The 111,161-nt window shown below is 65.2% G+C and carries 109 protein-coding genes and 1 tRNA gene (2 of these 110 only partly in view); 49 read left to right on the top strand and 61 right to left on the bottom strand.

What is annotated here, in order from left to right:
- The 3 genes from D2N39_RS09750 to D2N39_RS09740 form a co-directional block, all read right to left on the bottom strand.
- Nucleotides 1–181, bottom strand: the beginning of a protein-coding gene (locus D2N39_RS09750; protein ID WP_119134585.1) for a sialidase family protein. The gene continues 1,055 nt to the left of window position 1, outside the view; the window shows 181 of its 1,236 coding nt (coding positions 1–181); it begins with the start codon at nucleotides 179–181; its stop codon lies beyond the left edge, outside the window.
- A gap of 68 nt (nucleotides 182–249) precedes the next feature.
- A complete protein-coding gene (irrA, locus tag D2N39_RS09745) occupies nucleotides 250–678 on the bottom strand; it encodes an iron response transcriptional regulator IrrA (RefSeq protein ID WP_119134584.1) in 429 nt (142 codons plus the stop codon).
- Nucleotides 679–753: 75 nt separating this feature from the next.
- Nucleotides 754–2,013 carry an MFS transporter gene (locus tag D2N39_RS09740; RefSeq protein ID WP_119134583.1) on the bottom strand — a complete coding sequence of 420 codons (1,260 nt, stop codon included), beginning with the start codon at nucleotides 2,011–2,013 and terminating at the stop codon, nucleotides 754–756.
- A 155-nt stretch (nucleotides 2,014–2,168) separates the two neighbouring features.
- On the opposite strand from D2N39_RS09740, the gene fabA reads away from it, so the two are divergent.
- From fabA to D2N39_RS09725, 3 genes are read left to right on the top strand one after another with little or no spacing between them, the layout of a single operon-like run.
- Nucleotides 2,169–2,678 (top strand): bifunctional 3-hydroxydecanoyl-ACP dehydratase/trans-2-decenoyl-ACP isomerase, encoded by a 510-nt coding sequence (gene fabA, locus D2N39_RS09735; RefSeq protein ID WP_119134582.1) that lies wholly within the window; start codon nucleotides 2,169–2,171, stop codon nucleotides 2,676–2,678.
- Nucleotides 2,679–2,698: 20 nt separating this feature from the next.
- Nucleotides 2,699–3,928 carry a beta-ketoacyl-ACP synthase I gene (fabB, locus tag D2N39_RS09730; protein ID WP_119134692.1) on the top strand — a complete coding sequence of 410 codons (1,230 nt, stop codon included), beginning with the start codon at nucleotides 2,699–2,701 and terminating at the stop codon, nucleotides 3,926–3,928.
- 26 nt (nucleotides 3,929–3,954) lie between these two features.
- Nucleotides 3,955–4,743, top strand: a complete 789-nt coding sequence (locus D2N39_RS09725) for an enoyl-ACP reductase FabI (protein WP_119134581.1) — start codon at nucleotides 3,955–3,957, stop codon at nucleotides 4,741–4,743.
- 111 nt (nucleotides 4,744–4,854) lie between these two features.
- Here the strand turns inward: D2N39_RS09725 and D2N39_RS09720 are convergent.
- Both D2N39_RS09720 and D2N39_RS09715 read right to left on the bottom strand, forming a co-directional pair.
- Nucleotides 4,855–4,928, bottom strand: a tRNA-Gly gene (locus D2N39_RS09720).
- 58 nt (nucleotides 4,929–4,986) lie between these two features.
- Complete coding sequence (locus D2N39_RS09715; protein WP_054301750.1) at nucleotides 4,987–5,232, bottom strand: accessory factor UbiK family protein; 246 nt, start codon at nucleotides 5,230–5,232, stop codon at nucleotides 4,987–4,989.
- A 138-nt stretch (nucleotides 5,233–5,370) separates the two neighbouring features.
- Here D2N39_RS09715 and lgt point away from each other — a divergent pair, with 138 nt between their 5' ends.
- The 4 genes from lgt to D2N39_RS22850 all read left to right on the top strand — a co-directional run bounded on the left by lgt (nucleotide 5,371) and on the right by D2N39_RS22850 (nucleotide 8,456).
- Nucleotides 5,371–6,264 carry a prolipoprotein diacylglyceryl transferase gene (gene lgt, locus D2N39_RS09710; protein WP_119134580.1) on the top strand — a complete coding sequence of 298 codons (894 nt, stop codon included), beginning with the start codon at nucleotides 5,371–5,373 and terminating at the stop codon, nucleotides 6,262–6,264.
- Complete coding sequence (locus D2N39_RS09705; RefSeq protein WP_119134579.1) at nucleotides 6,251–7,330, top strand: class I SAM-dependent methyltransferase; 1,080 nt, start codon at nucleotides 6,251–6,253, stop codon at nucleotides 7,328–7,330. Before lgt ends, D2N39_RS09705 begins: the two co-directional genes overlap by 14 nt.
- On the top strand, nucleotides 7,327–8,082 hold the full coding sequence (gene pgeF, locus D2N39_RS09700; RefSeq protein WP_119134578.1) for a peptidoglycan editing factor PgeF: 756 nt from the start codon (nucleotides 7,327–7,329) through the stop codon (nucleotides 8,080–8,082). The genes D2N39_RS09705 and pgeF overlap by 4 nt, the downstream gene beginning before the upstream one ends.
- A gap of 227 nt (nucleotides 8,083–8,309) precedes the next feature.
- Nucleotides 8,310–8,456: a hypothetical protein gene (locus tag D2N39_RS22850; RefSeq protein WP_158589800.1), complete on the top strand. Its 147-nt coding sequence runs from the start codon at nucleotides 8,310–8,312 to the stop codon at nucleotides 8,454–8,456.
- 486 nt (nucleotides 8,457–8,942) lie between these two features.
- Here D2N39_RS22850 and D2N39_RS09695 read toward each other — a convergent pair whose 3' ends face one another.
- Nucleotides 8,943–9,443, bottom strand: coding sequence for an Lrp/AsnC family transcriptional regulator (locus tag D2N39_RS09695; protein ID WP_119134577.1), 501 nt, complete (start codon nucleotides 9,441–9,443; stop codon nucleotides 8,943–8,945).
- A 194-nt stretch (nucleotides 9,444–9,637) separates the two neighbouring features.
- Between D2N39_RS09695 and trxB the strand changes: the two genes are divergently transcribed.
- Both trxB and D2N39_RS09685 read left to right on the top strand, forming a co-directional pair.
- A complete protein-coding gene (trxB, locus tag D2N39_RS09690; protein ID WP_119134576.1) occupies nucleotides 9,638–10,576 on the top strand; it encodes a thioredoxin-disulfide reductase in 939 nt (312 codons plus the stop codon).
- 137 nt (nucleotides 10,577–10,713) lie between these two features.
- Nucleotides 10,714–11,517, top strand: coding sequence for a hypothetical protein (locus D2N39_RS09685; RefSeq protein ID WP_119134575.1), 804 nt, complete (start codon nucleotides 10,714–10,716; stop codon nucleotides 11,515–11,517).
- A 39-nt stretch (nucleotides 11,518–11,556) separates the two neighbouring features.
- Here the strand turns inward: D2N39_RS09685 and D2N39_RS09680 are convergent, their stop codons facing one another.
- Together D2N39_RS09680 and D2N39_RS09675 are read right to left on the bottom strand one after the other, a co-directional pair.
- Nucleotides 11,557–11,784: a DUF1150 family protein gene (locus D2N39_RS09680; protein WP_119134574.1), complete on the bottom strand. Its 228-nt coding sequence runs from the start codon at nucleotides 11,782–11,784 to the stop codon at nucleotides 11,557–11,559.
- 13 nt (nucleotides 11,785–11,797) lie between these two features.
- A complete protein-coding gene (locus D2N39_RS09675) occupies nucleotides 11,798–12,253 on the bottom strand; it encodes an Hsp20 family protein (protein ID WP_119134573.1) in 456 nt (151 codons plus the stop codon).
- A 207-nt stretch (nucleotides 12,254–12,460) separates the two neighbouring features.
- Here D2N39_RS09675 and D2N39_RS09670 point away from each other — a divergent pair, with 207 nt between their 5' ends.
- From D2N39_RS09670 to D2N39_RS09660, 3 genes are all read left to right on the top strand, one after another.
- Nucleotides 12,461–12,679: a YdcH family protein gene (locus D2N39_RS09670; protein WP_119134572.1), complete on the top strand. Its 219-nt coding sequence runs from the start codon at nucleotides 12,461–12,463 to the stop codon at nucleotides 12,677–12,679.
- 66 nt (nucleotides 12,680–12,745) lie between these two features.
- Nucleotides 12,746–13,231, top strand: a complete 486-nt coding sequence (gene purE / locus D2N39_RS09665; RefSeq protein ID WP_119134691.1) for a 5-(carboxyamino)imidazole ribonucleotide mutase — start codon at nucleotides 12,746–12,748, stop codon at nucleotides 13,229–13,231.
- A 45-nt stretch (nucleotides 13,232–13,276) separates the two neighbouring features.
- Nucleotides 13,277–14,344: a 5-(carboxyamino)imidazole ribonucleotide synthase gene (locus tag D2N39_RS09660; RefSeq protein WP_119134571.1), complete on the top strand. Its 1,068-nt coding sequence runs from the start codon at nucleotides 13,277–13,279 to the stop codon at nucleotides 14,342–14,344.
- A gap of 136 nt (nucleotides 14,345–14,480) precedes the next feature.
- On the opposite strand, the gene D2N39_RS09655 is transcribed toward D2N39_RS09660, so the two are convergent.
- Together D2N39_RS09655 and D2N39_RS09650 are read right to left on the bottom strand one after the other, a co-directional pair.
- On the bottom strand, nucleotides 14,481–15,305 hold the full coding sequence (locus D2N39_RS09655) for a DMT family transporter (RefSeq protein ID WP_119134570.1): 825 nt from the start codon (nucleotides 15,303–15,305) through the stop codon (nucleotides 14,481–14,483).
- A gap of 60 nt (nucleotides 15,306–15,365) precedes the next feature.
- Nucleotides 15,366–15,719, bottom strand: a complete 354-nt coding sequence (locus D2N39_RS09650; protein ID WP_233557103.1) for a hypothetical protein — start codon at nucleotides 15,717–15,719, stop codon at nucleotides 15,366–15,368.
- 71 nt (nucleotides 15,720–15,790) lie between these two features.
- Here D2N39_RS09650 and D2N39_RS09645 point away from each other — a divergent pair, with 71 nt between their 5' ends.
- Nucleotides 15,791–16,531, top strand: a complete 741-nt coding sequence (locus D2N39_RS09645; protein WP_119134569.1) for a DeoR/GlpR family DNA-binding transcription regulator — start codon at nucleotides 15,791–15,793, stop codon at nucleotides 16,529–16,531.
- 77 nt (nucleotides 16,532–16,608) lie between these two features.
- On the opposite strand, the gene groL is transcribed toward D2N39_RS09645, so the two are convergent.
- Together groL and D2N39_RS09635 are read right to left on the bottom strand one after the other, a co-directional pair.
- Nucleotides 16,609–18,246, bottom strand: a complete 1,638-nt coding sequence (gene groL / locus D2N39_RS09640) for a chaperonin GroEL (protein ID WP_119134568.1) — start codon at nucleotides 18,244–18,246, stop codon at nucleotides 16,609–16,611.
- 72 nt (nucleotides 18,247–18,318) lie between these two features.
- Complete coding sequence (locus D2N39_RS09635) at nucleotides 18,319–18,606, bottom strand: co-chaperone GroES (protein ID WP_054301737.1); 288 nt, start codon at nucleotides 18,604–18,606, stop codon at nucleotides 18,319–18,321.
- Nucleotides 18,607–18,786: 180 nt separating this feature from the next.
- Between D2N39_RS09635 and D2N39_RS09630 the strand changes: the two genes are divergently transcribed.
- The 9 genes from D2N39_RS09630 (at nucleotide 18,787) to D2N39_RS09590 (ending at nucleotide 26,108) form a co-directional block, all read left to right on the top strand.
- On the top strand, nucleotides 18,787–19,803 hold the full coding sequence (locus tag D2N39_RS09630; RefSeq protein WP_119134689.1) for a TraB/GumN family protein: 1,017 nt from the start codon (nucleotides 18,787–18,789) through the stop codon (nucleotides 19,801–19,803).
- Between the two features lie 149 nt (nucleotides 19,804–19,952).
- Nucleotides 19,953–20,588, top strand: coding sequence for a hypothetical protein (locus D2N39_RS09625; RefSeq protein ID WP_119134567.1), 636 nt, complete (start codon nucleotides 19,953–19,955; stop codon nucleotides 20,586–20,588).
- A gap of 122 nt (nucleotides 20,589–20,710) precedes the next feature.
- Nucleotides 20,711–21,085 (top strand): GFA family protein, encoded by a 375-nt coding sequence (locus tag D2N39_RS09620; protein ID WP_119134566.1) that lies wholly within the window; start codon nucleotides 20,711–20,713, stop codon nucleotides 21,083–21,085.
- Between the two features lie 101 nt (nucleotides 21,086–21,186).
- Nucleotides 21,187–22,104 (top strand): manganese-dependent inorganic pyrophosphatase, encoded by a 918-nt coding sequence (locus tag D2N39_RS09615; protein WP_119134565.1) that lies wholly within the window; start codon nucleotides 21,187–21,189, stop codon nucleotides 22,102–22,104.
- Nucleotides 22,105–22,229: 125 nt separating this feature from the next.
- On the top strand, nucleotides 22,230–23,111 hold the full coding sequence (locus tag D2N39_RS09610) for a TIGR01459 family HAD-type hydrolase (RefSeq protein WP_119134564.1): 882 nt from the start codon (nucleotides 22,230–22,232) through the stop codon (nucleotides 23,109–23,111).
- Between the two features lie 116 nt (nucleotides 23,112–23,227).
- Nucleotides 23,228–23,671, top strand: a complete 444-nt coding sequence (locus D2N39_RS09605; RefSeq protein WP_054301732.1) for a MaoC family dehydratase — start codon at nucleotides 23,228–23,230, stop codon at nucleotides 23,669–23,671.
- Between the two features lie 29 nt (nucleotides 23,672–23,700).
- Nucleotides 23,701–24,624, top strand: coding sequence for a bifunctional riboflavin kinase/FAD synthetase (locus D2N39_RS09600; protein ID WP_119134563.1), 924 nt, complete (start codon nucleotides 23,701–23,703; stop codon nucleotides 24,622–24,624).
- Nucleotides 24,621–25,067 carry a YcgN family cysteine cluster protein gene (locus D2N39_RS09595; protein ID WP_119134562.1) on the top strand — a complete coding sequence of 149 codons (447 nt, stop codon included), beginning with the start codon at nucleotides 24,621–24,623 and terminating at the stop codon, nucleotides 25,065–25,067. Before D2N39_RS09600 ends, D2N39_RS09595 begins: the two co-directional genes overlap by 4 nt.
- A gap of 21 nt (nucleotides 25,068–25,088) precedes the next feature.
- Complete coding sequence (locus tag D2N39_RS09590; protein WP_119134561.1) at nucleotides 25,089–26,108, top strand: threonine aldolase family protein; 1,020 nt, start codon at nucleotides 25,089–25,091, stop codon at nucleotides 26,106–26,108.
- On the opposite strand, the gene D2N39_RS09585 is transcribed toward D2N39_RS09590, so the two are convergent.
- Nucleotides 26,105–26,887 (bottom strand): alpha/beta fold hydrolase, encoded by a 783-nt coding sequence (locus tag D2N39_RS09585; RefSeq protein ID WP_119134560.1) that lies wholly within the window; start codon nucleotides 26,885–26,887, stop codon nucleotides 26,105–26,107. The genes D2N39_RS09590 and D2N39_RS09585 overlap by 4 nt on opposite strands.
- Nucleotides 26,887–27,483 (bottom strand): 2-hydroxychromene-2-carboxylate isomerase, encoded by a 597-nt coding sequence (locus D2N39_RS09580; protein WP_119134559.1) that lies wholly within the window; start codon nucleotides 27,481–27,483, stop codon nucleotides 26,887–26,889. The genes D2N39_RS09585 and D2N39_RS09580 overlap by 1 nt, the downstream gene beginning before the upstream one ends.
- Nucleotides 27,484–27,593: 110 nt before the next feature.
- Here D2N39_RS09580 and D2N39_RS09575 point away from each other — a divergent pair, with 110 nt between their 5' ends.
- Nucleotides 27,594–28,613 (top strand): ribose-phosphate pyrophosphokinase, encoded by a 1,020-nt coding sequence (locus D2N39_RS09575; protein ID WP_054301726.1) that lies wholly within the window; start codon nucleotides 27,594–27,596, stop codon nucleotides 28,611–28,613.
- A 34-nt stretch (nucleotides 28,614–28,647) separates the two neighbouring features.
- On the opposite strand, the gene D2N39_RS09570 is transcribed toward D2N39_RS09575, so the two are convergent.
- The 7 genes from D2N39_RS09570 to D2N39_RS09540 all read right to left on the bottom strand — a co-directional run bounded on the left by D2N39_RS09570 (nucleotide 28,648) and on the right by D2N39_RS09540 (nucleotide 35,016).
- The gene (locus D2N39_RS09570) at nucleotides 28,648–28,998 is read right to left on the bottom strand and encodes an H-type lectin domain-containing protein (protein WP_119134558.1); all 351 of its coding nucleotides are present in this window, start codon (nucleotides 28,996–28,998) and stop codon (nucleotides 28,648–28,650) included.
- Between the two features lie 113 nt (nucleotides 28,999–29,111).
- Complete coding sequence (locus D2N39_RS09565) at nucleotides 29,112–29,504, bottom strand: F0F1 ATP synthase subunit epsilon (RefSeq protein WP_119134557.1); 393 nt, start codon at nucleotides 29,502–29,504, stop codon at nucleotides 29,112–29,114.
- A 10-nt stretch (nucleotides 29,505–29,514) separates the two neighbouring features.
- Nucleotides 29,515–30,939: a F0F1 ATP synthase subunit beta gene (gene atpD / locus D2N39_RS09560; protein ID WP_119134556.1), complete on the bottom strand. Its 1,425-nt coding sequence runs from the start codon at nucleotides 30,937–30,939 to the stop codon at nucleotides 29,515–29,517.
- 21 nt (nucleotides 30,940–30,960) lie between these two features.
- Nucleotides 30,961–31,830 carry a F0F1 ATP synthase subunit gamma gene (locus D2N39_RS09555; RefSeq protein ID WP_119134555.1) on the bottom strand — a complete coding sequence of 290 codons (870 nt, stop codon included), beginning with the start codon at nucleotides 31,828–31,830 and terminating at the stop codon, nucleotides 30,961–30,963.
- 23 nt (nucleotides 31,831–31,853) lie between these two features.
- Entirely contained in the window at nucleotides 31,854–33,392 is a 1,539-nt protein-coding gene (gene atpA / locus D2N39_RS09550; RefSeq protein WP_119134554.1) for a F0F1 ATP synthase subunit alpha, read from the bottom strand.
- Nucleotides 33,392–33,952, bottom strand: a complete 561-nt coding sequence (locus D2N39_RS09545; protein ID WP_119134553.1) for a F0F1 ATP synthase subunit delta — start codon at nucleotides 33,950–33,952, stop codon at nucleotides 33,392–33,394. The genes atpA and D2N39_RS09545 overlap by 1 nt, the downstream gene beginning before the upstream one ends.
- 266 nt (nucleotides 33,953–34,218) lie before the next feature.
- Complete coding sequence (locus D2N39_RS09540) at nucleotides 34,219–35,016, bottom strand: class I SAM-dependent methyltransferase (protein ID WP_119134552.1); 798 nt, start codon at nucleotides 35,014–35,016, stop codon at nucleotides 34,219–34,221.
- A 63-nt stretch (nucleotides 35,017–35,079) separates the two neighbouring features.
- Here D2N39_RS09540 and gloB point away from each other — a divergent pair, with 63 nt between their 5' ends.
- The 3 genes from gloB to D2N39_RS09525 all read left to right on the top strand — a co-directional run bounded on the left by gloB (nucleotide 35,080) and on the right by D2N39_RS09525 (nucleotide 39,288).
- On the top strand, nucleotides 35,080–35,844 hold the full coding sequence (gene gloB / locus D2N39_RS09535; protein WP_119134551.1) for a hydroxyacylglutathione hydrolase: 765 nt from the start codon (nucleotides 35,080–35,082) through the stop codon (nucleotides 35,842–35,844).
- 178 nt (nucleotides 35,845–36,022) lie between these two features.
- Nucleotides 36,023–38,344, top strand: coding sequence for an ATP-dependent Clp protease ATP-binding subunit ClpA (gene clpA, locus D2N39_RS09530; protein WP_119134550.1), 2,322 nt, complete (start codon nucleotides 36,023–36,025; stop codon nucleotides 38,342–38,344).
- Complete coding sequence (locus D2N39_RS09525) at nucleotides 38,341–39,288, top strand: M23 family metallopeptidase (protein ID WP_119134549.1); 948 nt, start codon at nucleotides 38,341–38,343, stop codon at nucleotides 39,286–39,288. Before clpA ends, D2N39_RS09525 begins: the two co-directional genes overlap by 4 nt.
- Here the strand turns inward: D2N39_RS09525 and D2N39_RS09520 are convergent.
- Complete coding sequence (locus D2N39_RS09520) at nucleotides 39,265–40,260, bottom strand: DUF2125 domain-containing protein (RefSeq protein ID WP_119134548.1); 996 nt, start codon at nucleotides 40,258–40,260, stop codon at nucleotides 39,265–39,267. The genes D2N39_RS09525 and D2N39_RS09520 overlap by 24 nt on opposite strands.
- Nucleotides 40,261–40,321: 61 nt before the next feature.
- Between D2N39_RS09520 and D2N39_RS09515 the strand changes: the two genes are divergently transcribed.
- From D2N39_RS09515 to D2N39_RS09505, 3 genes are all read left to right on the top strand, one after another.
- Nucleotides 40,322–40,843, top strand: a complete 522-nt coding sequence (locus D2N39_RS09515; protein ID WP_119134547.1) for a gamma-glutamylcyclotransferase — start codon at nucleotides 40,322–40,324, stop codon at nucleotides 40,841–40,843.
- Between the two features lie 81 nt (nucleotides 40,844–40,924).
- Nucleotides 40,925–42,088: a biopolymer transporter ExbB gene (locus tag D2N39_RS09510; RefSeq protein ID WP_119134546.1), complete on the top strand. Its 1,164-nt coding sequence runs from the start codon at nucleotides 40,925–40,927 to the stop codon at nucleotides 42,086–42,088.
- A gap of 3 nt (nucleotides 42,089–42,091) precedes the next feature.
- Nucleotides 42,092–43,675, top strand: coding sequence for a peptidoglycan -binding protein (locus D2N39_RS09505; protein ID WP_119134545.1), 1,584 nt, complete (start codon nucleotides 42,092–42,094; stop codon nucleotides 43,673–43,675).
- A gap of 3 nt (nucleotides 43,676–43,678) precedes the next feature.
- Here D2N39_RS09505 and D2N39_RS09500 read toward each other — a convergent pair whose 3' ends face one another.
- From D2N39_RS09500 to D2N39_RS22845, 8 genes are all read right to left on the bottom strand, one after another.
- Nucleotides 43,679–44,557, bottom strand: coding sequence for an extensin-like domain-containing protein (locus tag D2N39_RS09500; protein ID WP_119134544.1), 879 nt, complete (start codon nucleotides 44,555–44,557; stop codon nucleotides 43,679–43,681).
- On the bottom strand, nucleotides 44,554–45,492 hold the full coding sequence (locus D2N39_RS09495; protein ID WP_119134543.1) for a prephenate/arogenate dehydrogenase family protein: 939 nt from the start codon (nucleotides 45,490–45,492) through the stop codon (nucleotides 44,554–44,556). Before D2N39_RS09495 ends, D2N39_RS09500 begins: the two co-directional genes overlap by 4 nt.
- Nucleotides 45,489–46,574 carry a histidinol-phosphate transaminase gene (hisC, locus tag D2N39_RS09490; protein ID WP_119134542.1) on the bottom strand — a complete coding sequence of 362 codons (1,086 nt, stop codon included), beginning with the start codon at nucleotides 46,572–46,574 and terminating at the stop codon, nucleotides 45,489–45,491. The genes D2N39_RS09495 and hisC overlap by 4 nt, the downstream gene beginning before the upstream one ends.
- Nucleotides 46,575–46,685: 111 nt before the next feature.
- Nucleotides 46,686–47,222 (bottom strand): TIGR00645 family protein, encoded by a 537-nt coding sequence (locus D2N39_RS09485; protein ID WP_119134541.1) that lies wholly within the window; start codon nucleotides 47,220–47,222, stop codon nucleotides 46,686–46,688.
- A 115-nt stretch (nucleotides 47,223–47,337) separates the two neighbouring features.
- Complete coding sequence (gene rpsD, locus D2N39_RS09480) at nucleotides 47,338–47,958, bottom strand: 30S ribosomal protein S4 (protein ID WP_119134540.1); 621 nt, start codon at nucleotides 47,956–47,958, stop codon at nucleotides 47,338–47,340.
- Between the two features lie 279 nt (nucleotides 47,959–48,237).
- The gene (locus D2N39_RS09475) at nucleotides 48,238–49,320 is read right to left on the bottom strand and encodes a Hint domain-containing protein (protein WP_119134539.1); all 1,083 of its coding nucleotides are present in this window, start codon (nucleotides 49,318–49,320) and stop codon (nucleotides 48,238–48,240) included.
- Nucleotides 49,321–49,441: 121 nt separating this feature from the next.
- A complete protein-coding gene (locus tag D2N39_RS09470; protein ID WP_158589799.1) occupies nucleotides 49,442–50,353 on the bottom strand; it encodes a lipid A-modifier LpxR family protein in 912 nt (303 codons plus the stop codon).
- Nucleotides 50,354–50,554: 201 nt separating this feature from the next.
- Complete coding sequence (locus tag D2N39_RS22845; RefSeq protein WP_158589798.1) at nucleotides 50,555–50,710, bottom strand: hypothetical protein; 156 nt, start codon at nucleotides 50,708–50,710, stop codon at nucleotides 50,555–50,557.
- Nucleotides 50,711–50,740: 30 nt separating this feature from the next.
- Between D2N39_RS22845 and hemP the strand changes: the two genes are divergently transcribed.
- The 8 genes from hemP to D2N39_RS09430 all read left to right on the top strand — a co-directional run bounded on the left by hemP (nucleotide 50,741) and on the right by D2N39_RS09430 (nucleotide 57,867).
- Nucleotides 50,741–50,911 carry a hemin uptake protein HemP gene (gene hemP / locus D2N39_RS09465; RefSeq protein ID WP_407645548.1) on the top strand — a complete coding sequence of 57 codons (171 nt, stop codon included), beginning with the start codon at nucleotides 50,741–50,743 and terminating at the stop codon, nucleotides 50,909–50,911.
- An 11-nt stretch (nucleotides 50,912–50,922) separates the two neighbouring features.
- On the top strand, nucleotides 50,923–52,176 hold the full coding sequence (locus tag D2N39_RS09460) for an imelysin family protein (protein WP_119134537.1): 1,254 nt from the start codon (nucleotides 50,923–50,925) through the stop codon (nucleotides 52,174–52,176).
- Between the two features lie 54 nt (nucleotides 52,177–52,230).
- Nucleotides 52,231–52,482 carry a (2Fe-2S)-binding protein gene (locus D2N39_RS09455; protein WP_119134536.1) on the top strand — a complete coding sequence of 84 codons (252 nt, stop codon included), beginning with the start codon at nucleotides 52,231–52,233 and terminating at the stop codon, nucleotides 52,480–52,482.
- A gap of 133 nt (nucleotides 52,483–52,615) precedes the next feature.
- Nucleotides 52,616–53,101, top strand: coding sequence for a bacterioferritin (bfr, locus tag D2N39_RS09450; RefSeq protein WP_119134535.1), 486 nt, complete (start codon nucleotides 52,616–52,618; stop codon nucleotides 53,099–53,101).
- A gap of 150 nt (nucleotides 53,102–53,251) precedes the next feature.
- Nucleotides 53,252–54,766, top strand: coding sequence for a di-heme oxidoreductase family protein (locus D2N39_RS09445; protein ID WP_119134534.1), 1,515 nt, complete (start codon nucleotides 53,252–53,254; stop codon nucleotides 54,764–54,766).
- Entirely contained in the window at nucleotides 54,766–55,725 is a 960-nt protein-coding gene (locus tag D2N39_RS09440; protein ID WP_119134533.1) for an imelysin family protein, read from the top strand. The genes D2N39_RS09445 and D2N39_RS09440 overlap by 1 nt, the downstream gene beginning before the upstream one ends.
- A 4-nt stretch (nucleotides 55,726–55,729) precedes the next feature.
- Complete coding sequence (locus tag D2N39_RS09435; RefSeq protein WP_119134532.1) at nucleotides 55,730–56,800, top strand: DUF1513 domain-containing protein; 1,071 nt, start codon at nucleotides 55,730–55,732, stop codon at nucleotides 56,798–56,800.
- A gap of 98 nt (nucleotides 56,801–56,898) precedes the next feature.
- Nucleotides 56,899–57,867, top strand: a complete 969-nt coding sequence (locus tag D2N39_RS09430) for a type I glyceraldehyde-3-phosphate dehydrogenase (protein ID WP_119134531.1) — start codon at nucleotides 56,899–56,901, stop codon at nucleotides 57,865–57,867.
- Between the two features lie 76 nt (nucleotides 57,868–57,943).
- Here D2N39_RS09430 and D2N39_RS09425 read toward each other — a convergent pair whose 3' ends face one another.
- From D2N39_RS09425 to puuE, 6 genes are all read right to left on the bottom strand, one after another.
- On the bottom strand, nucleotides 57,944–59,257 hold the full coding sequence (locus tag D2N39_RS09425) for an aspartate aminotransferase family protein (RefSeq protein WP_119134530.1): 1,314 nt from the start codon (nucleotides 59,255–59,257) through the stop codon (nucleotides 57,944–57,946).
- A 10-nt stretch (nucleotides 59,258–59,267) separates the two neighbouring features.
- Entirely contained in the window at nucleotides 59,268–60,284 is a 1,017-nt protein-coding gene (locus tag D2N39_RS09420; RefSeq protein ID WP_233557102.1) for a phosphotransferase, read from the bottom strand.
- A 49-nt stretch (nucleotides 60,285–60,333) separates the two neighbouring features.
- Complete coding sequence (locus tag D2N39_RS09415) at nucleotides 60,334–61,815, bottom strand: nucleobase:cation symporter-2 family protein (protein WP_119134529.1); 1,482 nt, start codon at nucleotides 61,813–61,815, stop codon at nucleotides 60,334–60,336.
- Nucleotides 61,816–61,896: 81 nt separating this feature from the next.
- A complete protein-coding gene (locus D2N39_RS09410; RefSeq protein WP_119134528.1) occupies nucleotides 61,897–62,388 on the bottom strand; it encodes an ureidoglycolate lyase in 492 nt (163 codons plus the stop codon).
- A 13-nt stretch (nucleotides 62,389–62,401) separates the two neighbouring features.
- Entirely contained in the window at nucleotides 62,402–63,238 is an 837-nt protein-coding gene (locus D2N39_RS09405) for a bifunctional allantoicase/(S)-ureidoglycine aminohydrolase (protein ID WP_119134527.1), read from the bottom strand.
- Nucleotides 63,235–64,650 (bottom strand): allantoinase PuuE, encoded by a 1,416-nt coding sequence (puuE, locus tag D2N39_RS09400; RefSeq protein WP_119134526.1) that lies wholly within the window; start codon nucleotides 64,648–64,650, stop codon nucleotides 63,235–63,237. Before puuE ends, D2N39_RS09405 begins: the two co-directional genes overlap by 4 nt.
- A 158-nt stretch (nucleotides 64,651–64,808) precedes the next feature.
- On the opposite strand from puuE, the gene uraH reads away from it, so the two are divergent.
- On the top strand, nucleotides 64,809–65,168 hold the full coding sequence (gene uraH / locus D2N39_RS09395) for a hydroxyisourate hydrolase (protein WP_119134525.1): 360 nt from the start codon (nucleotides 64,809–64,811) through the stop codon (nucleotides 65,166–65,168).
- On the opposite strand, the gene D2N39_RS09390 is transcribed toward uraH, so the two are convergent.
- The 4 genes from D2N39_RS09390 to D2N39_RS09375 are packed head-to-tail and all read right to left on the bottom strand — an operon-like array spanning nucleotide 65,153 to nucleotide 68,525.
- Nucleotides 65,153–65,848 carry a hypothetical protein gene (locus tag D2N39_RS09390; RefSeq protein WP_147373463.1) on the bottom strand — a complete coding sequence of 232 codons (696 nt, stop codon included), beginning with the start codon at nucleotides 65,846–65,848 and terminating at the stop codon, nucleotides 65,153–65,155. The two genes, uraH and D2N39_RS09390, sit on opposite strands and share 16 nt — an antisense overlap.
- A complete protein-coding gene (locus D2N39_RS09385) occupies nucleotides 65,845–66,615 on the bottom strand; it encodes a metallophosphoesterase family protein (RefSeq protein ID WP_119134523.1) in 771 nt (256 codons plus the stop codon). Before D2N39_RS09385 ends, D2N39_RS09390 begins: the two co-directional genes overlap by 4 nt.
- A complete protein-coding gene (locus D2N39_RS09380) occupies nucleotides 66,612–67,529 on the bottom strand; it encodes a diacylglycerol/lipid kinase family protein (RefSeq protein WP_119134522.1) in 918 nt (305 codons plus the stop codon). The genes D2N39_RS09385 and D2N39_RS09380 overlap by 4 nt, the downstream gene beginning before the upstream one ends.
- A 57-nt stretch (nucleotides 67,530–67,586) precedes the next feature.
- Nucleotides 67,587–68,525 (bottom strand): LysR family transcriptional regulator, encoded by a 939-nt coding sequence (locus D2N39_RS09375; protein WP_119134521.1) that lies wholly within the window; start codon nucleotides 68,523–68,525, stop codon nucleotides 67,587–67,589.
- A gap of 111 nt (nucleotides 68,526–68,636) precedes the next feature.
- Between D2N39_RS09375 and D2N39_RS09370 the strand changes: the two genes are divergently transcribed.
- The gene (locus D2N39_RS09370) at nucleotides 68,637–69,872 is read left to right on the top strand and encodes a urate hydroxylase PuuD (RefSeq protein WP_119134520.1); all 1,236 of its coding nucleotides are present in this window, start codon (nucleotides 68,637–68,639) and stop codon (nucleotides 69,870–69,872) included.
- Here the strand turns inward: D2N39_RS09370 and D2N39_RS09365 are convergent.
- Nucleotides 69,818–70,690: a LysR family transcriptional regulator gene (locus D2N39_RS09365; protein WP_119134519.1), complete on the bottom strand. Its 873-nt coding sequence runs from the start codon at nucleotides 70,688–70,690 to the stop codon at nucleotides 69,818–69,820. The genes D2N39_RS09370 and D2N39_RS09365 overlap by 55 nt on opposite strands.
- A gap of 99 nt (nucleotides 70,691–70,789) precedes the next feature.
- Between D2N39_RS09365 and D2N39_RS09360 the strand changes: the two genes are divergently transcribed.
- Entirely contained in the window at nucleotides 70,790–71,575 is a 786-nt protein-coding gene (locus tag D2N39_RS09360; protein WP_119134518.1) for a HalD/BesD family halogenase, read from the top strand.
- A 3-nt stretch (nucleotides 71,576–71,578) separates the two neighbouring features.
- On the opposite strand, the gene D2N39_RS09355 is transcribed toward D2N39_RS09360, so the two are convergent.
- Together D2N39_RS09355 and D2N39_RS09350 are read right to left on the bottom strand one after the other, a co-directional pair.
- Nucleotides 71,579–72,544 (bottom strand): aldose epimerase family protein, encoded by a 966-nt coding sequence (locus D2N39_RS09355; protein ID WP_233557101.1) that lies wholly within the window; start codon nucleotides 72,542–72,544, stop codon nucleotides 71,579–71,581.
- Between the two features lie 64 nt (nucleotides 72,545–72,608).
- The gene (locus D2N39_RS09350) at nucleotides 72,609–73,622 is read right to left on the bottom strand and encodes a zinc ABC transporter substrate-binding protein (protein WP_119134517.1); all 1,014 of its coding nucleotides are present in this window, start codon (nucleotides 73,620–73,622) and stop codon (nucleotides 72,609–72,611) included.
- A 70-nt stretch (nucleotides 73,623–73,692) separates the two neighbouring features.
- Here D2N39_RS09350 and D2N39_RS09345 point away from each other — a divergent pair, with 70 nt between their 5' ends.
- From D2N39_RS09345 to D2N39_RS09335, 3 genes are read left to right on the top strand one after another with little or no spacing between them, the layout of a single operon-like run.
- Nucleotides 73,693–74,169: a Fur family transcriptional regulator gene (locus D2N39_RS09345; RefSeq protein WP_119134516.1), complete on the top strand. Its 477-nt coding sequence runs from the start codon at nucleotides 73,693–73,695 to the stop codon at nucleotides 74,167–74,169.
- Nucleotides 74,166–74,936: a metal ABC transporter ATP-binding protein gene (locus D2N39_RS09340; RefSeq protein WP_119134515.1), complete on the top strand. Its 771-nt coding sequence runs from the start codon at nucleotides 74,166–74,168 to the stop codon at nucleotides 74,934–74,936. Before D2N39_RS09345 ends, D2N39_RS09340 begins: the two co-directional genes overlap by 4 nt.
- A complete protein-coding gene (locus D2N39_RS09335; protein ID WP_119134514.1) occupies nucleotides 74,929–75,720 on the top strand; it encodes a metal ABC transporter permease in 792 nt (263 codons plus the stop codon). The genes D2N39_RS09340 and D2N39_RS09335 overlap by 8 nt, the downstream gene beginning before the upstream one ends.
- Nucleotides 75,721–75,760: 40 nt before the next feature.
- Here D2N39_RS09335 and D2N39_RS09330 read toward each other — a convergent pair whose 3' ends face one another.
- The 3 genes from D2N39_RS09330 to D2N39_RS09320 all read right to left on the bottom strand — a co-directional run bounded on the left by D2N39_RS09330 (nucleotide 75,761) and on the right by D2N39_RS09320 (nucleotide 78,726).
- Entirely contained in the window at nucleotides 75,761–76,723 is a 963-nt protein-coding gene (locus tag D2N39_RS09330; protein WP_119134513.1) for a PRC-barrel domain-containing protein, read from the bottom strand.
- 173 nt (nucleotides 76,724–76,896) lie between these two features.
- Entirely contained in the window at nucleotides 76,897–78,297 is a 1,401-nt protein-coding gene (locus tag D2N39_RS09325) for a PepSY-associated TM helix domain-containing protein (protein WP_119134512.1), read from the bottom strand.
- Nucleotides 78,298–78,333: 36 nt separating this feature from the next.
- Nucleotides 78,334–78,726 carry a hypothetical protein gene (locus tag D2N39_RS09320; protein ID WP_119134511.1) on the bottom strand — a complete coding sequence of 131 codons (393 nt, stop codon included), beginning with the start codon at nucleotides 78,724–78,726 and terminating at the stop codon, nucleotides 78,334–78,336.
- Between the two features lie 142 nt (nucleotides 78,727–78,868).
- On the opposite strand from D2N39_RS09320, the gene D2N39_RS09315 reads away from it, so the two are divergent.
- Nucleotides 78,869–81,370, top strand: coding sequence for a GcvT family protein (locus tag D2N39_RS09315; RefSeq protein ID WP_119134510.1), 2,502 nt, complete (start codon nucleotides 78,869–78,871; stop codon nucleotides 81,368–81,370).
- A gap of 171 nt (nucleotides 81,371–81,541) precedes the next feature.
- Here D2N39_RS09315 and D2N39_RS09310 read toward each other — a convergent pair whose 3' ends face one another.
- The 13 genes from D2N39_RS09310 to xdhA form a co-directional block, all read right to left on the bottom strand.
- Nucleotides 81,542–82,345: a GH25 family lysozyme gene (locus tag D2N39_RS09310; protein WP_119134509.1), complete on the bottom strand. Its 804-nt coding sequence runs from the start codon at nucleotides 82,343–82,345 to the stop codon at nucleotides 81,542–81,544.
- Between the two features lie 71 nt (nucleotides 82,346–82,416).
- Entirely contained in the window at nucleotides 82,417–82,938 is a 522-nt protein-coding gene (locus D2N39_RS09305; protein WP_158589797.1) for an EF-hand domain-containing protein, read from the bottom strand.
- Nucleotides 82,939–82,996: 58 nt separating this feature from the next.
- Nucleotides 82,997–83,332 (bottom strand): carboxymuconolactone decarboxylase family protein, encoded by a 336-nt coding sequence (locus tag D2N39_RS09300; protein WP_119134507.1) that lies wholly within the window; start codon nucleotides 83,330–83,332, stop codon nucleotides 82,997–82,999.
- 63 nt (nucleotides 83,333–83,395) lie between these two features.
- Nucleotides 83,396–84,022, bottom strand: coding sequence for a DUF938 domain-containing protein (locus D2N39_RS09295; protein ID WP_119134506.1), 627 nt, complete (start codon nucleotides 84,020–84,022; stop codon nucleotides 83,396–83,398).
- Nucleotides 84,019–85,095, bottom strand: coding sequence for an NAD(P)/FAD-dependent oxidoreductase (locus D2N39_RS09290; protein WP_119134505.1), 1,077 nt, complete (start codon nucleotides 85,093–85,095; stop codon nucleotides 84,019–84,021). Before D2N39_RS09290 ends, D2N39_RS09295 begins: the two co-directional genes overlap by 4 nt.
- 59 nt (nucleotides 85,096–85,154) lie before the next feature.
- A complete protein-coding gene (locus tag D2N39_RS09285) occupies nucleotides 85,155–86,438 on the bottom strand; it encodes an NAD(P)/FAD-dependent oxidoreductase (protein ID WP_119134504.1) in 1,284 nt (427 codons plus the stop codon).
- A gap of 144 nt (nucleotides 86,439–86,582) precedes the next feature.
- Nucleotides 86,583–87,668 carry a BMP family ABC transporter substrate-binding protein gene (locus D2N39_RS09280; RefSeq protein ID WP_119134685.1) on the bottom strand — a complete coding sequence of 362 codons (1,086 nt, stop codon included), beginning with the start codon at nucleotides 87,666–87,668 and terminating at the stop codon, nucleotides 86,583–86,585.
- Between the two features lie 52 nt (nucleotides 87,669–87,720).
- The gene (locus D2N39_RS09275; RefSeq protein WP_119134503.1) at nucleotides 87,721–88,650 is read right to left on the bottom strand and encodes an ABC transporter permease; all 930 of its coding nucleotides are present in this window, start codon (nucleotides 88,648–88,650) and stop codon (nucleotides 87,721–87,723) included.
- Nucleotides 88,650–89,732, bottom strand: coding sequence for an ABC transporter permease (locus D2N39_RS09270; RefSeq protein ID WP_119134502.1), 1,083 nt, complete (start codon nucleotides 89,730–89,732; stop codon nucleotides 88,650–88,652). Before D2N39_RS09270 ends, D2N39_RS09275 begins: the two co-directional genes overlap by 1 nt.
- 72 nt (nucleotides 89,733–89,804) lie before the next feature.
- Nucleotides 89,805–91,346, bottom strand: coding sequence for an ABC transporter ATP-binding protein (locus tag D2N39_RS09265; protein ID WP_119134501.1), 1,542 nt, complete (start codon nucleotides 91,344–91,346; stop codon nucleotides 89,805–89,807).
- Nucleotides 91,343–92,281 carry a xanthine dehydrogenase accessory protein XdhC gene (gene xdhC, locus D2N39_RS09260; protein WP_119134500.1) on the bottom strand — a complete coding sequence of 313 codons (939 nt, stop codon included), beginning with the start codon at nucleotides 92,279–92,281 and terminating at the stop codon, nucleotides 91,343–91,345. Before xdhC ends, D2N39_RS09265 begins: the two co-directional genes overlap by 4 nt.
- Entirely contained in the window at nucleotides 92,274–94,694 is a 2,421-nt protein-coding gene (xdhB, locus tag D2N39_RS09255; protein ID WP_119134499.1) for a xanthine dehydrogenase molybdopterin binding subunit, read from the bottom strand. Before xdhB ends, xdhC begins: the two co-directional genes overlap by 8 nt.
- Complete coding sequence (gene xdhA, locus D2N39_RS09250; RefSeq protein WP_119134498.1) at nucleotides 94,691–96,085, bottom strand: xanthine dehydrogenase small subunit; 1,395 nt, start codon at nucleotides 96,083–96,085, stop codon at nucleotides 94,691–94,693. Before xdhA ends, xdhB begins: the two co-directional genes overlap by 4 nt.
- A gap of 211 nt (nucleotides 96,086–96,296) precedes the next feature.
- On the opposite strand from xdhA, the gene dnaE reads away from it, so the two are divergent.
- Both dnaE and D2N39_RS09240 read left to right on the top strand, forming a co-directional pair.
- Nucleotides 96,297–99,803: a DNA polymerase III subunit alpha gene (dnaE, locus tag D2N39_RS09245; RefSeq protein ID WP_119134497.1), complete on the top strand. Its 3,507-nt coding sequence runs from the start codon at nucleotides 96,297–96,299 to the stop codon at nucleotides 99,801–99,803.
- A 19-nt stretch (nucleotides 99,804–99,822) separates the two neighbouring features.
- Entirely contained in the window at nucleotides 99,823–101,361 is a 1,539-nt protein-coding gene (locus D2N39_RS09240) for a phospholipase D family protein (protein WP_119134496.1), read from the top strand.
- Between the two features lie 72 nt (nucleotides 101,362–101,433).
- Here D2N39_RS09240 and D2N39_RS09235 read toward each other — a convergent pair whose 3' ends face one another.
- Entirely contained in the window at nucleotides 101,434–104,535 is a 3,102-nt protein-coding gene (locus D2N39_RS09235; RefSeq protein ID WP_119134495.1) for a calcium-binding protein, read from the bottom strand.
- Nucleotides 104,536–104,773: 238 nt separating this feature from the next.
- Between D2N39_RS09235 and D2N39_RS09230 the strand changes: the two genes are divergently transcribed.
- Both D2N39_RS09230 and D2N39_RS09225 read left to right on the top strand, forming a co-directional pair.
- Nucleotides 104,774–106,942 carry a sensor histidine kinase gene (locus D2N39_RS09230; protein WP_119134494.1) on the top strand — a complete coding sequence of 723 codons (2,169 nt, stop codon included), beginning with the start codon at nucleotides 104,774–104,776 and terminating at the stop codon, nucleotides 106,940–106,942.
- Between the two features lie 39 nt (nucleotides 106,943–106,981).
- A complete protein-coding gene (locus tag D2N39_RS09225; RefSeq protein ID WP_119134493.1) occupies nucleotides 106,982–107,689 on the top strand; it encodes a LuxR C-terminal-related transcriptional regulator in 708 nt (235 codons plus the stop codon).
- Here D2N39_RS09225 and D2N39_RS09220 read toward each other — a convergent pair.
- Nucleotides 107,682–110,201: a cation:proton antiporter gene (locus D2N39_RS09220; RefSeq protein WP_119134492.1), complete on the bottom strand. Its 2,520-nt coding sequence runs from the start codon at nucleotides 110,199–110,201 to the stop codon at nucleotides 107,682–107,684. The genes D2N39_RS09225 and D2N39_RS09220 overlap by 8 nt on opposite strands.
- Nucleotides 110,202–110,312: 111 nt before the next feature.
- Here D2N39_RS09220 and D2N39_RS09215 point away from each other — a divergent pair, with 111 nt between their 5' ends.
- A protein-coding gene (locus D2N39_RS09215; RefSeq protein WP_119134491.1) for a sugar-binding transcriptional regulator crosses the window boundary here: on the top strand, nucleotides 110,313–111,161 show its 5' portion. It continues 141 nt past the right edge of the window; 849 of the gene's 990 nt are visible here — the first part of the coding sequence; its start codon is at nucleotides 110,313–110,315; its stop codon lies off the right edge, out of view.

Raw genomic sequence — 111,161 nt, 5'->3', positions numbered from 1 at the left:
CGCCCTGACGCAGCTTCACCAGTCGCGGATAACGGCCGATGCCTTCCGGCGGACGCAGGTCGATGCGGTCGGTCCAGACGATGCCCCTGCCCGCGCTGTCGGCCTGCGCAGACCCAAACAGCCCTGTCAGGACAAGCGACGCCCCCAGCAGGGTAGCCAGAACAACAGACCGTATACGCATTCGGAAACTCCGCAATCACAAGGACATGGCCGCGCGCGCAGCCGATTGCGGACAGTGTAGCGGCGCGCTCAGCTCCGGCGCAAGCGGATCACCACATCGACCCGCGCGATCTCGGCGCCTTCCGGCGCATCGGGCAGCCGCGTGATTTCCAGCTGGTCGGCGGGCGCATCGGTCAGCCTGCCGTCATCTTCCCAGTAGAAATGCGGATGATCGTCCATCCTTGTGTCGAAATAGCTTTTCGACCCGTCCACCACCACTTCCTGCATGATCCCCGCCTCGCAGAAGGCGCGCAGCGTGTTGTAGACAGTGGCAAGACTGACCTTTTCCTCACCCGAGATCGAGGCGGCATAGAGGCTTTCGGCGGTCACATGGCGATCCGCGCCATCCCCCACCAGAAGCGAGGCGAGCGCCAGCCGCTGCCGGGTCGGCCGCAAGCCGCCCTGCGCCAGCCAGCCGGTTGCGCGTGCCATCACCATGTCGTCAGCGGTCTCGGTCATCTTGCTTTCCGGTGCCAAGGATCATTGCAGTCTAAGCGCGCGGGCCGGGGATTTCAAACCCATTCCCCGTTTTTGTTACCTCTGCAACAACACCTGCGGCAGATAGGTGCCCAGCGGGCGCCAGACAAGCGCCGTCAGCAGCAGCGTTCCAAGCGCCGCAATCCAGAGCGGCGCCTCCAGCGCGGCGATGCGGCCCATTGGCCCCTCGGACAGCCCGATCACCTGCCCGGCAAGGACCGAGCCCACCGGCATCATCCCCCAGGCCATCAGCCGGTAAAGGCTGTTCACCCGGCCCCGGATCGCATCGGGCACCAGCCGCTGCCGGGTCGAGACCGAGACGATGTTCCAGTTCAGCCCCCAGAACCAGGCCATGCCCAGCGCCAGCCCCACCGTCACCGGGCCGGGCGCCAGCGCCATGGCGGCGAAACAGGGCGCGCCAGAGAACATCGCCACCCGCATCAGCCGCACCGCCCCCATGGCACGGACCACCCGGTCCCCCACCAGCCCCGAGGCAATGCCCCCCAGCGCCGCCGCCGCCAGCACCATGCCATATTGCCCGGCAGGCAGGCCGAGCTTTTCCTGCGCCAGCAGCACCAGCGCGAACATCACCATGCTGTCGAACATGTTCCAGAACCCGGTCGCCACCGCCAGCATCCGCAGCAGCGGCGAGGCGCGCAGGAAGGCCCAGCCCTCGACCAGTTCGCGCCGCCAGTTGCGCGAGGCCGTGGCGCGCGGGGGCGCCTGCACCCCGGCGATGCCCGCGATCATCAATCCGGCCAGCCCGTAGGCCAGCGCATTGCCGGCAAAAGGCAGCGCCAGCGCCAGACCCAGCGCCGCCGCCCCCAGCGCGGGGCCGACCAGCGCATTCCCCACGCTTTCCACCAGCCAGAGCCGGGCATTGGCGCGTTCCAGCCCTTCCGAGGCAACAAGGGCGGGCAGGAAGGATTGCGCCGCATTGTCACGAAAGACCTCGGCCACACCCACGGTCAGCGCCGAAAGACACAGCGCCACGAACAGAGGCACCGAACTGACCCCGCTGGCGGGGGCCGCAGGCAAAGGCGAGGCCACCCAAAGCGCCAGCGCCGCCGCACCGAACCCCGCCGCGCGTAAGCCGTCCATCGTCACGATCAGCCGCCGCCGGTCCATCCGGTCGGCTACGATCCCGGCGGGCAGCGCAAACAGCAGCCAGGGCAGCCGCAGCGCCACCGGCACCAAAGCGATCAGCGCCGCATCCCGCGTCAGCAGCGTCGCCACCCAGAGCCAGGCAACCGTTGCCACGCCATCCGCAAGATTGGCCAGCCCGGAAGCGGCCAGAAACATCCGATAGCCGCGCATTTGCCTTCACCCTGCCCCGTTGCCCGTAATTGCCGCCCAGCCATGCCCGCCCGGCGACAATGCCCCGCCACGCGCGGCCACACCGCCCGCCACCCTTGCCACGGCCAAGACCGGGGTGATAGAGGGGACCAAGGATAAAGGGAGAAAAGGGCCAGATGGCGGCATTTCCGACAAGCTTCACCAAGGACGATCTGCTGAAATGCGCACGGGGCGAGTTGTTCGGTCCGGGCAATGCGCAGCTTCCGGCGCCGCCCATGCTGATGATGGACCGCATCACCGACATTTCCGAAGATCGCGGCGAACATGGCAAGGGCCATGTGGTCGCCGAATTCGACATCACCCCCGACCTGTGGTTCTTCGACTGCCATTTCCCCGGCAACCCGATCATGCCCGGCTGCCTTGGCCTTGACGGGCTGTGGCAGCTGACCGGCTTCAACCTTGGCTGGCGCGGTTGGCAGGGGCGCGGCTATGCGCTGGGCGTGGGCGAGGTGAAGCTTACCGGCATGGTGCGGCCCGACCGCAAGCTGCTGACCTACAAGGTCGATTTCACCAAGGCCCTCCAGACCCGCCGCCTGACCATGGGCGTGGCCAACGGCATCGTCGAAGCCGATGGCGAGGTCATCTATCAAGTCACCGACATGAAGGTCGCCCTCTCGGCCTCCTGATCCCGGAAGGAATGAACACCATGCGTCGCGTCGTCATCACCGGCATCGGTATCGTCTCGCCCATCGGCAACACTGCCGCCGAGGTGGAAGCCAGCCTGCGCGCCGGGAAATCCGGCATCGTCTTCTCGCCCGAATATGCCGAACACGGCTTCCGCAGCCAGGTCCACGGCATGCCGCAGATCGTGCTGGAAGACCATATCGACAAGCGCGACCTGCGCTTCATGGGGCCGGGTGCCGCCTATAACTTCATCGCCATGAACCAGGCGGTGGCCGACAGCGGGCTGGAGCCGGGCGACGTGTCGAACGAACGCACCGGCATCATCGTCGGATCGGGCGGGCCCTCGACCTCGAACTTCTTTCAGGCGCATCAGATTGTCATCGAAAAGGGCGCGCCCAAGCGCATGGGCCCCTTCATGGTGACCCGCTGCATGAGCAGCACGAATTCCGCCTGCCTTGCGACGCCCTTCAAGATCAAGGGCGTGAACTATTCGATCACCTCGGCCTGTTCGACTTCGGCCCATTGCATCGGCAACGGCGTCGAACTGATCCAGATGGGCAAGCAGGACATCGTGTTCGCCGGCGGCGGCGAGGAACTGGACTGGACGCTGTCCTGCCTGTTCGACGCCATGGGCGCGATGTCGTCGAAATATAATGACAGCCCCGCCACCGCGAGCCGCGCCTTCGATGCCACCCGCGACGGTTTTGTCATCGCCGGCGGCGGTGGCGTGGTGGTGCTGGAAGAGCTGAACCACGCTCTTGCGCGCGGTGCGAAGATCTATGCCGAGGTCACCGGCTACGGCGCCACCTCTGACGGTCACGACATGGTGGCCCCCTCGGGCGAGGGCGGCGAACGGTCGATGCGGCTTGCGGTCGCCACCCTGCCGGAAGGCCGCAAGATCGACTATATCAACGCCCACGGCACCTCGACCCCTGCGGGCGACGTGACAGAGGTGAAGGCCGTCCGCCGCGTCTTTGGCGATGGCAATGTGCCGCCGATCTCCTCCACCAAATCGCTGACCGGGCACAGCCTGGGCGCGACCGGGGTGCATGAGGCGATCTATTCGCTGCTGATGCTGAACGGGGATTTCATCACCGCTTCGGCCAATGTCACCCAGCTTGATCCCGAACTGAAGCCCGAGGAAATCGTCACCACCTACCGCGAGGGGGTGGAGCTGGATTCCGTGCTGTCCAACAGCTTTGGCTTCGGCGGCACCAATGCCACGCTGGTCATGAGCAAATACCGGGGCTGAACGCCCCCGTTTCAGGGAGAGCCGGCATGGCGGATCTGATGAAAGGCAAGCGCGGGCTTGTCATGGGCGTCGCCAACGAACGCTCGATCGCATGGGGCATCGCCAAGGCGCTGGCCGACGAGGGCGCGGAACTGGCGTTTTCCTATCAGGGTGAAGCCTTCGGCAAGCGGGTGGAGCCGCTGGCGGCCTCGGTCGGCAGCGATTTCCTTGTGGATGTCGATGTGACCAACGATGAAAGCCTCGATGCCTGCTTCGGCGCGCTGAAGGATCGCTGGGGCACGATGGATTTCCTCGTCCACGCCATCGCCTTCTCCGACAAGAACGAGCTGACGGGCCGGTTCATCAATACCAGCCGTGGAAACTTCAAGCACTCGCTTGATATTTCGTGCTTTTCCTTCATCGACGTCAGCCGCCGCGCGGCCGAGATGATGCCGGAAGGTGGCAGCCTGATCACCCTGACCTTCCAGGGATCGAACCGCGTCACGCCGAATTACAACGTGATGGGCGTGGCCAAGGCCGCGCTGGAAAGCGCCACGCGCTATCTGGCGAACGATCTTGGCCCGCAGAAGATCCGCGTCAACGCGATTTCGCCCGGCCCGATGAAGACGCTGGCGGGTGCGGCCATCGGGGGCGCCCGCGCGACCTACCGGCACACCGAACAGAACGCACCGCTGCGGTCGAATGCGACGCTGGAGGCTGTTGGCGGCACGGCGGTCTGGCTGTGCTCCGACTACGGCGCCTTCACCACCGGCGAGGTGGTGCGCGTGGACGGTGGCTTCCACGTCCTCGGCATGCCGCAGGCCGACAATCTCTGATCCGGGTCGAAGCGGGTTCAGGAACAGACAAGGCCGGGGCATCCCCGGCCTTTTTGATTACGCTGAAAGCGCGCAGAGCTACTGTCAGACACACTGAAGTTTCAGGAAAACTGGAGCGGGTAGCGGGAATCGAACCCGCCCCATCAGCTTGGAAGGCTGAGGCGCTACCACTACACCATACCCGCCGCTCTGCTGCCCGATTAGCACCGGGCCGGGGCGTTTCGCAACCCCGAAAACAGCCGCTTACTTCAGCTTCGCTTCCAGCGCCGCGATCCGGGCCGAAAGCGCCTCGTTTTCCTCGCGCGCCTTCTGCGCCATGGCGCGCACGGCGTCGAATTCCTCGCGGCTGACGAAATCGCGGTCGGCCATCCAGCGATCCATCAGGCTTTTCATCGCCGTCTCGGCCTCGGTCTTCGCGCCCTGGGCCACACCCATGGCATTGGTCATCAGCTGCGACATGTCGTCCAGAAACTTGCTGCGCGTCTGCATCGGGCTACTCCTGTTCTTCGGCCCTATATGCGGCCTGTCGCCCGGCGCATCAAGGGCCGGGACGGCTGCGGTTGACAATGCCGCAGCCCCGCAACACAAGCGAAAGGCCCCACCCGAACCGGGGTCACGGAGGCCGGAATGAGCTACATCCCCTTCCCCGACCTGTCGCCCGACGTGTTCTCGGTCGATCTGTTCGGGGTCACCTTCGCGCTGCGCTGGTATGCATTGGCCTATATCGCCGGTCTGCTGATTGGCTGGCGTCTGGTGCTTCGAGTGCTGACCACACCGCGCTTCTGGTCCGGCAATCCGCCGATGACAGGGGAACAGCTTGATCGGCTGCTGACCTGGATCATCCTCGGCGTCGTTCTGGGCGGGCGGCTGGGCTATGTGCTGTTCTATCAACCCGGCTTCTACCTTGAACATCCCGCGCAGATTCTGCGGGTCTGGGAAGGCGGCATGTCCTTCCACGGCGGTTTTCTGGGCGTCATCGTTGCGGCGGCGCTGTTCTGTCGGCGCGAAGGTATCCCGATGCTGACCACTGCCGATCTGCTGGCACTGGCCACCCCGCCGGGCCTGTTGCTCGGACGGTTGGCGAATTTCGTCAATGCCGAGCTTTGGGGGCGCCCGACCACCCTGCCCTGGGGCGTGGCCTTCCCCGGTGAAGCCGCACAATCCTGCGCCACGCTGGACATGCCCTGCATCCGCCACCCCAGCCAGCTTTACGAAGCGGGGATGGAGGGGCTGATCCTTGGCGCGCTGCTGCTGTGGATGGCGTTCCGCGCCGCCAGCGCCTTCCGTCGCCCCGGTCTGATCGCGGGCACCTTCATCGCAGGCTATGGTCTTGCACGGTTTCTGGTGGAATTCGTGCGCCAGCCCGATGCCCAATTCGTGACACCTGACAATCCTCTGGGTCTTTACCTCCATCTTGGCGGTTACGGTTTGACGGCCGGTCAGTTGCTGTCCCTGCCCATGATCCTCGCAGGAGCTTACTTTATCGTTAATGCCCGTCGGAGCGCCGATGACTCCGCTTAAGCCGATCCTGCGCGCCCGTATCGCCGCCGCAGGGCCGATGACGCTGGCGGAATACATGGGCGAATGTCTGCTGCACCCCGATCACGGCTATTACACGACGCATGAGCCTTTCGGGCAGACGGGTGATTTCATCACCGCGCCGGAAATCAGCCAGATGTTCGGCGAGCTTCTGGGGCTGTGCCTCGCCCAAAGCTGGCTTGACCTTGGCGCGCCTGCGCCTTTCACGCTGGCCGAGCTTGGCCCCGGACGTGGCACGCTGATGGCCGATGTATTGCGCGCCACCGCGCGGGTGCCGGGCTTTCATGGGGCCGCACAGATCACGCTGGTCGAGGCCTCGCCCGCCCTGCGTGCCCGCCAGCACGCCACGTTGGGCGCACATCCGGTCACATGGCTGGACAGCGCGAACGATCTGCCCGAGGCACCGCTGTTCCTGCTGGCGAATGAATTCTTCGACGCCCTGCCGATCCGGCAATTCACACGGGCCGCGACCGGCTGGGAGGAAACCGTCGTCACCTTGCGCGACGGCGCCTTGTCTCTGGCGCGCGGCCCGGCCCTGCCGATTGCCGCGCTGGATCACCGGCTGGCCGACACGGCGCCGGGCGAGGTAGTGGAAATCTGTCCCGCCGCCCTGCCGGTGATGGCACCCCTCGGCGCACGCATCACGCAGCACGGCGGGGTGGCGCTGATCCTCGATTATGGCGGCTGGCAGTCGCGCGGCGATACGTTTCAGGCGCTCCGCAACCACGCCTTCACCGATCCGCTGGCCGCCCCCGGCGCCGCCGATCTGACCGCGCATGTCGATTTTGCCGCATTGGCCCAAGCGACGCCCTGCCCGGCCGCCTATACCACGCAGGGGGCGCTGCTGGGCGCGCTGGGGATCGAGGCACGCGCGGCCGCTTTGGCCCAAAGGCTGGACGGTGCGGCGCTTCAGTCGCATCTGGCGGCAACTCGGCGCTTGACCGATCCCGAAGAAATGGGAACGCTGTTCAAGGCGCTGGCCCTGCATCGCCCCGGCACCGCACCGCCGCCGGGCTTTCCGGCGGAACCGCCCCGAGACAAACCATGATCGAAATCATCACCTCCCAGACTCTCGCCCCCGTCCGGCACGGCTTTTTCACACGCAAGGGCGGGGCCTCTTCCGGCATCTTTGCCGGGCTGAACTGCGGCAGCGGCTCTTCCGATCTGGCCGAGGCGGTTGCGATCAACCGTGGCCGCGTCGCACAGGCCATGGGGGTGGAGGCTGCGGCGCTTGTCAGTGTGCATCAGGTGCACTCCGCCGATGTGATCACCGTGACCGGCCCGCAGGCGGGCCCCCCGCCACAGGCCGATGCCATGGTGACGCGGGTTCCGGGGCTGGTGCTGGGTGTGTTGACCGCCGATTGCCAGCCTGTGCTGTTTGCCGACGCGACGGCACAGGTGATCGGCGCCGCCCATGCCGGTTGGCGCGGCACCAAAGAAGGCGTGCTGGAGGCGACGCTGGAAGCGATGGAGGCCCTTGGGGCTGATCGCGCGCGCATCCGCGCCGTGATCGGGCCGACGATCAGCCAGGCCGCCTATGAGGTCGGCCCCGAATTTGTCGAAGCCTTCATTGACGAAGATCGCGAAACCGCCCGCTTCTTCGCCAATGGCAAGGGCGACCGCGCATTGTTCAACCTGCCGGGCTATGCGTTGTGGCGCCTGCGCGCGGCGGGCGTGGGCGAGGCCGAATGGACGCGCCATTGCACCTATGCCGATGCCGAGCGATTCTATTCCTATCGCCGCACCACCCATCGCGGCGAGGCCGATTACGGGCGGCTGATCTCCTGCATCCGGTTGTGATTGCGGCAGGTCTGCCCGCGATTTGCCGCAATTTGCGAAACAATCACGCCATATCGTTTCCGAAACGTGGAAAACAAGGCCCATTCAGCGGCCGATCCGGCCTCGGAAAAATCTGTCTAATTTGACGGATTGCCACAATCCCCCCGCAAGCCTGCCGCAAATCCCCGGCATTTTCTGAGCATGGAAAGCCCGCAGGACCGGGCAGATGCAGGATGCAGGAGCAGGACATGAAGAAAGAACGCCGCTGGCTGAAATCGGTGATCGCCGCTTCGGAAAACACCCAACCCGCAATGCCCTGGCAGCGTGGTGCGCGACGCAAACCCCAGGCGCTGAAAGCCGTGGCCCAGCCTGCGCGCGCCCAGGCTGCCCGCTGACCCCGTTTCCTGCCGCGCCACAGGCGCAGCCCGACACTGACCGAAAAGGCCGCGTCCCTGGGGATGCGGCCTTTCGCGTTGCGTGATTCGCGGTGAAATGATCGTTCAAGGGGAAAGATTTCGACAGCGCATCTGTCTTTATCCGCAAACCAAGAAACAATGGCCGTATGACCAGCCACATTTCCGCCGCTGTCGCCACAAAATCGCTAGGACTTTGACAAGACGCCAGATTTCAGCCACCTTTGCCACAGTCCTCGAGAACGGATGGTGGCGCGGTAAGTCCTTGCCCCAATTTGGCTCCCCGCCATCCGCAACAGGTTGTGTAGCTCAGTGCGGGCGGCCCCGCTGCGAACCTCTGCGCAGCGATAAGGGGCCGCCTGTGTGTTTTCGGCTGCCACCTGTCGGCCGGAACATTCGGCCCGCATGCTCGTCAGGCCGGATGTTCCGGTTGAGGATGATTTAACCAGACTTCGGGAAAGAAACCGATCAGGCGGTCTTGCTCAGCCGCGCTTCCAGAACGTCGAAGGGAAGCCCCGGTTCATCCTTGGCGCAGCGGATCACGAGGCTGGTCTTCACGCTGGCCACATTGTCGGCGGCGGTCAGTTCCGCTGTCAGGAAACTCTGGAAAGTCGAAAGATCGGGCGCGACACATTTCAGGATGAAGTCGATCTCGCCGTTCAGCATATGGCACTCGCGCACCAGCGGCCAGGCCCGGCAGCGCGCCTCGAAGGCGCTGAGGTCGGCCTCGGCCTGGCTTTGCAGCCGCACCATTGCGAAAACCTGCACCTCGAACCCAAGTTCGCGCGCATCGACATCGGCGTGGTAGCCTTTGATATAGCCCGATTCCTCCAGCGTCCGCACCCGGCGCAGGCAGGGCGGCGCCGATATGCCCACCCGTTTGGCAAGCTCGACATTGGTCATCCGCCCGTCAGCCTGAAGCTCAGCCAGAATGTGACGGTCGATTGGGTCCAGTTTGGAGCCGGCCATGTAAAGATATCCTTGCTGCGCGGGCCCTTGTAGCAGGTGGCCCGACGTTTTGCGCGGACATTAGGATTTTGCGGCCTCAGGCGCAATATTATTTCGCCCGATGACAGAAATTCGATCTGCCGCCCGGCGCCGCCGGGTTTGCCACCCTGCCCTGCCGCCCTTATATGAGAAGCAAAGCTTTCAACGAGGTTTCCATGAGCGACTCCCGGCACACCCGCCTCCTGATCATCGGTTCCGGCCCGGCAGGGTACACCGCAGCCGTCTATGCCGCGCGCGCCATGCTGGAGCCGGTTCTGGTTCAGGGCCTTCAGCCCGGCGGGCAACTGACAATCACCACCGAGGTGGAAAACTGGCCCGGCGATACCGAGGTTCAGGGACCGGACCTGATGGTCCGCATGGAAAGCCATGCCCGCGCCATGGGGGCAGAGATCGTCAGCGATTATATCTCAAGCCTTGATCTGTCGCAGCGACCCTTTGTGGCACAGGCCGACAGCGGCACCACCTTCACCGCCGATGCGGTGATTCTGGCAACCGGCGCGCAGGCCAAATGGCTGGGTCTGCCGAGCGAGGAGAAATTCAAGGGGTTCGGCGTCTCTGCCTGCGCCACCTGCGACGGCTTCTTCTATCGCGGGAAAGAGGTCGTGGTGATCGGCGGCGGCAATACCGCCGTGGAAGAGGCGCTGTTTCTGACCAATTTCGCCAGCAAGGTCACGCTGATCCACCGCCGCGATTCCCTGCGCGCCGAAAAGATTCTGCAAGAGCGGCTGTTCAAGAACCCGAAGCTCGAACTGCTGTGGAACCACGAGGTGACCGAAGTTCTGGGCACCGAAACACCGCTGGGCGTGACAGCCGTCCGCGCCCGAAACGTGCAGACCGGCGAGATGACCGATGTGCCCTGCGCGGGCTTCTTCGTGGCCATCGGCCATGCCCCGGCGTCGGAACTGGTGAAAGACCAGCTGGAGTTGCACAACGGCGGCTATGTGAAGGTCGAGCCGGGTTCCACCCGCACCTCGATTCCCGGTGTTTTCGCTGCGGGCGACCTGACAGACCATGTTTACCGGCAGGCTGTAACCAGCGCGGGGATGGGCTGCATGGCGGCGCTGGATGCAGAACGCTGGCTGGCCGGGCACTGATGCCTTTTATCGGGCAACAGACCCCGGCGGATTGAAACAGGGGTTGCGGCAGCGCGATCTGGCTGATTCATTGGGGATGCGGCGCAAGTGTCGCATCCCGCTCTATCCTCCTCTCAGCCTGCCGCAAGTGCCCGCCCATGATCGTGACCCTGACCAGTATCCCGCCGCGCTATGGACATCTGGGCAAGGTATTCGATGCCATCGGCGCACAGCGTCATCGCCCGCGCGCGGTCGAGTTGCATCTGCCGCGCCGCTATCGCCGCTTTCCCGGCACCCGCCCCGCCCTTCCGGCCCTGCCGGACTGGGTGACCGTCGTGGATCATGACGAGGATTGGGGCCCTGCCACCAAGGTTCTGCCCGCCATCTGCCGTCACCGGACCGCGCCTGTCGATCTGCTGTTCTGCGACGATGACGCCAGGTATGATCCCGACTGGACTGCGCGTTTCGCAGCGATGCGGCGGGAACGACCGCTGGACGCGCTGGCGGAATTCGGCACCAACCTGTTTCGCCAGACCGGACTGAAGCGCAGCACGCCCCCCGCACCGCATGTGGTTCTGGGCCCGCCGACCGAGGATGAACTGGCCGACGGACGCGCCCGACGCGGGCCGGACGGGCGGCCACTGGATGTGGTGCGTGAGCCGGGCTATGCCAGCCTGCTCTGCGGCTTCGCCGGGGCAATGATCCGGTCGGACTGGCTGGACGAACGTGTGTTCGAGATGCCCCCCGCCGCCCGCTTGGTCGATGATATCTGGCTGTCAGGCATGCTGGAGCTCACCGGACGCAAGATCTGGGTGGGGTCCGGCTGCCGCCGCGGCGACATGGTTACCGAAACCCGGCTGATCGAGCCTTTGCTGCATCACAATGAAAACGGAATGGACAGGGCCGGGGCAAACCGGGTCTGCGCAGAATATCTGCGCAAGACTTTCGGCATCTGGCCCTGAAAGCCCCTGAGCCGAAACCGCCCGCGCACGGGCGGCTCCTCAATGCGCGCTGACGGGGGCCAGATCGTTCTGCCGCGCCAGCGCGAAGGCCAGCGCCCGGTCGCGCACCAGGGCAAGCCTTTCACCATCGGGACGGTGCACGGCGTAAAGCACGGCGATCCCGTCGGCCTGATTGCGGATTTCCTCGGGCAGGTCAGCCACCGCAACGGGACGCACATAGACGATGCGATCCGCGCTTTCGGGGAAAAAATCGACTTTCACATCCATGATCCGTCTCCTTTCACTTTGCCTCGATCCGCTTTACCGGCGCCTCGGCGGCGCTGCGGGAAGTGCGGATCGGGATGGTCTGCACCACGGTATCGGGAACGATTCGGCGCAGGTCGATGTGCAGAAGACCGTGCTCCATATGAGCCCCCGAAACCTCGACCCCGTCGGCCAGCACGAAGCTGCGCTGGAAGGCGCGGCTGGCGATACCGCGATGCAGGAACACCCGTTCGCCCTCGTCGTCAGACTGGCGGCCACGAATGACCAACTGACGGTCCTCGACTGTGATTGAAAGCTCTTCCTCGCGGAAGCCCGCCACGGCCAGCGTGATGCGATAGGCATTTTCCGACACCGCCTCGATATTGAATGGCGGATAGCCCTCGCCCGAGCCCTTCGCGGTGCGTTCGACCAGCCGTTCAAGCTGTTCAAAGCCCAGCAGATAGGGGTGCGATCCGAAACTGATCTTGGTCATCGACTTGCCCTTGACTGAAGCGACATATCGCGCCGGACCCCTGCGGGCATCCGGCCCTGAGCTGAATATGGGGCGCCATCGCCCCCTGCGCAACCCCGTGCACCAAGGTTGGGCCGGCGCAGTTTTCTTCCCCAAAGACATGAAAAAGACTATACTTCTCAAACCCGAAGCCAACGACTCAGACAACAGAGCGACGCCAGGATTGCCATGAACGCCTCTATGGAACTCAACCTCGACGAGATGCTGCGCATCAAGCTTGAGGTGCTGCGGCGTGAACACCGCGATCTGGACGAGGCCATCGGCGCGCTGGAGGCGACGGGCCGCCCCGATCAGTTGACGCTGCGGCGGCTGAAAAAGCAGAAACTGGCCCTGAAGGACCAGATCGTGAAGATCGAGGACCAGCTGATCCCCGACATCATCGCCTGACCGGCATCGGCACTTGCCCCTTGGGGTGCCGCGCGCTAAAGCCCCTGCAAACAAAGGGGGATGCGGATGGCCGTCGAAGTCGGAATCATCATGGGCAGCCAGTCCGACTGGCCGACAATGCGCGAAGCGGCGGCCATTCTGGATGAGCTGGGCATCCCTTACGAGGCGAAGATCGTCTCGGCCCATCGCACCCCCGACCGGCTGTGGAGCTATGGCAAGACCGCTGCGGAGCGCGGGTTGAAAGTGATTATTGCGGGCGCCGGCGGCGCCGCGCATCTGCCGGGCATGATGGCGTCGAAAACCCGCGTGCCGGTGATCGGCGTGCCGGTGCAGACCCGCGCGCTGTCGGGCGTGGACAGCCTTTATTCCATCGTGCAGATGCCCAAGGGCTTCCCGGTGGCGACCATGGCCATCGGTGCGGCAGGTGCGGCCAATGCCGGGCTGATGGCGGCGGGCATCCTCGCACTGCATGACGCGGACCTTGCGGCACGGCTGGAAGCCTGGCGCGACGCGCTGTCTGCCTCGATCCCTGACGAACCCGTTGACGAATAACCCCGCCGGGGGCCGCGCCTCGGGCTGTCAGGGGCTGGTGACCGCATGACCACTCCTCTTCCCCAAGGCGCCACCATCGGCATTCTGGGCGGTGGCCAGCTTGGCCGGATGCTTTCCGTCGCGGCGGCCCGGCTGGGGTTCCGCAGCCATGTGTTCGAACCTGCCGCCAACCCGCCTGCTGCCCATGTGGCGGACCGGGTGACGACGGCAGGGTATGAAGATGCGGCGGCGCTGGCGGCCTTTGCGGCCTCGGTCGATGTCATCACCTATGAGTTCGAGAATATCCCCACCGCCGCACTGGATTTGCTGGAGGCGGCGAAGCCGATCCGCCCGAACCGCCGCGCGCTGGCCGTCAGCCAGGATCGGATTGCCGAGAAGGACTTCCTGACCGGACTCGGGCTGAATGTCGCGCCCTATGCCGCGGTGAACAGCCTTGACGATCTGCGCGCCGCGCTGGAGCGCATCGGGGCGCCTGCCATTCTGAAGACCACACGGCTGGGTTATGACGGCAAGGGGCAGGCGCGGCTCCGCACGGCGGACGATGCCGAAGCGGCCTTTGCCACCATGGGCGGCGCGGCGGCGGTGCTGGAGGGGTTCGTGAATTTCAGCCACGAGGTCTCGGTCATCGCTGCGCGCGGGCTTGACGGGGCGGTGGCCTGCTATGACCCCGGCGAGAATGTGCACCGCGACGGTATCCTGCACACCACCACCGTGCCCGCCCGGCTGAGCGCCGCGCAGCGCGCCGATGCGGTGCTGATCGCGGCCCGCATCCTCAACGCGCTGGACTATGTCGGGGTGATGGGGGTGGAGCTTTTCGTGACACCGCAGGGCCTTTTGGTGAACGAGATCGCGCCCCGCGTGCATAACTCGGGCCACTGGACGCAGAACGGCTGCGCGGTGGACCAGTTCGAGCAGCATATTCGCGCAGTCGCAGGCTGGCCACTGGGCGATGGCAACCGTTATGCCGATGTGGTGATGGAAAACCTGATCGGCGACGACGTGCTGCGCGTGCCGCAGATCGCGGGCGAACGCAATGCGGCGCTGCACCTTTACGGCAAGGCCGAGGCGCGGCCTGGCCGCAAGATGGGCCATGTGAACCGGATCAAGGGCTAAGGGGCGCCGGTCTTGGGGGCATCGAGCCCCCGCGCCCGGCATTGCCATGGCCTGCGGGTGTGGCGGCCTGCTTGCCCTGCCGCGTGGCTGCGGCGACGTTACATGAGTATTTTTGCAAGAAGCAAAGGGTCTTGGGTCAGCGGCGCCGCAGAGTTGCGAGGGCGACCCCGGCCAGCACCACCGCAGAGGCGCCCAGTGCGGGAAGGCCGGGGATTTCGCCAAGCAAGGCCACGCCGCCCAGCAAGGCTATGACCGGCACGGCCATCTGGGCTACGGCGGCGCGTCCCGCCCCCAGTTGCGGCACCAGCGCATACCAGAGCGCATAGCCGAGACCGGAGGTGATGGCACCGGAAGCCAAGGCGAGAATCCAGCCCTCTGTGCCGGGCATTGTGGCGCCGGGCCAGAGCAGCGGCAGTCCGACCAGAGGCAGGCTCCAGACGAAATTCGTGGCCGTGGCGGCCAGCGGATCGGCGGCACGGCGGCCCGCGAGCGAATAGATCCCCCATCCGATTGCCGCGATCAGCATCAGCGCCGCTGCCCGTAGCGACGGCACTGCCCCGGCAGCGGGCAGCATCAGCCAGACCAGCCCGGCAAAGGCCAGCGCCGCACCAAGGCTGCGTCGAACCGGAATGGCTTCTTTCGCAAGAACAGCCCCTGCAAACATGGTGATCTGGACCCCGCCGAACAGGATCAGGGCGCCGGTTCCGGCCTCAAGCTCCAGATAAGCCAGCGAGAATCCCAGCATATAGACGGTCAGGGCCAGCACCGGAACGGGTTTGGCCGGAATGAGGGATTTGCCCCGCAATCGCAACAAAACCAGAAGCATGACCGCCCCGGCCCCGACGCGGATGGCGGCAAAGGCCAGCGGATCGGCCACGCCCCCGGCCAGAGCGGCGCGGTTCAGCAGTGAATTCGCCGCGAAGGCGCAAAGCGTCAACAGAGTGAGGAGCAACAGGTGCATTGCGTGAGGCTAGGCGCTGCCACGCGCAACCTCAATCCCTGCCAAGGTCCAAGGTCCGGGTCACGCCGCGGGCACATCCTCCAGCCGGAGCCAGACCGGAATGCCGCGTGCCATGGCGCGGCGCACATCTTCATCAGCGCCGGTCGAGGCGCCGGGCAGGCGCAGCACCCCGTCGCATATATCCAGCAGGCGATGCGCGGTCGGATACATGACGCTTGTATAAAGTGGCCCGCCAACAACATCGCCCCCTGCCCCGCGCAGCACGGGCAAGGCAACCCATTCCCCGATCATCGGCACATGGCCCTTTTCAAACAGCGGCCAGGCTGCGGCTTCCATCCGGGCCAGGTTCGCTGCCATCCGCGCAGGATCATCCTGCGTTCCGCTACGATAAGGGCCAGCGATGAGGATCAACATGGGCATCTCCGTGCTTGTCTGGCAGTTTTTGCACGTTTATGCTGATTCGTGCAATATCAAGGATTCCAGACATGCTGACCAGCACCCGTAAAGCCTTGCTGCTTGACCGCCTTGCGCGGGATGGGCGTCTGATGGCTACGGATCTGGCCGTCGAGCTGCGGGTGTCGGAAGATACCATCCGCCGCGATCTGCGGGATCTGGCTGCCGAAGGGCGGCTGTTGCGGGTGCATGGCGGTGCGCTGCCGCTATCGCCGACCCATGCGCCGGTTGCCGTGCGCCGCAGCCTGCACCCACAGGCCAAAGCGGCACTTGGGCGCCGTGCGGCGGCGCTGATCCGGCCGGGGCAGATCGTGATCCTTGACGGGGGCACCACGCATCTGGCGCTGGTGGCGGCGCTGCCGCCGGGGCTGGCCTGCACCGTCGTCACCCATGCCCCCGCCATCGCGGCGGCGCTGGAGCCTTTTCCATGGATCGAGATCCTGCTGATCGGTGGGCCGATCCTGCGTCTGTCGATGGTGGCGACCGGGGTGGAGGCGGCCGAGGCCTACGGAAATCTGCGCGCGGACATTGCATTTCTGGGGGTGACAGGCCTTCACCCCGAGACCGGCCTGACCACCGGCCACCCCGAGGAGGCCCGGCTGAAGGCCCGCATTCTGCGCGCAGCGGCCGAGGTTGTGGTGCTTGCGACGCCTGACAAGCTTGACGCCACATCCCCTCATCGCATTGCCCCGCTGGAGGCGATGAACACACTGATCACGACCGGGGAGCGGCCGGATTGGCTTTCGCCGGACAGCCGGCATCTGCGGGCCTGACACCTGCCTTGCAAGGGTTCCCAAAAGGAAAAGGGCGCCCCGAGAGGCGCCCTTCCCTGAACCGATGGTCCGGCAGATTACATCATGCCGTCCATGCCGCCCATGCCGCCCGGCATCGCCGGAGCCGACTTGTCGGCGGGCTTGTCGGCGATCATGGCTTCGGTGGTGATCAGCAGCGAGGCAACCGAGGCCGCATCTTCCAGTGCGGTGCGGGTCACCTTGGCCGGGTCGATCACACCGAAGGTGAACATGTCGCCATATTCTTCGGTCTGGGCGTTGAAGCCGAAGTTCTTGTCAACCGACTCGCGCACCTTGCCGGCCACCACGGCGCCATCGACGCCCGCGTTTTCGGCGATCTGGCGCAGCGGCGCTTCCAGCGCGCGCTTGACGATCGCAATACCGGCGTTCTGGTCGCTGTTCTGGCCGGTGAGGCCGTCCAGCGATTTGCCAGCCTGAACCAGCGCCACGCCACCGCCGACAACGATGCCTTCCTGAACGGCGGCACGGGTCGCGTTCAGCGCGTCATCCACGCGGTCCTTGCGCTCTTTCACTTCGATCTCGGTCGAACCACCGACGCGGATCACCGCAACGCCGCCAGCCAGTTTGGCCACGCGCTCTTGCAGCTTCTCACGGTCGTAATCGCTGGTGGTTTCTTCGATCTGGGTGCGGATCTGGGCCACGCGGGCCTCGATCTCGGCCTTGTCACCGGCGCCATCGACGATGGTGGTGTTGTCCTTGTTGATCGAGACTTTCTTCGCCTTGCCGAGCATGTCGATGGTGACATTCTCAAGCTTCATGCCGAGGTCATCCGAGATCACTTGACCGCCGGTCAGGATGGCGATGTCCTGCAGCATGGCCTTGCGACGATCACCGAAGCCCGGAGCTTTCACGGCAGCGATCTTCAGGCCGCCACGCAGCTTGTTGACGACGAGCGTGGCCAGAGCCTCGCCTTCCACGTCTTCGGCCACGATGATCAGCGGCTTTTGCGACTGGATCACCGCTTCCAGCAGCGGGACCATCGGTTGCAGCGACGAGAGTTTCTTCTCGTGCAGCAGGATCAGCGCGTCTTCCAGCTCCGCGACCATCTTGTCGGGGTTGGTGACGAAATAGGGCGACAGGTAGCCGCGGTCGAACTGCATGCCTTCGACGACTTCGACTTCGGTGTCCATGCCCTTGTTTTCTTCGACGGTGATGACACCCTCGTTGCCGACCTTCTGCATCGCGTCAGCGATGAAGCGGCCGATCTGGGCTTCGCCGTTGGCCGAGATGGTGCCGACCTGGGCAACTTCGTCCGAGTCCTTCACCGGACGCGCGGCGCCCTTGATGGTCTCGACGACCTTGGCGGTGGCCATGTCGATGCCGCGCTTCAGGTCCATCGGGTTCATGCCCGCGGCGACGGCCTTCAGGCCTTCCTTGATGATGGCTTGCGCCAGCACGGTCGCGGTGGTGGTGCCGTCGCCGGCCTCGTCATTGGTGCGCGAGGCGACTTCTTTCACCATCTGCGCGCCCATGTTCTCGAACTTGTCCTGAAGTTCGATTTCCTTGGCGACGGAAACGCCGTCCTTGGTGATGCGCGGGGCACCGAACGACTTCTCGATGACCACGTTGCGGCCTTTCGGGCCGAGGGTCACTTTCACGGCATCGGCGAGGATGTTCACGCCGCGCAGCATGCGGTCGCGGGCATCGGTATCGAACTTGACGTCCTTGGCAGCCATGTGCTTGCTCCAGTTGTCTTGAATTTCAGAAAATGGGGTCCGTCGCCGGCCCCCGGATCAGGAAGACCGACCTCAGGCGATGACGCCGAGGATGTCGCTTTCCTTCATGATCAGAAGCTCTTCGCCTTCCAGCGTCACTTCGGTGCCCGACCATTTGCCGAACAGGATGCGGTCGCCCGCCTTCACCGTCATGGGGATCAGCTCGCCCGAATCCTTGCGGGCGCCTTCGCCGCAGGAGACGACTTCACCCTCTGCGGGCTTTTCCTTGGCGCTGTCGGGGATGATCAGACCGCCCTTGGTCTTTTCGTCGCTCTGGACGCGCTTGACCAGAACACGGTCATGAAGCGGTTTGAAAGCCATCTGGATACACTCCCTAGGTTCCAGTTAGAAATCCGGTTAGCACTCACTTCCGGCGAGTGCCAACGCCGCGAGAGTTAGGCATGGCCCGCCGGGCTGTCAACGGTTGTGGCTGAAATTTTCGCCAAAAATTTTGTCCCGCGCCGCCTTTCCGGGGCCCGCCTGCTGTGCAAGGCTGCGGATATGTTCAAGCGTTCCCTGTTCCGTATCGCGGCGCTCGCGCTGACCTTCCTCGCCCTGCCCCAGGAAGGGGCCGCCCGCTGTGCCGGGAAGAACCTGCTGGCCGACCTGCCCGCCGCCGATTCGGCGGAACTGGCCGCCGCGACCGCGGCGCAGCCCTATGCGCAGGGCAATCTGTGGCGGGCAACCAAGGGCGACCGTCAGGTCTATCTGCTGGGCACCTATCACATGCCCGATGCCCGGCACGCCGCGACCATGGCCGAGGTGACCCCGCTGCTGGCCGGTGTCGATACCCTGCTGGTCGAGGCAGGGCCAGAGGAGGAGCATGCGCTGAAGCGCGAGATTGCCAGCAATCCGGGGCTGCTGTTCCTGACCGAGGGGCCAAGCCTGCTGGAACGCTTTGGCCCCGAGGAATGGGCCGGTGTTGCCGCGGCACTGGAGGCGCGCAAGATGCCTGCCTTCATGGCCGCCAAGATGCGGCCCTGGTATCTGGCGACCATGCTGGGCATCGCGCCCTGCGACATGGCCGAGGCGCAGGCGGGCCGCGGACTGGATCATCTGCTGATGGAACAGGCGGCAGAAACCGGGGTGCCGGTGCGGGCGCTGGAACCCTTCACCACCCTGTTCGCCATCTTCGACGAATTGTCGATGGAGGAACAGATCGACATGCTGCGCGCCACGCTTCAGATGGAGCCGCAGATCGCCGATTTCGCCACCACCATGGCCGACGGCTATTTCGCCGGCGACACCCGCCGCATCTGGGAATACATGCGGCTGTCGAGCCACGATGCCCACGGCTACACGCCGGAAAAGGCCGAGGCGGAATTTGCCCGGATGGAAGACATCCTGATGACCCGCCGCAACAAGGCGTGGATTCCGGTGATCGAGGAAACCAGCGCGACCGGCCCCACCTTCGCGGCCTTCGGCGCCCTGCATCTGGCGGGCAAGACCGGCGTATTGAACCTGCTGGCCGAACAGGGCTGGACGGTGGAGCGGATCGTGCTGCCGTCGGAGAAGTGAGGAGTGCGAATAGAAAGCCCGCTCTGTGTCCAAACCCACAGATGCTGCGCATTGCGCCGATGCCCGCACCTCACCACTCAGGGCAAACGTGGTGGACAACATTGACGACAACCTGAATATGTAAGCGCCATAAAAGCAGGAAACCCTAAATGTCTTTCACTCCAACGTGGGAGCTGCTGCGATCGTTTGGTAGCTCAAGATTTGCGAAGCTGAGCGTCTTTGTCCCAGTCTTTGGGTATTTTATTGTCTTCAACGACGCGTTTGTTGCGCTGGTCGGCTCGTCTATGGAATGGGCGTGTGTGGCATTTGAGAGCGCTGCCTGTGACGATGGTGGTTTCGCTAGACTCGACGATGATTTCATGCTTCGCAAGGTAGTGAATATATACATCGCTCTTTCTGCGCTCGGCTTATCCACCGTAATCTTCCATGGCTTATGCCCCCATGAAATAAAGAAGTTTTGGCACGTTGAGGACTACGTTTCCGAGAACACCAAGGTGTTTCACAACGAGTTCAATCGTCGAATTCGTATGATTCTGGACAAGAAATTGCCCGGGGATACCTCGCGTATTCAAAATACCTTTAACCACTACAAAGAGCATGACCGTCCCAAAGCCAGCGAAATGTATGACAGAGACATCCTTGCATTATGGTTCTCTTTTCAAAACACTCGTTTTGCGCTCGCGCGCTGGACATGTTTCGTTTTGTTCGCTGTCGGCATGGCACTTCTGACTTACCCAACGGTGGCAGTGTTTTTCAAAGTTTGCGCAATCTTGTTGGGGCGATAGAAATCATACACGCTCAACGCAAAATGCGCCATTGGCGGAGCCGCAGCGAAAGTCAACTTCGTCCGCAAAGCTGCCTCCGCTACTGGTAAGTCCCTGTCCCACAATCAAACGGAGCCAACCCCATGACCTCCATCACCGGCGGATGCCTTTGCGGGGCCTTGCGGATCGAGGCGCGGGGGCGGCCGTTGCGGGTGGGCATCTGTCATTGTCTTGACTGCCGCAAGCATCACGGGGCGCTGTTTCATGCCTCGGCGATCTTTCCCGAAACGGCGGTCACCGTGACCGGCACGGCGCACAGCTTTGCCGGGCGGTTCTTCTGCCCAACCTGCGGTTCGCCGGTGTTTTCGCGCACGGGCACCGAGGTGGAGGTGCATCTGGGCACGCTGGACGCGCCCGACCAGTTCGTGCCCGGCTATGAGCTTTGGACCATCCGCCGCGAAAGCTGGCTGCCGCCCTTCCCCGGCACACGGCTTTATCCGCAGGACCGCGACGAATGACCCATCGGCGGCAAGCTGTCGCCCCGCCCCCAGCCTCCCGTGACAAGCGCGCTTTCCTTGCCTATAAGGCGCGCGAAACCATTCCAGATACGGGTTAGATCATGATCAAGGTCTTCGGCCACAAATCCCCCGACACCGATTCCACCGGCTCGCCCATCGCATGGGCCTGGTATCTGACCGAGGTGAAAGGCACCCCGGCCAAGGCCGTGCTGCTGGGTGAGCCCAATACCGAGGCAGCCTTCGTGCTGAAGCACTGGGATCTGCCGAACCCCGCGATCATCGCCGATGTGGCGGCGGGCGAGGAAGTTGTGATCGTTGACACCAACAACCCGGCCGAACTGCCGCCCTCGGTGAACGAGGCGAAGATCCTCGGTATCATCGACCATCACATGCTGGTCGGCGGCATCAAGACCAAGACGCCGATCGACATCACGATGCGGCCGCTCGCCTGCACCTCGACCATCCTCTACGATCTGATGGGCGCCGACGTGGCGCGCGCACCGCGCGGCATCAAGGGCGCCATGCTGTCCTGCATCCTGTCGGATACGCTGGAATTCCGCAGCCCCACCACCACCGACCATGACCGCAAGGTGGCCGAGGCGCTGGCCGCAGATCTGGGTGTCTCGATCCCCGAATTCGCCGCCGCCATGTTCGAGGCGAAGTCCGATGTCTCGGCCTTCTCGGATGCCGAACTGCTGCGGATGGATTCGAAAGAATACAATGTCGCCGGCAAGGAACTGCGCGTCAGCGTGCTGGAAACCACCGCGCCGAAAATCCTGCTGGACCGCAAGGACAGCCTGATGGCTTCGATGCCCGCCATCGCGCAGGAAGATGGCGCCGATCAGGTGCTGCTGTTCATCATCGACATCCTGAAGGAAGAGGCCACGCTGCTGGTGCCGAACGATCTGGTCAAGCAACTGGCCGAAGCCTCGTTCGGCTGCGCGGTGTCCGGCGATACCGTGGTGCTGCCGGGCATCATGAGCCGCAAGAAGCAGATCATCCCGTCGCTGACGCTCTGATCGCCTGACGTTTCAAAACCGGGCCGGGGAACCCTCCCCGGCCCGTCGCCGTTCTGCCCTGCTGTCACAAAGCTGTCGGGCCATTGCGCCAGACTGCGCCCGATCTGTTCCCTGAAAGGCCCGCCATGACCCAGATGATCGCCTCGCTTTCCGAAATTTCCGGCCGCTACCGCGCGGTGTTCTGCGATCTCTGGGGCTGCCTGCACAATGGCAAGACCCCCTTCCCCGCCGCCGTCGCCGCCTTGCAGCAGCTCCGCGCGAATGGTGTCTTCGTCGTCCTGATGACCAATGCGCCGCGCCCCTTCGGCTCGGTTGCGGCACAGCTTGACCGGATCGGGGCGCCGCGCGACTGCTATGACATGATCGTATCCTCGGGCGATGCCGCGCAGCAGGCGCTGGTCAGCGGCGCAGTCGGGCGTCGCGTGGCCTTCCTTGGCGCGGAAAAGGACATGCCGTTCTTCACTGACCTGCCGCCCGAATTGCAGGGCCATGACCCGATCACCTTCGTTCCGATGGCCGAGGCCGAGGGCATCGTCTGCACCGGCCTGCGCGACGATCTGACCGAGACGCCCGAGGATTACCGGACCGAGCTGGCGCTGGGCAAGGCGCGCGGGCTGACCATGCTTTGCGCCAACCCCGATATCGTGGTCGATATGGGCGACAAGCGGGTCTATTGCGCCGGGGCATTGGCGAAGGATTACGAAGAACGCGGCGGCACCGCGCTGTATTTCGGTAAGCCGCATCCGCCGATCTATGACCTCGCCCGCCGGAAAATTGCCGAAACCGCCGAACCCCTGTCCAATGACGACATCCTGTGCATTGGCGACGGTCCCTGGACCGATATTCTGGGTGGCCAGAACGAGGGGATCGACACGCTCTTCATCACCGGCGGCATCGCGGCAAGCCATTTCGGATCGGATTCTGCCCGTCCTGACAATGGCTTGCTGGAAAGCTGGCTTGAGGCCGAAGGGCTGGCCCCCACCTATGCGATGCCGCATCTCGGCTGATGACGCGGTAACATTATTACCACTTTTGTCGCACCTGCGCCAATTTATTACCCGCGCGATTGCGCTGCAACGCAGCATCTGCTATGTTGCAGCGCAGGAACCGGAGGATTCGCAGGATGCTCGACAACATGCCCCGCGGGACGATCTGCATTGAAGACATCGAAATCGGCATGAGCCGCCATCTGAGGAAAACCGTGACCGACCGGGATATTGAGCTTTTCGCCGAGGTCTCGACCGACCGGAACCCGGTGCATCTGGACGATGCCTATGCGCAGGACACCATCTTTGAAGGGCGCATCGCCCACGGAATGCTGACCGCCGGGCTGATTTCGGCGGTGATCGGCGAACAGCTTCCCGGCCATGGCACCGTCTATCTGGGCCAGTCACTGAAGTTCATGGCGCCCGTGCGCCCCGGCGATACCGTCTATGCCGAGGTCAAGGTGACGGCCATTGACCATGCGAAGCGCCGGGTGACCCTTGAAACCCATTGCGCCGTGGGTAATACCGTGGTGCTGAAGGGCGAGGCGCTGGTTCTGGCACCAAGCCGCAAGTTCGACTGAGGGCAGGACGGCCCTCGCCACGGGGTCGCATGAAGATAGTCAGGCACTGGCAGAGGCTGGCACCGCAGGATCGCGGTGCGTCGATTGCCATGGGCAATTTCGATGGCGTGCATCTGGGGCACCGCTCGGTGATCGAGGCGGCGGCTGCGCACGGACCGCTGGGCGTGCTGACTTTCGAGCCTCACCCGCGCGAGTTTTTCGCCCCCACCGCCCCGCCCTTCCGGCTGATGAATGCCGAGGCGCGGGCCAACCGGCTGGCCAAGCTGGGCGTAGCCCATCTTTATGAACTGCCGTTCAACGCCACCATGGCGGCCTTTACCCCGGCGGAATTCGCCGAAGAGGTGCTGGCGCGCGGTCTGGGTGCCGCCCATGTCACCGTTGGCGCTGATTTCTGTTTTGGCAAAGGTCGTAGCGGCACGGTCGCGGATCTGAAGGCAGAGGGCGCGCGACTGGGCTTTGGCGTCACCGTCGCACCGCTGCTGAAGATCGGTGCGCAGGAAGTCTCCTCCACCGCCATCCGCACCGCCTTGGCCGAAGGCCGCCCGCGCGATGCCGCCGACATGCTGGGCCACCTGCATCGGATCGACGGCGAAGTGCTGCATGGCGAGAAACGTGGCCGCGAACTGGGCTTTCCCACCGCGAACATGAGCGTGGCGGGCCTGCATCTGCCAAAGCTTGGCGTCTATGCGGTGAAGGTCGATGTGCTGACCGGGCCGCAGGCTGGCAGCTATGGTGGCGCGGCAAGCCTTGGTGTGCGGCCGATGTTCGGGGAAAACACCCCGAACCTTGAAACCTATATCTTTGATTTCAAGGGCGATCTTTACGGACAGCACATTTCCGTCGCGCTGGTCGATTACCTGCGACCGGAGATGAAGTTCGACGGCCTGCCCGCGCTCATCGACCAGATGAACACCGATTGCGCCCGCGCGCGCGACATTCTGGCGGGGGCATGATGCGCCCGCGCTTCTGGGAAACCGTGCCGCTGGACCGGATGCGCCCCGAGGAATGGGAAGCGCTGTGCGACGGCTGCGGCAAGTGCTGTCTGAACAAGATCGAATATGAAGACACCGGCGAGGTGGAATTCACCCGCATCGCCTGTCGCCTGCTGGACGGCGAGACCTGCCGCTGCACACAATATCCGATCCGCAAGCAATTCGTGCCCGATTGCGTGCAGCTGACACCCGCAACGCTCCCGAATATCGCCTACTGGATGCCGCGAACCTGTGCTTACCGTCTGCTGCATGAGGGCAAGCCCTTGCCCGACTGGCACCCGCTGCTGACCGGAAACCCGGAATCGGTGCACGAGGCCGGGGCAAGTGTGCGCGGCTGGACGGTGCCGGAATTCGAAGTTCCCGAAGAAGACTGGGACGATTACGTCATCGACGAAACGCCCTGACCCTGCCAGCGGAGGCCCCCGATGTATTTCACCTCTGACAATGCTGCCGGTGTGCCGCCCGAGGTTCTGGCCGCGCTGGCCGAAGCAAACGGCGGATATACCAAGGGCTACGGCGCCGAGGATCTGTCACTGACGGTCGAGGCCCGGCTGCGCGAGGTTCTGGAGGCGCCGGAGGCACGGGTATTCCTCGTCGCCACCGGCACGGCGGCCAATGCGCTGGCGCTGGCCTGCCTATGCCCCCCCTGGGGCACAGTGCTGTGTCATCCGCAGGCCCATATCGCCGAGGATGAATGCGGCGCGCCTGAGTTCTTCACCCATGGCGCGAAGCTCGTGCATTGCGCGGGCGCCCATGGCCGCATCGCGCCCGAGGCGCTGGCGCAGGCCATCGCCGCCACCGGGCAAAGCGTGCACAACACCCAGCGCGGCGCGCTGTCGCTGACGAATGTGACAGAGGCGGGCACTGTTTACTCCGCCGCGCAGACCGCGCAACTGGCCGGAATGGCGCGCAGTGCCGGGATACCTGTGCATCTCGATGGCGCGCGCTTTGCCAATGCGGTAGTGGCCACTGGCGCCAGCCCCGCCGATCTGACCTGGCGCGCCGGGGTCGATGCCCTGTCCTTCGGCGGCACCAAGAACGGACTGATGGGGGTGGAGGCGGTGGTGATCTTCGACCCCGCCCGCGCCTGGGAATTTGAGTTGCGCCGCAAACGGGGTGGGCATCTGCTGTCGAAGGGCCGTTATCTGGCGGCGCAGATGGCGGCAATGCTGGAGGGCAACCGCTGGCTCGACTGGGCCGCGCAGGCCAATGCAATGAGCGCCCGGCTGGCCGAGGGGCTGGTGGCACGCGGCATCGCGCTGCGCCATCCAGTCGAGGCCAATATCCTGTTCCCGCTCTGGCCCGTTGGCACTTCGGCCCGGCTGCGCGCGGGCGGGGCGATGTTCTATGACATGCCCGCGCCTGCGGGGCAGGAAGGCGCGCGACTGGTCACAAGCTGGGCCACGACCGAGGCGGATGTGGACCTCTTCCTCGCGCTGATCTAGCCGCGCATCGCCTCGGCCACCGCGGCGGGATGGGTGATCGGCACCATATGGGCCGCCCCCGGCACCGCCACCCGCCGCGCGCCCGGAATCCGCGCCCCCAGCGCGGTATGGATCGCCCCGATCACTGCAGGGCTTTCGGCGCCCTCGACCAGCAGCACCGGCACCCCGATCGCCTCCAGCCGCCCCGGTGCGGTCAGGCCCGGCCGATCCTCCAGCAGCACCGGGTTCTGCGCCCGCACCAGCGGCATGCGATCCGCCATATAGCGGCGCTGCATCTCGGGCAGGCTGGCGAAATCGCCGACGCCCCAGTGTTTGTGAAACAGCGCGGCGGCGGCGAACGGCTCGCCATCCATCTGCGCGTCAACCGCCATGTAGATGCGGGCGAAATCATCAAACTCCGGCGTGCCCCGCACGATGGCAAAGAGCACCGGCTCGATCAGCACCAGACGGCGCACCAGATCTGGCCGCTCCACCGCCAACCGCAGTGCGACGGTGCCGCCGAAGCTGTGTCCGATCAGGTCAATCGGGCCATCCGCACGCTCTGCCAGTTCGGCGGCAATACGGGTGGCGAGGCCGTGCAGATCGTCCCCCGGCGGCAAATCGGCGCTGCGGCCATGGCCCGGCAGATCGGGCGCCACCAGCGCCAGTTCCGGCAGCGCGGCAGCAAGGCCGGACCACGCGCCCGCATGGGCGAGCGAACAATGCAGCGCCAGCGCTGCGCGCCCACCCTGACCCCAGTGCCGATGCGCGGTCGGATGGCCTGCGATGGTTTCCAGCATCAGAGCTTGCCCGACAGATGCAGGTCGAGATCTTCAAGGTGGTCCTGGCCCCAGAACCCCTCGCCGTCCACCAGATAGAAGGGTACGCCGAATACGCCGCGCGATACTGCCTCCTCCAGATTGACGGCATAGGTTTCCGCCGCCGCCAACATGCCACGCTGCGCGATGGCCGGCTCGAACCCCGCCTGCGCCAACACTGCGGCAATCACCTCATCATCGGCGATATCCCGGTTCTCGGCCCAGCAGGCGCGCGCCAGCCCATGCGCCAGCGCGCCCACGTCGCCACCGCCCGCCGCCTGCGCCGCGATGATCGCATAGCCCGAGGGCGCCGGATTGACCGGCCAGAACAGCGGCTGTTCGTTCAGCACCAGCCCGTGCTTGCGCGACTGGCGACGCAACTCCTGCAAGCGATAGGCGCGGCGGCTTTCGTGCCGCTGCGCCAGCGGCTGCCCGCCGGTCCGCGCGAACAGCCCAGCCGGATCCAGCGGCTTGTAGCTGATCGAGGCGCCGTGACGCGCCGCAATCTCTTCGAGCCGCTGTCCCGCCAGATAGACAAAGGGCGAAACGGCGGCGAAGTAATAGTCGATATGCGGCATGACGGGCCTCCCCGAAGGCGTGAAGATTTGCGCCGACCGTAACCCGGTGGTAAGCGGTGTCAACGCTACCGGACGGTTGCGAATCCGCCGCTCTTTACAGGACCTCCCACATGGCTGCCACCACCGAACCCAAGCTGATCGCCGGAAATGCCAATCGCGCGCTGGCGAAATCCATCGCGCGGCGCATGTCGATGCACCGTGGCATGCAGGTCGGGCTGGTGGATGCGCGGGTCGAACGCTTCAATGACGGCGAGGTGTTCGTCGAGGTGTTCGAGAATGTGCGTGGCGAGGATATGTATATCATCCAGCCGACCTCGCGCCCGGCCAATGACAACCTGATGGAACTCTTGATCATCGCCGATGCGCTGCGCCGTTCGTCGGCCGACCGCATCACCGCTGTCATCCCTTATTTCGGCTATGCCCGTCAGGATCGCCGCGCCAAGGCCCGCACCCCGATCAGCGCCAAACTGGTGGCGAACCTGCTGACCGAGGCCGGGATTGACCGCATCCTGACGCTGGATCTGCATGCGGCGCAGATTCAGGGCTTCTTCGACATCCCGGTAGACAACCTTTACGCCAGCCCGATCTTCGCGCTGGACATCGAGCACCATTTCAAGGGCCAGATGGACGATCTGATGATCGTCTCGCCCGACGTGGGCGGTGTGGCGCGGGCGCGCGAACTGGCCAAGCGGATCAATGCGCCGCTGTCCATCGTGGACAAGCGGCGGGAAAAGGCGGGCGAAGTCGCCGGGATGACCGTGATCGGCGATGTGAAGGGTCGCAAGTGCATCATCGTCGATGACATCTGCGATACCGCCGGAACGCTGTGCAAGGCCGCCGAGGTGCTGCTGGAGAATGGCGCGACCGAGGTGCACAGCTACATCACCCATGGCGTGCTGTCGGGCCCGGCGGTCGAACGGGTGCAGAATTCGGTCATGAAATCGCTGGTCATCACCGATTCCATCGAACCGACCGAGGCGGTGAAGAACTGCCCCAATATCCGCATCGTGCCGACGGCGCCGATGTTCGCGCAAGCGATCCTGAACATCTGGCACGGCACCAGCGTATCGTCGCTGTTTGAAACCGAAACGCTGGTCCCGATCTACGAAGGGCTTTACCAGCGCGGCTGAGATTGACCGAAAAGCCGCCCTTGGGGCGGCTTTTTCAATAGAGTTGCCAGTTATCCTCGTCCTGCACCGGACCAATGGCTATCCAGTCGGCGCGCACCCGCGCAACGCGCGTGTCGCCCCAGGTGCGGAACACGATGTGAAATCCATTTTCGGTCACATTCTCGGCCGTCAGATCGGCGCGGGAATTGTGCTTGTGGTCCATATCCCACATCGACACGCCCAGCGAAACCACAGGCGGTTCAAGGAAAGCCTCTTTGAAGGTCACGATGAACCGGCTTTCGCGCGGCCCCTGCCCCGTCCACATCACACCGCCATCGGCGAAATCCGAGAACAGCACGCGGCTGCCCTGGTCCACGCCAAAAGATCCGGTGTTGAAACGTCGCATGCGGGGGTGCTCCTCTCCGGGGCGATGATCCGCACGAATCCCGGCAAATTTTTGGTAACATAATGAAAAAGGCCCCGAAAGATCGGGGCCTTTCGAATTCGGGCGCTTCCCGCTCAGTGCGTCGCGGCGTAGCGCAGCGCTTGCAGGTCGTTGACGATCTTGTCGCCCGCGTCCTTGTCCTCGGCCATGGCCGCAAGGTCGCGCGCTTCCTGGATCAGCTCGTCCAGCAGGGTGCCGGTCAGGTCGCTGACCGGGATCGCCCGCTCCGCCAGAACCGTCACGCCCGAGGCGGTGATCTCTGCGAAGCCGCCGGTGACCGCGAAGGCCAGCGTGGCTTGCGGCGAAACCGCCTTCAGGATGCCGGGGCGCAGGGTGGTGATGGTGGCCGCGTGGCCTTCCATCGCCGTCATGTCGCCATCGGCCCCCGGGATCTGCACCTCTGTCACCTGGGCGGAAGCAAGCTTCCGCTCGGGCGACACCAGGTCGAATTGCAGGGTGTTGGCCATTTATGCCCCCTTACGCCGCAGCCGCGGCGAGCTTCTGGGCCTTGGCCTTCACCTCTTCAATGTCGCCGACCATGTAGAAGGCGGCTTCCGGCAGGTGGTCGTATTCGCCGTTCACCACAGCCTTGAACGAGGCGATGGTTTTTTCCAGCGGCACCTGAACGCCGTCCGAGCCGGTGAAGACCTTCGCCACGTCGAAAGGCTGCGACAGGAAGCGCTGGATCTTGCGGGCACGGGCCACGGTCAGCTTGTCCTCTTCCGACAGTTCGTCCATCCCGAGGATGGCGATGATGTCCTGAAGCGACTTGTAGCGCTGAAGGATGCCCTGCACCTGACGGGCGACGTTGTAGTGCTCTTCGCCGATCACCGACGGGTCCAGCAGACGCGAGGTCGAGTCGAGCGGGTCAACCGCCGGGTAGATCCCCAGTTCCGAGATCGCGCGCGACAGCACCGTGGTGGCATCGAGGTGGGCGAACGAGGTGGCGGGCGCCGGGTCGGTAAGGTCGTCGGCCGGAACGTAGATCGCCTGCACCGAGGTGATCGAGCCGTTCTTGGTCGAGGTGATACGCTCTTGCAGGGCGCCCATGTCGGTCGCCAGCGTCGGCTGGTAGCCCACCGCCGAAGGAATACGACCCAGCAGAGCCGACACTTCCGAACCGGCCTGGGTGAAGCGGAAGATGTTGTCCACGAAGAACAGCACGTCCGTCCCCGACTGGTCGCGGAACTGCTCGGCCAGCGTCAGGCCGGTCAGCGCCACGCGGGCACGCGCGCCCGGCGGTTCGTTCATCTGGCCGTAGACAAGCGCCACTTTCGAGGCGGTCAGGTCGTCGGTCTTGATAACGCCCGATTCGATCATCTCGTGATAGAGGTCGTTGCCTTCACGGGTCCGCTCACCCACGCCGGCGAACACGGAATAGCCCGAGTGCACCTTGGCGATGTTGTTGATGAGTTCCATGATGAGAACGGTCTTGCCCACGCCGGCGCCGCCGAACAGGCCGATCTTGCCGCCTTTGGCATAGGGGGCCAGCAGGTCGATGACCTTGATGCCGGTCACCAGAACCTGGCTTTCGGTCGCTTGCGACGCGAAATCCGGGGCTTTCTGGTGGATGGCGCGCTTTTCGCTCGCCACGACCGGGCCCTTTTCGTCCACCGGCTCGCCGATGACGTTCAGGATGCGGCCGAGGGTGGCGTCGCCCACCGGCACCGAGATCGGCGCGCCGGTGTCGGTCACCTTGGCGCCGCGGACGAGACCTTCGGTCGCGTCCATGGCGATGGTGCGGACGGTGTTTTCACCGAGGTGCTGGGCGACTTCCAGAACCAGCGGCTTGCCGTTGTTGTCGGTTTCGAGGGCGTTCAGAATGGCCGGCAGGGCGCCATCGAACTGAACGTCCACAACGGCGCCGATGACCTGCGTCACTTTGCCTTGTGCTTGTGCCATGTCGTTTCTCCGTTCGGGTCGTCAGAGCGCCTCGGCGCCCGAGATGATTTCGATAAGCTCTTTGGTGATCGCGGCCTGACGGCTCCGGTTATACTGGATCGTCAGCTTGTTGATCATGTCGCCCGCGTTGCGGGTCGCATTGTCCATCGCGCTCATCCGGGCCCCCTGTTCGGAAGCCCCGTTTTCCAGAAGGGCGGTGAAGATCTGCATCGCGACGCCGCGCGGCAGCAGGTCGGCGAGGATCGCCTCTTCGCTGGGCTCGTAGTCGTAGAGCGTATTCGTGGCCACCGCCTCGCCCGGCTGGGCGGGGATGATCTGCTGCGCGGTCGGGATCTGCGAGATCACCGACTGGAAGCGGTTGAAGAAGATCGTCGCCACATCGAACTCGCCCGCGTCATAGCGGTTGAGGATGTCGCGGGCGATTTCCTGGGCATTGACATAGCCCACACGCTTCACGTCCGACAGATCGACATGGCCGACGAAATGGTCGCCCAAGTCGCGGCGCAGCTGCTCGCGGCCCTTCTTGCCTACGGTCAGGATCTTGACGACCTTGCCCTGGGCCAGAAGCTCGTTGGCCCGCGCACGGGCAAGCCGCACGATGGTCGTGTTGAAACCGCCGCAGAGACCGCGTTCCGCCGTCATCACCACCAGCAGATGCACCTTGTCGGCGCCCGTCCCGGCCAGAAGCCGGGGCGCGCCATCGGAGCCGCCGACCGAAGTTGCCAGCCCCGCGATGACCGCATTCATGCGATCGGCGTAGGGACGGGCGGCCTCGGCGGCCTCTTGCGCGCGGCGAAGTTTCGCCGCGGCAACCATCTGCATGGCCTTCGTGATCTTCCGCGTATTCTTGACGCTTCCGATCCGGTTTTTCAGGTCCTTAAGGCTGGGCATATCCCTGTCCTCTCAGCCCGCGCTTACGCGAAGGTCTTGGCGAAGTCGGCGATAGCGGCCTTCAGTTTCTCTTCATCCGCGCCCTTGATCTTCGGGTCGGCCGTGGTCAGCCAGTCGAGGATGTCCTTGCGCTGACCGCGCAGGTAGGACAGCAGACCGGCTTCAAACCGGCCCACATCCTTGACGGCAACCTTGTCGAGGAAGCCCGCAGTGCCCGCATAGATCACGCAGACGATTTCCGCGTTGGTCAGCGGCGAGTATTGCGGCTGCTTCATCAGCTCGGTCAGGCGCGCACCACGGTTCAGCAGGGCTTGCGTCGAGGCATCGAGGTCCGAACCGAACTGGGCGAAAGCGGCCATCTCGCGGTATTGGGCGAGCGACAGTTTCACCGGGCCAGCCACGGTTTTCATGGCGTTGGTCTGGGCGGACGAGCCCACACGCGACACCGAGAGACCCGTGTTCACAGCCGGGCGAATGCCCTGATAGAACAGTTCGGTTTCAAGGAAGATCTGGCCGTCGGTGATCGAGATCACGTTGGTCGGGATGAAGGCCGACACATCGCCGCCCTGGGTTTCGATGATCGGCAGCGCGGTCAGCGAGCCGGCACCGAAATCCTCGTTCAGCTTGGCCGAACGCTCCAGCAGACGCGAGTGCAGGTAGAACACGTCGCCCGGATAGGCTTCACGCCCCGGCGGACGGCGCAGCAGCAGCGACATCTGACGATATGACACAGCCTGTTTCGACAGGTCATCATAGATGATCAGCGCGTGACGGCCGTTGTCGCGGAAATATTCCGCCATGGCGGTCGCCGAATAGGGCGCGAGGAACTGCATCGGCGCCGGGTCCGAGGCGGTCGCGGCCACGACGATGGTGTAGTCGATGGCGCCGGTCTCTTCCAGCTTCTTCACCAGCTGCGCCACGGTCGAGCGCTTCTGGCCGACGGCGACGTAGATGCAGTAGAGCTTCTTCGACTCGTCCGAACCGGCAGCCTCGTTATACGACTTCTGGTTCAGGATGGCGTCCAGCGCGACAGCGGTCTTGCCGGTCTGACGGTCGCCGATGATCAGCTCGCGCTGGCCACGGCCAATCGGGATCATGGCGTCAACGGCTTTCAGGCCGGTCGCCATCGGCTCGTGCACCGATTTCCGCGGAATGATGCCCGGTGCCTTCACGTCGGCGATGCGACGCTCGGTCGCCACGATCGGACCCTTGCCGTCGATCGGGTTGCCAAGGCCGTCAACGACGCGGCCCAGCAGGCCCTCGCCTGCCGGCACGTCCACGATGGACTTGGTGCGCTTGACGGTGTCGCCTTCCTTGATGTCCTGGTCGGAGCCGAAGATCACGACGCCGACGTTATCGACTTCGAGGTTCAGCGCCATCCCGCGGATGCCGCCGGGGAATTCCACCATTTCACCGGCCTGGACATTGTCCAGCCCGTGCACACGCGCAATACCGTCGCCAACCGACAGCACGCGGCCGACTTCGGCCACAGCAGCGTCAGTGCCGAAGTTCTTGATCTGCTCCTTGAGGATCGCAGAGATCTCAGCAGCCTGGATTCCCATCACCCAACCTCTTTCATTGCATTCTGGAGAGCCGCGAGCTTGGACTTGATCGAGGTGTCGATCATGGTCGAGCCCAGGCGGACAACAAGACCACCGATGAGGCTTTCATCGACGGCGACTTTGACTTTCACTTCCTTGCCCACGCGCGCCTTCAGCGAGGCGGCCAGCTTGGCGGCCTGTTCCGGCGACAGCGCGGTGGCGGCGGTGACCTCGGCGGTCATCTCGCCTTTTTCGGCAGCGATCCGGTCGCGCAGCGTGGCAACCAGCTGCGGCAGCACGAACAGACGGCGCTTGGACGCCATCAGGGCAAGGGTATTCGCGGTCAGGGTCGAAAGACCCATCTTGGCGGCAAGGGCCGCAATGGCATTGCCCTGATCCTCGCGCGAGTAAAGCGGCGAGCCGATCAGATCACGCAGGTCGGCGCTGGACTGAAGGGCGGCGTCGAGTGCATCGACATCCCCCTCAAGTGCCTTCAGGCCATTCGCCTCTTTTGCGAGGTCGAACAGCGCGGTTGCGTAACGCGCGGCAATGCCGGAGGAGATCGAAGCTGTTTCGGACACGTCAACCCTTCCGCTGGCTGTGCCCCATGCCGGCGCGGAAGAGCGCTGGCCAGAGGCTTCCTGTGGCGCATGTTTGCACATGCGTCTCAAATTCGAGGCGTCTCTAGCAGAGGTCCCCTAATGCCGCAACCGTGAACAGCGCCGGAATCGGGCATGTTTGTCGCAAACATCCAGGGGTTTGGCAGTCGGCTGTTCGTTTGTGTCGCTACAATGACGGCCCGACCAGAATCGCCACTTCTTTCGGCACCTCCGACATGGGCTCGCAGCTATTGACCGCGCGCCCGCGCGAGGGCCGTTTCCGGCGGCGCACCGGCGCGCATCGCAGGTTCGGGGGCGGCAGCGCCCGCGCCTTCCCACACCCGCAGCGGCTTCTTGACCACGGCGCCAAGGCCGCCCCGCGTGGGGGCGTAGATCTGTTTCGACGCCTCGACCATCAGCACCCCGCCCGCGATCCAGGGCGCGAAACGGCGCCCCGTGCGTTCCCAGAAATTGGCGGTGCGCAGCCAGAAGCGTTTGATCGAGGGCGGGGCGTAAAGCGCCGCAACATGGCGTTCGGGGGTGAAGCCCGCGCGGCGCAACTGCGACTCCACCTGCCCCAGCGAATAGGGGCGGCCAAAGCCGAAAGGAGTGCCATCGCCCCTTGCCCAAAGGCCGGAACGGTTGGGCACCACGAACAGCACCTTCCCCCCCGGCCCCAGCACGCGATGCGCCTCCTCCAGCACGGCCGAGGGCTGTTCCGAGGTTTCCAGCCCGTGCATCAGCACCAGCCGGTCCACGAAGCCGGTGGACAGCGGCCATGCGGTTTCCTCGCACAGCACGCTCACATTCTCCATGCCCGCCGGCCAGGGCATCACGCCCTGCGGACCGGGCATCAGGCCGATGACACGCCGCGCCTCGGGCAGATAAGGGCGCAGCAGCGGCACGGCGAACCCGAATCCCGCCACGGTCTGCCCGGCCATCGGCGGCCACATCGCCACCACCTGATCGCGGATCGCCCGCTGCGCCACCCGGCCAAGGGCGGTGCGGTAATAGAAATTGCGCAGGTCGAGCACGTCGAGATGCATTGCGGGCGGGTCCGTTCACGGCCAATCTGAAAGATGACCTTAGCCGATCAGACAGGAAACGCCATGCTGCAACTCGTCACCGTCCCCTGCCTCGCGGACAACTATGCCTTTCTTGTGCATGATTCCGTGACCGGCCAGACCGCCTTGATCGACGCACCGGAACCGGGACCCATCCTGACCGCGCTGCGCCAGCATGGCTGGGGGCTGGATGACATCCTGCTGACGCACCACCATTGGGACCATATCGACGGCACCGCGGCCCTGGTCGAGGCGACGGGTGCGCGGGTCACCGGGGCCGCCGCCGATGCCCACCGCCTGCCCCCGCTGGACCGCGCCGTCGCTCCGGGCGACCGCATCACCATCTGCGGAGAATCCGTCGATGTGATCGACGTGCCCGGCCATACCGTCGGTCATGTCGCCTTCCACTTTCCCGACAGCAAGTTGGCCTTCACCGGCGACAGCCTGATGGCGCTGGGATGCGGCCGCCTGTTCGAAGGGACGCCCGCCCAGATGTGGGACAGCCTGACCCGGCTGGCCGCCCTGCCCCGCGACACGCTGATCTGTTCGGGCCATGAATACACCACCTCCAACGGCCGTTTCGCCCTGAGCCTTGAAGACGTGCCGCCCGCGCTTATCTTGCGGATGGAGGGGGTGGAGCGTGCCCGCGCCGCCGGTCAGCCCACGGTGCCCTCGACCCTTGCCGAAGAGCTTGCCACCAACCCGTTCCTGCGCGCCCGCGACCCGGCAATGAAAGCCGCGCTGGGAATGGCCGATGCACAAGATGCTGCGGTTTTCGCGGCTTTGCGCGCCCGGAAGGACAAATTCTGACCTGTAGGCGGATGCCGCCACCCCGGTCCGATCACAATTTGCAACCACCTCCGGGGAAACGGCTGTTTTTGTCAAATAGCACTTGAAGCCTCGCGCAGAAAACCGAACTTTAACCTTATGAGGCCACGGTCGGACCGGGTGTCGCACCCTCCGGCCCGCAGGACAGGAGCACCGAACAGTGCCATCATTCTCGACCACACTCGAACAGGCCATCCATGCCGCCCTGGCGATTGCCAATGCGCGCCGTCACGAGCTGGCTACGCTGGAACACCTGCTGCTCGCCCTGATCGACGAGCCCGAGGCCGCCCGCGTGATGAAAGCCTGTTCGGTCGATCTGGACGACCTGCGCAAGACGCTCACCGATTTCATCGACGATGATCTTTCGACGCTGGTGACCTCGGTCGAAGGGTCCGAGGCGGTGCCGACCGCCGCTTTCCAGCGCGTGATCCAGCGCGCCGCGATCCATGTGCAAAGCTCCGGCCGCAGCGAGGTGACGGGGGCCAATGTGCTGGTCGCCATCTTCGCCGAACGGGAATCGAATGCCGCCTATTTCCTGCAAGAGCAGGACATGACCCGTTACGATGCGGTGAATTTCATCGCGCATGGCGTGGCAAAAGACCCGAGCTATGGCGAAAGCCGCCCGGTCAGCGGGTCGGAAGAGCATCAGCACGAAACGCCCAAGGGCGAGGCGGGCGAGGCGAAGGAATCCGCCCTGTCCAAATACTGCGTCGATCTGAATGTGAAGGCCCGGATGGGCGATGTGGACCCGCTGATCGGCCGCGAGGGCGAGGTGGAACGCTGCATTCAGGTGCTCTGCCGTCGCCGCAAGAACAACCCGCTGCTGGTGGGCGATCCGGGCGTCGGCAAGACCGCGATTGCCGAAGGTCTGGCCAAGAAGATCGTCGATGGCGAAACGCCGGAGATCCTTGCCCACGCCACGATCTACAGCCTCGACATGGGCGCGCTGCTGGCGGGCACCCGCTATCGCGGCGATTTCGAGGAGCGGCTGAAGGCCGTGGTGAAAGAGATGGAGGATCACCCCGACGCGATCCTGTTCATCGACGAGATCCACACCGTCATCGGTGCCGGCGCCACCTCGGGCGGGGCGATGGATGCCTCGAACCTGCTGAAACCCGCGCTTCAGGGCGGCAAGCTGCGCTGCATGGGCAGCACGACTTACAAGGAGTTTCGTCAGCACTTTGAAAAGGACCGCGCACTGAGCCGCCGGTTCCAGAAGATCGACGTGAACGAGCCTTCGGTCCCTGATGCCATCAAGATCCTGCAAGGGCTGAAGCCGCATTTCGAACAGCACCACGACCTGCGTTATACCAACGAGGCGATCAAGTCGGCGGTGGAACTGGCGGCGCGCTATATCAATGACCGCAAGCTGCCCGACAGCGCCATCGACGTGATCGACGAGGCGGGCGCGGCGCAGCATCTGGTCGCTGCCAACAAGCGGCGCAAGACCATCGGCATCCGGGAAATCGAGGCGGTGGTCGCCAAGATCGCCCGCATCCCGCCGAAAACCGTCTCGAAGGACGATGCCGAGGTGCTGCGCGATCTGGAAAAGACGCTCAAGCGTGTGGTGTTCGGGCAGGACAAGGCCATCGAGGCGCTGTCTGCCTCGATCAAACTGGCCCGGGCCGGTCTGCGCGAACCCGAAAAACCCATCGGCAACTACCTGTTCGCCGGCCCCACCGGCGTCGGCAAGACCGAGGTCGCCAAACAGCTTGCCAGCACGCTGGGGGTGGAACTGCTGCGCTTCGACATGTCGGAATACATGGAGAAACACGCGGTTTCCCGTCTGATCGGCGCCCCGCCCGGCTATGTTGGCTTCGATCAGGGCGGCATGCTGACCGATGGCGTGGACCAGCACCCGCATTGCGTGCTGCTGCTGGATGAGATCGAGAAGGCGCACCCGGATGTCTACAACATTCTGTTGCAGGTGATGGATCACGGCAAACTGACCGATCACAACGGACGGCAGGTCGATTTCCGCAATGTCATCCTGATCATGACGACCAACGCGGGTGCCTCGGACATGCAGCGCGCCGCCATCGGCTTTGGTCGCGACAAGCGGCAGGGTGAGGATACGGCGGCAATCGAGCGGACCTTCACGCCGGAGTTTCGCAACCGTCTGGACGCCGTGATCGCCTTCGCCTCGCTGACGAAAGAGACCATCATGCAGGTGGTCGAGAAATTCGTGCTGCAACTGGAAGCACAGCTCATGGATCGTAACGTCCATATCGAGCTTTCGGATGAAGCCGCGCGCTGGCTGGGCGACAAGGGCTATGACGACAAGATGGGCGCGCGTCCGCTGGGCCGGGTGATTCAGGAACATCTGAAGAAACCGCTTGCAGAGGAACTGCTGTTCGGCCGGTTGCAGAAGGGCGGCGTTGTCCGGGTGAAGGTGAAGGACGACAGGATCGACCTCATCATCGAAGAACCCGGCAAGCCGCAGTTGACCGGGCAGAAGCCCCCGCTGCTGACGGCGGAATGAAGGCGGCGCTTCTGGCGCTGCTGCTGGCCCCCGCTTCGGCGGGGGCTTTCGAGCTTGCCCAACCCATTGATTGCGCCTTGGGTGAAACCTGTTTCATCCAGCAATATACCGACCGTGATCCCGGCCCCGGTGCGCGGGACTTTACTTGCGGCTCCCTCGCCTATGACGGCCACAAGGGCACCGATTTCGCGGTGCCAGATGATGCCACGATGCAAGCCGGGATAACGGTGCGTGCCGCTGCCGCCGGGATGGTAAAGGGGGTGCGCGATGGCATGCCCGACATCCGCGTGACCGATCCGGCCGCCCCGGCGATGAACGGCCGCGATTGCGGTAACGGCGTGGTGATCGACCATGGTGACGGCTGGGAAACGCAATATTGCCATATGCGGCAAGGCTCGATCAGCGTGCGCAGCGGCGACCGGGTGGCGGAAGGCGACAGGCTGGGACTGGTCGGGCTGTCCGGCAATACCGAGTTTCCACATCTTCACCTGTCTGTCCGCCATGACGGTGCGGTTGTCGATCCCTTTGCCGCCGCAGATGCCACCCGATGCGGAGGCGCCGAGCCGGATCTCTGGCGCGACGACATCGCCTATCAGCCGGGCGGCTTCGTGGCCGCGGGCTTTGCCAACACCGTGCCGGATTACGCGGCGATCAACGCAGGCACCGTGCCCTCGCCCGGTGCACAGGCCCCTGCTCTGGTCTTCTGGGCCAATCTTTATGGCACGCGGGCGGGGGACAAGCTGCATCTGGTGCTGACCGGACCGGAGGGCGAAATCGCGGCGCAGGATGTGGCGCTTGACCGCACACAGGCCCGTGCCATGCGGGCCATTGGCCGCAAATTGCGCGGGGCTGGCTGGCCCGCCGGGAACTATGACGGCATCGCCACCTTGCAGCGTGACGGTCGGCAGATCGCCCGCATCTCAGCCCGGCTGACCCTGCCCTAGCATCGGTGCGAGCCCAAGTGGCAAGGGGCCAAGCATCATCCGCCCCGACTGCATGGCCAGCGGCAGGCTCAGCCGGTTGGCATCGCCGCCCTGATCGGCGAGGCTTGACAGCATCGACCGCAGCGCCACCTGAAACCGTTCCGGCACCAGCCCCGCCGCCTCGGCGGCCGCCAGCCCGGTTTGCCAGTTGTCCACCGTTAGGGTGATCAACCCCTCTGCACGGCCCTGCGGATCGGCAACCAGTTCGCCCGCCGCTTTCGCGCTGACCGGACCCCAGACCAGATTGGCCTCTGTCAGATTGACCTTGCGAACCACAGGCGGCACCGCGTTGCGCAGCGTAACAGGTGCTGCAAGCTGCACATCGGCCAGCAGGTCGATCCGCGAGATCTGCGCCGGCAGATCGGTTCCGGCAAGTGCGGCGGTCACGGCCTGATCCGGCACGATTTCCAGCCCCCTAACCGCAAGCTGCACCTGATCGCCCTCGCCCGCGATCAGCGACAGGTTGGCCGATCCCAGCGCCAGCGCCCAGCCCGCATCCGACCGCAGGCTGACCCCTTCAGCCATCGCATCAAGCCGGTCGAGCGGCAGGTCGGTCGAGGGTTCCATGAACAGCGACGCCCGCATGCGGGTAGAGCCGATGGTGACGCTTTGCCCCGGCAGGGTAACCACCTGATCTTCGGGCAGCGCCGCAATCAGCTTCCACGGGCTGTAGCTGAGCGAATAGACCTGCGCGAAGGGCGCCTGCCAGCCGATGCCCTGTGCCGGATCGAACAGCTTCGGTTCGGTCAGCGTCAGGTCAAACCGGCTGGGAAAACCCGCGACCGACAGGCCCTTCTGCTGCACCTGCCAGCCCCGCGCCTGCATCTGCGCCAGCGCCGCTTCGGCCCCGCGTTCGGCCGCGCGCGCGCCGACGAACCAGTAGCCGCCATAAAGCACCCCAGCCGCCAGAACGATCCCGATCAATGCCCGCATGGCCGCCCCTTTCCCTTGCCTCTCCCTCCGTCTACACCAGACAACGGAAGGAGAGCCAGAGATGTGGGTATTTGGTTACGGTTCGTTGATCTGGCATCCCGGCTTTCCGGTGGCCGAACAACGCATCGCGCGGGCGGAGGGATGGCATCGCAGCTTCTGCATGCGCTCGATCCATCATCGCGGCAGCGAGGCGGAGCCGGGTCTGGTGCTGGCGCTGGACCGGGCGGAAGACGCATACTGCATGGGCGTGGCCTTTCGGGTGGCAGAAGGCGCCGAGGCGGACACGCTTGCCGCACTGCGCGAACGCGAGCTGATTTCCTCGGCCTATCTGGAAACCCATGTGCCGGTGCACTGCGGCGGCGACAGTTTCGACTGTCTGACCTATGTGATCGACCCCGACCACATTCAATATTGCGGCGGGCTGGCGCTGGAGGAACAGGCGCGCATCATCGCCCATGCCACCGGAGGTCGCGGGCCGAACCGGGATTACCTGTGGAACACCGCACAGCATCTGGCCGATCTGGGAATTGCCGACCCCGATCTGGAATGGCTGTCGCAACGGGTGCGTGATCTGACCGCCTAAGTGCTTGGCAGCGCGGCGCCCTGCCCTTATCCTGCCCCGGAAAACCGCACAGCCCGGGCCAACCGGGAAAGGAACCGAGGCATGACCCGAGTAGCCCCGAGCGCCGCGCCCGTCTTCGCCCAGCCGATCCGGCAGGTCGTGCTGATGCTGATCGTGACCGGCCTAGTCGCAGCAGGCGCCTGGGTGATGCTGCCCACCCTGCGCGGGATCTTCGCCTCCAACCCGCTGCTGAACGGATTTATTGCCGCCGTGTTCCTGCTGGGGGTGCTGACCTGTTTCTGGCAGGTCTGGCAATTGGTGCAATCGGTCAACTGGCTGGATACTTTCGTGCAGGATCGCCCCGGTGCAGAACCCGGTGCCGCACCGCGTATCCTTGCGCCACTGGCCGCATTGCTGGGGCCGCGCACGGCCCGGATGCAGATTTCGGCCAGCTCCTCCCGCTCCATCCTCGATTCCGTGGCAACGCGGATCGACGAGGCGCGCGACATCACCCGTTATCTGGCCAACCTGCTGATTTTCCTTGGCCTTCTGGGCACGTTCTATGGCCTCGCCACCACCGTTCCCGCCATTGTCGAAACCATCCGCTCGCTCGCCCCGCAGGAAGGCGAAGGCAGTATGGAGATTTTCGGCAAGCTGATGGGCGGGCTGGAATCGCAGCTTGGCGGCATGGGCACGGCGTTTTCCTCGTCGCTGCTTGGCCTTGCCGGATCGCTGGTCATCGGGCTGCTGGAATTGTTCGCAGGCCATGGCCAGAACCGCTTCTACCGTGAACTGGAGGAATGGCTATCCTCGATCACCCGCATCGGGCTGGATGGTGCCGAGGGCGACACCGGCGGCATGGGCGCGCTGGCGCAGGTGCTGGATCATCTGGGCGAACAGATCGAAAGCCTTCAGATGCTGTTCACCCAGTCCGATGTCAGCCGGACGCTCGCGGATGAACGGCTGGGCGATCTGTCTGCCGCCGTCGCGCGCCTTGCCGCGCGGCTGGAGGAGGAAAGCACCCAGACCGCCGTGCTGACCCGCATCGCCGAGGGGCAGGACCGCATCGTCGCCGCGCTGACCTCGGAAACCGGGGGCGCGCATGTCGATGCTGAAAGCCGGATGCGGCTGCGCTCGATCGACGTGCAACTGCTGCGCATCCTTGAGGAAATCTCTGCCGGCCGGCAGGAAACCATTGCCGACCTGCGCGGGGATCTGGGCGCGCTGACGCAAGCGGTGCGGCAACTTCTGCGGGCACGGGGGTAGATCATGGCACTGTCGCGGCGCGGGTCTGTGCGGTCGGGCGACGGGATGATCTGGCCCGGCTTCGTCGATGCAGTGACGACGCTTTTGATGGTGCTGATGTTCGTGCTGACCATCTTCACCGTCATGCAATCGGTGCTGCGACAGGAAATCTCGACCCAGGACAATGAGTTGAACGCGCTGTCCGCGCAGGTGGCGCAACTGGCCGATGCGCTGGGTCTGGAACGTGCACGGGCCGATGGCTTGCAGGCCGAAATCGGCGGGCTGCGCTCGAACCTCAATGCCGCGCTGGCCAAGGGGGCGGAGCAGGAAAGCCTGATCGCCTCGCTGACCAGCCAGATTTCCGACAAGGAAAGCCAGCTCGCACAGGCGCAGGGCCGCATCGCCTCGTTCGAGGCGCAGGTGGCGAGCCTTCTGGCCGAACGCGATGCCGCACGGGGCGAGGCTGCGGCACTGACCGCCTCGGTCGAGGATCTGAAGGCGGCGCAGGCGAAACTGATGACGGAACAGGAAGCGCTGAACCTCGCGCTGGCGAAAGCGCGCGAGGAGGTGGATGCCCAGACAGAGGCCGCCCGCCTTGCCGCCGCCCGTGCAGATGCAGTGGAGGCGCTGGCCGCCAAGCTGCGGACCGAGAATGCCGAAACGGCCACAAAGCTGACTGACGCCGAGGCCGCGCGGCTGGTCGATCAGGCCGCGCTGGCGGAATTGCGCGACAAGCTGAAATCCTCGGATACCGAGTTGACCGCCATGACCCTTGCACTGGAAGAACAGCGCAGGAAGGCCGAAGAAACCTTGACCCTGCTAGCTGCGGCACAGGGGGTGGAAGCGGAAAAGGCCGATGCGCTGGCCACCGCGCGTGCCTTGCTGGCCGAGCAGGAAGGCAAATCGGCCGAGGCCGAGCGCCGCGTTGCCCTGCTGAACGAACAGATCGCGGCGCTGCGCACGCAACTGGGCAGCCTTCAGGCCCTGCTGGACGCGGCGGAATCCCGCGATGCCGAGGCCAAGGTGCAGTTGGAAAACCTTGGCGGTCAGCTCAACTCCGCTTTGGCGCAGGTTGCGGCGGAACAGAAGCGGCGGGCGGAACTGGAAGAGGCAGAACGCAAGCGGCTGGAGGCTGAGAAGCTGGATCTGGAGAAATTCCGGTCAGAATTCTTCGGCCAGTTGCGGCAGGTTCTGGCCGGGCGCGAGGGTGTGCGTATCGTAGGCGACCGTTTCGTCTTTTCGTCCGAGGTGCTGTTCAACCCCGGTTCCGCCGATCTGGCCCCGGAGGGGCGACGCCAGATCGCAGGCGTGGTGCAGACGCTGAACGAGATCGCGGCCGATATTCCGCAGGGCATCGACTGGATCATCCGCGTTGACGGCCACACTGACAATGTGCCGCTGTCCGGTCAGGGCGAATTCAAGGACAACTGGGAACTGAGCCAGGCGCGCGCCCTGTCGGTGGTGCGTTTCATGCAGGATACGCTGGGCTTCCCGCCCAACCGTCTGGCCGCAACCGGCTTTGGCGAATGGCAGCCGGTGGCACCCGGCGACAGTGCGGAAGATCGGGCGCAGAACCGGCGGATCGAATTGAAGCTGACCGAACGCTGAGGATCAGCGGCAATAGGCGCCGCTGCGATAGCGCGCGACGTCGAAATGCAGGTGATCTTCGTGATGCCCGTCTGATCCGGGGCCTAGCGTGGTGCCGAAGATGCCGCAGGCTGCCTTGTGCGCCGCCTTCATGCCCTTGGATTTGTAATAGCCACCGGCGACGTTGATCCGGGTGCCGTTGGCCAGCACCAGACCGCCAATGTCCAGCGCCCGCCCCTTGCCATGTTCGCTGATCTTGTTGCCGCGGATGCTGTTGCGCGGGCGGCAGGAATAGCTGCCGGCGATCTGCAACTGCACCACCGGGGTCTTGCCGAACTGCGGCTGCAAGCCCCGCTCGATCCATTTCTTGGCGGCCTTGGCGGTATCGCAGGTAATGGTCGCGGGCTGGCTGAATTTCACGCCGGAGATGCTGGTCACCTTCACCGGGTCGGCGATGCCGCAGCCCTTGACGCGGCTGACGACGGGGGCCAGCACCTCACCGCGAATATCGGGGTCACCACAGACCGAGCCCTTCTTGCCGCGCAGGCTTTTCTTGTCCTGCGGCACCCGCACCAGTGCGGCTTTCTCGATAACGGCCTGCCCCTTCACCAATCCGGCCGGGCGGGCGCGGGGGCGCAGCATCGGCGCGACGGCGGGTGCCTGCGCCAGTTGCGGCGCGGCTTCGGGCTGCGGTTCCGGCACGGCCAGCACCACGGGGCGCGGTCTGGGCCGGAACAGCGCCAGAGGGCTGATAGCATTGGCTGTGGAAACGGTGGTCACCAGATCCGTGGGAACGGCAGCCACGGGGCGCGGTTTCGGCAGCGGCGAAGATTTCAGCCCCTCGGCCCCTGCCCCATGGGCAATAGCCGCAAAAGCCAAAGCCAGCGCCAGCGTGCGTTTCATCCGTCCCGTCCCCCCGAGGGCGGTTGACCCCGCCCGAAATCCGGCGCGGACGTATCCTGCCCCGCCTCGATAATTCCCCGACGGATCGCGCGCGTCCGGGTGAAATAGGCGTGCAGATGATCGCCATCCCCCAGACGGATCGCCCGTTGCAGCGCGAAAAGCTCTTCGGTGAACCGTCCGAGTATTTCCAACGTGGCATCCTTGTTCGTCAAGAACACATCGCGCCACATGGTCGGGTCACTGGCGGCAATCCGCGTAAAGTCGCGGAAACCCGCCGCCGAATACTGGATCACCTCGCTGTCGGTAACGCGGGCAAGGTCATCGGCCACACCCACCATCGTATAGGCGATCAGGTGCGGCGTATGGCTGACGACCGCCAGCACCACATCGTGATGCGGCGCATCCATCGTATCGACCTTGGCGCCGAATCCTTCGACCAGCGACCGAAAGCGCGCCAGCGCCACGGGGTCATGCCCCTCCAGCGGGGTCAGCAACCACCAGCGGTTGCGAAACAGCGTAGCGAAGCCCGAACGCGGACCGGAATATTCGGTCCCCGCCATAGGGTGACCGGGGATGAAATGCACATCCTCGGGGATATGCGGGCGCACGGCGTCAATCACCGCCTGTTTCACAGAGCCGACATCGGTCACCGTCGCGCCGGGGGAAAGATGCGGGCCGATCTCGGCCGCGATGGCGCCCATAGCACCCACCGGCACCGCCAGCACCACCAGATCGGCACCTTCCACCGCCTCGGCCGCCGTGGCGGCGGCGCGGTCGATAAAGCCGATCTCCAGCGCCGTGGCGCGGCTTTCGGCGGATTTGGCGTAACCCACGATCTCGGCCGCCAATCGACCGGCCTTCATCGCATGCGCCATGGACGAGGCGATCAGCCCCAGCCCGATCAGCGCCACCCGGTTGTAGATGGGGGCTGTCATTTCAGCCCCTTGAACTGCCCCACCGCATGCGCGATCCGGCGGCACGATGCCTCGTCCCCCACGGTGATGCGCAGGCAATGCGGCAGGTTGTAGGAGGCCACACGCCGCACAATCAGCCCCTGCCCTTGCAGGAATTCATCGCAGGCCTCGGCCTCTTCGGTGCTGGCAAAGCGCGCCAGCACGAAATTCGCCATCGAGGTATCCGAAGGCACGCCGACCTCGGCCAGTGCTTCGGCCAGCCAGTGCCGCAGCCGTGCATTCTCGGCCCGGCACTTGGCAACGTAATCCTGATCGCGCACCGCCGCCTCGGCGGTTTCAAGCTGGGTATTCGACAGGTTGAACGGGCCACGGATGCGGTTCAGCACGTCGATGATCGCCTGCGGACCATAGCCCCAGCCGATGCGCAACCCGCCCAGACCGTAGATCTTTGAAAAGGTCCGCGTCATCACGACGTTCTGCATCGCCTCGACAAGGCTCAGCCCGGCGTCGAAACCTTCGACATATTCGGCATAGGCGCCGTCCAGCACAAGAATGGCCTGCGGCGGCAGGCCACGCGCCAGCCGCGCCACCTCGCCCGCCGAGATCATCGTGCCGGTGGGGTTGTTCGGATTGGCGATGAACACAAGCTTCGTGCGTTTCGTGCAAGCCGCCAACAGCGCATCGACATCGGTGGTGCGCTCGCGCTCCGCCACCTCGACCGGGGTGGCCCCTGCCGCCATGGCCGAGATTTTGTACATCAGGAAGCCGTGCTCGGTATAAAGCACCTCATCCCCCGGCCCGGCATAGGCCTGGCACAGGAAATGGATGATCTCGTCCGAGCCGACGCCGCAGATGATGCGCCCGGCATCCAGACGGTGTGTATCGGCAATCGCCTGACGCAGCGCAGCGTGATCGGTGGACGGATAACGGTGAAGCTGATGCACCGACTTGGCGAAAGCCTCTTTCGTCTTGTCCGAAGGCCCGAACGGGTTTTCGTTCGAGCTGAGTTTCACCACATTGGCCACGCCAGACACATGGGCCTTGCCGCCTTGGTAAAGGGCAATATCCATGATACCGGGTTGCGGGCGGATGGCGTCGTTCATCGCTGGCTCCATTGTCTGCCGACCGGGTTTAGCGGGCGGCAGAAAGCAATGCCAGCGCGATATGCGTCCTTCGGGACGAAAGGGCCGCCTTCGCGGCCCCCGATGCCGGGTTCAGTGCTTTGAAGTGCGGGCGGCGAGCCAGTCCATCAGCGCCAGCAGCACGCCAGAGACCACAAAGGTCAGGTGAATCGTCACCAGCCAGAACAGCTTGTCGGTATCCAGCCCCGTGCCCGCGCTTTTGCCGATCTCCATGAACACCTTCAGCAGATGGATACCGGAAATCGCCACGATCGAGGCGATCAGCTTCATCTTCAGCCCCGAAAAATCGACCTTGCCCATCCAGCTTGGCCGGTCGCGGGCATCGCCCAGATCCAGCTTGGACACGAAATTCTCATAGCCCGAGAACAGCACGATCAGCAGAAGATTGGCCGCCAGCGACAGGTCAATCAGCGTCAGAATGGCCAGAATCGCCTGATCTGCCGTCAGCGTGAAGGTCTTGGCTGCGTAATAAACCAACTCTTTGGTGAAGACGATGGTCAGCATGGCGAGGCTGATGACCAGCCCCAGATACATTGGCGCCATCAGCCAGCGCGAGGCGAACAGCCCCTGTTCGAACTTGGCCTCAAGCGAATTCTTGTCGGTCGTCATGCGCGGTTTCCTGTCCCGTTTTTCTCCTGCCCCGCGCGCGAGATAGGGATGGCAGGCACAAAAGAAAAGGGCCTGCGCGCGGCAGGCCCTTCCCAAGCACAAGTCCCGCGAAGGATCAGTTCTTCGCGTAGTATTCGACGACGAGGTTCGGCTCCATCACGACCGGATAGGGCACGTCCGACAGGGCCGGGGTGCGCACGAATTTCGCGGTCATCTTCGAGTGATCCACTTCCAGATAGTCCGGCACGTCACGCTCGGTCAGCGCCACGGCTTCCAGCACAACGGCCAGTTGCTTGGACTTCTGACGCACTTCGATCACATCGCCTTCCTTGCAGCGATACGACGCGATGTTCACGCGCTGGCCGTTCACGGTCACATGGCCGTGGTTCACGAACTGGCGGGCGGCAAAGACGGTCGGCACGAACTTGGCGCGATATACGATCGCGTCCAGACGACGCTCCAGCAGGCCGACGAGGTTTTCACCCGTGTCGCCCTTCACACGCTCGGCTTCGGCATAGATGCGGCGGAACTGCTTTTCGGTCAGGTCGCCGTAGTAACCTTTCAGCTTCTGCTTGGCGCGCAGCTGGGTGCCGAAGTCGGACAGCTTGCCCTTGCGGCGCTGGCCGTGCTGGCCCGGACCGTATTCGCGCTTGTTGATCGGGGATTTGGAACGGCCCCAGATGTTCTCGCCCATGCGGCGGTCGATCTTGTACTTGGCAGCGGTGCGTTTGGTCATCGCTGATCTCCTTCTTTGTTGGCTCCCTTGGCCTGTCCGAAATCCGGTTCCCACACCTCGGATCTCGGGCAGCAGATGCCGCGCGGTTTCCGATCTGTCGTTGCCGGCCCGTCTAGGCGTCGGGCGAGAAGGGCGTTGTCCTTTCCCCCTTGCCCTTGCGGGTTTCAGGGGCGACAGGCATCCCCTTGCGGGGGCCACCAACACCAATGAAAAGCCCCGCAATCGCTTGCGGGACCGGGCGCTTATACAGCGCAAAACGGGGCTGTCAACAGGCGCGGATCACGCCGCCATGTCATGCCGCAGAATCGCGGCCTCCGAGGCGGAAAGGTTGCGCCTTGCATAGTCGCCATAGCGTTCGGGATTGGCCTCCACCTCGGGCATCAGCGCCAGCAGGCTGGCACGGCTGTCCGGGCTGAGCGTTTCCAGCGCGGTATTGGCCGGATGGAAGCTTTCCGTCTCCATCCCGTTGGCAAAGACGATGTTATGCCCCTCCAGCAGCAGATGCACATAGGTCACCTCGCGCAATGCGTGATCCACCAGGACGCTGTGATCGTTCAGCAGATCCGCGGCGGCCACCAGAACCTCGTCGCTGTTGAACAATGCCCGTGCTGCGGCTCCCTTAACCAGCATCCGGTGCTGGGGCGAGACCAGCAGGTCATCCTCGGGTCGGCCAGTGCCGAAGGCCCCCGCGCGAAAGCGCACCGGCCGCAGATGCGGCATGGCATAAAGCCGGGCGCCGGTCATCCGGCGGCTGCCGGTCCAGAGGATCTCCTGCGCGCCATTGTCGCGGGTCTGCACCCGGTCGCCGGGGCGCAGGTGCTGGATCAGGCGCGGGCCATCGGGCGTGGCAATGCGGGTATCGGGGGTAAAACAGATCACCCCGGACGCCTGCCGCGCCGCTGCCCCGGATTGCGTCCGGTCAATCGAGGTCCGCACCACCCACAGATCGCGGTCGGCCGGGGGAAGGTCGTCCACGAACATGGCCAGCGTGCTGCCGGTATCGGGCACGGAAATCAGCGTGACGCACCACGATTGCAGCCCGTCGGTCACCACGATCCCCTGTTCAGGGTCGGTATCCGCGTCATCCGGCGCCGCAAGATGCGCCGCGCGTTCCTCCAGGCTGGCGCTCAGCGATGCGCCGATCAGGCGGCGCACCATGCGCGCCGCACGTTTGCGGATGTCGGCCATGTTCTCGGCCGCATCCAGAACAAGCACCGACTGCGGGCCATCCACCCGCACCGGCGCGCCGGTCCAGCGCCAGGAGGCGCCCACCGCCAGCATTTCGGGCGTGGCAGCCCGGATGCCATCTGTTTCTGTCTGCGACCAAGAAATGACGAACGTGCCCCGAGAGCCCGTTTTCATGCCTGTCTGCCTGCTCGTTTTATTTTTATGCAAACAGGTTAACAGGCCGAATCAGCCTTGGCTATGTCAAATCGGCAACAATCCGCCCGTTAAACGCATATTTCCGAGTATATGCGAACAGTTAGAAGCGGAGGTTCACACGCATGGAACCGACGACCTGCCCTTCGGGCTGGGTATCATATTCCTTGCCCAGCCAGGTGACGCCATAGAAGGCGGCGGCGCGCTTGCCCTGCCAGTGGACGCCCGCCCGCAACCGGCTGCGGCTGTCAGCCAGAGCGGCGCTACCACCGGACGGCAGATACTGGCTGTCGAACATCCGCGCCACATCGCCGCCCAGCGTCAGGCTGAAGCCCTGCGCCACGTCACGCTCAATCCCCAGTGCGCGCTGGCCGGTCACCGCATCGCGCGCGAACAGCCCGCCGCGTCCGAAATCGCCCAGCACCATATCGCCGCCCACGCGGACGAAGCTTTCCACCCCGGCCTGCGCCTCGACAAAGGGGCGCACTGTCAGACGGTCAGACAGGGTGAAAGTGCGGCCGATCTCGGCCTCCAGAGTCGGGTGGAAACCGTCGGGGATCTGGCTGTCCAGCACGGTCGGCCGGTCGAAGCCGAACATCTTGTGAATCTCGCGCTGAAAGCGCCCGACGCCGGTCTGCGGTCCGGTGATGACCAGCTCCATGCCAACGCGGGTTTCAAAGCCACCCATGTCGAAATGCGTGGCGATACCCGGAGCGATGACGCCGACATAGCGGCGGTCCGGGGTCGGATTGGTCAGCGATTCCGGTGCAATGATCTCGGCGCGCAGCCGCACTTCCAGCAATTCGCCAAACGTTGCGGGCAGGCTGCCATCCCAGCGATCCGCGCGGAAGCGGCTGACGCTGTAAGACCCCGTGCGCCAGCGGTCTTTGGTGTCACCGATCGCGTCATTGTTGAAGATCCGCGCGAAACCAAGGGTCACACGCTCCTGCGCGGTGGCGGAATGTCCGAAAAGTGAAAAGGCCGCGAGTGCTGCGGCAAGGAGTGCCTGTTTCATGTCTTGTCCGTAACCCGGCCCCCCAGCCTGCACCATTCGTAGCAACATCATCCGCCGCGCGATAGTGCAAGCTTGCAACAGCCAGAAGCAGAGCGCGCGTCCCGGCCGTTTCGGGCGACCGAAAAACCAAGTGAAAGAATCAGACTTTACAAAGCCGAGTCATTTTGTCACCTTAACAGCATCCAAGCCAACCCCCTCGGGTCAGCCCGGATGCCCTGCGCAGACCGCTGCAACACCCGAGGTCCAGATGAAAGCGAATGTCCCCGGCCCTTTGGCCGAACCCAGACCCGAACCGCTGGTGATCGAACTGATCCGCCAGTCGTTGAACGGGCTGATCCCCACGTCGTCGGACCTCATGGCCCTTTTCGACCGGATGGAGATGCCTCGATGAACATGCAAGTCGATCCCCGCACCCTGATGTCCCTGCCCACCGACACCACACCCAGCCATGATGCCCTTGCCCTGACAGCGGGCGGCAATCTGGCGCGGATCGTGCTGCACGGTCAGGTCTATTCGCTGCGCATCACGCGGGCGGGAAAACTGATCCTCACCAAATAACGGACCCCGGAATGAAACGCATCCTTCTGCCCGCCCTCCTCTCGACCGCCGCGATGCCCGCCTTCGCGGTGACCGAAGCCGAGGTCGTCAAGACCTATGCCGATATTGCGCAGGCAGGCTATGGCGACAGCCTTGCCACCGCGAAGGCGCTGCAAACATCGGTGGATGCGCTGATTGCCGCCCCGTCGGAGGCCACGCTCCAGGCCGCGCGCGAGGCCTGGCTTGCCGCCCGCGTGCCCTATCAGCAGACCGAGGCCTTCCGCTTCGGCAACCCTGTCGTGGATGACTGGGAGGGCCGGGTGAATGCCTGGCCGCTGGACGAGGGGCTGATCGACTATGTCGATCCGGGGTATGGCCAGTCCGAGGAAAACCCGCTGTCCACGCTGAACGTCATCGCCACACCGAACTTCAGCATCGGCAGCACCGAAGTGGACGCAACCGCGATCACCCCCGCGCTGATCAAGGAAACCCTGCACGAAGCCGACGGGATCGAGGCCAATGTCGCCTCGGGCTATCACGCCATCGAATTCATGCTCTGGGGGCAGGACCTGAACGGCACCGGGCCGGGTGCGGGCAACCGCCCCTACACCGATTACCTTGTCGGCGACGGCTGCACCGGCGGCAATTGCGACCGGCGGGGTGCCTATCTGAAAGCCGCGACGGACCTTCTGGTGGCGGATCTGGAGGAAATGGCGGGCAACTGGGCCGAGGGTGGTGCCGCGCGTGCCGTCGTGACCGACGATCCGGCCAAGGGGGTGCAGGCCATTCTGATGGGCATGGGCTCTCTGTCTTATGGCGAGCTGGCGGGCGAGCGGATAAAGCTGGGCCTGATGCTGAACGACCCCGAGGAAGAGCATGATTGCTTCTCGGACAACACCCATAACAGCCACTACTATGATGGTGTCGGCATCCGGAACGTCTATCTTGCCAGCTATACCCGCCCTGACGGCAGCACCGTCTCTGGCCCCTCGCTGTCGGAACTGGTGGCGGAAAAGGATGGCGCGCTGGATACCGAACTGCGGGCGCGGCTCGACGCCTCGGTCGAGGCCTTGGGCGCGGTCAAGGTGGCGGCCGAGGGCGGTTTTGCCTATGACCAGATGCTCGCTCCGGGCGACAAGAAGGGCGAGGCGCTGATCATGGGCGCGGTCGATGCACTGGTGACCCAGACCGCCTCGATCGAGCGCGTTGTGCGGCTTCTGGGCATCGCGGGCACCGAATTCGAAGGCTCCGACAGCCTCGACAATCCCGACTCTGTCTTCCAGTGACCCCAAGGGGCGCGGCTTCCCCGCCGCGCCCTCCCCTTTCCGGGCGAGGCCGCCATGATCATCTGCCACTGCATGAACATCACCGATCACGAGATCCGCGCCGCCGTGGACTGGATGCGCGCCGCCGATCCCGAAACCATCGTGACGCCGGGCAAGATCTATCATGCCCTTGGCAAACGCGCCGATTGCGGCGGCTGCATGCCGCTGCTGCTGGAGACGATGCGCACTTGCGGCAGTTTCGGCGTGGCCGACAAACCCGCCCACCCGCCTGTGCTGACCGCGATGCGTCAGCGACGGATCGGCTGATCTTCGCAGGTTATTAGAATGATTCTAAAATCATCCCGCCGCCCCATGGACAGCCAGCGGGGTGTAACCTACCATTTCCCGCAGACGAAGCCCGTCGGGGCTGCAATTCCCCGCGCAACGAAGAGGAAACCCCATGAAAGGCGACGCAAAGGTCATCGAATATCTCAATGCCGCGCTGCGGTCGGAACTGACGGCTGTCAGCCAGTATTGGTTGCATTACCGGCTTCAGGAAGATTGGGGCTTCGGCCATCTGGCCGACAAGTCGCGGGCCGAAAGCATCGAGGAAATGCACCACGCCGACCGTCTGATCGCGCGGATCATCTTCCTTGAAGGCCATCCGAACCTGCAAAAGCTCGATCCCCTGCGCATCGGGCAGACCGTGAAGGAAACACTCGAATGCGATCTGGCGGGCGAACATGACGCCCGCACCCTGTATATCGAGGCGCGCAAGCATTGCGATGCGGTGGGTGATTTCGTCAGCCGCGCCCTGTTCGATGCGCTGATCGCCGACGAGGAAGGCCATATTGACTTCCTTGAAACCCAGCTTGGCCTTTACGAGAAACTGGGAGAAGAGAAATACGGGCTGCTGAACGCCAAACCGGCCAGTCAGGCGGAATGAGCGGCAGGCGGGGCCTACAGGCCCCGCCCCTTCACAGGAAAGTGTCAGCGTCAGAGGCTTGACGCGGTGCCGTGTGAAAACACCGCATTGCGCGCAGCAAAAACTCCCGATAAAAAAACTCGGGATACGCCCTGACGCATCGGCACTCACATGACCTACCGCCTCGCTTTCACGGCTGCACTTCTGCTTGCAGCCCCCGCCATGGCCCAGACGCTTGACGACCGGCACCTGCCCGTCCTCCCGCGCACTCCGGCCGAAGCCGCCCGCATCGCCCGCGTGCTTGCGCCCCCCACCGATTTCAGTGCGCCCGAGAAGTTCGAGGCAAAACCCGGCGGCGCCGCGACCACCCGCGCCATCGCCACCGCCGATGCCTTTTCGCAAAGCTCGGAAAACATGCCCTTCGGCCGCGAGATGGATTTCAAGCTGGGCAACGGGCTGTTCCGCAAGACATGGGTTGCGGCGCCTTCGTCCACCAAGGCCAGCGACGGGCTGGGGCCATTCTACAACGCCCGCGCCTGTCAGGACTGCCATATCAAGGACGGTCGCGGCCATACACCCGAGGGCGCGGACGAGCCGCGGGTGTCGATCTTCCTGCGGCTGTCGGTGCCCGGCGGCGATCCGGTGCCTGCCATCGCCGATTATATCGCCACAAGCCCCGAACCCACCTATGGCGGCCAGTTGCAGGATTTCGCCGCCCCCGGCCTGACGCCCGAGGGACGCATGGGCATCGACTGGCGCGAAGAGCCGGTGACGCTGGCCGATGGCGCCGTGGTTTCCCTGCGCCACCCGACCTATCGCTTCGAGGCCCCCGCCAACGGCCCGCTGGCCCCGGACATCCAGCTTTCGCCGCGCGTGGCGCCACAGATGATCGGCCTCGGCCTGCTGGAGGCGATTCCGGCGGCTGACATCCTTGCCCATGCCGACCCAGAGGATGCTGATGGCGATGGCATCTCGGGCCGCCCGAATATCGTGATGAGTGCGGAATATGGCGTACCGATGCTGGGCCGTTTCGGCCACAAGGCCGGTGCGCCGACGATCAAGGAACAAAGCGCCGGGGCCTTCGCAGGCGATATGGGCCTCTCGACGCCGCTGCATCCCGATCCATGGGGCGATTGCACCGCCGCGCAAACCGTTTGCCGCGAGGCGCCGCACGGGCAGGAGCCGGGTATCCGCGACGGGCTGGAGGTCGATGCGCAAAGCCTTGATCTGGTGACCTTCTATTCCCGCAACCTTGCCGTGCCGGAACGGCGCGGGCTGGACGATCCGCAAATCCTGCGCGGGAAAGAGATCTTCCATCAGGCGCAATGCGCCGCCTGCCATGTGCCGAAGTTCGTGACCAACCGACTGAAGAACCAGCCGGAGCAAAGCTTCCAGCTGATCTGGCCCTTCACCGACCTGTTGCTGCATGACATGGGTGAGGGTCTGGCCGACAACCGCCCGGAAGGCCGCGCCACCGGCCGCGAATGGCGCACCGCACCGCTATGGGGCATCGGGCTGACCGAACAGGTTTCCGGCCACAGCCAGTTCCTGCATGATGGCCGCGCGCGTTCGGTGCTGGAGGCGATCCTCTGGCACGGCGGCGAGGCTGGCGCCGCGCGCGACACAGTCGTCAACCTTCCCACCGGGGACCGCGAGGCCCTCATCGCCTATCTGGAGAGCCTGTGATGATCCGTCTCTGCCTGTCTGCCCTGCTGCTGACCGCCGCCCTGCCCGCCCATGCCGATGTGGCCGAGGCGGTGACGAAACACGCTCTGCCCGGCTATGCCCGTTTCGCCGAAACGACGGCTGCGCTGGCCGCGCTGGACACCTGCGAGGCGGAACCGCTGCGCGCCGCATGGAACACGGCGTTCGACGCATGGCTCGGTGTGGCGCATCTGCGGCTTGGCCCGGTCGAGGATCAGGGCCGCGCGCTGGCCATAGCCTTCTGGCCCGACCCCAAGGGGCTGGGCCAGAAACAGCAACGCGCCTTGCTGGAGGCTGCCGATCCCGCCACCCTGACCCCGGATCACATGGCCGAACTTTCTGTCGCGGCCCGCGGATTCTTCGCGCTGGAACGGCTGCTGTGGCCCGCTGATACGCCTGAAGGCGATTATGCCTGCGCCCTGACCCATGCCACCGCGCAGGATCTGGCGCGGATGGCGGCCGAGATAGATGCCGAATGGCGGGACGGATTTGCTGCCACGCTGACAGCCCCCGGACCACAGGGCCGTTATCTGGACGTGAACGAGACCCGACAGGCGCTTTTCACCGCGCTGATTACCGGGATCGAGTTCAATGCCGACAGCCGGGTGGGCCGCCCGCTGGGCACACTGGACCGCCCCCGCCCTGAACGCGCTGAAGCGCGGGCCTCGGGCCGCAGCCTGCATAACATCACCCGGTCGCTACTGGCGTTGCGCGATCTGGCCCATGCGCTGCACGATCCGTTGCCGCAGACCGACGCCGCCTTTGACCGCGCGCTGCATCAGGTGGGCAAGGTCGATCTGGCAAAGCTGGACGATCCGGGGATGTGGCTGAAGGCCGAGATTCTGGAAGAAAACATCAAGGCCATTGCCGATGCAGCCCAGATGGAACTGGCACCCGCGCTGGGATCGTCGATCGGCTTCAACGCGGCCGACGGGGATTGATCCGATGCACCGCCGTTCTTTCCTTGCGACCCTCGCCGCTGCGGCTGCCACACCCCGGCTCAGTTGGGCCGATGCGGGCAGCCCCGCCTATCTGGCCGCCGCGCGCCTGCCCGATGACAGCTATGCGCTGCATGGGTTGACCGTTGCGGGCGAAAGCCTGTTCGGCCTGCCGATGCCCGCGCGCGGTCATGCCGCCACCGCCCATCCCGAACGGCCGCTGGCCGTGGCCTTCGCCCGCCGCCCCGGCACCTTCGCACTGGTGATCGACTGCGCCCGCGGGATCGAAACTGCGCGGCTGACCCCGCCCGAAGGACGGCAGTTCAACGGTCATGGCACGTTTTCTGCCGATGGCGCCGTGCTTTACACCTCCGAGGTGATCGCCGAAGGCTCAGAAGGCCGGATCGGCCTGTGGGACAGCGATACCTGGCAGCGCATCGGCGAGATGCCGACGCATGGCATCGGCCCGCATGACATCCGCCGCCTGCCGATGTCGGATGATCTTCTGGTCGCCAATGGCGGCATCCAGACTGACCCGACCGACCGCACCAAGCTGAACCTTGACACGATGCGCCCGAACCTCGCACGCATCGCGCCCGATGGCAGCCTGATGGCGCGGGCCGAACTGCCCGAGGGGCTGCACCAGAACTCCACCCGCCATCTGGCGCTTTTGCCTGATGGCAGGGCCGCCTGCGCAATGCAGTGGGAGGGCGACGCAGCCGAGACCCCGCCGCTTCTGGCGCTGTGGGCAGAGGGCGCGCTGGCGGCCTGTCCGGTGCCCGAGACCGAGGCGCTGACCATGCAGAATTACGCCGGGTCCATCGCGCATAGCGCCAAGACGGGCGAGATTGCCATTACCTCGCCGCGCGGCGGGGCGGTGCAGGTCTTTGCCGCCGACGGCCGCTTCAAGGCCAGTTTCCGCCGCGCAGATGCCTGCGGCATCGCGGCCGGGCCGGGCGGATTCATCGTCACCGACGGCAATGGCGCGGTGCTGGCGCTGGATGCCGCAGGCTTCCGGCCACTGGCGAAACATGCGCTGAACTGGGACAACCACCTGATTGCGCTGGAACGCGCCTGAAAGGCACAAGGCCGGGATGCAAGATATGATCAAATGATCCCCTTGCATCCCGCCCCGCCGCGTGTTCATCCTCTGCCCGCAACAGGCGGGAGGCGCGGATGCGAGTCTTCATCAACGGTTTTGGCCGGATCGGGCGGTCGGTGCTGCGCGCCTGGGCAAAAGGCGCGGGAACCGGGATCGAGATTGTCGGGATCAACGACATCGCAGCCCCCGAAATGTGCGCCTATCTCTTTGAATATGACAGCGTCTTTGGCCCCTACCCCGGCCATGTGGCGCTGGAGCCCGGTGCGCTGGTGATCGACGGGCGCGCGATCCCGCTGCACCGCACGCCGGACATTTCCAGCCTTGATCTGTTCGGCGCCGATCTGGTGATGGAATGCACCGGCCGCGCCGACAATCGCGAGGTGGCGGAGCGCGGCTTGAAGGCCGGCGCGCGGCGGGTCTTGATTTCCGGCCCCTCGAAAGCCGCCGACCTGACGCTGGTTCTCGGCGCCAATGATGCGGCGCTGGCGGATCAGGCAATCGTGTCGAACGCCTCCTGCACCACCAATGCGCTGGCGCCGCTGGCGCGGCTGATCCATGCGCATTGGGGCATCGTCACCGGGTCAATGACCACCATCCACTGCTATACCGGTAGCCAGCCCACGGTGGACGCGCCCGCCGCCGATTTCGCGCGGTCGCGCGCAGCGGCGCTGAGCATGGTGCCCACCACGACATCCGCGCAACGGCTGGTTGATCTGGTGCTGCCCGATCTGGCGGGGCGGCTGGAAGGCTCGGCCGTGCGGGTGCCGACGGCCAGCGTTTCGGCGGTGGATCTGTGCGTGATGACCGAACGCCCCGCGACTGTGGAGGCGGTGAATGCGGCCTTCCGCGAAGCAGGCGGCGTGATCGGGGCGACCGACCGGCCGCTGGTGTCCACCGATCTGCGGGCGCGGGCGGAAAGCATTGTCATGGCCTGCCCGGAAACCCGCGTTACGCGCGGCGGGATGCTGCGGGTCTTTGGCTGGTATGACAATGAATGGGGCTTTTCCAACCGGATGCTGGATGTCGCGCGGCTGATGGGCTGAAGGCGCGTGGGCAGGAGGGTGCGGACCGGGGCGCTGCCCCGGACCCCGGAGTATTTTGGCAAGAAGCAAATGGAGTTCAGCTGAGGCCGCGCAGCACGCGCTCCATCCGGTCGAGGAAGAAGGCCACGTTTTCGGGGCTGAAGGTCAGCGGCGGGCGGATCTTCAGCACATGGCCCTGCGGGCCGGTGGCGGAGATCAGCACGCCCTCGTCGCGCAAGCCATTGACGATGCGGGCCGCGCGGGCCGCATCGGGGGCGCCGTCGGCCACGATGTCGAGGCCGAGGAACAGGCCGGCCGCGCGTAGCTCGCCCAGGGCCGCGTGATCTTTGGCAAGGCTTTGCAGGCCTTCGGCGAACAGCGCGCCGGTGGTGCGGGCGTTTACGATCAGGCCTTCCTCCTCGATCACGTCCAGCACGGCACTGGCGACGGCAGCCGCGACGGCATTGCCGCCGAAGGTGTTGAAATAACGCGCATGGCCGGCGAATTCGGCGACGACCTCGGGCCGGACGGCAAGGCCCGCGACGGGGTAGCCATTGCCCATCGGCTTGCCCATCGACACCATGTCAGGCACCACGCCATGCCGGGCAAAGCCCCACATCCCGGCGCCGGTGCGGCCAAAGCCGGGCTGCACCTCATCGGCGATGAACAGGCCACCGGCGGCGCGGATCGCCTCGACGGCCGGGGCAAGGCTGCCGGGCGGGTCGGCGAAAATGCCGTCGGACGAGAAGATGGTGTCGACGATCAGCGCGGCGGGACGGATGCCATGGCGGGCGAGATCGGCAATAGCTGTCTGGACGGCCTGCGCGAAGCCCGCGCCGACGTCAGGGCCAAGGCGGCGCGGATCGGGCGGCGGCACCACGCGGACATGGGCGCCCAACGGCACCCCCGCCCCCAGCGAGGGCGAGAATTCGGCCACATTCTGCGTCACGCCGTGATAGGCGTTTTCGGTGACGATGATGCCGGTGCCCCCGGTATGTGCCCGCGCAATGCGCAGCGCGAGGTCATTGGCCTCGGACCCGGTGCAGGTGAACATCATATGGCCCAGCGCCGCAGGCATGGTGGCCAGCAGGCGTTCGGCAAGGGTCAGCACGGTGTCGTGCAGGTATCGGGTGTGGCTGGCGAAAAGCGCCGCCTGATCGGCCATGGCGGCCACGATACGCGGATGGCAATGACCGCAGGAGGCGACATTGTTGTAGGTATCCAGATACTTGCGGCCCTGCGCATCGTGCAGCCAGACGCCCTCGCCCCGCACCAGATGCAGCGGGTGTTCGTAGAACAGCCGATAAGCCGGGCCAAGCGCCGCCTGCCGGCGCGCGACCAGCGCGGCTTCCTCGGGCGGCAGGTCGACCGCACCGGGGCGGAAGGCATTGGGCATGGTTTCGCGGGTCATTCTGGCCTCGTCAGTCAGGGCACGGCAGGGCCAGAAGACCCGCCCGCGCGCCGGGGAAATTGCGCAGGATATAGGGGGCATTGCCGGGCTGCCGCGCGGCGCGGTGGCTGGTGATGGCCAGCGTCGTGACCATGCGGATCGCGGTCAGGTCGCGCAGCAGCGCCGCCTCGTCGGGTGACAGCGGCAGAATGCTGGCCCAGCCTTCAGCGACCTGCGCAATCGAGCTTTCGGCATCGGCAGGGTCAAGCTGATAGGCCGCAGCCACCGCCAGATCGCAGATGCGCGGGGTAAAAACCATATCGCCGAAATCCAGCACGCCGGAGATGCGGGCGGGATCGTCGGGCACGGTCAGCACGTTATGCGGGTTAAGATCGGCATGCACCACCTGCCACGGCAGACCAGGCAGGCGCGGCGCGACATGCGTATCAAAACGGTCGAGCCAGCGGGTGCAAAGCGCGCGCAGATCCGCATCGGCGATGGCTGGCAACAGCGGGCGCAGGCGACTGGCGTGTTTGATGTCCCATTGCAGCACATGCCGGGCAGCGGGGTGGTCAAAGCCTTCCAGCGCGCGGGTCAGGCCCGCGGCCATGGTGCCCATCGCCCGCCGCAGCGCGGCTGAAGGCGCGGCACGGTGCATCGGCACACCCTCGACCCAAGAGAGCAACCGCATCCGGTTGCCGCCTTCCAGCAAGACACTTGCCGCACCCGCGCGGGTGCGGATCGCGCGCGGCACCGGCAGGCCGGGATCGCGCGCGGCGATATGGTCGAGCGCGAGGGTCTGGAATTCGGTGACACCCGCATCCTCGGCCGCGTTCACCACCTTCAGAACGAAATCGCCCTGCCCCGTGCGGAGGCGGAAATTCAGGTCACGCTCCGATGTCAGCGGCTCCAGCCTGCCGTCGATCCCCCAATGTGCGGCAACTGCCGCAAGACACTCCGCCTCGGTCAGGGCCGGGGGGGGCACGTTCAGGATCGGGCCAAGCGGATCGTCGGGGGCGGGCATCTGCGTCATGGCGCTACGGAACATGAAAACGCCCCCGGCGGCAAGGCCGGGGGCGACAGGCGCATGTCGGCGATCAGTGATCGGCGACGCTGGCGGCGGCCTTCGCCTCCTCGGCACTGCCCGAGGCGCCGTTGAAGAAGGCGTTCAGCGCCACGGCGGCAATGGAGGCCAGAAGGATGCCGCTTTCGATCAGCGGATGCAGGCCGTGCGGCATCCATTGCTTGAAGTTCGGCGCCACCAGCGGGATCATCCCGAAGCCGAGGCTGACCGCCACCACGAACAGGTTGTTGCGGTTGGTGGTGAAGTTGACGCCCGCGAGGATGCGCACGCCAGTCGCGGCCACCATCCCGAACATCACGAGGCCCGCGCCGCCCAGCACCATGGTCGGGATCGATTCGACCAGTGCCCCCATCTTCGGCAGCAAGCCCAGCACGATCAGGATGATGCCGCCCGCGACGCAGACGAAGCGGCTTTTGATGCCTGTCACGCCGACGAGACCCACGTTCTGACTGAACGAGGTATAGGGGAAGGTGTTGAAGATGCCGCCGATCAGCGTGCCCAGACCATCGGTGCGAAGGCCCGCGGCCAGCGCCTTCTGATCGACGCGCCGCCCGGTCATGTCGCCCAGCGCGAGGAACATGCCGGTGGATTCGATCATCACCACGATCATCACCAGAACCATGGTCAGGATCATCACCGGATCAAAGCTTGGCATGCCGAAATGGAAGGGCGTGATGAAAGCAAAGACATCCGCCTTCGCCACCTTGTCGAAATTCATCGCGCCAATGGCAATGGCAAGCACGCAGCCGATCACGATGCCCAGCAGGACCGAGATATTGGCGATGAAGCCCTTGGCAAACCGCGCGATCATCAGGATCGAGACCAGCACCACCGCCGACACGGCAACATTGCCCAAAGGGGCATAGGCCGGGTTCGGAACGCTGGCGGCGGCGGCCAGTTTCTCGGGCATAGGCGGCAGTCCGGCGGCAGCGGTGCCGTCCTTCATCGCGGCCAGCCATTCGGCATGGGCCGGATCAACGATGGAAGGCGCGGTCGGGCCGAACGGGTTGCCGAAGATCCAGTTGATGCCGATCCGCATCAGGCTGACCCCGATCACGAGGATGATCGTCCCCGTCACCACCGGCGGGAAGAAGCGCAGCATCTTCGACACCAGCGGCGCGATCAGCATGGAAATCACTCCGGCCGCCATGATGGCGCCAAAGATCGCCCGCGCACCTTCCGGGCCGGGATTGGCATTGGCCATGGCGACCATCGGGCCGACGGCGGCGAAGATCACCCCCATCATCACCGGCAGCCTGATGCCGAACCACTGGGTGACGCCAAGGCTCTGGATCAGGGTGGCGATGCCGCAGACGAACAGATCGGCCGAGATGAGGAAGGCCACATCGGCGGGGTCAAGCTTCAGCGCACGGCCGATGATCAGCGGCACGGCCACGGCCCCGGCATACATCACCAGCACATGCTGGAAGCCGAGGCCGAGGAGTTTCGGGGCCGGCAGGATTTCATCCACCGGATGCGGAGTTGAGGAGGCCATTCTATCCCTTTCCTGCGGGGGAGTTGTTTTTCGCGCCGTCTCCGCGCCTCCCCCGGGGGTCGCGGTCCGGTTAGGCCCCGCTTATGGCGCGGGGTGGATGGTATAGGGTTCCGGGAACCAGTGTTCCTCAAGGTTGGGCGTGGTGCCGATGCGATCCACCACGGCGAAAAGGCCGGGTTCATGCAGCGGCGTCAGCACCCCGTGCCATGTGCCGCGATGCAGGTTGATCGCCTGCGCCCCGTCGGTGACGAAAGCACGCGGGCGACCGGGATGGCCGCCTTCGTCGGGGGCGACGATGACAAGGAAGGGATCGGCGCTCATCGGGATGAAGGCCTGACTGCCGTCCGGGTGACGCTCTACCATATCGAGCGTATAGGGAAAGGCGCGCGGCACCGCCTTGAAGATCGACAGGCCCGCGCGGGCCTCCGGGCCGAAATCCAGTCGCGCGCGATCATGATACCGGCCGCAGAAGCCCTGATTGATGATCCGGTCCGGCGCACCGCTGGCCGACAACACATCGCCGAAGGGGGCGAAGGCGTCAGTGGTCAGCGGTTCGGTGAGGATCTGCAACATGGTCGGTCTTTCCCTAACGGCCGAAGGCACCTGGGCCACGCAGCCTGGCCTGGCGGTTCACATCCTTGTAAAGCAGATAGCGGAACGGCCCCGGCCCGGCGGCATAACAGGCCTGCGGACAATAGGCGCGCAGCCACATGAAATCGCCCGCCTCGACCTCCACCCAGTCCTGATTGAGCTTGTAGACCGCCTTGCCCTCCAGCACATAAAGCCCGTGTTCCATCACATGCGTTTCCTCGAAGGGGATCACGCCGCCCGGCTGGAAAGTGACGATGTTGACATGCGCGTCATGGCGCAGGTCTTCGGGTTCGACAAAGCGGGTGGTGCCCCAGCGTTCGCCCGTCTCGGGCATCCAGCGCACCGGCACGTCACGTTCATTGATCACGATTGCCTCGGGCATGGCCACGCCCGGCGCCGGTTCATAGAGCTTGCGCAGCCAGTGGAAGCGCGCCGGTGCGCCGCCTTCCGCCAGCAGCGTCCAGCGCGTGCCGGGCGGGATATAGGCGTAGGAACCAGACTCCATCTCATGCCCCTCTCCGCCGATGGTCAGGGTCGCCAGACCGCCGGTGAAGAACAGCCAGTGTTCGGCGCCGGTTTCCGGGTCGGGCGCGTCGGACCCGCCACCGGGCGCGACCTCCATCACATATTGGCTGAAGGTTTCGGCAAAGCCGGTCATCGGCCGCGCGATCAGCCAGAGCCGGGTCTTGTCCCAGCCCGGCAGATAGCTGGTCACGATGTCGGAAAAGCAGCCTTTGGGAATGAAGGCATAGGCTTCGGTAAAGACCGCGCGCTGCGTCATCAGCGCGGTTTGCGGCGGCAGGCCGCCGGGGGGGGCGTAATAGCCGGTCATGGCAGAATGTCCTTCAGCCGCAGTTCGGCGATGCGTTCCACCTGTTTGCAGGCGGTGGCGAATTCGGTCTCGGTGTCATTGGCGATGCGGGCGCGGAAGGCAGCGAGGATGCTGGCCTTGGTGTTGTCGCGCACGGCGATGATGAAGGGGAAACCGTGCTTGGCGGTATATTCCGCATTCAGCGCCTCGAAAGCCGCGCGTTCCGCATCGGTCAGCGCATCCAGCGCGGCGCTGGCCTGTTCGGCGGTGCTTTCCTCGGTCAGGCGCTTTGCCTGCGCCAGCTTGCCGGCCAGATCGGGGTGGGCGCGCAGCACGCCCATGCGTTCGGCGGCCGTGGCGCTGCGGAACATCCGCGCCAGCGCATTGTGCAGGCCCGCCGCGCTATCATGCGCGGGGCCGAGTTCCAGTTCATACGCCCGTTCAGCAATCCACGGCGAATGTTCGAAAATGGAACCGAAACGCGCCACGAAACGCGCGCGGTCCATCTGCGAAGGCCGTTCGAACCGCTTGTGGGGGTGGGCTTTACGCCAGTGATCGGCAATGTCGATACGGCGCGGGAACCAGACGCCCTCATGCGATTGCGCGTAATCGAGGAAGCGCATCAGACCGGCAATCTTGCCCGGACGCCCGATCAGCCGACAATGCAGCCCGATCGAGAACATCTTGGCCGCCCCCGCCTGTCCTTCGGCATAAAGCACGTCGAAACTGTCTTTCAGATACTGGAAGAACTGCTCGCCTGTGATGTAGCCCGGCGCGGTGGCGAAGCGCATGTCGTTCGCCTCAAGCGTATAGGGGATGACCAACTGGTCGCGGTCGCCCGCTTCCAGCCAGTAGGGCAGATCGTCGTCATAGGTGTCCGAAATCCAGTCCAGCCCCTGCTCGGCGGTCAGCCGCACCGTGTTCAGCGAACAACGCCCGGTATACCAGCCGGTCGGGCGGCTGCCCGTCACCTCGGTATGCAGACGGATCGCCTCGGCGATCTGGCGGCGCTCCTCCTCCTCGGGCATGTCGCGGTGCTCGACCCATTTCAGCCCGTGGCTGGCAATCTCCCACCCAGCCGCCTGCATCGCGGCCACCTGTTCCGGCGCACGCGCCAGAGCCGTGGCGACGCCATAGATGGTGACCGGGATGTCCCGCCCGGTGAACAGCCGGTGCAGCCGCCAGAACCCGGCACGGGCGCCGTAATCGTAGATCGATTCCATGTTCCAGTGCCGCTGCCCCGGCCAGGGCTGGGCACCTGCGATGTCGGACAGGAAAGCCTCGGATTGCGCATCACCATGCAGCAGGCAGTTCTCGCCGCCCTCTTCATAGTTCAGCACGATGGAAACGGCGATTTTCGCGCCGCCCGGCCATTGCGCATCGGGGGGCGTCGGGCCATGGCCACGGAAATCGCGCGGGTATCGGGGTGCCATACTTCTTCCCTCTGGTATTCTGGTGTCAGATTAGGCTTGGATCGCCGAAGATTTTTTCAAAAAATCTGCGAAAGACCTTTCCGGCAAGTCCGGTGTCGCATTGCATGGCGAAGCAGGGCAGGATTGGCGCAGGAATGACCAGCGAAAAGAGGCAGGGAATGAGCGGTGGACGCCTGACAACGCATGTTCTGGACACGGCGCGCGGCAAGCCCGCGGCGGGAGTGCGGATCGCGCTTTACCACATCTCGGGGCAGAGCCACCGCAAGATTGCCGAGGTGGTCACCAATGCCGACGGGCGCACCGATCAGCCGATGCTGGCGGGCGATGCGCTGAAGGAAGGCAGCTACGAGCTGGTATTCTTCGCAGGCGACTATCTGCGCGCCAGCGGTCAGGCGGGGGAAGGCGTGCTGTTTCTGGATGAGATCCCGATCCGCTTTGGCATTCCCGATGCGGGGCAGCACTATCATGTGCCGCTGCTGATCTCACCCTTCGCCTATTCCACTTATCGCGGCAACTGAGCCTTCGCGCGAAGCCGCCCGCCCGCCGAAGTAGCGATGCGCACAAGGCGGCGGCGGTCGCCCGAAACGGCAGCCTCGACCAGCCCGCGCATCACGCCGCGCGCCCGAAGATGCGGGGCGAGGCTGCTATGTCCCTGATCGGCAAACAGGAACTGGTCGGTGCCCGGCTGCTGCGGAAAGGCCAGCGCCTGTGTCGCATCGTCCTGCATGCCGTGGAACAGGCAGGCCCAGCCTTGCAGCGGGGCGCAGGCGGGCCGGAAGGCCGTAATGCGGCTGGTCCAGTCGCACCAGCGGGTTTCGCCGGGCATAACCGCAGGATCGACACTGAACTGCGTCGAGAAGGCGAGTGTCGCGTCGATCCGCAGCACGTCAGAGGCCGCCAGCGCGCAGAAGCCGCCCATCGACACCCCGAGGGCGACGATACGGCTGACCGGCTGACGTGCCCGCACTGCCGCCAGCGCCGCCACAAGGCCGGGGGCGAAATCGGCGCCGCTGGCCCAGCTTCGGCCCTCGTCCATCACGAACAGCGCGGGGAAGCCCGTGGTGCTGCGGATGAATTCGGGCGAGGGCATGCGCGTCGCATCATGGCCGATGCTGGCGAAGGCGATGACCAGCGCCTCGCCCTGCCCCGGTCTGTAGGCAATGCGGAAACCGCCACGATCCCACAGCGTTTCCATCATGGCACCGTCAAGGCGAAACGACGGCTGCCCGTCTGACAGTAGTCGCCGGTTTCCCGTGCAACAAAGGTCGTGACCTCGGCCGCGCCGGGGGAAAGCGCCAGCAGGTTGAACGCGTTGCGTTCCGTGCGGGTACGGGTGGACAGGCCGGTGCCCGCCTGCACGAACAGAAGCCCCGGCGCCTTGGTAAACGGACCGGCATGGCTCACATGCACATGCCCCGAAAGCACGATCTGCGCGCCCATCTCCGGCAGGCGGCGCAAGGCCAGATCCGCCCCCTGCATCAGCCATTCCTTTTCCCCCGGCAGATGTTCCAGCGGGTGATGCATCACCACGACGCGGGCGCGCGGGCCCGCTTCGGCAAAGCTGCGGGCCAGATGATCAAGCTGCGCGCCGGTGATGCGGCCCTGTTTCCACGCCAGCGGATTGGCGGTGTTCACCCCCGCCACCACCGCCCCCGGCCCCTGCCAGACCGGCGCGAGATCGGGCGTGATCGCCCGGCGATAGCGGCGCCAGGGATGGACCAGCCGCTCCCACAGGTTCCAGAGCGGCGTGTCGTGATTGCCGGGGACACACAGCACCGGAGATCGAAGGCTGGCGATCAGGTCGGCCGCCGCGGCAAACTGGGCCGCCGTGGCGCGCTGGGTCAGATCGCCGGAGATTACCACCAGATCGGGGTGCAGCCGCGCGACAGAGGCGCGCAAGGGGGCAATCAGGCCCGGCGCCACCGTGCCGAAATGCAGGTCCGACAGATGCAGGATGCGTGTCATGCCTCAACCCGGTCTGCCGGGTCCGGCACGATGATCGTCAGGGCATCCGGCTGGATGCGAAACGCCAGCGGCACTGGCATCCGGGTCTTTTCGCCGTCGAAGGCCACACGGGGGCGCGGCCTCTGGGTCTGCACCTCCAGCGAGGCCGCGGTCAGCAGGTCGATGTCCCGTCCCGCGCGCAGCCGCCCCATTGCCAGACGGAGTGTCAGGCGCAGAAGCTGCCAGCGCGTGCCGTCATGCAGGATGAACACCGCGAAACGGTCGTCGCTGATCGCCTGCTCGCCCTCCAGCCCGAAGCGGCGCAGTTGATAGGCGGAACGCGCGACAAAGATCAACGGGGTGACCAGATCGCGCGTCACCCCGTCGGCGGTCAACCGCATGTGCATCGGGCGCTGAAAGCGCACCAGCGTCCGCAGCACCGACCAATGCGCCATGAGACGCGAGCGGCCCCAGCGGGCATAGATGTCTTCCCGCTCTTGCAGGATGGAGGGGTAAAGCCCGACCGAGGCATTGTTGAGGAACACCTGACCGTTCACGCTGCCCACCGCGATCTTGCGGTGATGCCCGCGAAGAATGGCACGGGCTGCTTCGGCCGGTTCCTGCGGCAAGCCGAGGCCGCGCGCGAAATAATTGAACGTCCCCAACGGCAGGACACCGAGGCTGATGTCTGTGCCGACCAGCGCATGCGCGACGCCCATCACCGTGCCATCGCCCCCGGCGGCCACGATGGTGGTAAAGCCATCCGCCACCGCACGGTTCACGAAAGCCTCCAGATCGTCGCCCTTGTGCCAGCGCCGCAATTCGGCCGCTGCACCGAACACGGCCATGGCCGCCTCGATGGCGGCCCGGTCGCGGCTGTTGCGGCCGGATTTGGGATTGGCGACGACGCAGATCGTCGCGGGTGGGATCGTCATGCTTGCACCTTGGTCAACGTCTGGCCCCGATCTGCGCCGTCCGGAGACAATGCGCCATCATCCATTCGGTTCCAGCACCAGCCCCTGCATCCGCGCCGCCATGTCGGCCTTGATCCGCGCCACGATGAAATCGACAAACAGCCGGATCTTCGGGTCACGGAACCGGCGATGCTGGCTGAGGCAGGAAAGCTGTGTCGCCGTTGGCGGCGTGGCGGTGGCCACCGGCACCAGACGCCCCTCGCGCAGATATTCGGCCACCTCGAAGATCGGCTTCATCACGATGCCGCGTCCGTCCAGCGCCCAGCCGGTCAGCACATCGCCATCATCGCTTTCAAACGGGCCGGTGATTTCAAAACGGCGCGGACCTTCGGGGGTTTGCAGGGTCCATTGAAACTCGCGCGCCCCCGGAAAGCGCAGGTTCAGGCAATCGTGGTGCCCCGCGACCAGCGCCGCCCCGTCGGCGGGCATGCCGCGCCCGGCGATATAGGCAGGCGCCGCGCACAGCACACGCGGGCAATCGGCCACCAGCCGCACCTTCAGCGTGCTGTCCTCCAAAAGGCCGAGGTGAAAGGCCACATCCAGCCCCTCGGCCGTGACATCGACATTGCGGTCCGACAGGCGCAGCCGCACGTCGATCTGCGGATACATGTCCTTGAAGGCAGGCACATGCGGCGCGATGAAGCGCCGCCCGATCCCCAGCGGTGCCGCCACGAAGATCGAGCCGCGCGGGTTCTGCGTCACATCGACCACCGCCGCCTCGGCCTCGTCGATCGCCTCCAGCACCTTGCGGGCGCCTTCATAGAAGATGCGGCCATTCTCGGTCGGTTGCAGACTGCGCGTAGTGCGGTTGAATAGCCGCACACCAAGATGTTTTTCCAGCTCCGAAATCCGGGCCGAGGCCACAGCGGGCGAAGTGCGCTGGTCGCGGGCGGCCGCGCTCATGCTGCCCAATTCATAGACACGCACGAACATCTTTATGTTGTTCACATAGGACATCGCGCCCGGCCCTCATTTTCTTCGCGCATTTGAAAGTGATCTGTCATTTGATGAATTAACCGAAAAGGTGTGCCCCGGTATACCTTTTTGAAAATCGCAAGGGGGCTGCCGATGTATGACTTCGCCGTCATCTGGGAATGGGTGGAATTTGCCGTCCGCTGGACACATGTGATCACGGCCATCGCCTGGATCGGGTCGAGCTTCTATTTCATCGCGCTGGACCTTGGCCTGCACCGCGACCGCAACCTTGCTTCGGGCGCGGATGGCGAGGAATGGCAGGTCCACGGTGGCGGCTTCTACCATATCCAGAAATACCTCGTGGCGCCGGCCGCCATGCCCTCGGACCTGATCTGGTTCAAATGGGAAAGCTACATGACCTGGCTTTCCGGCTTCACCATGCTGGTGCTGGTTTATTACCTTGGGGCAGAGTTCTATCTGGTCGACCCCAATGTGATGGAACTGCAAACGTGGCAGGCCATTGCGATTTCCATGGCCTCACTCGCCTTCGGCTGGATCGCCTACAACACGCTGTGCAAGGTTTTCGTCAATGCCAACCAGACGGTGCTGATGGTGGCGCTGTTCGGGGTTCTGGTGGCGATGAGCCTCTTTTACACCCACGTCTTTTCCGGCCGCGCGGCACTGCTGCACCTTGGCGCCTTCACCGCGACGATCATGTCGGCCAATGTGTTCTTCATCATCATGCCAAACCAGCGCATCGTGGTGGCGGATCTGCAAGCCGGACGCAAGCCGGACCCGAAATACGGCAAGATCGCCAAGCAGCGCAGCACGCACAACAATTACCTGACGCTGCCCGTGCTGTTCCTGATGCTGTCGAACCACTATCCGCTGGCCTTTGCCACGCCCTACAACTGGGCTATTGCCAGCCTTGTGTTCCTGATGGGCGTGACGATCCGGCACTGGTTCAACACACAGCACGCCCGCAAGGGGGCGCCCTACTGGACCTGGGCCGCGACCGCGATCCTGATGCTGCTGATCGCCTGGCTGTCCTCGATCCGGCACGAGCCGGTGACGGAACAGGCGGCGCTGAAGGGTCAGGCGCTGGTCTATGCCAGCGCGCCGGGGTTCGAGGATGTGACCTCGATCATCATGGGGCGCTGTTCGATGTGCCATGCCGAGGAACCGGCGTGGGAGGGGCTGCACTGGGCGCCCAAGGGCGTGAAACTGGAAACACCGGAGCAGATCGCGCATGAGGCGCGGCGTATCTATGTGCAGGCCGGGCTGACCCATGCGATGCCGCCCGCGAACCTCAGCTACATCGAGCCGCAGGAACGTCAGGCCATCGTGCGCTGGTTCGAAGGCGCCGCCGCCTCGGGCACCGATAGCTGAGCGAAATGCGCCAGCAGCGCCGCCAGCGGGCGGCGCCCGGTCATCGCCACCGGATGAATGGCAACATAGGCCTGCCGCATCGGCAGCGCCGGGCCGGGGCAAAGCCGTAACCGCCCCGCCGCCAGATCCGCCGCCACCAACCGGCGCGGCGCCAGTGCCGCCCCCAACCCGGCCCGCGCCAGCGACAGCGCCATGACGATGGAGGGCACCACCAGCCCCTGCCCCCGGTCGGGCGCGGGCAACCCCGCAGCGGCGGCCCATGTCGCCCAGTCCGGTTCATTGGGATAGGCAGCGCCCCAGTCGATATGAATGGGCCGATCCGCCGCGCCATCGGCGGATACCGCGACGATTTCATCCTGAAACAGCGTGTGGATGGCATGGGCGGGATAGGCCTGCCCGCCATAAGTCAGCCGCAGATGCGGCCCTTGGGTGAAATCCACCGGATCATCCTCCACCCGGATCGCCAGATCGGCCAGCGGAGCGCCCGCCAGCGCCTCGGGCAGCCAGCATTCGGCCAGCGAGGGCAACACCGACAGCACGAAGCGCCGCCGGGGTGGGCCATCGCGCAATTCGCCGGTCACCGCCGCAATCTCGGCAAAAGCGGCACCAAGGCGCGGCTGCAAGGCCAGACCGGCGGCTGTCAGGCTCAGCCGGTTGCCCTGCCGCAGGAACAGCCGCTTGCCAAGGTGATCCTCCAGCTGGCGGACCTGAAGGCTGATCGCGGCAGAGGAGACACCCAGTTCCTCGCCTGCACGGGTGAAACTGCCGCAGCGGGCGGCAACCTCGAAGGCACGCAGGGCATTCAGGGGTGGCAACATCTTCCCTCCGGTTTTCCTTATGGTTCCTCAGATTTCCCCCGATTGCAACTTTCGCAATCCGGCGCAGTCTGGACAGAACCCGCACAGCAGGAGGTTCCCATGCGCGACATCATCGACCTTGACCGCTACCCGCTGGACCGGCCGGACAGTCCCGAATGGCAGGCGCTTGTGGATGCCGCGCGGGCCGAACTGGCGGCCACCGGCATGTTCAACCTGCCCGGCTTTCTGGGCGCCGAGGCAAGTGCCGAGACAACCGCCGCACTGACGCCGAAATTTACCACCGAGGCGCATGTGCATGCGCGCCGCCATAACATCTATTTCCGCAAGGACATTCAGGGCCTGCCTGCCGATCATCCGGCGCTGGCGGAAGTCGAATCCCGCAACCGCACGCTTTGCGCCGATCAGATCGGCGGCGCGCTGGACCGCCTCTATCACTGGCCCGAATTCGCCCACTTCCTTGCCGCCACGATGGGCAAGCCCGCGCTGTATCCGATGGCCGATCCGCTGGCCGCGTTGAATGCCATGTCCTATGCGACGGGCGACGGGCTGAACTGGCATTTTGATCGGTCCGAATTCACCACCACGCTGCTGTTGCAGGCGCCCGAGGCCGGGGGGCTGTTCGAATACCGCCGCGACCTGCGCGACGATGCGAACCCGAATTATGCGGGTGTGGCGCGGCTTTTGCGCGGCGAAGACCCGGAACTGCGCGCCATCACCCTGTCGCCCGGCACGCTGAACGTGTTTCGCGGCAAGCATACCGCGCATCGGGTGACGCCGGTCGAGGGCGCGACGCCCCGGGTGATCGCGGTATTTTCCTATTTCGAAACGCCCGGCGTGCGCTTTACCGCCGAGGAACAGCGCGGCTTCTACGGCCGCGCGGCCTGAGCGTCAGGTGCCGAAGCGCCAGCGTATCCGCTGTTCGCGGGTCTCACCCGCGCGCAGCAGGATCGAGGGGAAAGCGGGCTGGTGCAGCGCATCGGGCCAGAATTGCGGCTCGATCGCCAGCGCCTCGTAAGGCGCCGCACCCCGGCGCGGGACGGTGCGGTTGTCATAGACCTGCACCCCCGGCTCGGTCGTCGCCACCACCATCTCGACCCCGGTCTTGCCGGTCAGCCACAGCACATCGCGCAGCGGCTGCGGGCCGTTCGACAGGCAGAAGTTGGTGTCCATCGCAGGCTCGCCCGGCCAGATGCGGCGGCCCGCCCGAAAATCCAGATCGCCGCCAGCCACAGGCATCAGCCGCCCTGTGGGCAGCAGCGCGGCATCGGTCTCCGTCACCCGGTCGGCGGCGATGCGCAACTGATGGCCCAACCAGTCGGTGCTGCCATCGAGGTTCCAGTAACTGTGATTGGTCAGCGCCGCCGGGGTATCGGCATCCGTGGTCATGGCCAGCGTCAGATGCAGCGTCGCGGGCGCGCTGACCCGCCACACGGCACGGGCCTGCCGGTTGCCGGGAAAGCCGCCCTCCCCCGCCGCCAGATCGCAGACAAGCGTCAGATGATCCTCGGCTGAGGACTCGATCCGCCACAGCTTGCGGTGCAGACCGCTGCCGCCGGAATGCAGGCAGTTCGCGCCCTCATTCGCCTCGAACCGGCATGGCAGACCACCAATATCGGCCTGCGCCCCGGCGATGCGGTTGGCAACCGGGCCGATCACCGCACCGTGATAATGCAGCGCGCCTTCGTATTCCGTGAAATCATCAGAGCCGCGCGTCAGGCTGTAGCCCAGACCGGCAAGCCGCAGATCCTGAAGGATGGCACCATAGGTCAGGATGGTGGCGGTCAGCTTGCCCGCGCGCAGCGTCACTGCCTGCACCGCCTCTCCCGCTGCCGTCTGCCCGAACTCGCGGATCATGCACGCCTCCCCCGGCCCGAATTCCGCTAGAAATTCACGAGCCGGGGGGAAGGTCAAGGGCTGCTCACGGGGCGGTGAGGCATGTGGCCAGGGTTGTCGCAAGGCTCTCCAGCACGGCGGTGTAGCCGTCGGCGCTGGCGGGCAGCATCACGCCGGCCGGATCCAGCGCCCCGCCCTGCCGCGCGCCTGCGGCTTCGGCGATCTGTTCGATGGTCTTGGGCGCGTGGCCTGCCTCGGGGAACAGGCAGGCCACGCCCTCGCCCACCCGCGCCCGCAGTTCCGCCAGATGCGCCGCACCGGGGGCGGCGGCATCACCGGCAGAGACGCTGCCCGCTATGGTCAGCCCGTAGTGCCCCACGAAGTAGCCATAGGCATCGTGGAAGACGACAATCGGCTTTCCCTGCACCGGGGCCAGTTGCGCGGAGATCCGGGCGTCGGCGGCAGCATTGGCCTCTTTGCCCTTCGCGGCATTGGCGGCATAGGTCGCGGCATTTTCCGGGTCCAGCGCAGAAAGCTGGGCGGCAATCGCCTCCAGCCAGACCGCGCCATTCGCCGGGTCGAGCCAGGCATGCGGGTCGGTGCCGCTGTGGTCGTGCTCTTCCTCGGGATCGTCGTGCCCGGCTTCCCCGGCATGATCATGGTCATGATCGTCGTGCCCGGCTTCTTCGGCATGATCGTGGTCATGACCGTCATGCCCGGCTTCTGCACCGTGATCATGGTCGTGGTCCTCGTGCCCTTCCCCAAAGGGCTGAAGATGCGTGCCTGCAACCTCCAGCAGGCGCAGTTGCTGGCCCTTGGAAACGCCGCCCAGCGCCCGGTCAAGCCATGGCGAAAGCTGCGGCCCCATCCAGACCACCAGACCCGCATCTGCCAGCGCGGCGGCCTGGCTCGGGCGCAACTGGAAGTCATGGGCATTCGCCCCCTGATCCAGCAGACGTTCCGGCTGCCCCAGATCGCCCATCACCGTGGCGACAAGACCATAGGTCGGCGTCATGTCGGTCACCACGCGCGGCACTTCGGCCATGGCCGGGGCACAAAGGGCGGTGCTGGCAAGGGCGGCGGATATGATATAACGCATCGGAAACCTCTTCGCTTTGGCGGATGGGCGATCTATGTATGTAATATCATAACGCGTCAAGAGGTGCCGCATGGACCCGCAGCCCTTTCACGATCACGATCATCACCAATGCAGCGATGCGGTGATGTCGCAGGCCGAGGCGAGCCTTGCCGCCAGCGGCGCGCGCCTGACCCCGGTGCGCCGCCGCGTGCTGGAGATCCTGCTGGAGGCGCATCGCGCCATGGGCGCCTATGACGTGCTGCAACGTCTGGCGGCCGAAGGCTACGGCAACCAGCCGCCCGTGGCCTATCGGGCACTGGATTTCCTCGTGGAACACGGGCTTGCCCATCGCATCCAGCGGCTGAACGCCTTTGCGGCCTGCATGCACCCCGGCGAGGCACATGCCCCGGCTTTCCTGATCTGCCGTGTCTGCGACACGGTGGCCGAGGCGCCCGCCGCGCCGGTGCGCGCGGCACTGGATGGCGCTGCGGCCGATCTGGGCTTTACCGTCGAACGCGCCAGCATCGAGGCTCTGGGTCTTTGCCCCGCCTGCCGGGAACCATCATGACCGCGCCGCTGATCGAGGCGCGCGGCCTTTGCGTCCGTCTGGGCGGGCAAGAGGTGCTGCACGATGTTTCGGTGAAGATCGACCGGGGCGAGATCGTCACGGTCCTCGGGCCCAATGGTTCAGGCAAGTCCACATTGCTGCGGGCGCTGCTAGGCATCCTGAAGCCGGAACATGGCAGCATCATCCGCGCGCCGGGGCTGGCCATCGGCTATGTGCCGCAGAAGCTGCATATCGACCGGACGCTGCCCCTGACCGCGCGGCGCTTCCTGTCGTTGCCGCGTCGGCATGGCAAAGCGGAAACCGAGGCGATGCTGGCCCGTGTCGGGGTGCCCGAAGTGGCAGACCGGCCGATGGTTGGCCTGTCAGGCGGGCAATTCCAGCGTGTGTTGCTGGCCCGCGCCCTGTTGACGCGGCCGGAACTTCTGATCCTCGATGAACCCACGCAGGGGCTCGACCAACCCGGCGAGGCGGCCTTCTACCGGCTGATCGAAGAGGTCCGCCGCGACACTGGCGCCGCCGTTCTGATGGTCAGCCATGACCTGCATGTGGTGATGAGCGCCTCGGACCGGGTGATCTGCCTCAACGGCCATGTCTGCTGCGAGGGCACGCCGCGCGTGGTGTCGAACGCGCCGGAATACCGCGCCCTTTTTGGCTTGGGCACGCAAGGCGCGCTGGCGCTTTACCAGCATGTCCATGACCACGATCACACCCATGGTCACGACCATGAGCACGACCACAGCGACGGGGATCAACACCATCATGCTTGACGATTTCCTGATCCGCGCCGCACTGGCCGGTCTGGGGCTGGCACTGGCAACCGGACCGCTGGGGTCGTTCGTGGTCTGGCGACGCATGGCCTATTTCGGCGACGCGACGGCGCATGCCTCGATCCTCGGCGTCGCGCTGGCGCTGGCAAGCGACCTGCCGGTCGGGCTGGGAACGCTGGCGGTCGCACTGGCCATGGCGGTAACCGTGGCGGGGCTGGCCGCACGCGGCTGGGCGCTGGATACCACGCTCGGCGTGCTGGCGCATTCGGCGCTGGCTTTCGGCCTTGTCGCCGTCAGCTTCGTGCCCGAGGCGCGAACGGACCTTTCCGCCTATCTGTTCGGCGACATCCTTGCTGTGTCGCGTGCCGATCTGGGCTTCATCTGGGGTGGTGCCGCACTGGTGTTGGCCCTGCTTTACTGGCGCTGGAATGCCATGCTGACCGCAACGCTGAGCGAGGATCTGGCGGCTGCCTCGGGCCTAAACCCCGACCGCGAGCGGCTGGTTCTGGTGCTGGCGCTGGCGGTCACGGTGGCGGTGGCGCTGAAGGTGGTGGGGGCCCTGCTTATCGCGGCGATGCTGGTGATCCCGGCCGCTGCGGCGCGTGGCCTGTCCCGCAGCCCCGAGGCGATGGCGGCACTTGCGGCGCTGATCGGCGGCGCGGCGGTGGTAGGCGGGCTGCGTGTGTCGCTGAGCCTCGACACACCCGCCGGCCCCTCCATCGTGACCGTCGCGGCAGGTATCTTCATCGTGGCGGCCAGCCTCGGCCAGATGCGCAAACAGTAAAGCCCGGCCTACACGGCCGGGCTTCGAAGGTGTCGGGCGATCAACCGGCCGCTTCGGGCAGTGCCTTCAGTTGATCCTCGGTCGCGCTGACATGCAACACGGTGCCATCGCCATCGGCATCGGGGGCGATGCGCAGCATGTCGGCGGTCAGGCTCACCGATTTCTCGCCGATGCCAAGGAAGCCGCCGACATCAACGACCACCGATTGCACAGCGCCATTGCCGTCCAGCGTCACCGCGCTGACCTCGCCGACATGTTCATCGCCGGGGCCATAGACGCGCTTGCCAACCAGATCGGCCTCGGTCACGCCGGTGAAATCGACGGGCTCGCCCATCACCGCAGCATCTGCCGCGCCGGTGGCCGGGGCTTCGGCCATGGTTTCGGCAGGGGCCGCCGGAGCCGTGGTGGTATCGGTCGCCATCGGGGCCACCGGGGTTGCCACCGGATCAGCCGTCACTTCCGCGCGATCCCCTGCCGGGGCTTCGGTGCTGAAGATCATGGCGGTGTCAAAGGCGGGCGCCGCCTCCAGATCGGTTTTCGTGCCGTTGAACACAATGAAATAGTCTTGCGGGCTGTCGGCATCCGGCACCATGGTCAGACGTGCCATGTCGATGGCCACAGTCTTTTCGCCGATCCCGAGGAAGCCGCCGAAGTCAACCAGCACGGCCTCGGTGTCGCCGCTGCGGCTGAGGATCACATCGCTGATCTCGCCCGCATCCTGCCAGTCGGCCGACGCCTCGGCATAGCCATCGGGGTTCAGGGCGCTGGTATCGGCTTCGGTCAGCCAGACACGCTTGCCAATGAAATCGGAGGCGCGCACGCCTTGGTCGATCGTGCTCAGATAAGGCGAAGCCGTCGCGTCGGTCGCCATGGTCTCTGCGGGCGCTGCGGCTTGCGGCGCGGCCGGATCGGGGGTGGTGGTCGCAGTGTCGGCCAGAACCCCGCCCGCCATGCCGGCGGTCAGCCCAAGGGCAAGAATCGTCGAGTTGAGAAGGGTTTTCATGTCTGCCTCCGTTCAGGTTGAGCGGCGGGGAAACCGGGCTTTCTGTATCGCCCTGCACCTTCCCGACGCGGTATGACCAGACAACAGGCATCCCCTGCCCGCCGTTCCCCCCGAGGCTGTCACGATAAGTTCAGCCGGGCAGCGGGAACCCGCCGCCCGGCCATCGTGCAAGGTCAGGACAGCGCGCGCCGCAGCGGCGGCAGGCCGGTCAGCACCAGCAGATCGAAGGCCAGCACGGCCAGCAGCGTCAGCCCCAGCATGGGGAAGGCCATCGACAGCAGAAGCCCGATCAGCAGCACACCGCGCGCCTGCGGCACCACCTCGGGGCGCGGCGGCGCGGCCAGACGCGAGGCCCCCGCCGGGCGGCGCTTCCACCACAGCACCAGACCGGAGACCGCAAGGAACACCACCGACAGGCAGAAGGCGGTGTTGAGCACCAGATTCCACAGCCCCAGATCGCCCTCGTGGAAGGCGATGCCCCAGGCCATTGCCTTGGCATAGGCCGAATAATCGGCATAGCGCACATCGGCCAGCACATTGCCGGTGTAACGGTCGATATGCAGCGTGCGATCCGCCGCCGGGTCCGGCCCGTCGTTCGACATGCTGTCATGGCTGATGGTCCAGACGCCGCTGTCACTGCCCGGCAGGTTGATCTGGAACCGGCGGTCAAAGCCCAGGGCTTGCGCAAAGGCCGCCACGCTGTCGAGCGTCACCGGCCCGGCAATCGCCGCCTGCCCGGCCAGCGAGCCAGAGGCGGGCATCGGGGTCTGTTCCAGCCCCCAGGGCACTTCTTTCGCGGCGCCGTGGTTCATGCTGGCATGGGTCGCGTCCGACAGCGGAACATTGTCCCATTTTTCGGCCGGGAACGTGCTCCAGGCCTGAACGAATTTCTCGCCCCAGATCCCGGCCCAGCTAAGGCCGGAAATCAGGAACAGCACCAGCAGCACCGAAACCCAAAGGCCGACCACGCCATGCAGCGATTTCCACAGCGCCCGGCCCCGACGCGCGACGGACGGCACCAGCGCCGCCCGCCAGCCGGTGCCGCGCGGCCAGTGCAGGTAAAGCCCGGTCGCCACCAGCAGAAGGCCCAGCGAGGCAGCCGCCTCGATCAGCCGGTCGCCCAAGGTGCCCAGGAGAAGCGAACCATGAATGTCATTGGCAAGGTCATACCAGCCCGCCCGCCACGGGAAGCTGTGAACCACGGCGCCGGTATAGGGGTCCAGCGCCACGCCCGTCTTGCCGGCATCGGTTGCCACGGCGAAGGCCGCCACCTTGTCGGACGCCAGCGGCGCCACATATTGCACTGCCCTGCCACCGGGCACCGCCGCCTCGGCCGCCTCTTGCAAGACCGAAGGCGCCAGCGGTGTCGCTCCGACCGGAACCGTCATGCGTTCGGCGCCGATACCCGCGCCATAGCTGATCCAAAGCATGACAAGGCCGGTCACCGCCAGCATGCAAAGGAAAGGAATGACATATAGCCCGGCATAGAAATGCCAGCGCCATACGGCAAAATACAGGGGATTGATGCGGCCATTGCCGCCTCCGGCCTGCGGGCCGGGCGTTTGGATAGACATGGAATACTCCGTCCGATTGCGTTTGAGGAATGCAGATCAGACGGCGCGGGGCGGCCCCCTTGCCCAGATGCCCAGCGGATCATAGGCCGGGCGCCACAGATCGTCGGGCGCGACGGGATGAAACGCCTGGGCAAGCCGAAGCGGCACCCGCATCACCGGCGCTTCAGGCACTGTGAGCGCCAAGGCAGCCTGCGCCCAGGAACAGCGGCCATCCACCACCTCCGGCGCCGGTTTCAGCCCGCCCGTTTCCGGGTCAAGCACCATGGCCACCGGCCCCTGCCCCGTGCAGATGACAATGCGCAGCGCGCCATCATCGCCCCGCGCGGGCATATAGCCCTGCGCCACCAGCGACAGCAGCACGAAAGGCATCGCCAGCACGAGACCGGCGAGTCGCATCCAGACCGAACGGGGCGCGGGGGCGAATGTCATGCCCTCTCCTGCCCCGGCGGCACGATTCCGTCAAGCGAGGCTTTGGATGTCGTTTTTCGCCGCAACAGGTCGGGCCGACTTATCCGTTTCGCCCGCGCTCTGGCATTCATGGAGAAATTCTTCAGCGCGCACGGAGTCGCCCATGAAAACCCATGTCAAAGCCCTGGTTGTCGGCGGCGGCGCCGTTGGCAACGGGATCGCCTATCATCTGGCCAAAGCGGGCTGGGACACCATGCTGGTGGAACGGGACGAGCTGACCTCCGGCTCCACCTGGCACGCGGCGGGCCTGCTTCCGCTGTTCAACATGTCCTTCGCGACCACCCATATCCACAAATATTCGGTGGATTTCTACAAATCGCTTGAGGCCGAAACCGGGCTGAACGCCGGCTTCTCGATCTGCGGCAACCTGCGCATGGCGCAGACCGACGCGCGGATGGATGAATATATGCTCTATTCCTCGGTCGCGGAAACCGCCGGGGTCTACCATGAATTCCTGACCCCCGCCCAGATGAAGGACCGCTGGCCGCTGCTGCGCACCGACGATCTGAAAGGTGCGCTGTTCCACCCGCAGGACGGCTATATCAACCCCGCCGACGTGACGCAGGCCATGGCCAAGGGCGCCCGCCAGCACGGCGCCACGATCGAGCGCAAGGTGCAGGTTGATGGCTATCGCTGGACCGGCTCGGAATGGGTCGTCTCCTGCACGCGCATGGTGGAAAAGGGCGGCATGCTGGTCGCCGGTGAAGAGAAGTTCGAGATCGTCGCCGAACATGTGGTCACCGCCACCGGCAACCACGCGCAGCGCACCGCGCGCCTGCTGGGCGTGAAGATCCCGGCGATCCCGGTCGAGCACCAGTATATCGTGACCGAGCCCGACCCGGCACTGGTTGCATGGCGCAAGGCGGGCAACCCCGAACACCCGGTGCTGCGCGACGCCGACGCGAAATGGTATGTCCGCGAGGAACGCGGCGGCTGGATCCTCGGCCCCTATGAACGCAACGCCCCGGCCCGTTTCCTTTATGACGTGCCGGAATCCTTCCGCGCCGACCTGTTCCCGCTCGATCTGGAACGGATCGAGGAAGAATACATGTCGATGATCCATCGCCTGCCGACTTCGGAAACCGTGGGTCTGAAGGACGATTTCAACGGCCCGATCTGCTATACCCCCGATGGCAACCCGCTGGTCGGCCCGGTGCCGGGCCTGCGCAACATGTGGATCGCGGAAGGCTTCTCGTTCGGCATCACCGCAGCCGGCGGCACGGGCTATTACCTTGCGCAGATGATGGTCAATGGCGAGGCCGAGATCGACATGGCGAGCCTCGACCCCAAGCGCTACGGCAACTGGATGACCACCGAATATGCCGCGCGCAAGAACGAGGAATGCTACGAACACGTCTTCATCCTGCACCACCCGGATGAAGAGCGCGAAGCCTGCCGCCCGCTGCGCACCGCCCCCGCCTATGACCGGCAAAAGGAAATGGGCGCGCAATTCGGTCAGGTGAACGGCTGGGATCGCCCGAACTACTACGGTCCGAAAGATGCCCCGGCCTCTTTCGACCACGACAGCCGGTCGTTCCGCCGTGGCGCCTGGTGGCCCTATGCCAAGGCCGAGGCCGAGGCCGTGCGTTCGACCGTCGGCATCATCGACGCCTCGGCCTTTACCAAACATCTGGTGCGTGGCCCCGGCGCGACGGCGTTCCTTGACCACTTCACCTGCAACAAACTGCCGACCGTCGGCCGCATCAACCTGACCTATGCGCTGACCGATGCGGGCACCACACGCACCGAATACACCATCGTCCGGCTGAAAGAGAATGAATACTACATCATCTCTGCCGGGGCATGGACGGCCTATGACGCTGATTTCCTGATGAAATCGGCCGAGGACTTCATGGCGCAGGGCGGCGGTTACATCGACATCCATGATGTGACGACGCAATGGGGCGTCTATGCGCTGGCCGGCCCGAATGCCCGCGCCCTGATGCGTGAAATCGTCAAGGACGCCGACCCCGACACCGTTCTGTCGAACAAGCGCTTCCCGTGGCTTTCCTACCGCGACATCGAGCTGGGCATGTGCCCGGTCCGCGCGATCCGCGTGGCCTATACGGGCGAACTGGGCTGGGAACTGCATTACCCGATCGAATTCGGCCGCTACCTGTGGGATCTGCTGTGGTCGGTGGGCGAAAAGCACGGGCTGAAAGGCGTGGGTGCGCGGGCGCAGAACTGGCTGCGTCAGGAAAAATCCTACCGCGCCTTCGGCAATGAACTCGGCCGCGACGCCACTCCGCTGGAGGCCGCGCTGGACCGTTTCGTGGACCTCACGAAAGACTTCCGCGGCAAGCAGGCGATGCTCGATACCGGCATCCGGTCGAAATGCGTGACCCTGCTGATCGACGGGCCGGATGACACCGACCCGTGGGGCAAGGAAGCCATCCTGAAAGACGGCGTGAAAGTCGGTCGTCTGACCTCGGGCGGCTATTCGGTGGCCTTCGGCAAGCAAATCGGCATGGGCTATGTCAGCCCCGAACTGGCCGAGGTCGGCACCAAGCTGAAAGTGAAGATGCTGCTGAAGGAATGGGACGCCGTGGTGGTCGAAGACAGCCCCTTCGACCCGAAGAACGAGCGTATCCGCGTCAACGGCTGATCCGCCCGCGCAAAGAACGAAAGGCCGCCCTCGCCGGGCGGCCTTTTGCATGGCGCCCCTGCCCGGCCGCCCGCGGGATCGTCAGCCGCGCATGAGTATTTATGCAATGAGCAATATGGCTTTGCTTCTTGCCCAAATACTCACGGCACGACAGTCGATCCGGGCGCCCCGTCAGGGTTGGGCGCGTTTGGCCAGCCAGTCGGCCCAGGCCGCTTCGCCCCCGGCGAAGACGTTGATGTCCACCGCGCCCGCGATGCCCGGCACCTGCCCCGTAGAGGTATACTGCCAGAAAGCCCAGTGCTGCCCCGGATAGCGGTCGGACGGGTGTGCCGCGACCGAGCGAAGCCAGAAATCCACGCCCTTCAGCTTCCACAGTTGATTGTCTTCGTAGAAATCGACGGTAGTGTAGAAGATCGGCGCGGTGCGGTAATGCTGGGTGAACATCCGGGTCAGCACCTCGGCATCGGCGCGGATCTCGCTGGCCGGGCGCCGAATGGTGCAGGTCGGGCTGGTTGGCGTCCATTCCATGTCGATCACCGGCGGCAGGTCGCCCGAGCGGCGCGGCACATGGCGGAAAAACCAGCGCGCCTGTTCCTCTGGCGCGCGGCAGTGGTAGAAGAAATGATAGGCGCCGCGCCGCACGCCCGCACGGGCAGCACCGCGCCAGTGGCTGTCGAACATCTCGTCCACTCGGTCGCCGCCTTCCGTGGCTTTGATGAAGGCGAAATTGACCCCGTTGGCGCGGGCAGTGGGCCAGTCGATGCTGGTCTGGAATCGCGCGGCGTCTATGCCGTGAACACTGTGTCGCCGGATCGCGGCGGCAAGCTCGGGATGCGGCTGCGAATCGCCAAAATTCGGCCGGGTCACCTGTTCTGGTGGCACGGGCACTGCGGCGCGTTCCTGTCTGCCTCCGCCCCCGCCACAGGCCGCAAGAACCGAAAGGCTGGCAAGCAACAGGAACGCAGGCAGACGCATTGAAACCTCGGCGAAAACAATCTGCCCGCATCGTTGCCGAAGCGGGCAGGAATGTCACGGCGGAATCAGGATCAGCGGGCGAAATCCGCCGCCGAGACCACGCCATCGGCGTTACGGTCCAGATTGGTGAAAAGCGTGTCGGTCGCAGCCACGAATTCCGCCTCGGTTACCACGCCATTGCCATCGGCATCATTGAAGGCGGGGCTCATCGCCTCGTGCATCGCCTGACCAGGGCCGTTCATGCCTTTGCCCTGACCCTGACCCTGACCCTGACCCTGACCCTGACCCTGACCCTGACCCTGACCCTGACCCTTGGCAGGCCGCATTTCTGACTTCATGTCCATCTCGGCCTGCATGTGATCGGCGACCAGCGCCCATTCATCAGGGTTCAGCGTGCCGTCCTCATCGCTGTCGAACATATAGAACACTTCGCCACGTTTGCTGCGCGCTTCTTCCAGCGTCACCTTGCCGTCCGCATCGGCGTCCCATTGTTCCAGAAAATGAACTGCCTGACCGTCGCCTTGAGCCAGCACCGGCGAGGAAACGGCCACAAGGGCCGGAACGAGGGCGGAAAGAAGATAGAGTGCGCGCATGGCAAACCTCCGTTGTGTGAACATATTCATATACGTTCACAAAATGATATTCCGTCGCTCACTGCGAAAGTTCATCCCAGCAGGCCAGCGCATGTGCCGCATACATGACTGCCGGGCCACCGCCCATCTGGATCGACATGGCCATGACATCGGCCAGTTCCTCGCGTGTGCCGCCCGCCTTCATCAACGCCTCGACGTGGAAATTGATGCAGGGCTCGCAGCGTTGCGAAATGGCGATGCCGATGGCAATATATTCCTTCTCCTTCACGCCGAGCGGGCCCTGGTCCTTGGCTGCCTTGGACAGTTGCGCGAAGCCCTGCATCGTTTCGGGGATGGCCTTGTTCATCACGCGCAATTCGCCGCGCATGCTGTCGATCTTTGCCTTGTAACTCATGTCGTGCTCCTGACTTTCTGTCAGGGCCATGCCATGTCAGCCAAGTCCGCGCCTTGACACATATCAAACTGTGAATGTGACAAGCGCCAGATTGTTGGCAGGCATTTCATGCAGTTGCAGATCGTGACCATGAAGGCGCAACTGTCCGGCGACCCAGTGCACATCCTTGTAACCAATGGCCGGATCTTGCGCGCGAAGCGAGGCATGGAAGGCCTCGTCACCGGAACTGGTGGTCTGGCCATCGCGCAGGAAGGGGCCATAGATCACGAGGCGCGGCGCCACGGCGGCGAGGCCGGCCAGCACGGCTGCGGCCTGTGTATCGGTGATCAGGTGCAACAGGTTCACCACTAGCGCCGCGTCGAAACAGCCAAGCCCCGCCTGCCAACCGGGTCGTCCGGCATCCAGCACGCGCGGCGGCGCGATGCGGTCCTGCCCGGCCGACCAGGCGCGGATCGAGGTCAGGTTGTCCGGGTTCAGATCAGTGGGCTGCCAGTGCCAGCCGGGCAAGCCGTCGCTGAAGGCGCGGGCGTGCTGGCCGGTGCCGGAGGCAAGTTCCAGCATCCGCCCCTCGGGCGGCAGCACCTCATGCAGCAGCGCAAGAATCGGCGCCGCGTTGCGCACGGCCGAAGGCGCGTGTCGGCGCCCCTCGGCATCGGTTTCGGCACCGCTGTCGGGCAGGCGCAGGCTCATGCGAAGCGGGCGGGCGAAAGGCGCGCGGTCAGATCGGTCCCGACATCCGGTGCGGTGCCACCCAGCAATGCCGCCACCAGCCGCGCAGCGGCAGGCGAGGTCTGGAAGCCGTAACCACCCTGCCCCGCCAGCCAGAAGAAGGCGGGTTCCACCGGGTCCGGCCCGATCACCGGCACCCGGTCGGGCGAGAAGGTGCGCAGGCCCGCCCAGTTGGCCAGCGGCCGGGTCACGGGTTCGGTCACCATTTCCTCATACCGGGCCAGCCCTTCGGCCAGCACCATGTCATCGGCCCAGGCATCCTGCGGTGTCAGCGGGTCTTCCTCGGCCGGCGAAATGATCAGTGCCCCGGCATCAGGCTTGGCATACCAGCTTTCGCCACAGCCAAAGAGCATCGGCCAGCGTGCGACATCATGCCCGGCAGGCGCGGCAATCCGCGCCATGGACCGGCGCAGCGGCGTGAAGGCGGGGCCAGCGACCCCGGCCATGCCCGCAATCTGCCCGACCCAGGCCCCGGCGGCATTGATCAGGACACGGGCGGATACCTCTGCCATCGGTGTCGTCACATGCCAAAGCCCGCCCCCGCGCCGGATCGCGCTGACAGGGCTGGAGGTGCGCAGGCCGCCACCACCCGCTTTCAGGCGCCGGATATGGCCCTGAATCAACAGATCGGTGTCGATGTCCCAGGCGTGGCTCGCGGTGCCCGCAAAGGCCACGGTCGCGGGGTTGAGGATCGGAACGATGGATCGCGCGGCCTCCACCCCGATGTCCTCAAGCTGGAAGCCCGCCAGATCGCGGTCGAAAGCGGCGCGCTGATCCGCCTTCGCCAGAATCATCAGCCCGCGTTCCGAAAGGATGCCCGGCAGCGCACGGAAGGCCGCTTCCGACGCCAGCGACAACTCCACCACCGGCGGCAGGCCATAGCGCGGCTCATAAAGTGCTGCGGACCGACCGGAGGCGTGATGCGCGGGATGCGCCTCGCGTTCCAGCACCAGAACCGAGCCAAGCCCCACCAGTTCGGCGGCGGCGGAAAGGCCGGCAATCCCGGCCCCGATGATCAGGAAATCATATGTCATGGGGGCGCAGAGTAACCGCCCGCGCAGCAAAGGAAAGGGGGCTTGAAGCCCCCTTTCGATCAGCCTTTCTGCGGCGCCTTCAGCTTGTCGATGCCCAGCATCTTCATCGCGGCCTTCTCGTAATACGGCTCCGAGGTGCCCTTGCGCAGCTTGCGCATGAAGTATTTCTCGAAGCCGATCTTGGCCAGATGCACCCATTTGCCACTGGAGGACCAGTTCACGTTGCGCGGCGGGATCTGCGGTTGTGCCACGAAGGCAATACCGCTGTCGCCAAAATCCGCCAGACAGACCGCGTTCCATGTGCCGACCTGATCGGGTTCCTTCCCGCGCACCAGATTGCCGATGTTATGCGCGGTCGCGGTCACCATGCTTTCGATCATGAAGCCGGTCTTGGGCACGCCGCAGGGCACCGGCGTCGGCGCCATCGGCGGGATGGCGACACAGACGCCCACGGCAAAGACATTGGGGTATTTCGGGTTGCGCTGATGCTTGTCCACGATGGTGAAACCACGCGGATTGCTGAGGCCCTCGATCCCCGAAACCGCCGGGATGCCGCGGAAGGCAGGCAGCATCATGGCAAAGCCGAAGGGCATTTCCTTCTCGGCCTTCACGCTGCCATCGTCGGCGATTTCCTCGACGATCATCTTGCCGTCCTCGACCTTCTTCACCCGCGAGGAGGTCATCCATTTGACGTGCTTGCCACGCATCTCGGATTCCAGCAGGCCCTTGGTGTCGCCCACCCCGTCCAGCCCCAGATGCCCGACATAGGGTTCCGAGGTGATGAAGGTCATCGGCACCTGATCGCGGATCTTGCGGCGGCGCAGTTCGGTTTCAAGGATGAACAGGAATTCGTAGGCCGGGCCAAAGCAGCTTGCGCCCTGCGCCGCGCCGACGATGATCGGGGCGGGGTTCTTGCAGAATTCCTCGAACCGTTCGCGCGCCGCGAGGGCGTGATCGACGTGACAGACCGATTGGGTATGGTCTTCGGGGCCAAAACCCTCGATCTCGTCGAAGGCCAGTTCCGGGCCGGTGGCGATGACCAGATAGTCATAGCTGACCGAGCTACCGTCGATCAGTTCAACACGGTTTTCCTGCGGATGCACCTTCTGGGCCGCGACGGGTTTGAAGGCGATGCCCTTCTTCGCCATGGTCGGGGCGAGGTCGATGGTGATGTCCTCGCGTTCGCGCCAGCCGACTGCGATCCACGGGTTCGAGGGCACGAAATGGTAGGTCGGCTCCTTGGTGATCACGGTCACGGTATCTTCCGGCCGGATCTGGTCTTTCAGCTCGTAGGCCATGATGGCCCCGCCAAGCCCGGCACCCAGAACGACGATATGAGCCATGCTTGACTTCCTCCCGAATTGCATGCTGGCGCATACAACATATAATCATATATGAATTTGACAAATGAAAAATGCAGAACACCAAGCAAAAGGCCCGCCAGAACGGCGGGCCTTTCCGGGTCGTTTCGTCGCAGGGTGCCCCGATTACTTCGGAATGTCGCCCTTGATGCCTTCCACATAGAAGCCCATGCCCAGCAGATCGCCGTCCGGCGCGGTCTGGCCTTCGGCCAGCCAGGCCGAACCGTCCTGCTTGTTGATCGGGCCGGTGAAGGGGTGATAGGTGCCCGCCGCGATGTCGTCGCGGATCTTTTCGGCCTCGGCCTTCACCTCGGCCGGGATCGCATCGGTGATTTCGCCGATCAGCACTTCACCGCCCGAGATGCCTTCCCAGGCATCGGCCTGTTCATAGCTGCCATCCATCAGCGCACCGACGCGCTTCACATAATACGGACCCCAGTTGTCGATGATCGACGAGACGCGCGGGCTGGGCTTGTATTCCGCCATGTCCGACGCCTGACCGAAACCGATGACCTTGCCGCCCGCCTTGGCAGCCTCGGCCAGCGGGGCGGTGGAATCGGTATGGCTGGCAATCACGTCCACGCCCTGTTCGATCATCGCCTTGGCGGCATCGGCCTCTTTCGCCGGGTCGAACCAGGTAAAGGCCCAGACCACCGTCAGTTCGACATCCGGGTTCACCTTCTTGGCATGCAGGTAATAGCTGTTGATGCCCATGATCACTTCGGGGATCGGGAACGAGCCGATATAGCCGATCTTGTTGGTCTTGGTCATACGGCCGGCGATGGTGCCCTGCACGGCGCGACCTTCATAGAAACGCGCGTTATAGGTCGAGACATTGGGCGATTCCCGCTTGAAGCCAGTGGCATGTTCAAACTTCACGTTCGGGAATTTCTTCGCCACCGCATTCGTCGGGTCCATGTAACCGAACGAGGTGGTGAAGATGATGTCGCAGCCGCCCAAGGCCATCTGGGTCAGCACCCGTTCGGCATCCGCGCCTTCCGGCACGTTTTCCTGCCATGCAATCTCGACCTTGTCGCCAAAGGCTTTCTGCACGTCCAGCGCACCCTGATGGTGCTGGTAGGTCCAACCGCCATCGCCGATCGGGCCGACATAGACGAAGCAGGCCTTGGTCTTGTCTTGGGCGGAGGCCGCGCCGCCGAAGGCCAGCGAAAGGCCCAGCGCCGCCGTGGCAAGAAGATGTCTGCGGTTCATTCGGTTGCTCCCTGTAGCATCGGGCATTGCGCCCGGGTTGATCGTGGCCGGCTCAGCGCGCGGCATGGAAATTCTGGCCAAGGCTCGCCGGCGCGTTCAGCGCCGCCCGGCCCCGGCCCGAGGACATGATGACCAGCACGAGAATGGTTATCAGATAAGGCGACATCGACAAGTATTCGACCGGAATGCCTGAACCCGCCGCCTGAAGGTTGAGTTGCAAGACCGTGATGCCGCCGAACAACCAGGCTCCCAGCAACACGCGCCACGGACGCCAGCTTGCGAAAACCACGATGGCCAGCGCAATCCAGCCCGCGCCTGCGGTGATGCCGTCCGTCCATTGCGGCACGCGCACAAGGCTGACATAGGCGCCGCCCAGACCGGCCATGGCGCCGCCGAACAGGATGGCCAGCACCCGGATGCGCCGCACCTTGTAGCCCAGCGCGTGCGCCGCCTCATGGCTTTCGCCCACCGCGCGCAGGATCAGCCCGCCGCGTGCATGGCGCAGGAAAGCCCAGACCGCAGCGACGGCCAGAACCGACAGATAGACCAGCGGGTCGTGGCCGAAGATCACTTTGCCGAAGAACGGAATGTCGGCCAGCGGACCGAAGGGCACAACCCCGGTATGGGGCGGCTTGATCCCCACATAGCCCTGCCCCAAGAGCGACGACAGCCCCAGCCCGAACAGCGTCAGCGCAAGGCCCGAGGCCACCTGATTGGCCTGCATCACCTGCGTCAGCAGCGCAAACAGCAGGCTCAGCCCCGCGCCGCCCGCCGCACCGCCCAGAAAACCCAGCGCCGGGCTGCCGGTGACGACGGCGGTGATGAAGCCGCAGACCGCGCCCATGATCATCATCCCCTCGACACCGAGGTTCAGAACGCCCGCCTTCTCCACCACCAGTTCACCGATCGCCGCCAGCAGAATCGGCACGGAGGCCACCATCAACGAAGCGATCAGCAGGGCCGGATCAATACCTCCGAACATCAGCGCACCTCCTTGCGGGCGGGAACGATACGGAAATTGGTCAAGAGGTCACAGGCCAGCAGGAAGAACAGCAACATCCCCTGAAACGCCTGAATGGCCGCCGAGGGCAGGCCCAGATTGGTCGAGGCCATCTCGCCGCCGATATAGGTCAGCGCCATCAACAGCCCCGCGAACAGGATCCCCACCGGGTTCAGCCGGCCAAGGAAGGCCACGATGATCGCGGTGAAGCCGTAGTTCGAATTGAAGTCGATGCTGATCTGCCCGGCCGGGCCGGTGACCTCGAACATGCCCGCAAGACCGGCCAGCGCCCCGGCTATGCCCAGACACATGACGACAAGACGGTTCGGGCTGACACCCGCAAAACGCGCGGCACGCGGGGCCTGCCCGGCCAGCTTGATCTGGAAGCCAAGGATATGACGCTGCAACAACACATAGGCCGCAACAACGGCCCCCAGCGCCGCGACCCCGCCCCAGTGCAGACCAGTGCCCGCAAGCAGTTCCGGGTTGGCCGCAGCCGGATAGCTGCTGAAATTGCGGCTGCCAGGGAAGCCCGCACCATCGGGGTTACGCAGAAAGCCGGTGGAAGCCATGGCCAGCACGGTTTCCGCCACATAGACCAGCATCAGCGAGACAAGGATCTCGTTGGTATTGAACCTTGTCTTCAGGATGGCCGGAATCATCGCCCAGACCCAGCCGCCAAAGGCCCCCGCCAGCACCATCACCGGGAAAATCAGCCGACTTTCGGTCGGATAGGCCGCAAGCCCCACCGCCGCGCCGCAGATCGCGCCCATGATATACTGGCCTTCGGCGCCGATGTTCCAGATCCCGGCCCGGAACCCGAGGCTCAGCCCCACCGCAATCAGGATCAGCGGCCCCGCCTTCACCAGAAGCTGCCCGCGCAAATACCAGGCGAATTCGCCGAACAGCGGATCCCAGAAGATCGTGCGGATCGCCTCGAACGGGTTCTTGCCCAAAGCCGCGAACATCAGGCTGCCCGCCACCATGGTCAGCGCCACCGCCAGAACCGGCGTGGCCCGCCCCCAGAACACAGAAGGCGTCGGCCGCTTCTCCAGCTTCAGCATGCGCCGCCCTCCACGCCCGCGCAAATTCCTTCGAAGGAATTTGCAATTTTCTTGCAAGAAAATTGCCCGCTCTCAGCCCGCATGATGCGCCACCTCCATCCCGTGCGCGCCGCCCATCATCAGGCCGATCTCGTCGATGGTCAGGCCCTGCACCGGGCGCGGCTTCGTCAGCCGCCCCTCGTTCAGAGCCGCGAAACTGTCTGCGATTTCCAGCAGTTCATCCAGATCCTGACTGATCACCACCACCGCCGCGCCGCCTGCGGCACAATCAAGGATCGCCTGCCGGATCGCCGCCGCCGCCGCCGCATCCACCCCCCAGGTGGGCTGGTTGATCACAATGACCTCGGGGCTTTGCAGCAACTCCCGCCCGACGACGAACTTTTGCAGGTTCCCGCCCGACAGCGCCCGCGCCGCGACATGGGTGCCGGGGGTGCGCACATCGAAGCTTTCGATGATCTTTTCGGCGAAAGCCTCGGTCCCGCGCCAGTCGATGAAACCGCGTGCCGTCAGCCCCTGCCGCACCGCGCCCGACAACAGCGCATTTTCCGTCAGCGTCATGTTGGGCGCCGCCGCATGGCCCAGCCGTTCCTCGGGGGCGGAAACCAGCCCCGCCCGACGCCGGTCCGTCGGTCCAAGATCCCCGACCGACTTGCCATGAATGCGCACCCGGTCCGGTGCCACCCGCAATTCGCCGTTCAGCGCCAGCAGCAATTCGTCCTGCCCGTTGCCTGCAACCCCGGCGATGCCCAGCACCTCGCCCCGCGCCACGGTGAAGCTGATCGCTTTCAGGCTGGTGCCGAAAGGGATGGGCGAGGCGACCGACAAGTCGCTGACGCCCAGCGCCACTTCGCCCTTTTCCGTCGCGCGCCGTTCCGGCGGGGTCAGTGTCGTGCCCACCATCATCTCGGCCATTTCGCGCGCCGTGCTGTCGCGCGGGATGCAGGCGCCCACCACCTTGCCCCGCCGCAGCACCGTCGCCCGGTCGCAAAGCGTTCGGATTTCCTCAAGCTTGTGCGAGATATAAAGGATCGAGGTGCCCTCGGACCGCAATTGCCGCAGGGTCTGGAACAGGATCTCAACCTCCTGCGGCGTCAGCACGCTGGTCGGCTCATCCATGATCAGCAGCTTCGGCGATTGCAGCAGGCAGCGGATGATCTCGACGCGCTGCCGCTCACCCGCCGAAAGGTCGCCCACCATGCGCGACGGGTCGAGCGGCAGGCCATATTCCTCGCTGACCGCGCGAATGCGCGCGGCCAACTCCCGCATCGGCGGCGGAGTTTCCATGCCCAGCGCCACATTTTCCGCCACGTTCAGCGCCTCGAACAGCGAAAAATGCTGGAATACCATGGCAATGCCCGAGGATCGTGCCGCACTGGGCTGCGAGGGCGCAAACGGCGCCCCGCGCCAGATCATCCGCCCCGCATCCGGCTTCACCAGCCCGTAGATCATCTTGACCAGCGTGGATTTCCCCGCGCCATTCTCTCCCAGAAGCGCATGGACCTCGCCTTGGGCGATGGCGAAGCTCACATCGCTGTTGGCGACAACACCGGGATAGGCCTTGGTCACGCCCTCGATGCGCAGCAGATCGCCCGCGCCGGTTTCAGCTGCCGTCATCCCGCCATCCCCCTGCGCTTTCCCTGTTCCCCGGCGCCTTTCAGCAGCGCGCTTGCCATGCCTATTGCTATGGCTTGCGGATGCTTGCCAAGGCTCTTGTCGCCTATCGGACAGGCAATCCGTTGAATTTCCGTATGCGAATGCCCCAGATCGTGCAGCCGTGCCCGGAATCGCGCCGCTTTCGTCGCTGATCCGATCACGCCGAGCGAAGCGAAACCATGCGCCAGAATGCGGTGACACAGTTCCAGATCCAGCGCATGCGAATAAGTCAGCACCAGATGCGCCGCGTCGCGCGGGGCATGGGTGACAAGCAGCGCAGGATCGGCCACAGGCACTGCGGTCACCCTTTCGGAGATCATGGACGGAAAACGCTCGGGCGCGGTATCGACCCAGGTGATCGCCAGATCGGGCAGCGGCGCCAGAACCGACACCAGTGCCCTCCCGACATGCCCGGCGCCCCATATCCACAGCGGCCGTGCAGCAACCGCCACCGGCTCGACAAACCAGCCCTGCACCAGTTGCGGCGCGGGTTTCACCCCGCTGCCACGCTGCGCCGCCAGCAGCCGCTTCACCGCCAGCGGCATCGCCGTTTCCGCCATAACCGGGCGAACAAAGACACCCTCGGGCAAGGCCTCGCTCTGCGTGAAGCGCTCGAACAAAAGCGCCACCGCGCCGCCGCAGCACTGGCCGATGGCAGGCCCCAGCGGCCAGCGGCCGAAGCGCCGCGCTTCCTCCCCCGCCAGCATGTTCATGGCAATGCCGGTCGCCAGATGTTCCAGCGCGCCGCCGCCAATGGTGCCCGCCTGCCCGCCGTGCCAGACCAGCATCGCGGCGCCAATCTCGCGCGGGCTGGAGCCCTTCACCTCGGCGATGACCACCCGCACCACAGTTCCCTGCACGGCCAGAGCCGCCTGAAGCGCCGCGCGGTCAAACATCGCTCACCTGCCGCCGCACCGCCGCCAGCACCCGCTCTGCCGTGGCGGGCGCATCAAGCGCCGGATAAGCGGACCCGTCGCCACAGGCCGCCACCGCATCCGACAGCGCCATCAAGGCCGAAATCCCCAGCATGAAGGGCGGCTCGCCCACCGCCTTGGAGCGGCCCACCGTCTCCTCCCGGTTGGGGCGGTTCCACAGCGCCACGTTGAAGACCGGCGGGCGATCCGAACAGGCCGGGATCTTGTAGGTGGAGGGCGCATGCGTCATCAGCCGCCCCTTGCCGTCCCAAACCAGTTCCTCGGTGGTCAACCAGCCCGCGCCCTGCACATAGGCGCCTTCCACCTGGCCGATATCAATCGCCGGGTTCAGGCTGGCGCCGGTGTCATGCAGGATGTCAGCGCGCAGGATGCGGTTCTCGCCGGTCAGCGTGTCGATCACCACCTCGGTCACCGCCGCGCCATAGGCAAAATAAAGGAACGGCCGCCCCTGCCCCTTCACCCGGTCCCATTGCAGCTTGGGTGTGGCATAGAAGCCGGTCGCCGATAGCGAGACGCGCGCCTGATAGGCCCATGCCGCCACCTGCGCGAAGGGGAAAGCCTCCCCCGCCACCCGCACCATGCCGCCCTCGAACCGCACCTGCGCAGGCTCGACCCCGAACTTCCCGGCCATGAACGCCGCCATCCGGTCGCGGATCGTCAGACAGGCCGCCTGCGCCGCCATGCCGTTCATGTCGCTGCCCGAAGACGCCGCCGTGGCCGAGGTATTGGGCACTTTCGCCGTATCCGTCGCGGTGATCTTCACCGCCGCCACATCGACGCCGAACACACTCGCCGCCACCTGCGCGACCTTGAGGAACAGGCCCTGCCCCATCTCGGTGCCGCCATGGTTCAGCCGGATGGAACCGTCCTGATACACATGCACCAGGGCGCCCGCCTGATTGAGCCAGGTCAGCGTGAACGAAATCCCGAACTTCACCGGCGTCAACGCGATGCCCCGCTTCAAGACCCGCGAGCCTTCATTCCACCGCGCAATCTCCGCCCGCCGCGCGACGTAATCCGAACTCCGCTCCAGATCGTCCAACAGTGCGCGCAGACAGAAATCCTCGACCGGCATCCCGTAAGGCGTCGTCTGCACCAGCGTCTTCGGCGAATGCGCCCCGCCATAGCGATGCCCCGTTCCCGGCGCCTCCGCCCGAAACGCCCCCGCCGTCATTTTCTGTCCGGAAATATCCTCGGGGGGGCGCGGGGGGGCAGACGGCCCCCCCGTCTCCATCTCCGCATAGAAATTCCGCCGCCGCACCGCGACCGGGTCCAGCTTCAGCGCATGGGCGACGTGATCCACCACCCGCTCGATCCCGACCACGCCCTGCGGCCCGCCAAACCCGCGATAGGCGGTGTTCGACTGGGTATTGGTGCGCAGCCGGTGGCTTTCGATGCGGATATTCTCCAGATAATAGGCATTATCCGCATGCAGCATGGCGCGGTCGGCGACCGGAAGGCTCAGATCCTGGCTCCAGCCGCAGCGGAACAGATGGGTGAACTCCACCCCCAAAATCCGCCCGGTCGCATCGAACCCCGCGCGATAGCCGATCTTCAGATCATGGCGCTTGCCGGTGATGACCATGTCGTCGTCGCGGTCATAGCGCATCTTGCAGGGTCGCCCCGTGGCGCGCGCCGCCATGGCGCAGGCAATGGCCAGATGATTGCCCTGGCTTTCCTTGCCGCCGAAACCGCCGCCCATGCGGCGCACCTCGACTCGCACCGCGCTCATCGGCAGATGCAGGGCATGGGCGACCTTGTGCTGGATCTCGGTCGGGTGCTGGGTGGAGGCATAGACGACCATATCGCCGCCCTCTTGCGGCAGGGCGGCCGCGACCTGACCTTCCAGATAGAAATGCTCCTGCCCGCCGACCTCGAACTGCCCTTCCACCACCTGCGGCGCCCTGGCGATCGCCGCCGCCGCATCGCCGCGCGCCCAGACCACCGGGCCGGCCTCGAACCGGCTGTTCGCCGCCAGCGCGGCCTCGACCGTCAGCAGCGCCGGGCGTTCGTCATAGCCGATCTTGCCCAGCCGCGCGGCCTTGCGCGCCGCCAGATGGCTTTCGGCCACCACAAGGAACACCGGCTGGCCGACATAATGCACCTCGCCCGTGGCCAACAGCGGCTCGTCCCCCAGCGAGGGCGAGCAATCCGGCATCTCGGGCCAGTCCCCGGCGGAAAACACCGCCACCACACCCGGCGCGGCGCGCACCGCCGCGAGGTCCATCGCGGTGATCGCGCCATGGGCGCAGGTCGACAGGCCAAAGGCCAGATGCAGCGCATCCGCCGGCAGCGGGATGTCATCGGTATAGCGCGCGGCCCCGGTCACATGCAGGGCGGCGGCGTCATGCGGAAGCAGTTTGCCGATGCTCATGCCCGCACCTCCAGCACCGAGACCGGGGTGCCCGCGAGGTCGAGCATATAGCGATCCAGCATGTTGCGCGCGGCCTCCAGCCGATAGTCGGCGCTGGCACGCATATCGCTGAGCGGCACGAAATCCGCCGCGAAAGCGGCGCGCGCGGGTGCGCGCGCGGCGGGCCAGCTTTGGCCCGTGAGCGCCGCCTCCACCGCATGCGCCCGTTTCGGAATCCCGGCCATGCCGCCAAAGGCGATGCGCGCCGAGGTGATGGTGCCGTTTTCCACCGTCAGGTTGAAACAGCCAAGCACCGCCGAAATATCCTGATCGAAGCGTTTCGACAGCTTGTAGCAGCGCAGCCCCGGCGCGGTGGCGGGAAGGGTGATGGCCTCCACGAACTCGCTGGGCTGGCGGTCCTGCTTGCGGTAGTCGAGGAAGAAATCCTCCAGCGCCATCTCGCGCCGTGCAGCCCCCTTGCGCAGATGCAGCCGCGCCCCCAGAGCGATCAGCGCGGGCGGGCCATCGCCGATGGGCGAGCCATTGGCGATGTTGCCACCGATGGTCGCGGCGTTCCGCACCTGTTCGGAGGCATAACGGGTCAGCATGGCGGCGAAATGCGGATGCGGGCCGGCCATGGCGGCGCGCAGGTCGGTCAGGGTGACACCGGCGCCGATGCGGATTGCATCGCCCTGCGGCGCGATGCGCTGCATTTCAGGGATGCCGTTCAGGAAGGCGACCTGAGGCAGGTCGCGCAGCTGCTTGGTCACCCAGAGGCCGACATCGGTGGCGCCGGCGACCAGTGTGGCCTCGGGGTGGGTTTCATACCAGTCCGCCAGTTCATCGGTCGTCACGGGGCGGAAGGCGCCGGGGGCTGTCTGCCCCCGGACCCCCGAGGATATTTGTGCCAAGATGAAAGCACGGTCGTCTTCCAGCCAGGCGGGAAGTGGCTGGCCTTCGGCGGCCTCGGCGGCGCGGATGATCGGGGCGTAGCCGGTGCAGCGGCAGAGGTTGCCGGCCAGCACCACGTCATGATCCTTGCGGCCCTGCGCATGGGCGGCGGCCATCGAGGCGATGAAGCCCGGCGTGCAGAAGCCGCACTGGCTGCCGTGGTGATCGACCATGGCCTGTTGCACGGGGTGGAGCGTGCCGTCGGCGGCGGCAATCGCCTCGACCGTGCGCACCGCCTTGCCGTGCAGTTGCGGCAGGAACAGGATGCAGGCGTTCAGCGCGCGTGGCCCGTGTTCATCGGTCACGATCACCGTGCAGGCGCCGCAATCGCCCTCGTTACAGCCTTCCTTGGTGCCGGTCAGGCCCCGATCCTCGCGCAGGTATTGCAACAGGGTGCGCGTCGGGCTGGTTTCACCCAGGCGCACCGGCGTTCCGTTCAGCAGAAACGCTACTCCGGTCATCGGTCGTCCCGCCGCGTTACCCCCTTGGCCCGGTTATTCCCCTCCGATGCGGCGTAAGAGGGGCAGCCTTGTTCTGGTTCCTTATAGATGACCCCAAGGGCCCGTCGTCTGGCAAGCATTACTTTTTTGTGTTTTCCGAAAGCAGTTGCAAGAAATGCCGAAGAATGTGGCACCCTTTCCGGCCGGACGCCGACAGGCTAGGCTATCGGGCATGAGCGATCCAGTCCGATTCATCCATCTGCGTGTCCATACCGAATATTCGCTGCTGGAAGGCGCGGTGCCGGTGAAAAAGCTTGTGGGGCTTTGTGCCGCGCAGAACATGCCTGCGGTAGCGGTGACCGACAGCAATGCCATGTTCGCGGCGCTGGAGTTTTCGACCATCGCGAGCGGCGCCGGGGTGCAACCTATCGTCGGCTGTCAGGTCAGCCTTGCCTATGAGACGCCCGCGCCGGGGGAAAAGCCGAAGGCGCCCGCCCCTGTCGTGCTGCTGGCGCAGGACGAGACGGGATACGGCAATCTGATGAAGCTGAACTCCTGCCTTTACCTCGATCAGGGCGGGCAGTTGCCGCAGGTGACGCTCGCGGATCTGGAGGCGCATGCAGAGGGGCTGATCTGTCTGACCGGCGGCGCCGAGGGGCCTTTGGGCAAGATCCTGCAAACCGGCAACCGGGGCCGGGCCGAGGCTTTGGCGGACCGGCTGGCCGCGATCTATCCGGGGCGGCTCTATGTCGAATTGCAGCGCCACCCCGGCGAAGGCGGGCGGCTGATGGCGGCCGAAGCTGCGACCGAGCGCGGCTTTGTCGAGATCGCCTATGATCAGGGCCTGCCGCTGGTCGCCACCAATGACGTCTATTTCCCCAAATCCGAGATGTATGAGGCGCATGACGCGCTGATCTGCATTGCGGAAGGCGCCTATGTCGATCAGGCAGAGCCGCGCCGGCGGCTGACTCCGCAGCATTACTTCAAGTCCGAAGCCGAGATGTGCGCCCTGTTCGCCGATCTGCCCGAGGCTTTGGAGAACACGGTCGAAATCGCAAAGCGCTGCGCTTTCAAGGCCGCAAAGCGCGCGCCGATCCTGCCACGCTTCGCCGATGACGAGGTGGAGGAACTGCGCCGTCAGGCCTGGGCCGGGCTGAAGGCGCGGCTTGAGGTGATCCCCCATGCCGCGCCGGTCGAGGAATACGAGGCGCGCCTGCAATTCGAGCTCGACATTATCGAGCGGATGAAGTTTCCGGGCTATTTCCTCATCGTGGCCGATTTCATCAAATGGGCCAAGGCGCATGCCATCCCGGTCGGTCCGGGGCGGGGGTCGGGTGCAGGCTCTCTGGTGGCCTATGCGCTGACCATCACCGACCTTGACCCGCTGCGTTATGCGCTGCTGTTCGAACGCTTCCTGAACCCGGAACGGGTGTCGATGCCCGACTTCGACATCGACTTCTGCATGGATCGCCGCGAAGAGGTGATCCGCTATGTGCAGGAACGCTATGGCCGCGACAAGGTGGGGCAGATCATCACTTTCGGCGCGCTTCTTTCCAAGGCCGCCGTGCGCGATGTGGGCCGTGTCTTGCAGATGCCTTACGGGCAGGTGGACCGGCTGTCGAAGATGATCCCGGTCGAGGGGGTGAAGCCGGTCAGCATCCAGAAGGCGCTGGCGGACGAGCCGCGCCTGCGCGAGGCGGCCAAGGCCGAGGAGGTGGTGAAGCGCCTGCTGGATTACGGCATGCAGATCGAGGGCTTGCTGCGCAACGCCTCCACTCACGCCGCCGGTGTGGTGATCGGCGACCGGCCGCTGGATGCGCTGGTGCCGCTGTATCAGGACCCGCGGTCCGATATGCCTGCCACCCAGTTCAACATGAAATGGGTGGAAGCCGCCGGTCTGGTGAAGTTCGACTTTCTGGGTCTGAAGACGCTGACGGTGATCCAGAACGCCATCGACCTGATCCTTGGCACCGGGCGCCAGTTGCACGAGGCACCGGACGGCACCCGGCTTTACGAGCCGAAGCCGGGGGCCGAGAATGACATCGGCCATATCCCGCTGGATGACAAGGCGACCTACGACCTCTATTCACAGGCCAAGACGGTTGCGGTGTTTCAGGTTGAAAGCTCGGGCATGATGGATGCGCTGCGGCGGATGAAACCGACCTGCATCGAGGACATCGTCGCGCTGGTCGCGCTCTATCGCCCCGGCCCGATGGAAAACATCCCGGTCTATTGCGAGGTGAAGCATGGCTTGCGCCCGCTGGAAAGCCTGCATCCGACCATCGACCCGATCCTCGCCGAAACCCAGGGCATCATCGTTTATCAGGAACAGGTGATGCAGATCGCGCAGGTCATGGCGGGCTACAGCCTCGGCGGCGCCGACCTTCTGCGCCGCGCCATGGGCAAGAAAATCGCCGAGGAGATGGCCAAGGAGCGCCCGAAATTCATCGAAGGCGCCAAGGCCACCCACAACATCGACGCGAAGAAAGCCGGTGAGGTCTTTGACCTTCTGGAGAAATTCGCCAACTACGGCTTCAACAAATCCCACGCCGCCGCCTATGCGGTGGTCAGCTATCAGACGGGCTGGCTGAAGGCCAACCACCCGGTCGAATTCATGGCCGGGGTGATGAACTGCGATATTCATCTGACCGACAAGCTGGCCGTCTACAAACGCGAGCTGGACAAGCTGTCGATCCCGGTGGTGCCGCCCTGCGTGAACCGCAGCCTTGCCACCTTCAGCGTGAACGGCGGCAAGGTGGTCTATGCGCTGGGCGCGCTGAAGAATGTGGGCGTCGATGCGATGGGCCTGATCGTCGCGGCGCGGCGCGGTGCGAACGGCACTGACAAGCCCTTTGCCACGCTGTTCGATTTCGCGCGCCGCGTCGACCTGAAGCGTGTGGGCAAACGCCCGCTGGAGATGATGGCGCGGGCAGGCTGTTTCGACATGCTGGACCCGAACCGCGCGCGGGTGTTCGACGGGCTGGACGGGCTGGTCGCCTATTCGGCGGCGATCCACGAGGCCAAGACCTCGGCCCAGGTATCTCTGTTCGGTGAATCGGGCTCGGACATCCCCGAACCGCGCATGGCCAACCGCAACGACTGGCTGCCGGTCGAGCGGCTGGCGCAGGAACATCAGGCCATCGGCTTCTACCTGTCCGGTCACCCGCTGGACGATTACATGGGTCCGCTGAAGCGCAAGAAAGTGTTGACGCTGGCCGAACTGACGCTGGCTTGCGAGAACGGTCCGGTGGCTGCCAAGATCGCCGGTTCCGTTTCCTCGAAACAGGAGCGCAAATCGGCCAAGGGCAACCGTTTCGCCTTTGTGCAACTGTCTGATCCGACCGGGCTTTACGAGGTCACGGTGTTTTCCGACACGCTGGAACAATGCCGCCATCATCTGGAACCCGGCATGAATGTCGTCCTGACGGTCGAGGCCAATCTGGAAGGCGACACGCTGAAACTGCTGGCGCGCTCGGCCCAGCCGATCGACAGCGTGGCGGCCGAAGCGGGCGGCACCAACCTGCGCATCCATCTCGACCGGGCCGAGGCCGTCGCCTCGGTCGCGGCGCTGTTCGCGCGGGTGGAGGCCGGACGGTCCAAGGGACAGATCACCCTGACGGTGGCCGATGACGCGGGGCGCGAGATTGATCTGACGTTGCCGCAGCTTTATCCGGTCTCGCCGCAAATCAAAGGGGCGATCAAGGCGATGCAGGGCGTTGTAATGGTGGAAGAGGTCTGACAGGCCGGAAGGGGTGGGAATGGGGTTCTTGCGGTTCGTGTTGAAGCTGGCGCTGGTCTGTGTCGCACTGATCATTCTGGCGCGGTTCCTGTTTCCCCTGCCGTCTCTGGAAAGCCGCATCCCAAGCCAGGCCCTGCCCGCCGCACCGGAAACCCCGCTCAGCCGCGCCTTGCAGCCCGAGGCCGGGGCACATCCCGGTCTGACCGGCATCCGTCCGCTGCACCATGGGGCCGAAGCCTATGCGGCACGGATGCTGCTGGCCCGCGCCGCCACCCGCAGCATCGACGCCCGTTATTACATCTGGCAACGCGATCTGACCGGCCTGCCACTGCTGGATGAATTGCGCGCCGCCGCCGAACGCGGGGTTCGGGTGCGGCTGCTGGTGGATGACAATGGTACGTCGGATCTGGATACCGAACTTGCGGCGCTGAACGCCCTGCCCTCGGCCGAGGTGCGTATCTTCAACCCCTTCACGCTGCGCAAGCCGCGCATGCTGTCCTATGCCTTCGACTTTCCGCGCCTGAACCGCCGGATGCACAACAAGAGCTTTACCGTCGATGGCGCCGCCACGATCATCGGCGGGCGCAATATCGGCGACATCTACTTTTCGCGCGCCGCCGATACGCAGTTCGCAGATTTCGACCTTCTGGCAACCGGAGCCATCCTGCCCGAGGTCGATGCCGATTTCGATGCCTACTGGAACAGTGGCTCGGCCTATCCGCATGAATTGCTGATGAAGCCTGTGGCCACCGATGCCGCCCGCTTCGCCGCGGCCGTCGCCGAGGCCCATGCCGCGCCGGATTCTGGCCGCTATGACGCGGCCTTGCGGGACACGCGGCTTGTGGCCGATCTGCTGGCAGGCAAACGGATCTTCGAATGGGTGCCGGTGCAATTGGTTTCCGACGATCCGGCCAAGGGGCTTGGGCCCGTCGCCCCCGAGGCGCTGATGCTGGGCCGTCTGGCCGCCATCGTCGGCACGGCCGAACAGCGGCTGGATCTTGTCTCGGCCTATTTCGTGCCGGGAAAGCGGGGGGTCGAGGTGCTGACCGGCCTTGCCGCGCGCGGGGTCAAGGTGCGCACATTGACCAATTCGCTGGAGGCGACGGATGTGCTGCCGGTGCATGCCTCTTACGTCAAATACCGCAAGGCACTGCTGGAGGGCGGGGTCGAGGTCTATGAACTGAAACGCAGCCCCGCCTCGGCCGAAAGCGCCGAACGGCTTGGCCTGCTGGGCAGTTCAGGCGCCAGCCTGCACGCCAAGACCTTCGCACTGGATGACAACCGGATCTTCGTCGGCTCGTTCAACTTCGATCCGCGCTCGGTCTTGCTGAATTGCGAGATGGGATTTCTGATCCAGAGCCCCGGCCTTGCCACCGCCATGCGTGAAAGCTTTGACAGTCATCTGGGGGAAACATCCTGGCGCGTGACGGAAGCGCCTGACGGGCTTGTCTGGTCCGATGGCAGCGGGGTTCCCCGGACCGATGAACCCGGCACCAGCCTGTTCCATCGCATCGCGCTGACAGTCATCGGCTTTCTGCCCGTCGAATGGATGATGTAACCCGAAAGCAAAGGCCGCGCGAAGGAGGGGATCCCCGCGCGGCCAGCATTGCCCGGTTTTTCGGTGCAGCGATCAGATCAACACGAAATCGTTGACCGACAGGTTGCTGACACCACGCAACTGGGCAATGAACTCGGCTTCTGCAACATCGCTCTTGCCGTCCGCGTCGAACCAGAGACGGCCGTTATCGGTTTCGAACAGGAAGGTCGGTCCCGTGGTCTTGGCTACGGGCGACGCGCCGGTCACAACCTCGAAAGTCGTGCCGCTGCCCGCATAGATGCCGAAGTAGTAGCCGATACCCAGCTTGTCGGAGCCACGGGTGAAATCGGTGAAGATGTCACCCTGATTGCCGTCACGGCTCAGCATGAACACATCGGCCCCGGCGCCGCCGGTCAGCAAGTCGTCGCCGCCACCGCCGTCCAGCGTGTCGTTGCCGGCGCGGCCATCAAGCGTATCATCGCCCAGCAAGCCGTTGATGTAATTGTTCTTGCCGTCACCGCTGATCCGGTCCTCGGCATAGCTGCCGTGCACCCTTTCGATGTTCTTCGCCGTCAGCCCCTTGGCCAGACCATCATTCTTCGACTGGTTCGCCATGTCGAAGATCACGCTGCCGTAATAGCCAGAGAACTGGAGCGTGTCGGTGCCGGTGCCACCGTCGAAGAAATCCTTGCCGGTCGCATCGCTGCGCCACAGCATGTCATCGCCCGAACCGCCCAGCAGCCGGTCATCGCCCGCACCGTCGGTCATGGTATCGGTGCCGCCGCGGCCGATCAGCGTATCATTGCCGCCATTGCCATTCAGCACATCGACACCATTGGCGCCGGTTACCTTGTCCTTGCCCGCGCTGCCCTGATATTGCACCGCCTCGAAGCCTGAAACCTTGGTGTTCGCGTCCAGCTTCTGCGAAGCCTTGCCGATGTTCAGTGTGTAATTGGCGGTCTGTTCCGACAGGTTCAGGATCAGCGTGTCGAACCCGCCGCCGCCGATCGCGGTCGCGCCAAGGCCGGTCGTGATCACATCGTTGTCGGCCCCACCATCCAGCACGTCGCCGGTTTCCGAGTTGCCCCAATAGCTGCCACCATAAAGGTAGTCCATCCCGGCCCCGCCGCGCAGGATGTCGCGGCCCATGCCCGCATCCAACCGGTCACTGCCATCGCCGCCGAACAGCTTGTCATTGCCCTCGCCGCCGCTCAGCGTGTCGTTGTTCGCCCCGCCGGTCAGCGCATCATTACCGGAGCCGGTGGCGATGTTGACCGTCTCGAATCCGCTGATCTTGATGCGCCCGTCCAGAAGCGATTTCGTCTTCTTGATGTCGAAGACGACATTTTCGGTCTGGTCGGTCAGCGTCAGCCCGATCAGGTCGGTCCCGGCACCGCCATCTGCCACAAGCTTGCCGGTGCTGGCCGCCTTGAGGGTGATGTACAGGCTGTCGTCACCCGTGCCCATCTTGGTGTTGCCGCCGATGTCATAGCCCGCGATGCCTGCATAATATTCAAACAGCGAGACATAATCGTTTCCTGCCCCGGCATCGACCTCGTTGGTGCCGTAGGAATCGTTGATCCAGTCGTTGCCATCGCCGCCGATCAGGGTGTCGTCGCCTTCGCCGCCATCCAGCGTGTCGTCGCCAGCGCCTGCATTCAGGCTGTCATTGCCGGTATCGCCGCGCAGATAGTCCCAGTTGTTCTTGGTGCCTGACAGCGTGTCGTTCCCGGCCCCACCGCTGACATTGACGGATTGCAGTGCGCCCACCTTGACGAACTTGTCATTGCCCGAACCGAAGCTGGTGCTGACGATCTCGATCCCCTTGAAGACCGAACCGCCGGTCAGCGTGCCCTTGGTGCCGGTGAAGGCCAGCACCAGATCACGGGTATCGGCATAATTACCCATCGACAGCGTGTCACGGCCGGTGCCGCCGTCAACGGTGTCCTTGTCCGCGGAATCCACCGACAGGAAATCGTCGCCCGCACCGCCGTTCACCTTGTCGCTGCCGCCATAGGAGAAGATGCTGTCGCTGCCGCCACCCGAGTTGAGCACGTCATTGCCCGAGGTGGCATAAAGCGTGTCATTGCCTGCCAGCGAGGTGAACTTGATGCCCTGCCCCTGGTTCGAGGCTTCCAGACGGAAATTCTCGAAGCCATTGTATTTGGTGCCCCCCGGCAGCGAAACCGTCTTGCCCGGAGCCTTGACAGTAAAGTTGTCGGTAATCCCCTGAAGCACCAACGTATCGCTGCCCGCACCACCCTTTACCGTATCACGGCCGACGCCATACCGCAGGGTCACATTGTCATCGCCCGCGCCTGCGTCGATCAGGTCATTGCCGTCGGGATCGGTGAAAGTGTCGTTGCCCGCGCCGCCATACATCGAGTCGTTGCCAAGGCCACCATCGAACGTGTCGTTGGTGATGCCGCCGGTCATCTTGTCGTTGCCTTCGCCTCCGTAAAGCCAGCCCGCCAGCCCGACGTTCAGCGTGTCATTGCCCGCGCCGCCATCCAGATAATTGGCGCCCTGCTGTCCATCCAGCCTGTCGTCGCCCTCGCCCCCATTGAGCGAGTCGTTGCCCATCCCGCCCAGCAGCGTGTCATTGCCAGCCGCCCCGAGGATCGAGTCATTGCCGCCCGCGCCGTCAATGCGGTCATTGCCGTCACCGCCATACAGGAAGTCGAAGAACATCCCGCCGGTGATCTTGTCGCCCTGCGCGGTGCCGGTGATGTTGAACACATCGACCCATGTCACCTTGACGTTGCCGGTCAGCGTCTGGGTCTTGATCCAGTCACCGATGGTCAGCGTCAGCTTGCTGCCGCGCGACGAGTAATCCAGATACAGCCAGTCAAGCCCTGTGCCGCCGTCGATCACATCGCCATCGTAATCCGAGATCGGCTGACCGTAGCCGCCGATCGTATCCGATCCGCTGCCGCCAAAGATCCGGTCCTTGCCCGCACCACCGCTGAGAATATCTCCGGCGCTGTCGCCATAAATCACGTCATTGCCGGCCTCGCCATTGAGGACGTCGGTGGCAAAGCCACCATAGAGGGTATCGTTACCCTCGCCCCCCAGAACATTGTCATTGCCGAAGCCGCCGAACACCTTGTCGTTGCCACCCTGGGCAAGAATCTGGTCCGCCTCGTCCGTGCCCTTAATGGTGTTCTTTTTGTCGTCGCCGGGAAGATAGGCCATGGTCAAACCCCGTTTGAAAAATTTTATCTGATATGACGCATCCAGCGCCGCAAACCCATCCCCCGTTCAGGGGAGGCGCCCCGGAAAGACCCAGGAATTGCCACAGTCATCCTACAGCGGGTTGCAGGGTATTTTCCATACGTTATGGTCTTTTGGGCAGGCCTGCGGGGGACAGGTTTGCCGGGGAGAATGGGGACTTTGCACATCCGGCCGGATCGACACCCCAAGGGGTTGCTGAATGCATGAATTGCGCACGCCTGCGTTGCGCCTTCTGGCCGCTTGCGTGGCAATCCTGCTGCTGGCGCTTGCCGTGCTGGCCCTGCGTGAAAGCCAGCCCGACTACGGCGTGACCCTGCTGCCCGAGGGGGCGGCCGTGGTGGCCGTCACACCCGATGGCCCCGTTGCTGCGGGCTGGCTCTTGCCGCCGCAGGGCATGCCCGGCCCGCAAATCGCCCTCACCGCCGAACTGCTGGTCGAAGACCCCGACATGCTGAACAGCTATGCCGGTTTCCGCGCCTATCTGGATCTTCAGGGCGACATGACAGCGCTGGCCCGGCGCGCGGCCACGGCCGGGCAACCGCTGCGCCTGTTGCTGGCGGATGGCCGGGAAATCGCGCTGCCGGTGGCCCTGGAAACACCGCTTCGGCACCTTCCGGTGATGTTCTGGGTGCAGTGGGCGGTCGGGATCGTGGTGCTGGCCATCGCCGCCTTTCTTCTGGTGCTGCGCAGCGGCCGGAACGCCGGGCCGCGACCGGAGGGCCTGGGCGGTTTCGTTCTGGCCGGGGCCGGAGTCGCCACGGCCGCCTTCACCTCGGCCATCTACGGCACCCGAGACCTGTCGATCGACCCCGCCCTGCAATGGGGACTGAGCATCGTCAACCACGCCGGAACATTCGCCTTTGGTGTCGGCATGATCGGCCTCTTTGCCCGCTATCCGCGCCCGGTTCTTTCTGCCCGCTGGGTCTGGGTGGTGGCGGTTCTGGCGGCGGTCAATGAACTTGCCTATCGCCTGCACCTGCCGCCCTATGACCTGATCAAGCCGCAGGTGCTGATCGGGCTGATGTTCCTTGCCATCCTTGCGCTGATCCTGCTGCAATTGCGCGCCACGCGCGGTCAGCCGGCAGACCGCGCCGCGCTGCGCTGGCTGGGGCTTTCGGTGCTGCTGGGGTCGGGCGTCTTCGTGCTGCTGGTCTCGCTGCCGGCGCTGGTAGGGGCCGAGACGATCCTGTCGCAGGGGCTCGCCTTCGTGCCGCTTTGCGCGATCTATGTCGGCACCGCGCTGGCGCTTGCCCGCTACCGGCTGTTCGATCTGGACCGCTGGGCCCTGCGAGTGCTGTTCAGCCTTGCCGTCGTCGGGCTGATGATCCTTGTCGATACGATTTTCCTGCTCACGCTCAGCCTGTCCGGTCCCGCCTCGCTGGCGTCGGCCGTGGCGCTGGTCGGGCTGGTCTATTTCCCCTTGCGCGATCTGGTCTTCGACCGCTGGCTGGGACGGCGGCGCCCCGATCTGGCGGCGCTTTACCGCGATACGCTGTCGGTGGCCTTTCAGCATGGCGGGCAGGCCAAGGCGGCCGCATGGCGCGGCGTGATGGAACGGCTGTTCGCACCTCTGCGGATGGAAAACCTGCCCGCGCCCCTCGCCGCCGCCGCGCTGGAGGACGAGGGCCTTTCGCTGCTGGTGCCCGGCCCCGAAGGCACCCCTGCGCTGCGGCTGGGCTATGCCGCCTCGGGGCGACGATTGTTCAATGCCGAGGATCGCGCGCTTGCCGACGAACTGGCCGCAATGGCAGAAGCGGCAGGGCGTGACCGCATGGCCTATGAAACCGCCGTGGCCCGCGAGCGCCAGCGCATCGCCCGTGACCTGCATGACGACGTGGGCGCGCGTCTGCTGTCCAGCCTGCACGCCCGCGATGAAAGCCAGCGTCAGGATTTTCTGATCGAGGCGCTGTCCGACCTGCGCCAGATCGCCACCGGGCTTTCGGGACGCGAGGTGTCGCTTGCCACGCTGGTCGGCCAGTTGCGCGCCGAAAGCCGCAGCCGGGCCGAGGCCTTGGCCCGCCACCTGATATGGCCGCCGGGCGGCGCGGATGAGTGCGAAATTCCTCTACGCTATGAATTCCAGCGCAATCTCACCGCCCTCCAGCGCGAGGCGCTGTCCAATGCACTGACCCACGGGACGGGCGACATCACCGTCACCACCAGTTGTGAGGGCGGCATCCTCCGTCTGTCCATGACGAATGACATGGTGAATATGACACCCGCAGGGGAACAGCCCATGCGCGGCAATGGAACCGGCAACATGCGCAATCGCGCCGAAGCCCTGCAAGGGCGCATGGAGGCCGGTCCGACGCCGGATGGACAGTATCTTATGGAACTTTATCTTCCTCTGAACGTTGATAAGACTTGAGCCAAGCCAACCCGGCAAGACCGAACCCCCGACGGACCCATGAATCAAAGCCGCGATGCAGACCTGTCCAGATCGCTCCGCCCGGATGGCGGGGTGCTGCATGCGCTGGTGCTGGACGATAATCGTGAAACCCGCAACTGGATCTGCGAGACACTTCTTTCCACGCTACCCGGCGCGGTGATCGCCACCGCCGCAACCTGTGCCGAGGCCGAAGCCGCACTGTTCCAAAGCGGCACGCGCTATGATTTCGCGCTGATCGACCTCGACCTACCGGACGGGCATGGCATCGACATCATCCGCGCCATCGCCCGCGACCTGCCCGATACGCTGCCGGTGGTCATCACAATTTTCGAGGATGACGCCTCGCTGTTCGACGCGCTGGCGGCCGGGGCGATGGGGTATATTCTGAAAGGCGTGAAGGCCGCCAGCCTTGCCGACCAGTTCCGCCGCATCGCAGCGGGCGAGCCTCCCATTTCGCCGCGCATCGCGCAACGGATGATCGCGCATTTTCAGGCCCATGCCGCCACCCCCCGCCCCGAGGCCGCCCTGCCCGACGTGGCGCTGACCGCGCGCGAGCAGGAGGTGCTGCGCCTGCTGGGCAAAGGCTTTACCGGCACCGACATCGCTGCCGCGCTGGGGATCACCCCCAACACCTGCGCCTCGCATACGAAGTCGATCTACCGCAAGCTCAACATTTCCAGCCGGGCCGAGGCGGCGCTGGCGGCCAGCAGGCGCGGGCTTATCTGACCGGGGCAGGCTCCGGTGGCGGGACGCGGGCCGCCGCCTCCATCAGCCCCCGACGCGCCGTGCTTTTCTCGACCGCCTCGCGCAGCGTCGCATCGCGCGACAGCAGATCGAGGAACCGCGCCTCATCCAGTGTCAGCAGCGTGCAATGGGTGATCGCCGTCACCTGCGCCCGGCGCGGACGGCGGGTCAGAATGCCAAGCTGGCCGAACATCTCGCCCCGGCCCAGACGTTCCACCTGACTGGCGAATTCAACCTCCACCGCCCCCGAGGCGATAAAGAACACGTGCCGCGCCGGATCACCCTTGCGGATCAGCACATCGCCGGGCTGGGCGTAAACCGTCGCCACCCGCTTCTGCACCATGCGCAACTGTGCCGCATCCAGCCCGGCCAGCGCGGGCATCTGCCGCAGCATGGCGCTTTTCTGCACCGCCAGATCCAGACGCGGCCGCCGGTTCAGCCGCCGCCGCGCACCGCCAAGCGACTGGCGCAGGGTCATGTGCAGTTCGCGCCCGATCAGCCCGTCTTCCAGCAGCGTGTCATATTCGCGTTCCTCCAGCCGCAGGGCCAGACGGCGGATGAAGCGGCGCTCCATTTCCTCGGCATAGCCGGGGTATTGCAGGCGCAGCGCATCCAGCGCCTGTTCCACCTCTTCCTCGCGCTGCGTCAGCAGCCGGTGCAGCAGATCGGCCACGCGGCGACCGTGGATACGACGGATCTTGCTGTCGATATAGCCGTGCAGATCCTTCAGAAGGATGCGCTGGTTTTCAAGAATTTCAAAGCGATGCGCGGTCAGCAGCGCCAGAAGCCATGAAATGCGCAGCCGGTTGTTCAGCCAGACCGCAACACGGTGCAGCCGCCCCCGCCCCAGCGCCCGCCGCGCCGCCCGGCGATAGCCGGTGCGCCCGCCCGCCCGTGTGCCCTCCATCAGCCGGTCGGCATCTGTCAGCATCTGCTGCGCACGGCCGGGGGTGATTTCCTGCTCACGGAACGCCTCCAGCACCAGATCACGCTCGCGCCCGGCAAGGGCCAGCAGGCCAAGGGTGATCCGGTCCTTCTCGCCGATGTCCGAACTCTCATCCGCCAGCTCCACCGCCTGATCCAGCCTCGCGGCAAAGCTTTTCGCCTCGGCCCGCGCGATATCGCGGCTGAGACCATGTTCCTTCACGCTTTCCGCCACCTCCTCGCGCACATTCTGAAGCGCGACAGCGATGACCTGCCGCGACAGCGCGACATCCAGAGGCGCAAGTTTGGCCAGCCCCAGCCTGCGGATCAGCAGGCGCAGGGTGGTGCCCTGTCCGAACAAGGTGAACAGGGTGAAGCCGGTTGCCAGAATGCCGACCTCGCGCCGCACATCGACAGGAACGCGCAGGTTTTCCGTCACCGCCAGCGCCAGCGCCAGCGTCACCGCCCCGCGCAAGCCGCCCCAGAGGATCGCCACGCGATAGGGCTGATCCACCTGCGGCGACAGCCGCAACCGCGCCAGCAGGGGCAGCAGAACCCACAGCATCAGCATCCGCGCCACCGTCGCCGCCACCACGACGACCAGCACGAGGAACAGATCGAACAACCGCGCATCCGCCATCAGCCGCGGAATAAGCAGCGAGGCCAGCACGAAGATCAGCGCCCCGGCCCAATGCGCCAGCAGATCCCAGACCTCGCGCAGGTTGGTCCATGCACCGGGCGACATCCGCCCCGGCCCGGCCCAGTTCAGCGTCATGCCAGCAAAAACCACCGCCACCACGCCAGAGGCGCCCAGCAGCTGATCGGCGATCAGATAGGTCGCATAGGGCACCGCCACGGAAAGCGACAGTTGCGCCAGCGGCCAGGCTGCCAGCATCACCATGGCGAACAGCGCCACCTGCGCCACGATCCAGCCGGTGAGCATCCCGCTGGCTACCTGCACCGGCAGGCCGATGAAGGCGTCATGCAGCGTCGGGTTCGGCACCCCCGCCATCACGAAGGTCAGGAAGAAGCCAAAGAGCGCGATGGCCGCCGCGTCGTTCAGCAGGCTTTCGCCCTCGACAATCCGCGCCAGCCGCTGCGGGGCGGCCAGCCCCCGGAAGATACTGACGACCGCGGAAGGGTCGGTGGTGGACACGATGGCGCCCACAAGAAAACAGGCCAGCACCGACATCTGGCTGAACGGCACCAGCGCCCCGCCCACGAAAGCCGTCGCCGCCAGCACCGCCAGCACCGCCATCACAAGGATCGGCACCCAGTCATCCAGCATCCGCCGCAGATCCAGCCCCAGCGCTACCTGAAACACCAGTGTCGGCAGCAGCGCGTAAAGGAAGACGCTGGACCGGATCGGTAGCGCCAGCAGCGCTGAAATCTCGTCCGGCAGGCGCGTGCCCATGGTCGCGGTCAGCGTCGCTGCCCCAATCCCCAGAAGCGCGCCAATGGCGGCCAGCGCCACCGTGTAGGGCAGGCGCAGACGCTCGGCCACAGGCTCGGCCAAGGCAATGACGACGAACAGAAGCGCCACTGCGGCAATGATGAGAATGATATTCATGAACGCAGAATAAGCGTCTGGCCAGAAAGGCAAAAGGCCGTTCACGCAAAGGTTGGCTCACCAAAGGTTACAAATGTTGCTTTATCCTGCAAATGATGTATTTTTGCGCAGATGAGCGACCGCAGCCCCTATTCCGCACGCCTGCCAGCCGATGAAAGCCGCGACCACCTGATGATTCAGGCGGCGAAGCTCTATTACGACCTCGACCGTACACAGGCGCAGGTGGCGGATGAACTGGGCCTGACCCGCTGGCAGGTCGGCCGCCTTCTCGCCGAGGCCAAGGCCGAGGGCGTGGTGCGGGTGGAGATCGTGCCGCGCGCGCGCCGCGCGACAGGGTTGGAGGCCGCTTTGCAAGCGCGCTGGAACCTGCGCGAGGCGCTTGTGGTGCCGATGGGCGGCGTCACCGATCCCGACATGCTGAACGAAGGCATCGCGCAGGCCGCCGCGCGCTGGCTGGCAACGCTGACGCCGAAACCTGCGCTGATGGGCGTAAGCTGGGGCCGCACCATGGCGGCACTGGCGCGTGCCCTGCCACAAGGCTGGGCACCGGGGCTGGAAGTGGTGCTCCTGAACGGCGCCGCCGCCCTGACAGTGACTGACCCGCGCAGTTCCGCCGTGGCCGAGGCGGTGGCGCAGGCGGCGGGGGGCAGCGCCACGCTGCTGCCGGTGCCCGCGATCCTTGGCCAGCCCTCGACCTGCCGCGCGCTGGAGGCCGATCCGGTGATCGCACGCGCGCTGGCCCGTGGCGCCGCCGCGCCGCTTCTGGCGTTTTCGATGGGTGGCGTCTCGCATCGTTCCGCCCTTTGCGCGCAGGGCTACCTCAGCCCCGCCGAGATTGACGCGCTGCGCGCCCATGGCGCGGTGGGCGACATCCTTGGCCATTTCGTCGATGCGGCGGGGCAGCCCGTCGATGCGGCACTGGATGCCCGCACGCTGGGCCTGCCGCTGCACCGCCTGCCC

This window comes from Gemmobacter lutimaris, assembly GCF_003570715.1.
GTDB lineage: Bacteria > Pseudomonadota > Alphaproteobacteria > Rhodobacterales > Rhodobacteraceae > Gemmobacter > Gemmobacter lutimaris.
This window is presented reverse-complemented; position numbering and strand designations above follow the sequence as displayed.

Coding starts and splice junctions, on each gene's coding strand:
- D2N39_RS09595 (WP_119134562.1), top strand. CDS start 24,621: ATGATGCGCCCGCGCTTCTGGGAAACCGTGCCGCTGGACCGGATGCGC.
- D2N39_RS09305 (WP_158589797.1), bottom strand. CDS start 82,938: ATGCGCGCACTCTATCTTCTTTCCGCCCTCGTTCCGGCCCTTGTGGCC.
- D2N39_RS22845 (WP_158589798.1), bottom strand. CDS start 50,710: ATGAGGTCCGACGACGTGGGGATCAGCCCGTTCAACGACTGGCGGATC.
- D2N39_RS09605 (WP_054301732.1), top strand. CDS start 23,228: ATGCTCGACAACATGCCCCGCGGGACGATCTGCATTGAAGACATCGAA.
- gloB (WP_119134551.1), top strand. CDS start 35,080: ATGCTGCAACTCGTCACCGTCCCCTGCCTCGCGGACAACTATGCCTTT.
- D2N39_RS09565 (WP_119134557.1), bottom strand. CDS start 29,504: ATGGCCAACACCCTGCAATTCGACCTGGTGTCGCCCGAGCGGAAGCTT.
- D2N39_RS09425 (WP_119134530.1), bottom strand. CDS start 59,257: ATGACCCGCGAAACCATGCCCAATGCCTTCCGCCCCGGTGCGGTCGAC.
- D2N39_RS09515 (WP_119134547.1), top strand. CDS start 40,322: ATGTGGGTATTTGGTTACGGTTCGTTGATCTGGCATCCCGGCTTTCCG.
- irrA (WP_119134584.1), bottom strand. CDS start 678: ATGACCGAGACCGCTGACGACATGGTGATGGCACGCGCAACCGGCTGG.
- D2N39_RS09590 (WP_119134561.1), top strand. CDS start 25,089: ATGTATTTCACCTCTGACAATGCTGCCGGTGTGCCGCCCGAGGTTCTG.
- puuE (WP_119134526.1), bottom strand. CDS start 64,650: ATGGCACCCCGATACCCGCGCGATTTCCGTGGCCATGGCCCGACGCCC.
- D2N39_RS09355 (WP_233557101.1), bottom strand. CDS start 72,544: ATGATCCGCGAGTTCGGGCAGACGGCAGCGGGAGAGGCGGTGCAGGCA.
- D2N39_RS09430 (WP_119134531.1), top strand. CDS start 56,899: ATGCGAGTCTTCATCAACGGTTTTGGCCGGATCGGGCGGTCGGTGCTG.
- xdhB (WP_119134499.1), bottom strand. CDS start 94,694: ATGAGCATCGGCAAACTGCTTCCGCATGACGCCGCCGCCCTGCATGTG.
- D2N39_RS09320 (WP_119134511.1), bottom strand. CDS start 78,726: ATGACATTCGCCCCCGCGCCCCGTTCGGTCTGGATGCGACTCGCCGGT.
- D2N39_RS09235 (WP_119134495.1), bottom strand. CDS start 104,535: ATGGCCTATCTTCCCGGCGACGACAAAAAGAACACCATTAAGGGCACG.
- pgeF (WP_119134578.1), top strand. CDS start 7,327: ATGATCGAAATCATCACCTCCCAGACTCTCGCCCCCGTCCGGCACGGC.
- lgt (WP_119134580.1), top strand. CDS start 5,371: ATGAGCTACATCCCCTTCCCCGACCTGTCGCCCGACGTGTTCTCGGTC.
- atpA (WP_119134554.1), bottom strand. CDS start 33,392: ATGGGAATCCAGGCTGCTGAGATCTCTGCGATCCTCAAGGAGCAGATC.
- D2N39_RS09345 (WP_119134516.1), top strand. CDS start 73,693: ATGGACCCGCAGCCCTTTCACGATCACGATCATCACCAATGCAGCGAT.
- D2N39_RS09695 (WP_119134577.1), bottom strand. CDS start 9,443: ATGGCCGGCTCCAAACTGGACCCAATCGACCGTCACATTCTGGCTGAG.
- D2N39_RS09485 (WP_119134541.1), bottom strand. CDS start 47,222: ATGACGACCGACAAGAATTCGCTTGAGGCCAAGTTCGAACAGGGGCTG.
- D2N39_RS09675 (WP_119134573.1), bottom strand. CDS start 12,253: ATGACCAAGATCAGTTTCGGATCGCACCCCTATCTGCTGGGCTTTGAA.
- D2N39_RS09335 (WP_119134514.1), top strand. CDS start 74,929: ATGCTTGACGATTTCCTGATCCGCGCCGCACTGGCCGGTCTGGGGCTG.
- D2N39_RS09470 (WP_158589799.1), bottom strand. CDS start 50,353: ATGAAACAGGCACTCCTTGCCGCAGCACTCGCGGCCTTTTCACTTTTC.
- D2N39_RS09270 (WP_119134502.1), bottom strand. CDS start 89,732: ATGCTGAAGCTGGAGAAGCGGCCGACGCCTTCTGTGTTCTGGGGGCGG.
- fabB (WP_119134692.1), top strand. CDS start 2,699: ATGCGTCGCGTCGTCATCACCGGCATCGGTATCGTCTCGCCCATCGGC.
- D2N39_RS09625 (WP_119134567.1), top strand. CDS start 19,953: ATGTCTTTCACTCCAACGTGGGAGCTGCTGCGATCGTTTGGTAGCTCA.
- D2N39_RS09635 (WP_054301737.1), bottom strand. CDS start 18,606: ATGGCTTTCAAACCGCTTCATGACCGTGTTCTGGTCAAGCGCGTCCAG.
- D2N39_RS09610 (WP_119134564.1), top strand. CDS start 22,230: ATGACCCAGATGATCGCCTCGCTTTCCGAAATTTCCGGCCGCTACCGC.
- uraH (WP_119134525.1), top strand. CDS start 64,809: ATGAGCGGTGGACGCCTGACAACGCATGTTCTGGACACGGCGCGCGGC.
- D2N39_RS09680 (WP_119134574.1), bottom strand. CDS start 11,784: ATGGATGTGAAAGTCGATTTTTTCCCCGAAAGCGCGGATCGCATCGTC.
- xdhC (WP_119134500.1), bottom strand. CDS start 92,281: ATGTTTGACCGCGCGGCGCTTCAGGCGGCTCTGGCCGTGCAGGGAACT.
- trxB (WP_119134576.1), top strand. CDS start 9,638: ATGAGCGACTCCCGGCACACCCGCCTCCTGATCATCGGTTCCGGCCCG.
- D2N39_RS09435 (WP_119134532.1), top strand. CDS start 55,730: ATGCACCGCCGTTCTTTCCTTGCGACCCTCGCCGCTGCGGCTGCCACA.
- D2N39_RS09440 (WP_119134533.1), top strand. CDS start 54,766: ATGATCCGTCTCTGCCTGTCTGCCCTGCTGCTGACCGCCGCCCTGCCC.
- D2N39_RS09360 (WP_119134518.1), top strand. CDS start 70,790: ATGCGCGACATCATCGACCTTGACCGCTACCCGCTGGACCGGCCGGAC.
- D2N39_RS09300 (WP_119134507.1), bottom strand. CDS start 83,332: ATGAGTTACAAGGCAAAGATCGACAGCATGCGCGGCGAATTGCGCGTG.
- D2N39_RS09295 (WP_119134506.1), bottom strand. CDS start 84,022: ATGAGCCTGCGCCTGCCCGACAGCGGTGCCGAAACCGATGCCGAGGGG.
- D2N39_RS09500 (WP_119134544.1), bottom strand. CDS start 44,557: ATGAAACGCACGCTGGCGCTGGCTTTGGCTTTTGCGGCTATTGCCCAT.
- D2N39_RS09655 (WP_119134570.1), bottom strand. CDS start 15,305: ATGCACCTGTTGCTCCTCACTCTGTTGACGCTTTGCGCCTTCGCGGCG.
- D2N39_RS09285 (WP_119134504.1), bottom strand. CDS start 86,438: ATGGCTCATATCGTCGTTCTGGGTGCCGGGCTTGGCGGGGCCATCATG.
- D2N39_RS09290 (WP_119134505.1), bottom strand. CDS start 85,095: ATGACATATGATTTCCTGATCATCGGGGCCGGGATTGCCGGCCTTTCC.
- D2N39_RS09265 (WP_119134501.1), bottom strand. CDS start 91,346: ATGACGGCAGCTGAAACCGGCGCGGGCGATCTGCTGCGCATCGAGGGC.
- D2N39_RS09455 (WP_119134536.1), top strand. CDS start 52,231: ATGATCATCTGCCACTGCATGAACATCACCGATCACGAGATCCGCGCC.
- D2N39_RS09520 (WP_119134548.1), bottom strand. CDS start 40,260: ATGCGGGCATTGATCGGGATCGTTCTGGCGGCTGGGGTGCTTTATGGC.
- D2N39_RS09225 (WP_119134493.1), top strand. CDS start 106,982: ATGAATCAAAGCCGCGATGCAGACCTGTCCAGATCGCTCCGCCCGGAT.
- D2N39_RS09340 (WP_119134515.1), top strand. CDS start 74,166: ATGACCGCGCCGCTGATCGAGGCGCGCGGCCTTTGCGTCCGTCTGGGC.
- D2N39_RS09630 (WP_119134689.1), top strand. CDS start 18,787: ATGTTCAAGCGTTCCCTGTTCCGTATCGCGGCGCTCGCGCTGACCTTC.
- D2N39_RS09240 (WP_119134496.1), top strand. CDS start 99,823: ATGGGGTTCTTGCGGTTCGTGTTGAAGCTGGCGCTGGTCTGTGTCGCA.
- hemP (WP_407645548.1), top strand. CDS start 50,741: ATGAACATGCAAGTCGATCCCCGCACCCTGATGTCCCTGCCCACCGAC.
- xdhA (WP_119134498.1), bottom strand. CDS start 96,085: ATGACCGGAGTAGCGTTTCTGCTGAACGGAACGCCGGTGCGCCTGGGT.
- rpsD (WP_119134540.1), bottom strand. CDS start 47,958: ATGACCAAACGCACCGCTGCCAAGTACAAGATCGACCGCCGCATGGGC.
- D2N39_RS09280 (WP_119134685.1), bottom strand. CDS start 87,668: ATGAACCGCAGACATCTTCTTGCCACGGCGGCGCTGGGCCTTTCGCTG.
- D2N39_RS09725 (WP_119134581.1), top strand. CDS start 3,955: ATGGCGGATCTGATGAAAGGCAAGCGCGGGCTTGTCATGGGCGTCGCC.
- D2N39_RS09585 (WP_119134560.1), bottom strand. CDS start 26,887: ATGCTGGAAACCATCGCAGGCCATCCGACCGCGCATCGGCACTGGGGT.
- D2N39_RS09615 (WP_119134565.1), top strand. CDS start 21,187: ATGATCAAGGTCTTCGGCCACAAATCCCCCGACACCGATTCCACCGGC.
- groL (WP_119134568.1), bottom strand. CDS start 18,246: ATGGCTGCCAAGGACGTCAAGTTCGATACCGATGCCCGCGACCGCATG.
- D2N39_RS09580 (WP_119134559.1), bottom strand. CDS start 27,483: ATGCCGCATATCGACTATTACTTCGCCGCCGTTTCGCCCTTTGTCTAT.
- D2N39_RS09600 (WP_119134563.1), top strand. CDS start 23,701: ATGAAGATAGTCAGGCACTGGCAGAGGCTGGCACCGCAGGATCGCGGT.
- D2N39_RS09445 (WP_119134534.1), top strand. CDS start 53,252: ATGACCTACCGCCTCGCTTTCACGGCTGCACTTCTGCTTGCAGCCCCC.
- D2N39_RS09555 (WP_119134555.1), bottom strand. CDS start 31,830: ATGCCCAGCCTTAAGGACCTGAAAAACCGGATCGGAAGCGTCAAGAAT.
- D2N39_RS09740 (WP_119134583.1), bottom strand. CDS start 2,013: ATGCGCGGCTATCGGATGTTTCTGGCCGCTTCCGGGCTGGCCAATCTT.
- D2N39_RS09420 (WP_233557102.1), bottom strand. CDS start 60,284: ATGTTCCGTAGCGCCATGACGCAGATGCCCGCCCCCGACGATCCGCTT.
- D2N39_RS09375 (WP_119134521.1), bottom strand. CDS start 68,525: ATGTCCTATGTGAACAACATAAAGATGTTCGTGCGTGTCTATGAATTG.
- D2N39_RS22850 (WP_158589800.1), top strand. CDS start 8,310: ATGAAGAAAGAACGCCGCTGGCTGAAATCGGTGATCGCCGCTTCGGAA.
- D2N39_RS09685 (WP_119134575.1), top strand. CDS start 10,714: ATGATCGTGACCCTGACCAGTATCCCGCCGCGCTATGGACATCTGGGC.
- hisC (WP_119134542.1), bottom strand. CDS start 46,574: ATGAACGACGCCATCCGCCCGCAACCCGGTATCATGGATATTGCCCTT.
- D2N39_RS09410 (WP_119134528.1), bottom strand. CDS start 62,388: ATGTTGCAGATCCTCACCGAACCGCTGACCACTGACGCCTTCGCCCCC.
- D2N39_RS09275 (WP_119134503.1), bottom strand. CDS start 88,650: ATGTTCGGAGGTATTGATCCGGCCCTGCTGATCGCTTCGTTGATGGTG.
- D2N39_RS09505 (WP_119134545.1), top strand. CDS start 42,092: ATGGCACTGTCGCGGCGCGGGTCTGTGCGGTCGGGCGACGGGATGATC.
- D2N39_RS09670 (WP_119134572.1), top strand. CDS start 12,461: ATGAACGCCTCTATGGAACTCAACCTCGACGAGATGCTGCGCATCAAG.
- D2N39_RS09475 (WP_119134539.1), bottom strand. CDS start 49,320: ATGAAAACGGGCTCTCGGGGCACGTTCGTCATTTCTTGGTCGCAGACA.
- dnaE (WP_119134497.1), top strand. CDS start 96,297: ATGAGCGATCCAGTCCGATTCATCCATCTGCGTGTCCATACCGAATAT.
- D2N39_RS09385 (WP_119134523.1), bottom strand. CDS start 66,615: ATGACACGCATCCTGCATCTGTCGGACCTGCATTTCGGCACGGTGGCG.
- D2N39_RS09365 (WP_119134519.1), bottom strand. CDS start 70,690: ATGTTGCCACCCCTGAATGCCCTGCGTGCCTTCGAGGTTGCCGCCCGC.
- D2N39_RS09230 (WP_119134494.1), top strand. CDS start 104,774: ATGCATGAATTGCGCACGCCTGCGTTGCGCCTTCTGGCCGCTTGCGTG.
- D2N39_RS09510 (WP_119134546.1), top strand. CDS start 40,925: ATGACCCGAGTAGCCCCGAGCGCCGCGCCCGTCTTCGCCCAGCCGATC.
- D2N39_RS09645 (WP_119134569.1), top strand. CDS start 15,791: ATGCTGACCAGCACCCGTAAAGCCTTGCTGCTTGACCGCCTTGCGCGG.
- D2N39_RS09330 (WP_119134513.1), bottom strand. CDS start 76,723: ATGAAAACCCTTCTCAACTCGACGATTCTTGCCCTTGGGCTGACCGCC.
- D2N39_RS09325 (WP_119134512.1), bottom strand. CDS start 78,297: ATGTCTATCCAAACGCCCGGCCCGCAGGCCGGAGGCGGCAATGGCCGC.
- D2N39_RS09495 (WP_119134543.1), bottom strand. CDS start 45,492: ATGACAGCCCCCATCTACAACCGGGTGGCGCTGATCGGGCTGGGGCTG.
- atpD (WP_119134556.1), bottom strand. CDS start 30,939: ATGGCACAAGCACAAGGCAAAGTGACGCAGGTCATCGGCGCCGTTGTG.
- D2N39_RS09405 (WP_119134527.1), bottom strand. CDS start 63,238: ATGACCGGCTATTACGCCCCCCCCGGCGGCCTGCCGCCGCAAACCGCG.
- D2N39_RS09415 (WP_119134529.1), bottom strand. CDS start 61,815: ATGGCCTCCTCAACTCCGCATCCGGTGGATGAAATCCTGCCGGCCCCG.
- D2N39_RS09315 (WP_119134510.1), top strand. CDS start 78,869: ATGAAAACCCATGTCAAAGCCCTGGTTGTCGGCGGCGGCGCCGTTGGC.
- D2N39_RS09705 (WP_119134579.1), top strand. CDS start 6,251: ATGACTCCGCTTAAGCCGATCCTGCGCGCCCGTATCGCCGCCGCAGGG.
- D2N39_RS09660 (WP_119134571.1), top strand. CDS start 13,277: ATGACCACTCCTCTTCCCCAAGGCGCCACCATCGGCATTCTGGGCGGT.
- D2N39_RS09310 (WP_119134509.1), bottom strand. CDS start 82,345: ATGCGTCTGCCTGCGTTCCTGTTGCTTGCCAGCCTTTCGGTTCTTGCG.
- D2N39_RS09460 (WP_119134537.1), top strand. CDS start 50,923: ATGAAACGCATCCTTCTGCCCGCCCTCCTCTCGACCGCCGCGATGCCC.
- D2N39_RS09650 (WP_233557103.1), bottom strand. CDS start 15,719: ATGTTGATCCTCATCGCTGGCCCTTATCGTAGCGGAACGCAGGATGAT.
- D2N39_RS09715 (WP_054301750.1), bottom strand. CDS start 5,232: ATGCAGACGCGCAGCAAGTTTCTGGACGACATGTCGCAGCTGATGACC.
- D2N39_RS09380 (WP_119134522.1), bottom strand. CDS start 67,529: ATGACGATCCCACCCGCGACGATCTGCGTCGTCGCCAATCCCAAATCC.
- fabA (WP_119134582.1), top strand. CDS start 2,169: ATGGCGGCATTTCCGACAAGCTTCACCAAGGACGATCTGCTGAAATGC.
- D2N39_RS09350 (WP_119134517.1), bottom strand. CDS start 73,622: ATGCGTTATATCATATCCGCCGCCCTTGCCAGCACCGCCCTTTGTGCC.
- D2N39_RS09575 (WP_054301726.1), top strand. CDS start 27,594: ATGGCTGCCACCACCGAACCCAAGCTGATCGCCGGAAATGCCAATCGC.
- D2N39_RS09620 (WP_119134566.1), top strand. CDS start 20,711: ATGACCTCCATCACCGGCGGATGCCTTTGCGGGGCCTTGCGGATCGAG.
- D2N39_RS09525 (WP_119134549.1), top strand. CDS start 38,341: ATGAAGGCGGCGCTTCTGGCGCTGCTGCTGGCCCCCGCTTCGGCGGGG.
- D2N39_RS09540 (WP_119134552.1), bottom strand. CDS start 35,016: ATGCATCTCGACGTGCTCGACCTGCGCAATTTCTATTACCGCACCGCC.
- bfr (WP_119134535.1), top strand. CDS start 52,616: ATGAAAGGCGACGCAAAGGTCATCGAATATCTCAATGCCGCGCTGCGG.
- D2N39_RS09390 (WP_147373463.1), bottom strand. CDS start 65,848: ATGATGGAAACGCTGTGGGATCGTGGCGGTTTCCGCATTGCCTACAGA.
- D2N39_RS09220 (WP_119134492.1), bottom strand. CDS start 110,201: ATGAATATCATTCTCATCATTGCCGCAGTGGCGCTTCTGTTCGTCGTC.
- purE (WP_119134691.1), top strand. CDS start 12,746: ATGGCCGTCGAAGTCGGAATCATCATGGGCAGCCAGTCCGACTGGCCG.
- D2N39_RS09370 (WP_119134520.1), top strand. CDS start 68,637: ATGTATGACTTCGCCGTCATCTGGGAATGGGTGGAATTTGCCGTCCGC.
- D2N39_RS09570 (WP_119134558.1), bottom strand. CDS start 28,998: ATGCGACGTTTCAACACCGGATCTTTTGGCGTGGACCAGGGCAGCCGC.